The sequence below is a fragment of the Streptomyces armeniacus genome, assembly GCF_003355155.1.
Classification (GTDB): Bacteria; Actinomycetota; Actinomycetes; order Streptomycetales; family Streptomycetaceae; genus Streptomyces; species Streptomyces armeniacus.
The window spans coordinates 2,522,269-2,635,779 of the sequence record NZ_CP031320.1 but is presented as its reverse complement, the minus strand read 5'-3'; the positions used below and the strand labels follow the sequence as shown (position 1 = coordinate 2,635,779).

The 113,511-nt window shown below is 72.2% G+C and carries 96 protein-coding genes, 3 tRNA genes, 1 other RNA gene and 4 pseudogenes; 29 read left to right on the top strand and 75 right to left on the bottom strand.

The features are described from left to right. Positions 1-63: 63 nt before the first annotated feature. Together recG and DVA86_RS11490 are read right to left on the bottom strand one after the other, a co-directional pair. Positions 64-2,310 carry an ATP-dependent DNA helicase RecG gene (gene recG, locus DVA86_RS11495; RefSeq protein ID WP_208877890.1) on the bottom strand — a complete coding sequence of 749 codons (2,247 nt, stop codon included), beginning with the start codon at positions 2,308-2,310 and terminating at the stop codon, positions 64-66. 174 nt (positions 2,311-2,484) lie between these two features. Beyond that, positions 2,485-4,269, bottom strand: a complete 1,785-nt coding sequence (locus DVA86_RS11490; protein WP_208877889.1) for a DAK2 domain-containing protein — start codon at positions 4,267-4,269, stop codon at positions 2,485-2,487. A 183-nt stretch (positions 4,270-4,452) separates the two neighbouring features. Here DVA86_RS11490 and rpmB point away from each other — a divergent pair, with 183 nt between their 5' ends. After that, positions 4,453-4,638 carry a 50S ribosomal protein L28 gene (rpmB, locus tag DVA86_RS11485; protein WP_027751466.1) on the top strand — a complete coding sequence of 62 codons (186 nt, stop codon included), beginning with the start codon at positions 4,453-4,455 and terminating at the stop codon, positions 4,636-4,638. A 165-nt stretch (positions 4,639-4,803) separates the two neighbouring features. Here rpmB and thiD read toward each other — a convergent pair whose 3' ends face one another. Both thiD and DVA86_RS11475 read right to left on the bottom strand, forming a co-directional pair. Further along, positions 4,804-5,598, bottom strand: coding sequence for a bifunctional hydroxymethylpyrimidine kinase/phosphomethylpyrimidine kinase (gene thiD / locus DVA86_RS11480; protein WP_208877887.1), 795 nt, complete (start codon positions 5,596-5,598; stop codon positions 4,804-4,806). A gap of 119 nt (positions 5,599-5,717) precedes the next feature. After that, positions 5,718-6,707: a thiamine-phosphate kinase gene (locus tag DVA86_RS11475; RefSeq protein ID WP_208877885.1), complete on the bottom strand. Its 990-nt coding sequence runs from the start codon at positions 6,705-6,707 to the stop codon at positions 5,718-5,720. A gap of 137 nt (positions 6,708-6,844) precedes the next feature. Here DVA86_RS11475 and DVA86_RS11470 point away from each other — a divergent pair, with 137 nt between their 5' ends. Together DVA86_RS11470 and DVA86_RS11465 are read left to right on the top strand one after the other, a co-directional pair. Next, positions 6,845-7,078: an Lrp/AsnC family transcriptional regulator gene (locus tag DVA86_RS11470; RefSeq protein WP_208877883.1), complete on the top strand. Its 234-nt coding sequence runs from the start codon at positions 6,845-6,847 to the stop codon at positions 7,076-7,078. Positions 7,079-7,098: 20 nt separating this feature from the next. Then, on the top strand, positions 7,099-7,626 hold the full coding sequence (locus tag DVA86_RS11465; RefSeq protein WP_425470811.1) for a DUF3515 domain-containing protein: 528 nt from the start codon (positions 7,099-7,101) through the stop codon (positions 7,624-7,626). Positions 7,627-7,698: 72 nt separating this feature from the next. Here the strand turns inward: DVA86_RS11465 and DVA86_RS11460 are convergent, their stop codons facing one another. From DVA86_RS11460 to DVA86_RS11450, 3 genes are all read right to left on the bottom strand, one after another. Continuing rightward, complete coding sequence (locus tag DVA86_RS11460; RefSeq protein ID WP_208877882.1) at positions 7,699-8,835, bottom strand: D-alanine--D-alanine ligase family protein; 1,137 nt, start codon at positions 8,833-8,835, stop codon at positions 7,699-7,701. Positions 8,836-9,002: 167 nt separating this feature from the next. Next, a complete protein-coding gene (locus tag DVA86_RS11455; RefSeq protein WP_208877881.1) occupies positions 9,003-10,004 on the bottom strand; it encodes an NAD(P)H-dependent glycerol-3-phosphate dehydrogenase in 1,002 nt (333 codons plus the stop codon). Then, positions 10,001-10,894, bottom strand: coding sequence for a lysophospholipid acyltransferase family protein (locus DVA86_RS11450; RefSeq protein WP_208877879.1), 894 nt, complete (start codon positions 10,892-10,894; stop codon positions 10,001-10,003). Before DVA86_RS11450 ends, DVA86_RS11455 begins: the two co-directional genes overlap by 4 nt. Positions 10,895-11,023: 129 nt before the next feature. On the opposite strand from DVA86_RS11450, the pseudogene cofC reads away from it, so the two are divergent. Then, positions 11,024-11,692 (top strand): annotated as a pseudogene (gene cofC, locus DVA86_RS11445) (2-phospho-L-lactate guanylyltransferase); the annotation flags it as partial. 539 nt (positions 11,693-12,231) lie between these two features. Here the strand turns inward: cofC and DVA86_RS11440 are convergent. From DVA86_RS11440 to leuC, 4 genes are all read right to left on the bottom strand, one after another. Next, complete coding sequence (locus tag DVA86_RS11440; RefSeq protein WP_208877875.1) at positions 12,232-12,888, bottom strand: HU family DNA-binding protein; 657 nt, start codon at positions 12,886-12,888, stop codon at positions 12,232-12,234. Positions 12,889-13,013: 125 nt separating this feature from the next. Then, a complete protein-coding gene (locus DVA86_RS11435) occupies positions 13,014-13,268 on the bottom strand; it encodes an SCO5555 family protein (RefSeq protein WP_208877873.1) in 255 nt (84 codons plus the stop codon). A 113-nt stretch (positions 13,269-13,381) separates the two neighbouring features. Further along, on the bottom strand, positions 13,382-13,975 hold the full coding sequence (gene leuD, locus DVA86_RS11430; RefSeq protein ID WP_208877871.1) for a 3-isopropylmalate dehydratase small subunit: 594 nt from the start codon (positions 13,973-13,975) through the stop codon (positions 13,382-13,384). 5 nt (positions 13,976-13,980) lie between these two features. Further along, positions 13,981-15,423, bottom strand: a complete 1,443-nt coding sequence (gene leuC / locus DVA86_RS11425; RefSeq protein ID WP_208877870.1) for a 3-isopropylmalate dehydratase large subunit — start codon at positions 15,421-15,423, stop codon at positions 13,981-13,983. A gap of 156 nt (positions 15,424-15,579) precedes the next feature. Between leuC and ndgR the strand changes: the two genes are divergently transcribed. Continuing rightward, complete coding sequence (ndgR, locus tag DVA86_RS11420) at positions 15,580-16,314, top strand: IclR family transcriptional regulator NdgR (RefSeq protein ID WP_208877869.1); 735 nt, start codon at positions 15,580-15,582, stop codon at positions 16,312-16,314. Positions 16,315-16,489: 175 nt separating this feature from the next. On the opposite strand, the gene DVA86_RS11415 is transcribed toward ndgR, so the two are convergent. The 8 genes and pseudogenes from DVA86_RS11415 to DVA86_RS35270 all read right to left on the bottom strand — a co-directional run bounded on the left by DVA86_RS11415 (position 16,490) and on the right by DVA86_RS35270 (position 22,892). Continuing rightward, a tRNA-Glu gene (locus DVA86_RS11415) sits at positions 16,490-16,562 on the bottom strand. Positions 16,563-16,586: 24 nt separating this feature from the next. Continuing rightward, positions 16,587-16,659 (bottom strand) — tRNA-Glu (locus DVA86_RS11410). A gap of 25 nt (positions 16,660-16,684) precedes the next feature. Continuing rightward, positions 16,685-16,756: transfer RNA gene (locus DVA86_RS11405), tRNA-Gln, on the bottom strand. 230 nt (positions 16,757-16,986) lie between these two features. Then, positions 16,987-18,865 (bottom strand): annotated as a pseudogene (locus tag DVA86_RS11400) (bifunctional serine/threonine-protein kinase/glutamate ABC transporter substrate-binding protein). A gap of 132 nt (positions 18,866-18,997) precedes the next feature. Next, complete coding sequence (gene gltX / locus DVA86_RS11395) at positions 18,998-20,536, bottom strand: glutamate--tRNA ligase (protein ID WP_208877868.1); 1,539 nt, start codon at positions 20,534-20,536, stop codon at positions 18,998-19,000. Then, positions 20,529-21,290 (bottom strand): fumarylacetoacetate hydrolase family protein, encoded by a 762-nt coding sequence (locus DVA86_RS11390; RefSeq protein ID WP_208877866.1) that lies wholly within the window; start codon positions 21,288-21,290, stop codon positions 20,529-20,531. The genes gltX and DVA86_RS11390 overlap by 8 nt, the downstream gene beginning before the upstream one ends. Before the next feature lie 332 nt (positions 21,291-21,622). Beyond that, positions 21,623-21,805, bottom strand: a pseudogene (locus DVA86_RS11385) (ATP-binding protein); the annotation flags it as partial. Beyond that, positions 21,777-22,892 carry a DUF2510 domain-containing protein gene (locus DVA86_RS35270; RefSeq protein ID WP_245996498.1) on the bottom strand — a complete coding sequence of 372 codons (1,116 nt, stop codon included), beginning with the start codon at positions 22,890-22,892 and terminating at the stop codon, positions 21,777-21,779. The pseudogene DVA86_RS11385 and the gene DVA86_RS35270, both read right to left, overlap by 29 nt. Before the next feature lie 343 nt (positions 22,893-23,235). Here DVA86_RS35270 and DVA86_RS11375 point away from each other — a divergent pair, with 343 nt between their 5' ends. Next, complete coding sequence (locus DVA86_RS11375) at positions 23,236-23,712, top strand: SsgA family sporulation/cell division regulator (protein ID WP_208877864.1); 477 nt, start codon at positions 23,236-23,238, stop codon at positions 23,710-23,712. 244 nt (positions 23,713-23,956) lie between these two features. Here DVA86_RS11375 and DVA86_RS11370 read toward each other — a convergent pair whose 3' ends face one another. Then, positions 23,957-24,433 (bottom strand): Lrp/AsnC family transcriptional regulator, encoded by a 477-nt coding sequence (locus tag DVA86_RS11370; protein ID WP_208884620.1) that lies wholly within the window; start codon positions 24,431-24,433, stop codon positions 23,957-23,959. A gap of 134 nt (positions 24,434-24,567) precedes the next feature. Between DVA86_RS11370 and hppD the strand changes: the two genes are divergently transcribed. After that, positions 24,568-25,713, top strand: coding sequence for a 4-hydroxyphenylpyruvate dioxygenase (gene hppD / locus DVA86_RS11365; protein ID WP_208877863.1), 1,146 nt, complete (start codon positions 24,568-24,570; stop codon positions 25,711-25,713). Positions 25,714-25,955: 242 nt separating this feature from the next. On the opposite strand, the gene DVA86_RS11360 is transcribed toward hppD, so the two are convergent. After that, positions 25,956-26,705, bottom strand: a complete 750-nt coding sequence (locus DVA86_RS11360) for an ABC transporter permease (protein WP_208877861.1) — start codon at positions 26,703-26,705, stop codon at positions 25,956-25,958. Positions 26,706-26,835: 130 nt separating this feature from the next. Next, on the bottom strand, positions 26,836-27,873 hold the full coding sequence (locus DVA86_RS11355) for an ATP-binding cassette domain-containing protein (protein WP_208877860.1): 1,038 nt from the start codon (positions 27,871-27,873) through the stop codon (positions 26,836-26,838). 117 nt (positions 27,874-27,990) lie between these two features. Between DVA86_RS11355 and DVA86_RS11350 the strand changes: the two genes are divergently transcribed. Both DVA86_RS11350 and DVA86_RS11345 read left to right on the top strand, forming a co-directional pair. Beyond that, complete coding sequence (locus tag DVA86_RS11350) at positions 27,991-28,746, top strand: TetR/AcrR family transcriptional regulator (protein ID WP_208877851.1); 756 nt, start codon at positions 27,991-27,993, stop codon at positions 28,744-28,746. A 153-nt stretch (positions 28,747-28,899) separates the two neighbouring features. Beyond that, complete coding sequence (locus tag DVA86_RS11345) at positions 28,900-30,273, top strand: FAD-binding oxidoreductase (protein ID WP_208877849.1); 1,374 nt, start codon at positions 28,900-28,902, stop codon at positions 30,271-30,273. Positions 30,274-30,399: 126 nt separating this feature from the next. Here the strand turns inward: DVA86_RS11345 and DVA86_RS11340 are convergent, their stop codons facing one another. The 10 genes from DVA86_RS11340 to DVA86_RS11295 form a co-directional block, all read right to left on the bottom strand. After that, entirely contained in the window at positions 30,400-31,257 is an 858-nt protein-coding gene (locus tag DVA86_RS11340) for a S16 family serine protease (protein WP_208877847.1), read from the bottom strand. Between the two features lie 23 nt (positions 31,258-31,280). Next, the gene (locus DVA86_RS11335) at positions 31,281-31,925 is read right to left on the bottom strand and encodes an IclR family transcriptional regulator (RefSeq protein ID WP_208877846.1); all 645 of its coding nucleotides are present in this window, start codon (positions 31,923-31,925) and stop codon (positions 31,281-31,283) included. A 538-nt stretch (positions 31,926-32,463) separates the two neighbouring features. Further along, positions 32,464-34,245 carry a DEAD/DEAH box helicase gene (locus DVA86_RS11330; protein ID WP_245996497.1) on the bottom strand — a complete coding sequence of 594 codons (1,782 nt, stop codon included), beginning with the start codon at positions 34,243-34,245 and terminating at the stop codon, positions 32,464-32,466. Between the two features lie 448 nt (positions 34,246-34,693). Continuing rightward, a complete protein-coding gene (locus DVA86_RS11325) occupies positions 34,694-35,791 on the bottom strand; it encodes a YeiH family protein (RefSeq protein WP_208877843.1) in 1,098 nt (365 codons plus the stop codon). Beyond that, a complete protein-coding gene (locus DVA86_RS11320) occupies positions 35,791-36,336 on the bottom strand; it encodes a cysteine dioxygenase family protein (RefSeq protein ID WP_245997593.1) in 546 nt (181 codons plus the stop codon). The genes DVA86_RS11325 and DVA86_RS11320 overlap by 1 nt, the downstream gene beginning before the upstream one ends. A gap of 168 nt (positions 36,337-36,504) precedes the next feature. After that, complete coding sequence (locus tag DVA86_RS11315; protein WP_208877840.1) at positions 36,505-37,410, bottom strand: LysR family transcriptional regulator; 906 nt, start codon at positions 37,408-37,410, stop codon at positions 36,505-36,507. 105 nt (positions 37,411-37,515) lie between these two features. Next, positions 37,516-37,899 carry a type II toxin-antitoxin system death-on-curing family toxin gene (locus DVA86_RS11310; RefSeq protein WP_208877838.1) on the bottom strand — a complete coding sequence of 128 codons (384 nt, stop codon included), beginning with the start codon at positions 37,897-37,899 and terminating at the stop codon, positions 37,516-37,518. A 5-nt stretch (positions 37,900-37,904) separates the two neighbouring features. Beyond that, positions 37,905-38,108 (bottom strand): Arc family DNA-binding protein, encoded by a 204-nt coding sequence (locus DVA86_RS11305; RefSeq protein ID WP_245996494.1) that lies wholly within the window; start codon positions 38,106-38,108, stop codon positions 37,905-37,907. Between the two features lie 16 nt (positions 38,109-38,124). Further along, complete coding sequence (locus tag DVA86_RS11300; protein WP_208877837.1) at positions 38,125-39,669, bottom strand: MFS transporter; 1,545 nt, start codon at positions 39,667-39,669, stop codon at positions 38,125-38,127. Positions 39,670-39,862: 193 nt separating this feature from the next. Beyond that, positions 39,863-41,326 (bottom strand): FG-GAP and VCBS repeat-containing protein, encoded by a 1,464-nt coding sequence (locus DVA86_RS11295; RefSeq protein WP_208877835.1) that lies wholly within the window; start codon positions 41,324-41,326, stop codon positions 39,863-39,865. A gap of 251 nt (positions 41,327-41,577) precedes the next feature. Between DVA86_RS11295 and DVA86_RS11290 the strand changes: the two genes are divergently transcribed. Next, positions 41,578-41,874, top strand: a complete 297-nt coding sequence (locus DVA86_RS11290) for a hypothetical protein (protein WP_208877833.1) — start codon at positions 41,578-41,580, stop codon at positions 41,872-41,874. A gap of 40 nt (positions 41,875-41,914) precedes the next feature. Next, a complete protein-coding gene (locus tag DVA86_RS11285) occupies positions 41,915-42,559 on the top strand; it encodes a CatB-related O-acetyltransferase (RefSeq protein ID WP_208877831.1) in 645 nt (214 codons plus the stop codon). 25 nt (positions 42,560-42,584) lie between these two features. On the opposite strand, the gene DVA86_RS11280 is transcribed toward DVA86_RS11285, so the two are convergent. From DVA86_RS11280 to DVA86_RS11220, 13 genes are all read right to left on the bottom strand, one after another. Then, positions 42,585-43,865 carry an aldose epimerase family protein gene (locus DVA86_RS11280; RefSeq protein ID WP_208877829.1) on the bottom strand — a complete coding sequence of 427 codons (1,281 nt, stop codon included), beginning with the start codon at positions 43,863-43,865 and terminating at the stop codon, positions 42,585-42,587. 258 nt (positions 43,866-44,123) lie between these two features. After that, the gene (locus DVA86_RS11275; RefSeq protein ID WP_208877827.1) at positions 44,124-44,948 is read right to left on the bottom strand and encodes a hypothetical protein; all 825 of its coding nucleotides are present in this window, start codon (positions 44,946-44,948) and stop codon (positions 44,124-44,126) included. Between the two features lie 59 nt (positions 44,949-45,007). Next, the gene (locus tag DVA86_RS11270; protein ID WP_208877825.1) at positions 45,008-47,278 is read right to left on the bottom strand and encodes a hypothetical protein; all 2,271 of its coding nucleotides are present in this window, start codon (positions 47,276-47,278) and stop codon (positions 45,008-45,010) included. A gap of 1 nt (position 47,279) precedes the next feature. After that, positions 47,280-47,756 (bottom strand): hypothetical protein, encoded by a 477-nt coding sequence (locus DVA86_RS11265; RefSeq protein ID WP_208877823.1) that lies wholly within the window; start codon positions 47,754-47,756, stop codon positions 47,280-47,282. Between the two features lie 540 nt (positions 47,757-48,296). Beyond that, positions 48,297-50,642, bottom strand: a complete 2,346-nt coding sequence (locus DVA86_RS11260) for a xanthine dehydrogenase family protein molybdopterin-binding subunit (protein ID WP_208877822.1) — start codon at positions 50,640-50,642, stop codon at positions 48,297-48,299. Positions 50,643-50,784: 142 nt separating this feature from the next. Further along, entirely contained in the window at positions 50,785-53,412 is a 2,628-nt protein-coding gene (locus DVA86_RS11255) for a 2Fe-2S iron-sulfur cluster-binding protein (protein WP_245996492.1), read from the bottom strand. Beyond that, positions 53,409-54,443 carry an FAD binding domain-containing protein gene (locus DVA86_RS11250; protein ID WP_208877821.1) on the bottom strand — a complete coding sequence of 345 codons (1,035 nt, stop codon included), beginning with the start codon at positions 54,441-54,443 and terminating at the stop codon, positions 53,409-53,411. Before DVA86_RS11250 ends, DVA86_RS11255 begins: the two co-directional genes overlap by 4 nt. A gap of 207 nt (positions 54,444-54,650) precedes the next feature. Next, positions 54,651-56,405, bottom strand: a complete 1,755-nt coding sequence (locus tag DVA86_RS11245) for a beta-N-acetylhexosaminidase (protein WP_208877820.1) — start codon at positions 56,403-56,405, stop codon at positions 54,651-54,653. Positions 56,406-56,494: 89 nt separating this feature from the next. Continuing rightward, a complete protein-coding gene (locus DVA86_RS11240; RefSeq protein ID WP_208877819.1) occupies positions 56,495-57,355 on the bottom strand; it encodes a carbohydrate ABC transporter permease in 861 nt (286 codons plus the stop codon). Next, positions 57,352-58,323, bottom strand: coding sequence for a carbohydrate ABC transporter permease (locus tag DVA86_RS11235; protein WP_208877818.1), 972 nt, complete (start codon positions 58,321-58,323; stop codon positions 57,352-57,354). Before DVA86_RS11235 ends, DVA86_RS11240 begins: the two co-directional genes overlap by 4 nt. After that, positions 58,320-59,618 (bottom strand): extracellular solute-binding protein, encoded by a 1,299-nt coding sequence (locus DVA86_RS11230; RefSeq protein ID WP_208877817.1) that lies wholly within the window; start codon positions 59,616-59,618, stop codon positions 58,320-58,322. The genes DVA86_RS11235 and DVA86_RS11230 overlap by 4 nt, the downstream gene beginning before the upstream one ends. 430 nt (positions 59,619-60,048) lie before the next feature. Next, positions 60,049-60,345: a DUF3039 domain-containing protein gene (locus DVA86_RS11225; RefSeq protein ID WP_208877816.1), complete on the bottom strand. Its 297-nt coding sequence runs from the start codon at positions 60,343-60,345 to the stop codon at positions 60,049-60,051. Positions 60,346-60,368: 23 nt separating this feature from the next. Further along, on the bottom strand, positions 60,369-60,989 hold the full coding sequence (locus DVA86_RS11220; RefSeq protein WP_208877814.1) for a YqgE/AlgH family protein: 621 nt from the start codon (positions 60,987-60,989) through the stop codon (positions 60,369-60,371). 341 nt (positions 60,990-61,330) lie between these two features. Between DVA86_RS11220 and murA the strand changes: the two genes are divergently transcribed. After that, the gene (gene murA, locus DVA86_RS11215; RefSeq protein WP_208877812.1) at positions 61,331-62,656 is read left to right on the top strand and encodes a UDP-N-acetylglucosamine 1-carboxyvinyltransferase; all 1,326 of its coding nucleotides are present in this window, start codon (positions 61,331-61,333) and stop codon (positions 62,654-62,656) included. 172 nt (positions 62,657-62,828) lie between these two features. Here murA and DVA86_RS11210 read toward each other — a convergent pair whose 3' ends face one another. Beyond that, positions 62,829-63,110 (bottom strand): HU family DNA-binding protein, encoded by a 282-nt coding sequence (locus DVA86_RS11210; RefSeq protein WP_028436141.1) that lies wholly within the window; start codon positions 63,108-63,110, stop codon positions 62,829-62,831. Positions 63,111-63,465: 355 nt separating this feature from the next. Continuing rightward, a complete protein-coding gene (locus tag DVA86_RS11205; protein ID WP_208877810.1) occupies positions 63,466-64,929 on the bottom strand; it encodes an NAD-dependent malic enzyme in 1,464 nt (487 codons plus the stop codon). Positions 64,930-65,189: 260 nt separating this feature from the next. Between DVA86_RS11205 and DVA86_RS11200 the strand changes: the two genes are divergently transcribed. Further along, positions 65,190-65,396, top strand: coding sequence for a cold-shock protein (locus tag DVA86_RS11200; protein WP_208877808.1), 207 nt, complete (start codon positions 65,190-65,192; stop codon positions 65,394-65,396). A gap of 177 nt (positions 65,397-65,573) precedes the next feature. Here DVA86_RS11200 and DVA86_RS11195 read toward each other — a convergent pair whose 3' ends face one another. The 5 genes from DVA86_RS11195 to DVA86_RS11175 all read right to left on the bottom strand — a co-directional run bounded on the left by DVA86_RS11195 (position 65,574) and on the right by DVA86_RS11175 (position 72,391). Continuing rightward, a complete protein-coding gene (locus DVA86_RS11195) occupies positions 65,574-67,910 on the bottom strand; it encodes a HelD family protein (RefSeq protein ID WP_425470976.1) in 2,337 nt (778 codons plus the stop codon). A gap of 316 nt (positions 67,911-68,226) precedes the next feature. Then, positions 68,227-69,108: a zf-HC2 domain-containing protein gene (locus DVA86_RS11190; RefSeq protein WP_245996491.1), complete on the bottom strand. Its 882-nt coding sequence runs from the start codon at positions 69,106-69,108 to the stop codon at positions 68,227-68,229. Then, positions 69,105-69,644: a sigma-70 family RNA polymerase sigma factor gene (locus tag DVA86_RS11185; protein ID WP_208877805.1), complete on the bottom strand. Its 540-nt coding sequence runs from the start codon at positions 69,642-69,644 to the stop codon at positions 69,105-69,107. The genes DVA86_RS11190 and DVA86_RS11185 overlap by 4 nt, the downstream gene beginning before the upstream one ends. Positions 69,645-69,722: 78 nt before the next feature. Next, entirely contained in the window at positions 69,723-70,859 is a 1,137-nt protein-coding gene (locus DVA86_RS11180) for a uroporphyrinogen-III synthase (RefSeq protein WP_208877803.1), read from the bottom strand. Positions 70,860-70,984: 125 nt separating this feature from the next. Beyond that, positions 70,985-72,391: a nitrate/nitrite transporter gene (locus tag DVA86_RS11175; RefSeq protein ID WP_208877802.1), complete on the bottom strand. Its 1,407-nt coding sequence runs from the start codon at positions 72,389-72,391 to the stop codon at positions 70,985-70,987. A gap of 332 nt (positions 72,392-72,723) precedes the next feature. Here DVA86_RS11175 and DVA86_RS11170 point away from each other — a divergent pair, with 332 nt between their 5' ends. Beyond that, positions 72,724-73,260, top strand: coding sequence for a Uma2 family endonuclease (locus tag DVA86_RS11170; RefSeq protein ID WP_208877801.1), 537 nt, complete (start codon positions 72,724-72,726; stop codon positions 73,258-73,260). Between the two features lie 21 nt (positions 73,261-73,281). On the opposite strand, the gene DVA86_RS11165 is transcribed toward DVA86_RS11170, so the two are convergent. After that, entirely contained in the window at positions 73,282-74,220 is a 939-nt protein-coding gene (locus DVA86_RS11165) for a maleylpyruvate isomerase N-terminal domain-containing protein (RefSeq protein ID WP_245996489.1), read from the bottom strand. A 62-nt stretch (positions 74,221-74,282) separates the two neighbouring features. Between DVA86_RS11165 and DVA86_RS11160 the strand changes: the two genes are divergently transcribed. Further along, complete coding sequence (locus DVA86_RS11160) at positions 74,283-75,272, top strand: MerR family transcriptional regulator (protein WP_245996488.1); 990 nt, start codon at positions 74,283-74,285, stop codon at positions 75,270-75,272. Here the strand turns inward: DVA86_RS11160 and DVA86_RS11155 are convergent. Next, entirely contained in the window at positions 75,218-75,529 is a 312-nt protein-coding gene (locus DVA86_RS11155; RefSeq protein WP_208877799.1) for a DUF2087 domain-containing protein, read from the bottom strand. The two genes, DVA86_RS11160 and DVA86_RS11155, sit on opposite strands and share 55 nt — an antisense overlap. A gap of 182 nt (positions 75,530-75,711) precedes the next feature. Here DVA86_RS11155 and DVA86_RS11150 point away from each other — a divergent pair, with 182 nt between their 5' ends. Together DVA86_RS11150 and DVA86_RS11145 are read left to right on the top strand one after the other, a co-directional pair. Beyond that, the gene (locus DVA86_RS11150; RefSeq protein WP_208877798.1) at positions 75,712-76,185 is read left to right on the top strand and encodes a carboxymuconolactone decarboxylase family protein; all 474 of its coding nucleotides are present in this window, start codon (positions 75,712-75,714) and stop codon (positions 76,183-76,185) included. A gap of 112 nt (positions 76,186-76,297) precedes the next feature. Beyond that, positions 76,298-76,981, top strand: a complete 684-nt coding sequence (locus tag DVA86_RS11145; protein WP_208877796.1) for a TetR/AcrR family transcriptional regulator — start codon at positions 76,298-76,300, stop codon at positions 76,979-76,981. Here the strand turns inward: DVA86_RS11145 and DVA86_RS11140 are convergent. Then, on the bottom strand, positions 76,978-77,379 hold the full coding sequence (locus DVA86_RS11140; RefSeq protein ID WP_208877794.1) for an ATP-binding protein: 402 nt from the start codon (positions 77,377-77,379) through the stop codon (positions 76,978-76,980). The genes DVA86_RS11145 and DVA86_RS11140 overlap by 4 nt on opposite strands. Positions 77,380-77,491: 112 nt before the next feature. Here DVA86_RS11140 and DVA86_RS11135 point away from each other — a divergent pair, with 112 nt between their 5' ends. Both DVA86_RS11135 and DVA86_RS11130 read left to right on the top strand, forming a co-directional pair. After that, on the top strand, positions 77,492-78,316 hold the full coding sequence (locus tag DVA86_RS11135; RefSeq protein ID WP_245996487.1) for a helix-turn-helix domain-containing protein: 825 nt from the start codon (positions 77,492-77,494) through the stop codon (positions 78,314-78,316). Further along, positions 78,313-78,549, top strand: a complete 237-nt coding sequence (locus DVA86_RS11130) for a DUF397 domain-containing protein (RefSeq protein ID WP_208877792.1) — start codon at positions 78,313-78,315, stop codon at positions 78,547-78,549. The genes DVA86_RS11135 and DVA86_RS11130 overlap by 4 nt, the downstream gene beginning before the upstream one ends. A gap of 63 nt (positions 78,550-78,612) precedes the next feature. On the opposite strand, the gene DVA86_RS11125 is transcribed toward DVA86_RS11130, so the two are convergent. After that, a complete protein-coding gene (locus DVA86_RS11125; protein WP_208877790.1) occupies positions 78,613-79,185 on the bottom strand; it encodes a dihydrofolate reductase family protein in 573 nt (190 codons plus the stop codon). Between the two features lie 143 nt (positions 79,186-79,328). Continuing rightward, the gene (locus DVA86_RS11120) at positions 79,329-80,318 is read right to left on the bottom strand and encodes a LysR family transcriptional regulator (RefSeq protein WP_208877789.1); all 990 of its coding nucleotides are present in this window, start codon (positions 80,316-80,318) and stop codon (positions 79,329-79,331) included. A gap of 99 nt (positions 80,319-80,417) precedes the next feature. Between DVA86_RS11120 and DVA86_RS11115 the strand changes: the two genes are divergently transcribed. Continuing rightward, on the top strand, positions 80,418-81,758 hold the full coding sequence (locus DVA86_RS11115; RefSeq protein WP_208877788.1) for an MFS transporter: 1,341 nt from the start codon (positions 80,418-80,420) through the stop codon (positions 81,756-81,758). On the opposite strand, the gene DVA86_RS11110 is transcribed toward DVA86_RS11115, so the two are convergent. Together DVA86_RS11110 and DVA86_RS36270 are read right to left on the bottom strand one after the other, a co-directional pair. Then, positions 81,712-82,389 (bottom strand): chitinase, encoded by a 678-nt coding sequence (locus DVA86_RS11110; protein WP_425470975.1) that lies wholly within the window; start codon positions 82,387-82,389, stop codon positions 81,712-81,714. The genes DVA86_RS11115 and DVA86_RS11110 overlap by 47 nt on opposite strands. Positions 82,390-82,558: 169 nt before the next feature. After that, complete coding sequence (locus DVA86_RS36270; protein ID WP_208884608.1) at positions 82,559-82,756, bottom strand: winged helix-turn-helix transcriptional regulator; 198 nt, start codon at positions 82,754-82,756, stop codon at positions 82,559-82,561. 14 nt (positions 82,757-82,770) lie between these two features. Here DVA86_RS36270 and DVA86_RS35260 point away from each other — a divergent pair. Next, positions 82,771-82,986 (top strand): annotated as a pseudogene (locus DVA86_RS35260) (NADP oxidoreductase); the annotation flags it as partial. 38 nt (positions 82,987-83,024) lie between these two features. On the opposite strand, the gene DVA86_RS11100 reads toward DVA86_RS35260, so the two are convergent. From DVA86_RS11100 to DVA86_RS36095, 3 genes are all read right to left on the bottom strand, one after another. Next, positions 83,025-83,225, bottom strand: coding sequence for a hypothetical protein (locus tag DVA86_RS11100; RefSeq protein ID WP_208877785.1), 201 nt, complete (start codon positions 83,223-83,225; stop codon positions 83,025-83,027). Between the two features lie 57 nt (positions 83,226-83,282). Beyond that, positions 83,283-84,335 carry an oxygenase MpaB family protein gene (locus tag DVA86_RS11095; protein WP_208877784.1) on the bottom strand — a complete coding sequence of 351 codons (1,053 nt, stop codon included), beginning with the start codon at positions 84,333-84,335 and terminating at the stop codon, positions 83,283-83,285. 106 nt (positions 84,336-84,441) lie between these two features. After that, the gene (locus tag DVA86_RS36095) at positions 84,442-85,029 is read right to left on the bottom strand and encodes a hypothetical protein (RefSeq protein ID WP_342776352.1); all 588 of its coding nucleotides are present in this window, start codon (positions 85,027-85,029) and stop codon (positions 84,442-84,444) included. A gap of 10 nt (positions 85,030-85,039) precedes the next feature. Here DVA86_RS36095 and DVA86_RS35250 point away from each other — a divergent pair, with 10 nt between their 5' ends. Then, entirely contained in the window at positions 85,040-85,381 is a 342-nt protein-coding gene (locus DVA86_RS35250) for an MBL fold metallo-hydrolase (RefSeq protein ID WP_245996485.1), read from the top strand. A 243-nt stretch (positions 85,382-85,624) separates the two neighbouring features. On the opposite strand, the gene ssrA is transcribed toward DVA86_RS35250, so the two are convergent. The 5 genes from ssrA to ftsE all read right to left on the bottom strand — a co-directional run bounded on the left by ssrA (position 85,625) and on the right by ftsE (position 89,620). Further along, positions 85,625-85,996: a transfer-messenger RNA gene (ssrA, locus tag DVA86_RS11085) on the bottom strand. A gap of 127 nt (positions 85,997-86,123) precedes the next feature. Beyond that, positions 86,124-86,603 carry an SsrA-binding protein SmpB gene (gene smpB / locus DVA86_RS11080; protein WP_208877783.1) on the bottom strand — a complete coding sequence of 160 codons (480 nt, stop codon included), beginning with the start codon at positions 86,601-86,603 and terminating at the stop codon, positions 86,124-86,126. Between the two features lie 17 nt (positions 86,604-86,620). Next, positions 86,621-87,901 (bottom strand): S41 family peptidase, encoded by a 1,281-nt coding sequence (locus DVA86_RS11075; protein ID WP_208877781.1) that lies wholly within the window; start codon positions 87,899-87,901, stop codon positions 86,621-86,623. Positions 87,902-87,968: 67 nt separating this feature from the next. After that, complete coding sequence (ftsX, locus tag DVA86_RS11070; RefSeq protein ID WP_208877780.1) at positions 87,969-88,880, bottom strand: permease-like cell division protein FtsX; 912 nt, start codon at positions 88,878-88,880, stop codon at positions 87,969-87,971. A gap of 50 nt (positions 88,881-88,930) precedes the next feature. Then, positions 88,931-89,620 carry a cell division ATP-binding protein FtsE gene (gene ftsE, locus DVA86_RS11065; RefSeq protein ID WP_208877778.1) on the bottom strand — a complete coding sequence of 230 codons (690 nt, stop codon included), beginning with the start codon at positions 89,618-89,620 and terminating at the stop codon, positions 88,931-88,933. Between the two features lie 294 nt (positions 89,621-89,914). Between ftsE and DVA86_RS11060 the strand changes: the two genes are divergently transcribed. After that, a complete protein-coding gene (locus tag DVA86_RS11060) occupies positions 89,915-90,109 on the top strand; it encodes a hypothetical protein (protein WP_208877777.1) in 195 nt (64 codons plus the stop codon). A 193-nt stretch (positions 90,110-90,302) separates the two neighbouring features. On the opposite strand, the gene DVA86_RS11055 is transcribed toward DVA86_RS11060, so the two are convergent. From DVA86_RS11055 to DVA86_RS11035, 5 genes are all read right to left on the bottom strand, one after another. Beyond that, the gene (locus DVA86_RS11055) at positions 90,303-91,124 is read right to left on the bottom strand and encodes a hypothetical protein (RefSeq protein ID WP_208877775.1); all 822 of its coding nucleotides are present in this window, start codon (positions 91,122-91,124) and stop codon (positions 90,303-90,305) included. A gap of 268 nt (positions 91,125-91,392) precedes the next feature. After that, positions 91,393-93,360 (bottom strand): N-acetylmuramoyl-L-alanine amidase, encoded by a 1,968-nt coding sequence (locus tag DVA86_RS11050; RefSeq protein WP_208884607.1) that lies wholly within the window; start codon positions 93,358-93,360, stop codon positions 91,393-91,395. 304 nt (positions 93,361-93,664) lie between these two features. Then, positions 93,665-94,780 carry a peptide chain release factor 2 gene (prfB, locus tag DVA86_RS11045; protein ID WP_208877773.1) on the bottom strand — a complete coding sequence of 372 codons (1,116 nt, stop codon included), beginning with the start codon at positions 94,778-94,780 and terminating at the stop codon, positions 93,665-93,667. Positions 94,781-94,888: 108 nt separating this feature from the next. Further along, a complete protein-coding gene (locus DVA86_RS11040; protein ID WP_208884605.1) occupies positions 94,889-96,226 on the bottom strand; it encodes a serine/threonine-protein kinase in 1,338 nt (445 codons plus the stop codon). Between the two features lie 211 nt (positions 96,227-96,437). After that, the gene (locus tag DVA86_RS11035; RefSeq protein WP_208877771.1) at positions 96,438-98,021 is read right to left on the bottom strand and encodes a serine/threonine-protein kinase; all 1,584 of its coding nucleotides are present in this window, start codon (positions 98,019-98,021) and stop codon (positions 96,438-96,440) included. 369 nt (positions 98,022-98,390) lie between these two features. Here DVA86_RS11035 and DVA86_RS11030 point away from each other — a divergent pair, with 369 nt between their 5' ends. After that, on the top strand, positions 98,391-102,152 hold the full coding sequence (locus DVA86_RS11030) for an FHA domain-containing protein (protein WP_208877769.1): 3,762 nt from the start codon (positions 98,391-98,393) through the stop codon (positions 102,150-102,152). Between the two features lie 235 nt (positions 102,153-102,387). Here the strand turns inward: DVA86_RS11030 and DVA86_RS11025 are convergent, their stop codons facing one another. From DVA86_RS11025 to DVA86_RS11015, 3 genes are read right to left on the bottom strand one after another with little or no spacing between them, the layout of a single operon-like run. Further along, on the bottom strand, positions 102,388-104,796 hold the full coding sequence (locus DVA86_RS11025; RefSeq protein ID WP_208877762.1) for an ABC transporter permease: 2,409 nt from the start codon (positions 104,794-104,796) through the stop codon (positions 102,388-102,390). After that, positions 104,793-105,572 (bottom strand): ABC transporter ATP-binding protein, encoded by a 780-nt coding sequence (locus DVA86_RS11020; RefSeq protein ID WP_208877760.1) that lies wholly within the window; start codon positions 105,570-105,572, stop codon positions 104,793-104,795. The genes DVA86_RS11025 and DVA86_RS11020 overlap by 4 nt, the downstream gene beginning before the upstream one ends. Positions 105,573-105,598: 26 nt before the next feature. Then, entirely contained in the window at positions 105,599-106,114 is a 516-nt protein-coding gene (locus DVA86_RS11015) for a PadR family transcriptional regulator (protein ID WP_208877759.1), read from the bottom strand. A gap of 201 nt (positions 106,115-106,315) precedes the next feature. On the opposite strand from DVA86_RS11015, the gene DVA86_RS11010 reads away from it, so the two are divergent. The 5 genes from DVA86_RS11010 to DVA86_RS10990 all read left to right on the top strand — a co-directional run bounded on the left by DVA86_RS11010 (position 106,316) and on the right by DVA86_RS10990 (position 113,280). Further along, the gene (locus tag DVA86_RS11010; protein ID WP_208884603.1) at positions 106,316-107,578 is read left to right on the top strand and encodes an ABC transporter substrate-binding protein; all 1,263 of its coding nucleotides are present in this window, start codon (positions 106,316-106,318) and stop codon (positions 107,576-107,578) included. Between the two features lie 199 nt (positions 107,579-107,777). Next, on the top strand, positions 107,778-109,448 hold the full coding sequence (locus DVA86_RS11005; protein ID WP_208877757.1) for a glycoside hydrolase family 13 protein: 1,671 nt from the start codon (positions 107,778-107,780) through the stop codon (positions 109,446-109,448). Between the two features lie 140 nt (positions 109,449-109,588). Beyond that, complete coding sequence (locus DVA86_RS11000; RefSeq protein ID WP_208884601.1) at positions 109,589-110,938, top strand: ABC transporter substrate-binding protein; 1,350 nt, start codon at positions 109,589-109,591, stop codon at positions 110,936-110,938. Positions 110,939-110,956: 18 nt separating this feature from the next. Next, positions 110,957-112,342, top strand: coding sequence for an ABC transporter permease (locus tag DVA86_RS10995; RefSeq protein ID WP_208877755.1), 1,386 nt, complete (start codon positions 110,957-110,959; stop codon positions 112,340-112,342). Next, positions 112,339-113,280, top strand: coding sequence for a carbohydrate ABC transporter permease (locus DVA86_RS10990; protein WP_208877753.1), 942 nt, complete (start codon positions 112,339-112,341; stop codon positions 113,278-113,280). The genes DVA86_RS10995 and DVA86_RS10990 overlap by 4 nt, the downstream gene beginning before the upstream one ends. The last annotated feature ends 231 nt before the right edge of the window (positions 113,281-113,511 follow it).

Here is a 113,511-nt window from a genome sequence, read left to right as displayed (position 1 = left end):
GGTGCGGTACGGCCGCCACCTCCACGATATGGCGTGGCGGACCGCCGGCCCCCGTACGGACCGTCAGCCCTTGTCCAGATACTCCTCGCGCTCCTTGTCCACCAGCGCGTCCAGCGCCGTACGCAGCTCCGGGGCGTGCGTGAGCCCCGGGTCGTCGGCGACGATCGCGGTGGCCTCGCGGCGCGCGGCGGCGATCACGTCCTCGTCGTCGATGACGGACAGCATGCGCAGCGACGAGCGGACACCGGACTGCGCCTGCCCGAGCACGTCGCCCTCGCGGCGCTGCTCCAGGTCGATACGGGACAGCTCGAAGCCGTCCAGCGTCCCGGCCACGGCCTCCAGCCGGGCCCTCGCCGCCGCGGCCTCCGGCATCTCGGTGACCAGCAGGCAGAGCCCGGCCGCCGCGCCCCGGCCGACGCGGCCGCGCAGCTGGTGCAGCTGGGAGACGCCGAAGCGGTCGGCGTCCATGATCACCATGACGGTGGCGTTGGGTACGTCGACGCCGACCTCGATCACGGTCGTGGCGACCAGCACGTCCACCTCGCCCGCGGCGAAGCGGCGCATCACCTCTTCCTTCGCCTCCGGCGCCATACGGCCGTGCAGCGGCTCGACGCGGAGGGTGCCGAGCGGGCCGCCGGCCAGCTCCCGCGCAAGGTCCAGGACGGCGAGCGGCGGGCGCTTGTCCGGGTCCTGCCCGCCGTCAGCGCCGGCGGCCTCCGGATCCGCGCCGCCCGCCGCCGCTCCGCCCGCGCCGGGCTCGTCCTCGTCGCCGATGCGCGGGCACACCACGTACGCCTGGTGGCCGGCCTCCGCCTCCTCCCGTACGCGCTCCCACGTACGCGCGAGGAAGTGCGGCTTGTCCGCGGCCGGCACCACGTGGCTGGCGATCGGCGAACGGCCCGCGGGGAGTTGGTCGAGCACGGACGTCTCGAGGTCGCCGAAGACGGTCATGGCGACGGTGCGCGGGATCGGCGTCGCCGTCATCACCAGCAGGTGCGGCGGCTGCTTGCCCTTCGAGCGCAGCGCGTCGCGCTGCTCCACGCCGAACCGGTGCTGCTCGTCCACCACGACCAGCCCCAGATCGTGGAACTGCACCTTGTCCTCGATCAGCGCGTGCGTGCCGATGACGATTCCGGCCTCGCCGGTCGCCAGGTCCAGCAGCGCCTGGCGGCGGGCGGCGGCGCCCATCGAGCCGGTGAGCAGCACCACTTTCGTACCGTGCTCGGCACCGCCCAGCAGCCCGCCCTCGGCCAGGTCCCCCATCAGCCCGGTGACCGACCGGTGGTGCTGCTGGGCCAGCACCTCGGTGGGCGCCAGCAGCGCGGCCTGGCCGCCCGCGTCGACGACGGCGAGCATCGCGCGCAGCGCGACGAGCGTCTTGCCGGAGCCGACCTCGCCCTGGAGCAGCCGGTGCATGGGGTGTTCGGTGCCGAGGTCGGCGAACACCTCCTGGGTGACGCGCTGTTGGCCGTCGGTCAGCGTGAACGGCAGCCGCGCGTCGAACGCGTCCAGCAGCCCGTCCGCGACCGGTCTCCGCGCCACGGCGGGCAGTTCGGCCTCGGCGGCGCGCCGGCGGGCCAGCGCGACCTGCAGCACGAACGCCTCGTCCCACTTCAGCCGGTCGCGGGCGGCGGCGATGTCCGCCTTCGTACGCGGCCGGTGCACCTTGAGCAGCGCGTCCGGGAGCGGCACCAGCCCGCGCTGCTCCCGCATGGACGGCGGCAGCGGGTCGGTCAGCCCGCTCCAGCCGGTGGCCTCCATGGAGGTGAGGACGGTGTCGACGGCCTGCTCGATGTTCCAGGACTCCAGCTGCTTGCAGGCGGGGTAGAGCGGCAGCAGCTCGTTCGCGAACTTCTCTACGGTCTCCTGGCCGGTGTCGTCGTCGAGCAGTTTGTACTCGGGGTGCGCGAGCTGGAGCTTCCGGTTGAACACACCGACCTTGCCCGCGAACATGCCGCGCCTGCCCGGCAGCAGCTTGGCCTTGTTGCCGTGGACACCGCGGCCGAAGAAGACCAGCTGGAGCCGGCCGCTGCCGTCGGTCAGGGTCACCTCGAGGCGCTGGCCCCGGCCCCGGTTGAACGTGTGCACGCGGGCGTCCGCGATCCGCGCCACCACGGTGACGTGCTCGTCCAGCGGGAGGTCGGCCAGGCGCGTCAGCTCACCGCGCTCGGCGTACCGCCGCGGGTAGTGGTGCAGCAGGTCGCCGACCGTGTGCAGATCGAGATGCTCGGCCATCACCTTCGCGGTGTTTCCGCCGAGGACTTTCTTCAGTGGTTCGTCGAGCGAGGGCACGTCCCCATTGCACACCATGGCGCTGACAGAGCGGCGGTGAACGCGTGGCGGCGTCCGGCGATTGAGGACGGACCCGCGGCCGTCGGCCGCCGCGGGTCCGTCCTCAATCGCCGGACGGGCTTGATTGGGTGCCGCACATCTCCACGCGCGCCCGGCCGACTTGGCCGTGGCCGACTGCCGGGGATACGCGTGCTACTCGACGCCGATCAGCAGGCGGACCGGCTGCTGGTGGCCGTCGTAGACCACCGTGTCCACGGCCAGGTGGCCGCTCCGTACGCGCTCCTGGAGGTGCTCGGCCAGTCCCTCGGGCGCCTGCGCGCCCAACACCAGCGTGACCAGTTCGCCACCCGCCGCCAGCATCCGTTCCAGCACGTCGGCGGCTATCCGGCCGACGTCGTCGCCGATGACCGCCACGTCGCCGTCCACCAGACCCAGCACGTCGCCCGCCTGGCACACGCCCGCGGTCGTCCACGACCGGCACTCGGCGACGGTCACCTCGCCGTAGCGGGTGGCGCCCGCGGCGGAGGTCATGGCGACGACGTCCTCGTCGAAGCTGCGCTCCGGCTCGTGTACGGCGAGGGCGGCCAGGCCCTGTACGGCGGCGCGGGTGGGGATCACTGCGGTACGCACCCCGGCGGCACGCACCCGTTCGGCGGCGCGGGCGGCGGTGTGCTGGAGCTCGGGATCGTTCGGCAGCAGGACGGCCTCGGGCACGTGCGCCCGCAGCACCGCGTCGGCGAGGGCGTCCTCGCCGACGTCGCCGGGCTCGCCCGCGGACCGTACGACGGTCGCGCCCGCCTCCGTGCAGAGGCCCGCGAGGCCGTCGCCCGCGACGACCGCCACGACGGCGCGGCGGGCGCTCGCGGGGCAGGCGGCGTCGGTTCCGGTGGTGCCGGGTGCGGGGCCGTGGTCCTCGGCCGTGGCGGCGCCGGTGGCGAGGTGGTTGACGCGGATACGGTGCGGGCGGCCCGCTTCGACGCCCGCCTCGACGGCGGCGCCCGCGTCGTCGACGTGGACGTGGACGTTCCAGAGGCCGTCGCCGCCGATGACGACCAGCGAGTCGCCGAGCGCGTCGAGCGTGGCGCGGAGGCCGCGTACGGCGTCGTCTTCGGCATCGAGGAGGTACATCACCTCGAACGAGGGGGCGTGCGCGGCCAGTTCACCACCCGGACCCGCCTCGTCCGCCGGGGCGGCGGGCGCGGGCGCCGGTGCGGTGGCCGGTCCGGGGGCGGGTGCCGCGCCCGGCTCGCGTACGGTGTGCGGCTCGCGTTCCGGCTCCACGTCCCGTACGGCGCCCGGTACGGCATCCCGTACGGCGCCCGGCTCCGCCGCGAGCGCCGCGTACAGCGCGCCGAGCACCGCGACCAGGCCGCGGCCGCCCGCGTCCACGACGCCCGCGCGCGCGAGCACGGCGAGCTGGCCGGTCGTCGCCGCCAGCGCCTCGCCCGCCCCCGCGTAGGCGGCGCGCGCCACGGCGGCCGCGTCGCCGTCGGTGCGTTCCGCGGCGTCGGCCGCCGCCGTCGCGACGGTCAGCATCGTGCCCTCCACGGGGTGCGCCACGGCCTCGTACGCCGAGTCCGCGGCCCGGCGCAGCGCCCGCCGCAGCAGTTCCGCTTCCGCCTGCCCCTGGGCTGCGGCGGCCGTGCCGTAGGCCTCGGCCATGCCGCGGAGGAGCTGCGCCAGGATCGTGCCGGAGTTGCCGCAGGCGCCGAGCAGCGCGCCGCGCGACATGGCGCGCAGGACATCACCGGTGGTCGCGCCGACCAGCGTCGTACGGTGCGCGCTCGTACGGTCGCCCGCCAGGCCGTCGAGAGCGCGGGCGGCGGCCTCGACCGTGCGGTACATGTTGGTGCCGGTGTCCCCGTCCGCGACGGGGAAGACGTTGATCGTGTCGATCTCCGCACGTCCCCGGGCGAGCGCGTCCAGCGCCAGCGCGCACCAGTTCCGCACCGCGGCAGGGTCGAGCGGTTGCGGCACGGAGCTCCTCCTGGGGACGGGTGCGGTTCATGCTAGTTTCGCTGTTCGAGAGCGGCCGTTGTATGCTGCTCCGGTTGCCCGGTGCGAATCGGGCAGGATTTCCTCCCTGGCTGTGCCGGTCACCTCATGATCCAGCGACGCCGGGATTTACCGTAAGCGCATCTGAAGTCTTTGGAGTATCCCGTGGCTGCCAACTGCGACGTCTGCGGCAAGGGGCCGGGCTTCGGCAACAGCATTTCCCACTCGCACCGCCGCACCCCGCGCCGCTGGAACCCGAACATCCAGCGCGTCCGTGCCGTGGTCGGCGGGACGCCGAAGCGGCTCAACGCCTGCACCTCGTGCATCAAGGCCGGCAAGGTCTCGCGCTGACGTCAGCGCGGCCACCTCGCTGGCTGCCGTGAAGCCGGTCCTCCCTCGGGCGGACCGGCTTTTCCGTGCGCCCGGCGCACGCCGTACGCGCCGTTCCGCCCCCGCCCGTACGAGCCCCGCGCCGCCTTGAGCGCCCCGCGCCGCGCTGAGCCGTTGCGCTCCGCCTCAGCCGCGCCGCAGCCGCCAGCCGTGACCGACCGGGCCGATCCCCGCGCCCAGCGGGAAGCCCGCCGCGATGGCCCCCGTCACGTACTCCTTCGCCGCCGCGACCGCCTCCGGCACCGGCCGCCCGTGCGCGAGCTCCGCCGCGACGGCGGCGGCCAGCGTGCAGCCAGTGCCGTGCGTGTGCCGGTTGTCGTGCCGGGGTGCGCGCAGCCAGTGCTCCTCGGTGCCGTCCGTGAGCAGGTCCACGGCGTCGCCCGGGAGGTGGCCGCCCTTGATCAGGACCCAGCGCGGCCCGTACGCGAGGACCGCCTCGGCCGCCTGCCGCAGCTCCGCCTCCTCCCGTACGCGTACGCCGGTGAGCTGGGCCACCTCGTCGAGGTTGGGCGTGGCCACGGTGGCCGCGGGCAGCAGCCGGCCGCGTACGGCGTCCAGCGCGTCCGCGGCGAGCAGCGGGTCGCCGTGCTTGGAGACGCCCACGGGGTCGACCACGGTGGGCACCGGCGTCCCTGCCAGCAGCTCCGCGACCGTCTCGACCAGGACGGCCGAAGAGAGCATTCCGGTCTTGACCGCCTGCGTGCCGATGTCGTCGACGACGCTGCGGTACTGCGCCCGTACGGCCTCCACGGGCAGCTCCCAGGCGCCCTGCACGCCGAGGGAGTTCTGCGCGGTGACCGCCGTGAGCACGCTCATGCCGTGCGTGCCGAGCGCGAGCATCGTCTTGAGGTCGGCCTGGATGCCCGCGCCGCCGCCTGAGTCGGAGCCGGCGACGGTCAGCACGCGTGGTGGTGTGGGCATGCGTACGAATCTACGGTGCCGCGCACGCTCGCGTACGGGCGCCCCCGAGCACGCCGGTACCCTCGCGGCACCGGGAACCCGCGGCCACGGTGGGGACCCGCACCCACGGGTCCGCCGCCTCACGCGTCCTTGAAGTGGTTCCAGCCCCCCGCCTTGTCCCACGCCGCGCCGTCCACCGTCACGTGCGGCAGCGCGGACGGCGCCAGCACCTCGCCGATCGTGCGCCAGCGCGCCGGGAGCTTCTGGTCGGCCGGGAACGTGGCCACGATCGCGTGGTCCTCCCCGCCCGCCAGCACCCAGTGCAGCGGGTCCACGCCGACGGCCTGGCCGATGTCGTACATCTGGGCGGGCACGTCGAGTTCGGCCGAGCGGATGTCGATACGCACCTTGCTGCACTCGGCGATGTGCCCGAGGTCGGCGATGAGGCCGTCGCTGACGTCCGTCATCGCCGTCGCGCCGAGCGCGGCCGCCGCGGGCCCCGCGTGGTACGGCGGTTCGGGCCGCCGGTGCGCCTCCACAAACGCGCGCGGGGAACGGAAGCCGCGCGACAGCACCGTGTGACCGGCGGCGGACCAGCCGAGCCAGCCGGTGACGGCGACGACGTCGCCCGGGCGCGCGCCGGCGCGCGTGACCGGGTCCTGGTTGCGCATGTCGCCGAGCGCGGTGATCGCGACGGTGATCGTCTCGCCGCGTACGACGTCGCCGCCGACCACCGCCGCGGCGGCAACGCGCGCCTCGTCGCGGATGCCGTCCATCAGCTCCGAGGGCCAGTTCACGGGGAGTTCGGCCGGCACGACGAGGCCGAGCAGCAGCGCCGTGGGCACCGCGCCCATGGCGGCGATGTCCGCCATGTTCTGCGCGGCGGCCTTCCGTCCGACGTCGTACGCGGTGGACCAGTCGCGCCGGAAGTGCCGCCCCTCGACGAGGATGTCCGTGCTGGCGACGACCCGGCGGTCGGGCGCGCTCACCACCGCCGCGTCATCACCGGGACCGATGCGTACCGCGGACGTGGTGGTGAGCCGGGCGGTCAGCTCCCGGATGAGACCGAACTCCCCCAACTCCCCTACGGTGCTGGGGGTGTGGGAGTGTCCCCCGGAAGAACTCAGCATTGATAAGCCCCTTCACGATCCAACGTCGTCAACCCGCCGTTCCCGGCACCCCCGCAGGTCTCCCCGGCACGGGCGGGGACGCGGTACCGTAGCGTCCCCTTTTCCCCCATGATCCTCGTGGCCGCCCTGGAGGTTCCGTGGTACAGGCGTACATCCTGATCCAGACCGAGGTCGGCAAGGCGTCGACCGTCGCAGAAGTCATCGCCAAGATCCCGGGAGTGATGCAGGCAGAGGACGTGACCGGGCCGTACGACGTGATCGTGCGCGCCCAGGCCGACACCGTTGACGAGCTCGGCCGCCTGGTCGTCGCCAAAGTCCAGCAAGTGGACGGCATCACCCGCACCCTGACCTGCCCTGTGGTCCATCTGTAGCTCCCCCGTATGCTCGCCCGGTGAGTCCAGCACGTCGCCGCGCCGCTCGCCGGCTGTTCCCTCTTCCGCTCGCCCTCGCCACGGTGATCGCGATCGCGGGCTGTTCGTCCTCGGACGGCGGCGCGGGCCCGGCGGTCCCCAGTCCATCCGGGAAGGCCGCCGCGGCCTGCCGGACCCTGCACGGGGAACTGCCCGAGCGCGTGAACGGGCAGGACCGTACGGAGCTCGAGCCCGCGTCGGAATACACCGCCGCGTGGGGCGATCCCACCATCGAACTGCGCTGCGGAGTGCCGCGGCCCGAGGTGCTCACGCCCGGGAGTGAACATTACAACCCCACGTCTGACGCGGCGGAAGTGAATGGCGTCTCCTGGCTGATCGAACAGCGGGACGGGGGCTACCGGTTCACCACCACGGACCGCGCCGCGCTCTTCCTGGAGGTGACGGTCCCCGACGCGTACGCCCCGGAGGTCGGCGCCCTCACCGACCTCGCGAAGGCCGTACGGAGCGCCCTGCCGGCGGGGACACCACCGGCGCCCAAGGGCGGCTGATCACGCGGCTCTCCCCGCCGGACGGCCCGGAGACCGCCCGCGGAGCCGCCCGCGCAGAACACCCGTACGTGGCTAGCGCAGACCCGTCTCGCGGCGCAGCGCCGCCTGGATCAGCCGGTCGACCAGCTCCGCGTAGCCGATGCCGGTCTCCTCCCACATCCGCGGGTACATCGAGATGGGGGTGAAGCCGGGCATCGTGTTGATCTCGTTGATGACGAACTCGCCGTCCTCGCACAGGAAGAAGTCCGCACGCGCGAGCCCTTCGCCGGACACCGCGTCGAAGGCGCGCACGGCCAGCTCCCGTACGCGTGCGGTCTGCTCCTCGGTGAGCGGGGCGGGCACGATGCCGTTGGCCGAGTCGATGTACTTCGCCTCGAAGTCGTAGAAGTCGTGCGCGGATACGGGCGGGATCTCGGCCGGCACGCTCGCGCGCGGCCCGTCCTCGAACTCCAGCACACCGCACTCGATCTCGCGCCCGCGCAGCAGCGACTCCACGATGATCTTCGGGTCGTGGCGCCGGGCCTCCTCGATCGCCTCGTCCAGCCCGGCGAGCCCGTCGACCTTGGTGATGCCCATGGACGAGCCCGCGCGGGACGGCTTCACGAAGAGCGGCCACCCGTGGTCGCCGGCGAAGTCGACGATCCGCTTCCGCACCGCGGCCGGGTCCTGCCGCCACTCGCGGGGGCGGATCACGGCGTACGGCCCGACGGGCAGCCCGAACGACGTGAACACCCGCTTCATGTACTCCTTGTCCATGCCGACAGCCGACGACAGCACGCCCGCGCCGACGTACGGCACCCCCGACAGCTCCAGCAGGCCCTGCAGCGTGCCGTCCTCGCCGTACGGGCCGTGCAGCACCGGGAAGACGACGTCGACCTCGCCCAGCGCCTTGGGCACCTGGCCGGGCTCGGTGACGGTCACCTCACGGCTGCCCGGGTCGAGCGGCAGCAGCACGCCGCCGGTGTCGGAGTCGGCGAGCTCCGCCACGTTCGGGAGTCTGCGGTCCTCGATGGCCATGCGCTCGGGCTCGTCGGCCGTCAGCGCCCAACGGCCCTCCGAGGTGATGCCGATCGGCAGCACCTCGTACTTCTCCCGGTCGATGGCCCGCAGCACGGCGCCCGCCGTCACCACGGAGATCGCGTGTTCGGAGCTGCGGCCGCCGAAGACGACGGCGACGCGGGGCTTGTGGCTGTGGTCGTGGCTGCTCATCGCGACGACTTTACCGTCTCGCGCCCGGGAGGACGGGAGGCCTGCGCCGAGAGATTTACGGCCGTACGCCGTCCGCGTATGCCCCTCCCCCGCGTACGGCGCCCGCTCCTGTACGCCCTCCCGCGCCGCGCGCCGTCAGACGCGCCGCGCGCGGGGGCGTACGCGCGTCAGACGCCCTCGGCCTTCGCGCTGCGCGACATCAGCTCCTTGAGCGCGACCAGCGGCGGCGTGCCCTGGTGCACGATGCCCACGACCGTTTCGGTGATCGGCATGTCCACCCCGTGCCGCCGCGCCAGGTCCAGCACGGACTGGCAGGACTTGACGCCCTCCGCGGTCTGCCGGGTGACCTTGATGGTCTCCTCCAGCGTCATGCCGCGGCCCAGGTTCGTACCGAACGTGTGGTTCCGCGACAGCGGCGACGAGCACGTGGCGACGAGGTCGCCCATGCCCGCCAGCCCCGCGAACGTGTGCGCGTCGGCGCCCATCTCCAGCCCCAGCCGGGTGGTCTCGGCGAGCCCGCGGGTGATCAGCGACGCCTTCGCGTTGTCGCCGAGCCCCATGCCGTCGGCGATGCCGACGGCCAGCGCGATGACGTTCTTGACGGCGCCGCCCAGCTCGCAGCCCACGACGTCGGTGTTGGTGTACGGGCGGAAGTACGGCGTGTGGCAGGCCGCCTGCAGCCGCCGCGCCACCGCCTCGTCCCGGCAGGCGACGACCGAGGCGGCGGGCTGCCGCGCGGCGATCTCCTTCGCCAGGTTGGGGCCGCTGAGCACCGCGACCCGGGCCGGTCCGGCGCCGGTGACCTCGGCGATGACCTCGCTCATCCGCTCCGCGGTGCCGAGCTCCACACCCTTCATGAGGGACACCAGCACGGTGCCGGGGTGCAGCAGCGGCGCCCACCGCTCGAGGTTGCCGCGCAGCGTCTGCGAGGGCACGGCCAGCACGGTGAACTCCGCGCCGCGCGCCGCCTCCGCGGGGTCCGTGGTGGCCCGTACGGACGGGGGGAGTTCGACGCCGGGCAGGTAGTCCGGGTTGCCGCGGGTGGTGTTGAGCACGTCGACCAGTTCCGGCCGGCGGCCCCATACGGTCACCTCGCAGCCCGCGTCCGCCAGCACCATCGCGAAGGCGGTGCCCCAGGACCCGGTGCCGTAGACGGCGGCTCGCGTCACGCGTTCTCTCCCTCGTCGGCCTGTCCGGCCACATCGTTCTGTTTCGTGCGCTGTGTTGACTGCGCCGGCCGCACCCGATGTGTTGCCGGCGCCGTCTCGACGCCCTGCGCCGGCGTGCGCCGCACCGGCTTCGTACGCGGTGTGCGCGGCGTACGCGGGGCGGGCCGCTCCCGTTCCGCGACCGCCCTGCGGTACTCGAACCGTTCGGCCGGCGCCGGCTCGCCGCGGATCTCGGCGAGCTGCGCGGTGACCGCGTCCATGATGGTGTCCGTGACCACGCGCAGCACCTCGGCGGTGGGCTCCTGCCCGTAGAACTCCGACAGGTCGACGGGCGGGCCCGCCTGCACGGTGAGGGTCTTGCGCGGGAAGAGGCGCAGCCGCTTCTCCTTGGCGTACGGCGGCATCGCGAGGTTGGCGCCCCACTGCGCCACCGGGATCACCGGCGCCCTGGTGAGCAGGGCGACGCGGGCGGCACCGGTCTTGCCCTCCATCGGCCACATCTCCGGGTCCCGGGTGAGCGTGCCCTCGGGGTAGAACGCCACGCACTCGCCCTTGTTGATCGCGTCCACGGCGGCCCGGAAGGCGCCCACGGCGTCGGCCGATTCGCGGTACACGGGGATCTGCCCGGTGCCGCGCATGAACGTTCCTACGGGACCGCCCTTGAACAGGGCGACCTTCGCCAGGAATCGCGGCACGCGCCCGCTGTTGTACTGGAAGTGGGCGTACGAGAGAGGGTCGAGATACGAGTTGTGATTGACCGCCGTGAGAAAGCCGCCGTCAGCCGGAATGTGCTCCATTCCGCGCCAGTCCCGCTTGAAGAGCGTCACGAGCAGCGGTTTCGCCAAAACCGCAGCGAGGCGGTACCAGAAGCCGATTCTGCGGCGGAACACCGGGACACCATCTCCTCTTGGCTCTTAGCTGCGCACAGCCGTGGGGCGTTCCCAGCGGACGTCGGCTGTCGTGCACACCGTAACCCCGGGGCCGTCGGCATGCGGCGGGAGCAGACGAGAATGGGGCCGATGCAACACCACGAGACACCGGGCACGCAGCCGCCCTCCTGGCGCCTGGTCATTCCGCTGAAACCGCTGTCACGGGCCAAGAGCAGGCTCGCCGCGCACGCGGACGACGCACAGCGGCCCGGGCTCGCGCTGGCGTTCGCGCAGGACACGGTGAGCGCGGCGCTCGCGTGTACGGCCGTGGCCGGTGTGGCAGTTGTCACGGACGATGCGCGTGCGGCGGCGGAGCTGTCCGCGCTCGGCGCCCGCATCGTCCCGGACACCCCGTCCGGCGGCCTCAACGCGGCGCTCGTACACGGCGCGGCCGCCGTACGCGCGGAGGCACCCGGCGCGCCGGTCGCCGCGCTCAACGCGGACCTGCCCGCGCTGCGGCCCGGTGAGCTGGCACGCGTACTGGCCGCCGCGGCCGCTCACCCGCGGGCGTTCCTCGCGGACGCCGCCGGCACCGGCACCACGCTGCTGTCCGCCCGCCCGCCGCACGCGCTGGCACCGCACTTCGGCGAACGGTCCCGCGCACGCCATCTGGCCTCGGGAGCGGTGGAACTCACACTCCGCGACGTGCCGGGAGCGCGCCAGGACGTCGACACCGCGGACGATCTGCGGGCGGCGCTCGCGCTGGGAGTGGGCGGGTACTCGGCGGCAGCGGCGGCGCGTACGCTGCTGGCCATGCAGGCGACCTCGTACACGTACGACCCCGACACCCGTTCCGGCAGCGTGCTCCTGGACGACGGGACGCCGCTGCCGTTCGACGCCCCGGCCTTCGACGCGGGCGGCCTGCGGCTGCTGCGGCCGGGCCAGCGCGTACGGATCGAGGTGGAGGGAGAGGGCGACACCCGCCGGGTCACCCTGGTCACCCTCCAGACGCTGTAAGTCGCTCGGCTCGCCTCCGGGCGCTCGTACCCGGCGTCGACGCTCCTCGACGCTGCGCTCGTACCTCGCTTGGTCTCGTCACTTTCAACACCGGCGCGCCCTTTGGCTCGCGCGTGGGTAATTCACTCGGCTCGCCTCCGGGCGCTCGTACCCGGCGTCGACGCTCCTCGACGCTGCGCTCGTACCTCGCTTGGTCTCGTCACTTTCAACACCGGCGCGCCCTTTGGCTCGCGCGTGGGTAATTCACTCGGCTCGCCTCCGGGCGCCCGCTCGCTGCAACGCCCGCGGGCCGGGCTCCCCGTGGGGAGCCCGGCCCGGCGTTGTGACGTGTGGCCGCCGCCTTACCGCTTGCGGGCGGTGGTCTTCTTGGCGGTCCTGGTGCGCGCCGCCGACTTGCGGGCGGGCGCCTTCTTGGCGGTGCTCTTCTTGGCCGGGGCCTTCTTGGCGGTGGCCTTCTTGGCCGTCGTCTTCTTCGCCGGGGCCTTCTTCGCCGTGGCCTTCTTGGCCGTCGTCTTCTTGGCGGTGGCCTTCTTGGCGGTGGTCTTCTTCGCCGGAGCCTTCTTGGCCGTCGTCTTCTTGGCGGTGGCCTTCTTGGCGGTGGTCCTCTTCGCCGGAGCCTTCTTCGCCGCGGCCTTCTTCGTGGCGGCCTTCTTGGTGGTGGTGCCACCCGAAAGGCTGCCCTTCGGAGCCTTCTTGACGGCTACGTCGTTCCGCGGGAGCTTCTTCGCCCCGCTGACCAGGTCCTTGAAACCCTGCCCGGCGCGGAAGCGCGGCACCGATGTCTTCTTGACCCGTACGCGCTCACCGGTCTGCGGGTTACGCGCGTAACGGGCGGGCCGGTCCACCTTCTCGAAGGAACCGAAACCTGTGACCGAGACCCGCTCACCCGCGCACACCGCGCGGACAATCGCGTCCAGTACGACATCGACCGCGTCGGCGGCCTGCTGGCGTCCGCCGAGCTGATCGGAAATTGCTTCAACGAGCTGCGCCTTGTTCACGTCTTCCCCTTCGGAGGCATTGCCGGAACGAATGTGTCCAAGCTTTTTCGCACGGTAGGCAGATATATACCGCAAATCAAACACGAAACGGGCTAATCACCCTTGTGCCGCAACGAACTCGGCCCTCAAGGAGATCCGTCGGCGCTCTGACCCCCTTGTCCCGGAGGGAGCCGCCCCTCGTCGATGTCGGCCATCAGCCGGTCCAGACGCCGTGCGGCGTCGGCCAGATCGTGTTTGGTAGCAGCCGTGATCACGAGCAGCTTCCGCGTCAGCGCCACCCGTACGCTCTCCGGGACTTGCAGCGTGCGCACTCGCGCGTGTGCGTCTTTCAAGCGGGCGGCGACGCGGTCGTAGAGCTCGAGTTGACCGTCGCTTTCCATGCACCGATTGTGCCATCTGAGGTGAGTTGTCACCTCAGGAGCGCTCAACAAAGCCGTACGCCCCCTGCCCGAAGGCAGGGGGCGTGTCGCCGCCGTGGCGGGAAACTGCCTTGTCAGACCACCTGTGTCCGCGGTTTGAACGCGGCGCGCTGGGCCTCGTAATCCGTGATGGCCGTTTCGTTCGAGAGGGTGAGGCTGATGTCGTCGAGGCCCTCCAGGAGCCGCCAACGCGCGTTGTCGTCCAGCTCGAAGTCCGCGTCGACGCCCCGCGCGAGCACCTTGCACCGGACGAGGTCGACGGTCACCTCGGCGGCCGGGTCGGCCTCCGTCAGCTCCCACAGCGCGCGTACCGTCGGCTCCGGGAGTACGACCGTGAGCAGGCCGTTCTTGAGCGAGTTACCCCGGAAGATGTCGGCGAAGCGGGGCGAGATGACGGCCTTGAAGCCGAAGTTCTGCAACGCCCACACGGCGTGTTCCCGCGACGAGCCCGTGCCGAAGTCCGTGTCCGCGACCAGCACGCTGGCGCCCTGGTACTGCGGCTGGTTGAGGACGAAGTCCGGGTCCTTGCGCCACGCCTCGAAGAGGCCGTCCTCGAAGCCGTCACGCGTGACCTTTTTGAGCCAGTGCGCCGGGATGATCTGGTCGGTGTCGACGTTGCTGCGCCGCAGCGGAACGGCCCGGCCGGTGTGTGTGGTGAACGCTTCCATGGCTCTCAGACCCCCACGGGCTCGCGGCTGCTCGGATTTCCGGGACGGGACGGCAGATCGGCCGGCGAGGCCAGCCGCCCCAGCACCGCGGTGGCCGCGGCGACCTGGGGGGAGACGAGGTGCGTACGGCCGCCCTTGCCCTGCCTGCCCTCGAAGTTGCGGTTGGAGGTGGAGGCGGCGCGCTCCTGCGGCTTGAGCTGGTCGGGGTTCATGCCCAGACACATCGAACAGCCCGCGTGCCGCCACTCGGCGCCGGCCTCGGTGAACACCTTGTCCAGCCCTTCCTCGACGGCCTGCAGCGAGACCCGTACGGAGCCGGGTACCACCAGCATCCGTACGCCGTCCGCGATCTGGCGGCCCTCGACGACGGCCGCTGCGGACCGCAGGTCCTCGATGCGTCCGTTGGTGCAGGAGCCGACGAACACCGTGTCGACGGTGATCTCGCGCAGCGGCTTGCCCGCGGTCAACCCCATGTACTCCAGGGCCTTCTCCGCCGCCAGCCGCTCACCCGGGTCGGCGAAGCCGGCCGGGTCGGGCACGGACGCGGACAGCGGCGCGCCCTGGCCCGGGTTGGTGCCCCAGGTGACGAACGGGGCCAGCTCGTCGGCCTCGATGACCACCTCGTGGTCGAAGACGGCGTCGTCGTCGGTGCGCAGCGTGCGCCAGTACGCGACGGCCTCGTCCCAGTCGGCGCCCTGCGGGGCGTGGTCGCGACCCTCGAGATACGCGAAGGTCGTCTCGTCGGGGGCGATCATCCCGGCCCGCGCGCCCGCCTCGATCGACATGTTGCAGATGGTCATCCGGGCTTCCATCGACAGCTTCTCGATGGCCTCGCCGCGGTACTCCAGCACGTAACCCTGACCGCCGCCGGTGCCGATCTTCGCGATGATCGCCAGGATCAGGTCCTTGGCGGTGACGTCCGCGGGCAGCTCGCCGTTGACCGTGATCGCCATGGTGCGGAACGGTGCCAGCGGCAGCGTCTGCGTCGCCAGCACGTGCTCGACCTGGCTGGTGCCGATGCCGAACGCGAGCGCGCCGAACGCGCCGTGCGTGGAGGTGTGGCTGTCACCGCAGACCACGGTGGTGCCGGGCTGGGTCAGCCCCAGCTGCGGCCCGACGACGTGCACGACGCCCTGCTCGACGTCGCCCAGCGGATGCAGCCGTACGCCGAAGTCCGCGCAGTTCTTACGGAGCGTCTCCAGCTGGACACGGGAGACGGGGTCCGCGATGGGCTTGTCGATGTCCAGCGTCGGGGTGTTGTGGTCCTCGGTCGCGAGCGTGAGATCCGTACGGCGCACGCGCCGGCCCGCCTTGCGGAGACCGTCGAACGCCTGCGGGCTGGTCACCTCGTGCAGGAGATGCAGATCGATAAAGAGGAGGTCGGGCTCACCTTCCACGCGCCGGACGACATGGTCGTCCCAGACCTTCTCCGCGAGTGTCCGTCCCATCGGATTCCCTTCGGCCGGCCGCATTGCCGACCACTTTCTCGAGACCTTCGCCGGCACCCGATCCGCGCGTGCCGGGTGTCGGCCGTCACTCCAGACTGGCGGGTGCGGCGGAAAATTGAACTTGCGTTTCACACTCTGAGACGCAAGTATCGACGCATGGACAACACTAGTGGCGCCTCGAGCGGAGTGGGCGTTCTCGACAAGGCGGCTCTGGTTCTCAGCGCTCTGGAGTCCGGCCCGGCCACGCTCGCCGGGCTGGTCGGAGCCACGGGCCTGGCCCGCCCGACGGCCCACCGGCTCGCCGTCGCCCTGGAGCACCACCGCATGGTGGCCCGGGACATGCAGGGACGTTTCATCCTCGGACCGCGGCTGGCCGAGCTGGCCGCCGCCGCGGGCGAGGACCGGCTGCTCGCGTCGGCCGGCCCCGTGCTCACGCATCTGCGGGACGTGACGGGCGAGAGCGCCCAGCTCTACCGGCGGCAGGGCGAGATGCGCATCTGCGTCGCGGCGGCCGAGCGGCTGTCCGGACTGCGGGACACCGTCCCGGTGGGCTCCACACTGCCGATGAAGGCCGGCTCGGCCGCACAGATCCTGATGGCCTGGGAGGAGCCGGAACGGCTGCACCGCGGCCTCCAGGGCGCCCGCTTCACGGCGACGGCGCTGTCGGGCGTACGGCGCCGGGGCTGGGCCCAGTCCATCGGCGAACGGGAGCCGGGCGTCGCCTCCGTCTCCGCGCCCGTACGAGGGCCCTCGAACCGCGTGGTGGCCGCGGTGTCCGTCTCCGGCCCGATCGAGCGGCTGACACGGCACCCGGGCCGTATGCACGCCCAGGCGATCGTGGACGCCGCGGCGCGGCTCAGCGAGGCGCTGCGGCGGGGCGGGGCGGTCTGAGCGCGTTACGCGCGCCACGCACGCCAGGCACGAATTCGCGCCGCTCGTACGGGACTTGGCGGGCGGCGCGGGTGGTACGGGCGTCACACACCGTACGTCTCCGCGTACACCGCGAACGCGAAGAAGCCCTCCCCCGGCTGCTGCCGGGTGGAGGGCTTCCTTGTGCTTGATCGCGTACCCCCGACCGGATTCGAACCGGCGCTACCGCCTTGAGAGGGCGGCGTGCTAGGCCGCTACACAACGGGGGCCCTGGCGTGATTCCGAAGAATCAGTACCCCCGACCGGATTCGAACCGGCGCTACCGCCTTGAGAGGGCGGCGTGCTAGGCCGCTACACAACGGGGGCATCGATCTTGTGAAGCGAGATCGCGCTGGGCTACCAGGACTCGAACCTAGACTAACTGAACCAGAATCAGTCGTGCTGCCAATTACACCATAGCCCACCAAAACACAACCCCTGCCGGGGACTCTGTCTGGATGGCCGCCTCCCGGTGTCCCGGCCCTGTGGGCCGTCCCGTTCGGCGACAGGAAGAACATTACCCGATGGCGGCACCCGCTCCAAAACGGGTTCCGCCGCCCGGCGCGGCCCCATGACCGCCTTCGTCCGTCGCCGACACCGCCCGGCGGCCCTCACGGCTCGCCGATGCCGACGGCCCGCACCGGGCGGCGCGGGTCATTCCACGGTGGGGGGCTCCACGCGGAGGGCCGGGAGGTTGCTCTTCAGGGCCTTGGCCCAGGTGCCGTCCGCCGTCATCTCCTTCAGGGCGGCGGTGAGTTTCTCCTTGAGCGGGCTGTTCTTCGGCAGGCCGATGCCGTACGGCGCCTCGCTCAGTTCGAGGCCGCCCAGCCTGAACGTGCCGGGGTCCTGCGCCGCATACCCCGCGAGGAGCGCGTCGTCCGTCGTGAAGGCGTCCACTTCGCCGGCCTTGAGTGCGTCGACGCACTCGGCCTGCGTGCTCTTCTCGCGTATGTCGGCCTGCGGGGCGGCGGTCTGCTTGAGGTGGAGGGCGGGGGTGGAGCCGGTGACGGAGCAGACGGCCTTGCCGTTCAGGTCGGCCGCGTTCTTGATCGACGTGTCGTCCATCCGCAGCAGCACGTCCTGGTGTGCGACCAGGTACGGGCCCACGAAGTCGACCTGACGTGACCGGTCGTCGGTCATCAGGAAGGTGGAGACGGTGAAGTCGACCTTTCCGGCCTGGAGCATGCTGATCCGTTCGGCGGCGGTCACCGTCCGCCACTCGATGTCCTCGGGGCCGTAGCCGAGCGCCTCGGCGAGGTATCTGGCGGTGTCGGCATCGAAGCCGGTGAACGCGCCGTCCGTCCCCTGGTAACTCAGGCCGGGCGCACCGGCCTTGACGGCGATCCTGATCTTCTTGCCGCTGCCGGGCTGCTCGGCGCCGGCCTCGTCCGAGTCACCGCCCGTGGTCCCGCCAGAGGCCGTTCCCCTGGCGTTGTCCGCCGGGGTGCCGCCGTCGCCGTCCGGGAGCAGCGCCCAGAGGAGGACGCCGGTGAGCGCCACGGCTCCGGCCGCCGTCCCATACGCCCAGACGCGCCGGCCGGGGCGGCCGGGCGGAGGGGGCGGGACAGGCGAAGCGGGCGGCCGCTGCGGGGCGTTGACGGGTGGCGCCGCCGGGCCGGAGGGCTGCGGCGGGGCCACCATGTAGGACGTCGCCGTATCGGGCGGCGGCACGTACGTGCTCACCCCCGCGAGCCCTGAATCCGCCTCCGCGCGCGCGGACTCCCCCGCGGCCCCCGCGGCTCCGGGCTCCCCCGTCCTTTCCGCTCCCGCTCCCGCCTCCGCCAGCAGCCGGTCCAGTGCGCCGGCGTCCGGGCGCGCGGCCGGGTCCCGTACGAGGACCGCCGTCAGCGCCTCCGTGAGCGGACCGGCCCGGCCGGGCGGCGGCACCTCCTCGCTGAGGACCGCTGCGAGCGTGGCGAGGGTGTTTCCGCGACGCATCGGGTTGTGGCCCTCAACGGCCGCGTAGAGGGTCAGCGCCAGGGACCACAGGTCCGCCGCGGGGCCACCCTCCTCGCCCGACACCCGTTCCGGCGCCATGTACTCCGGCGTGCCGATGACGGCACCGGACACCGTGAGCGTGGTGGCTCCCTGGATGGCGGCGATGCCGAAGTCCGTCAGGACGGGGGTGCCGTCGGGCCGCAGCAGGATGTTGCCGGGCTTGATGTCCCGGTGCTGGATCCCGGCCGCGTGCGCGGCGCGCAGCCCGGCGAGGATGCCGCGCCCCAGCGCCGCCGCCTCGGCGGGCGGCAGCGCACCACGGGCCAGCCGGTCCTGGAGTGAGCCACCGTGGACCAACCAGTTCCATGACGAGCCAGGGGTACGAGCCCTCGCCCTCGTCGACGATCTGGTACATGGTGACCACGTTGGGCTGCCCGACCCGGGCAAGCGCCCTGGCCTCGCGCAGGACCCGCTCGCGCAGGGCGCGGGCGGCCTCCGGGTCGTACTCGGCCAGGTCCGGGTCGCGCGGACGCACTTCCTTGACCGCGACCTCACGGTGCAGCACCTCGTCGCGGGCGCGCCAGACCAGGCCCATGCCGCCGCCCCCGAGCCGGTCCAGCAACGTGAACCGGCCGTCGATCACCCGCGCCACCGCGCCCCTCCCCCTCGCATGCCGACCGCTCAGACTCTGTCACACGTACGGGGGCGGGGCGGGCGGGCGCCGGGGTCAACTCCGGGGCAGCGCCGCCAGCTTGGCCAGGGCGGAGTCCACGCGCAGCAGCGTGCGCTCGCGGCCCAGCACCTCGAGGGACTCGAACAGCGGGAGGCCGACCGTACGGCCCGTGACGGCGACGCGGAGCGGCGCCTGCGCCTTGCCGAGCTTCAGGCCGTGCGCCTCGCCCGCGGCCAGGACGGCCTCCTTGAGCGGGTCCGCGCGCCACGAGTCGCCGTCGAGCTCGGCCAGCCGGGAGTGGATGGACCGCAGGACGTCTTCGGCGCCCGGCTTCATCGCCTTCTGCCAGGACGCCTCGTCCGCCACCGGCTCCGGCAGGAAGAGGAAGTCGACGTTCTGGGTGATGTCGGCGAGGACGGTGAGCCGGGTCTGGGCCAGCGGGGCCAGTTCCTCGAACGCGGCCTGGTCGAAGTCCTCTTCGGCCCACGGCGCGTACGGCGCCTTCAGCCAGGGCGCGCAGGCCGCCGTGAAGTCGGCCACGGACAGCTCGCGGAGGTGCGCGGCGTTGATCGCCTCGCACTTCTTGAGGTCGAAGCGGGCCGGGTTGGCGTTCACGTCGCCGATGTCGAAGGCGGCGACCAGCTCGTCCAGCGAGAAGATGTCCCGGTCCTCGGAGAGCGACCAGCCCAGCAGGGAGAGGTAGTTGAGGAGGCCCTGCGGCAGGAAGCCCCGCTCGCGGTACAGGTTGAGGGAGGACTCGGGGTCGCGCTTGGAGAGCTTCTTGTTGCCCTCGCCCATGACATACGGGAGATGGCCGAACGCCGGCGTCTCGCCCTTGCCGACGCCGATGTCCGCGAGAGCGCGGTACAGCGCGATCTGCCGCGGCGTGGAAGACAGCAGGTCCTCGCCGCGGAGGACGTGCGTGATCTCCATCAGCGCGTCGTCCACCGGGTTGACCAGGGTGTAGAGCGGGGCACCGTTGGCGCGCACGATGCCGTAGTCCGTGACGTTCTCCGGGGCGAACGTGAGCTCGCCGCGCACCAGGTCGGTGAAGGTGATCGCCTCGTCCGGCATCCGGAAGCGGACGATGGACGTCCGCCCCTCGGCCTCGTACGCGGCGATCCGGTCGGCGCTCAGGTCGCGGCACTGGCCGTCGTACCCGGACGGCCTGCCCGCCTTGCGCGCGGCCTCGCGGCGGGCCTCCAGCTCCTCGGCGGTGCAGAAGCAGCGGTACGCGTGGCCGCCCTGCCGGAGCTTCTCCGCGACGTCCCGGTAGATGTCCATGCGCTGGGACTGGCGGTACGGGGCGTGCGGGCCGACGGGCTCGGCCGCGGAGCCGGTGCCGGTGCCGGTGCCGTACGGGGCGGGGCCCTCGTCCCAGTCGAGGCCGAGCCAGCGCAGCGAGTCCAGCAGCTGCTCGTACGACTCCTCGGAGTCGCGGGCCGCGTCCGTGTCCTCGATCCGGAGCACCAGGGTGCCGCCGTGGTGCCGGGCGAACGCCCAGTTGAACAGCGCGGTGCGGACCAGGCCGACATGCGGGTTGCCGGTCGGGGACGGACAGAAACGTACGCGGACGTGGGACGCGTTAGTCACGCTTGATCACCTTGTTGGTGAGAGTGCCGATGCCTTCGATGGTGACGGCGACCTCGTCGCCGACGTGGAGCGGGCCCACCCCCGCCGGGGTGCCCGTGAGGATGACGTCTCCGGGGAGCAGCGTCATGGCCTCGGTGATGTGCACGACCAGGTCCTCGACGGAGCGGACCATCTCGCTCGTACGGCCGAGCTGGCGCTGCTCGCCGTTGACCGTGCACTGGACGGCGAGGTCCGCGGGGTCCACCTCGGTCTCGACCCAGGGGCCGAGCGGGCAGGAGGTGTCGAAGCCCTTGGCGCGTGCCCACTGGTTCTCCGCGCGCTGGACATCGCGGGCGGTGACGTCGTTGGCGCAGGTGTAGCCGAGGACCACGTCGCGTACGCGGGCCCGCGGGACCTCCTTGCACATGCGGCCGATGACGACGGCCAACTCGGCCTCGTAGTGCACCTCGGAGGAGAACCCCGGGTACGCGATGGGGTCGCCGGGGCCGGCCACGGAGGTGGACGGCTTGAAGAACGTGACCGGGACGTCCGGCACGTCGTTGCCCAGCTCGCGGGCGTGCTCGGCGTAGTTCCGGCCGATCGCGACGACCTTGTTGGGGAGTACCGGCGGCAGCAGCCGGACCTTGTCCAGCGGGATCCGCTGGCCCGAACGCTCGACCCCCGCGAAGGGATGGCCCTTGATGATGTCGAGTTCGTCGCCCTCGACGACGCCGAAGGCGACGTTTCCGTCCAGGGAGAATCTGGCGATGCGCACGGGGTTTCCTTCTGGCCTTGCCGGCCTACGACCTGCGGGGGCTTGTGCTTACCGGGGCCCCAGCGTATGCCACACGCGTGGGGCGCCGCCCCTCAGACCCGTGCCCCGCCCGGCCGCGGACCGGACGGGGCACCCACCCAAGCCCGTCCGGCGTTTGAGGACGGCCCTCGGCCGCGACGCACGCACACCGGGCCCCGGCGCCCGGCCTGCCACCGGCCGGTGGCCGCCCCTGTCCGTCCTCAAACGCCGGACGGGCTGGATTGGCACAGGCACGTGGCCAGAACGCGCGTCGCTGGTGGTCGAGGGCCGGACGGGCTGGAAACGCGTTCCGGCTACCGCAGGCGGGCCATCAGCGCGTGTTCGACCAGCGTGATCAGCGCGCTCTTGGCGTCGGCGCGGTGCCTGGCGTCGGTGGTGATGATCGGCGCGTCCGGCCCGATCTGCAACGCCTCCCGCACCTCCTCCGGCGTATACGGCTGATGCCCGTCAAAACCGTTCAACGCGATGGCCTTGGGCGGGCGGCGCCTGCGCGGGCGTGCCCTCGGCGGGGGCGCCGGGCGCGGTCGAGGCGCCCTGGCGCGGCACTCCGGCGCCGCCGGGGCCTCCCGGGCCGCCCGCGCCGCCGAGCACGTCCGACCGGCGCAGGCCCACGGTGTGTTCGGGCCGCCGCGCGGAGGCGTCCGCGCCGGTGCCCGCCCCACGTCCGCCCTCGGCGGGGCGCGGGATGCGGATGCCGACGGTGTCCGTCGGGTGGTCGCCGCCGCCGCGCGGCGAGTGCCTGCCGCCCTGTGCTCCCGACTGACCCTGCGCGCCCGGCTGGCCCTGAGGCCCCTGCGGTGCGGGCGTCTGCCCCTCGGCGGAACCGGTCGGGCCTGCCGCCCCGGCCGCGCCTGCCCCGCCCGCGTCGCTTCCGCCCGTACGTCCCCAACTCCCGCGCGGATCAGCCGTACCCGCGGCTGCCGCGCCCTGGTCGCCCGGCTGCTCGTCGCCGCCTGGCTCGCCCCAGGCGACGCGGCGTTCGCTGTCGCCGCCGAAGCCGGACTGCTGCGAGGTGTCGGCGTGCCAGGCCGTGGCGGCCTCGGGGCGGTTGCCGTGCAGCCTGCGCGGGTCGTCCCAGTCGGTCACCTCCGGCTCGTGCGGGGCGACTTCGCCGCGCGGACGCAGTTCGGGGAGCGAGTCGCCGTCGGAGGCGCCCGGGCCGCCCGGGCCGCCGCCTGCGGGCCCGGAGCCCGACGCCGTACCGGATGTGGTGCCCGCGGGCAGCTCCTCCTCGTCGAAGAAGATCGGGCCCGTCTCCTCGGCGGACGCCCGGCCCGAGCCCTGCGCGGAGCCCGTGCCGGACTCGGACGGGAACCCCGCCGGCTCCTCGTACGGCGTCACCTCCCGGCCGTCCCCGCTCACCACGCGGCCCTCCAGCGGCCGTCCGCCGCCCCCGGCGGGCGCCGCGGAGCCGCCTTGCCCGCCCTGGCCGCCCGGTACGGGGGGCTGCGGCATCGGCTCGCCCTCCCTCGGCTCGGGGCGGCTGGTGCCCGGTACCCAGGCCGTGCCATCCCAGTACCGGATGTATCCCGGAATGGACGGGTCTGGATAGAACCCGGGCATGGGGCTTCCGCTGGCGGATCCTGCGGGTGGGGCACTCATCTGTCCAGGTCCCGTATCTCTCGACCGTTGTGTCGGCATGTGACGTGCGACGTGGGGGGCTCCGCGGCCCCGCCTCGCGGGCGGGGCCGACTCGCGCGGAGACAACATCTACCAGACGCGGCCGACGAAGTGCCTGCCCCGAACGGCCGGTCCCGGCGGCCGCCCGGGACCGGTCCGCCGCCGGCGAGAGCCGTCCCGAAAAAAGTCCCGCGAAGTCGCGTAAGGATATCCGCCCCGCGCGCTCTCTCCCTGTGCAGGACCGTCCGCGCCGGCCGGACGGACGCACAGAGCGAAAGGGCACAACATGCACACCGTCGTCGAGAGGGAACTCGAGCTGAAGCTGGTGCTGTCGCCTGAGCGCAGCATCCCCGTACCGGCCCGGCTCACGTACCGCACGAACGATCCGTACGCCGTCCACATGGCGTTCCACATCGGCTCCGAATCCCCCGTCCGCTGGACCTTCGCCCGCGAACTGCTGGTGGAGGGCGTCTTCCGGCCGTGCGGCCACGGGGACGTACGGGTGTGGCCGACCAAGGTCAACTCCCGCAACGTCCTCTGCATCGCGCTGACTTCACCCGACGGGGACGCGCTCCTGGAGGCACCGACCGTGGCCGTCTCCGCCTGGGTCGAGCGCACGCTGAGGGCGGTGCCGCCCGGCAGTGAACCGGAACTGCTCGGGATCGACGAAGGGCTGAGCGAACTGCTCACCCCGACCCCGGGCGACGACCTCTTCCTGAACGACCCGTGGCCCTCGGACGAGACGGGGGAGGCGGGTGCCTGAGTACGTGCGCGAGTACGGCGGGGCGCCCGTGAGCGCCCACGGTGCCCCGAGCGGCGGGGTGTCCGAGAACGGCAGGGTGTCCGAGAGCGGCAGGGTGTCCGTGGCACGCCGTGTTGACGTGCCACGTGGCGCCGCGGTTGACGCGCCGGTTGACGCCCCGCGTGACAAGCCCGTCCACGGGCCGCGCGGCATGCCCCTAGACGTGTCGTGCCCGTCGGGCCCCGCGGCAGCACCGCGGGACCGGTCAGCCCCCGCTCTCACGGGAGGCCTGGCGTACGAGCGGGACGACCCGCAGCGGCACCGGGTTCTCCATCACGATCGCCGTCGAGGCGCGCACGATGCCCTCGAAGCCCACGACGCGGTCGATGACGCGCTGGAGGTCGGCGTTCGAGCGCGCCACGAGGCGGCAGAGCATGTCGCCGTGACCGGTCGTGGTGTGCAGCTCCAGCACCTCGGGGACGGTGGCCAAGTGTGCCCGTACGTCGGCGCCCTGGCCCTGCTTGATCTCCAGGGTCGCGAAGGCCGTCACCGGATAGCCGAGGGCACCCGTGTCCACGTCCGGGCCGAAGCCGCGGATCACGCCGCTCGACTGCAGCCGGTCCAGCCGTGCCTGCACGGTGCCGCGCGCGACGCCGAGCCGCCGGGACGCCTCGAGCACGCCGATACGGGGCTCCTCCGCGAGGAGCTCCAGCAGCCGCCCGTCGAGCCGGTCGATCGCCATGGGGTGTCCCTCCACCGTTCGAATGCTGGTCATCCTGTGCAGATAGACCGGCGCGTCCCGTTCATCGCTATACACATTGTCCAGACGAAATGCAAACTATTGCGCACCTTGTGGTTCAGCGGCAGCCTTCGAGGATGACTGAGACCACGCACACAACCCCCGACACCGCCCGGCAGGCCGACCCCTTCCCGGTGAACGGAATGGACGCGGTCGTCTTCGCCGTCGGCAACGCCAAGCAGGCCGCCCACTACTACTCCAGCGCCTTCGGCATGAAACTCGTCGCCTACTCCGGACCGGAGAACGGCAGCCGGGAGACCGCGAGTTACGTACTCGAGTCCGGTGCGGCCCGTTTCGTCCTCACGTCGGTCATCAAGCCCGTGACCGACCACGGACGCTTCCTCGCCGACCATGTCGCCGAGCACGGCGACGGCGTCGTCGACCTCGCCATCGAGGTGCCGGACGCGCGCGCCGCCTACGCGTACGCGGTGGAGCACGGCGCGACGGGCGTCGAGGATCCGCACGAGGTGAAGGACGAGCACGGCACGGTGGTGCTCGCCGCGATCGCCACGTACGGCAAGACCCGGCACACGCTGGTCGAACGGAGCGGCTACGACGGCCCGTACCTGCCCGGCTACGTACGCTCCGCCCCGATGGTCGCGCCGCCCGAGAAGCGCACGTTCCAGGCCATCGACCACTGCGTCGGCAACGTCGAACTCGGCAGGATGAACGACTGGGTGGCCTTCTACAACAAGGTCATGGGCTTCACCAACATGAAGGAGTTCGTGGGCGACGACATCGCCACCGAGTACTCCGCGCTGATGTCGAAGGTCGTCGCGGACGGCACCAAGAAGGTGAAGTTCCCGATCAACGAGCCTGCGGTGGCGAAGAAGAAGTCGCAGATCGACGAATACCTGGAGTTCTACGGCGGCCCGGGCGTCCAGCACATCGCGCTGGCGACGAACGACATCGTGACGACCGTACGGACGATGCGGGCGGCCGGCGTGCAGTTCCTCGACGTCCCCGACTCGTACTACGACACGCTCGGCGAGTGGGTCGGCGACACGCGCGTCCCGATCGACGTGCTGCGCGAGAACAAGATCCTCGCGGACCGCGACGAGGACGGCTACCTGCTCCAGATCTTCACCAAGCCGGTCCAGGACCGCCCGACGGTCTTCTTCGAGATGATCGAGCGGCACGGGTCGATGGGCTTCGGGAAGGGCAACTTCAAGGCTCTCTTCGAGGCGATCGAGCGGGAACAGGACAGGCGCGGCAACCTCTGACGCGCCGCCGCCACTTGAGGACGGCCTCCGCCACATCAAGCCCGTCCGGCGTTTGAGGACGGCCCTCGGCCACGATGTAGCGGCACTGTGGGGCGATACCGCACCACATGAAGCCCGTCCGGCGATTGAGGACGAACCCCGGCCCGTTCCCGGGCCGCACCCGCGTGCGATGCGGTGACCGCCCACCGGCGGCTGCCGCACGTCAGTGGCTGAGGGCCGTCCTCAAACGCCGGACGGGCTGATCAGCCGCGCGTGCGGCGTCGGAACAGCGCGGCCGCCGCCGGGACGGAGGCGGCGACGATGCCGCCGCACCAGGCCAGCGCCTGCCACGCCGTGGCCCCGGCAGGCTGCCCGAGCAGCAGCTCCCGCAGCGACTCGATGACGGGGGTCGCCGGCTGGTGCTCGGAGAAGCCGTGCAGCCACCCCGGCATGGTCTCGATCGGCACGAACGCGCTGCTCGGATACGGCAGGAACATCACGAAGAACGTGAAACCGCCCGCCGCCTCCGGCGATCTGACAAGCAGCCCGACCGCCGCGGACAGCCACGACAGCGCCAGGATGTACGCGATGAGCACGGCCCCGGCGGCCAGCCAGCCCGCGGCACCCGCGCCCGGCCGGAAGCCGATCAGGAAGGCGACGCCGAAGACGACGGCGGTCGCGACCGTGTTGCGGACGGCGCTGGCGAGGACGTGACCGGTCAGCATCGCCGTACCGCTGACGTCCATCGAGCGCAGCCGGTCGATGATGCCGTCCTTCATGTCCTGGCTGACGCTCACCGCGGTGGTGGCCGCTCCGAAGCCCGCGCACAGGGCGAGGACGCCGGGCACGACGTACGTGACGTACCGGGTGCCGGTGTCGATGGCGCCGCCGAAGAAGTAGACGAACACCAGCATCAGCATCACCGGCAGGGCCAGCGCCGTGATGACGGCGTCCACTTGGCGCGCACTGAGCCGTACGCAGCGGCCGGTCAAGGTCCCGGCGTCGCGCAACATTGCACGAATCGATGTGCCGCGCGGCGATGTCCCGCAGCGCGACGTGCCGTCGTGCGATGTGCCGTCGTGCGATATGCCGTCGTGCGACGTGTCCTCCCGCACCACCGCTCCCCGCACCGCTGCCGTGACCTCAGACATGTCCCGCCACCTCCCCCTCGGCGTCCAACTCCCATTCCCCTTCCGCCCGGTGGCCTGCCGGGTGACCCGTCAGCGCGAGGAAGACGTCGTCGAGCGTCGCCCCCTGCAGCTCGAAGCGGCTCACGGTCCGGCGTTCCGGATCGATCTCGTCCAGCAGCGCCCGTACGTGCGCCGCGCTCCCGTCCGTCGCCAGGCTCAGCGTGCGGGGGCCGCGGGGGCCGTCCGCTCCCCCGCCGGGACCCTCATCGCGGGCACGGCCGCCCACGACCCGTACGGCGTACCGCTCCGCCGCCAGCCGCCGGGACTCGGCGTCGGTGAAGGTGAGGTCCAGCCGGTGGTCCGCGAAGCGCCGCTTCAGCTCCGCCGCCGTGCCCCGCGCGACCAGGCGCCCGCCGTCCAGGACGGCGATACGGTCCGCGAGCCGGTCCGCCTCCTCCAGGTACTGGGTGGTGAGGAACACCGTCACCCCGGACGCGGCCAGCCGCTCCACGGCCTCCCACATGACGTGCCTGCTGTGCAGGTCGAGCCCGGTGGTCGGTTCGTCCAGGAACAGCACCTCCGGGCTGCCCACCAGCCCGGCGGCGATGTCCAGCCGCCGCCGCATCCCGCCCGAGTAGGTGCTGACGCGGCGCCGGGCCGCGGCGGTCAGCCCGAAGCGGTCGAGCAGTTCCGCCGCGCGCTCCCTGGAGTGCGCGCGCGGGAGGCCGGTGAGCCGAGCCATCATGCGGAGGTTCTCGGCGCCGGTCTGCTGCTCGTCGACGGCGGCGTACTGCCCGGTGAGACTGATACGGCGGCGCACCAGCGCGCGTTCGGCGACCACGTCGTGGCCCGCGACCCGCACCTGTCCGGCGTCGGCGCGGTCGAGCGTGGCCAGGATGCGCACGGTTGTGGTCTTGCCCGCGCCGTTCGGGCCGAGCAGCGCGAACACCTCGCCGCGCGGCACCTCCAGTCCGATGCCGTCGAGCACCGGCACCGCGCCGTACGACTTCCGGAGGCCATGCGCCTCGATCGCGTACTCCGTCTCGTCCACCTCACCACACCCCGTCTTCTGTGTATGTCATACGCACTACCGCGTATCGCGTACACGGTACTGCGTAAGGTATACACAGTCCAGCGGAGCGGGGCAGCGGAACGGAGCGGGCACGGCATGGACGACGAACGCGGCACGACCCTGCCGCCCGGCCTCGCGCGGGCCTGGGGCCTCCGCGAAGGCACCCGCAAGGGCCCTCGGCCCGGCCTCACCACCGACCGCATCGTCAGCACCGGCATCGCGCTCGCCGCCGCCGAGGGCCTGACGGCCGTGTCGATGGGACGTGTGGCCGCCGAACTCGGCGTCTCCACGATGTCGCTGTACCGGTACGTGGGGTCCAAGGACGAGCTGCTCATCCTGATGGAGGACGCGGCCTACGGCACGCCGCCCGAGGGCCCGCCCCCCGAGGACGGCTGGCGCCCGGCGCTCACCGCCTGGGCCGCGGAGCTGCGCGCCGCGTCCCACCGGAACCTGTGGGCGCTGCGCATCCCGATCACCACCCCGCCCGCGACCCCGCACTCCGTCGCCTGGATGGAACGCGGCCTGGCCTGCATGCGCGGCACCGGACTCGACCCGGGCGAGAAGCTGGGCGTGATCATGCTGCTGAGCAGCTTCGTACGGCAGGAAGCGCGCCTCATGTCGGACCTCGACGCCGCCGCGCGCGCGGACGGCAGCAGCCTTCAGGAGGCGACCGCGGCGTACGGCAGGCTGCTCGGCGAGCTCACCGACGCCCAGCGCTTCCCGGAGATCACCGCCGTGCTGCGGAGCGGTGTCATCGACGAACCGGGCGATCCGGACGACGACTTCGGTTTCGGCCTGAACACGCTGCTCGACGGCGTCGCCGTACTGGTGGCGGCGCGCGAGCCGCGGTAGCCGCGGGCGGGCGCCGGGGTAGCCGCGGGCGGGCGCCGGGGTGGCCGCGGAGGGGCGCCGGGGTAACCGCGGCCGCGTGCCCGGGTGAGGCGCGGCCGAGGAACCCGCGGACCGTCTGTTGCCCGGCCCGCACCCGGGTGCGAGGCTGCTGACATGAGCGCGCTCCTCGAACAGTTGCAGGCCGGGCTGCCCGCCGAGGCCGTCGTCACCGATCCCGACGTGGTGCGGTCCTACGCCCACGACATGGCCGGCTTCTGCGAGGCGGGGGCTGCGGCGGCCGTCGTACAGCCGCGCACCGTCGAAGAGGTGCAGCACGTGATGCGCACCGCGACGGCGCTGCGCGTGCCCGTCGTCCCGCAGGGCGCGCGTACGGGGCTGTCCGGCGCCGCCACCGCGTCCGAGGGCTGCATCGTGCTGTCCATGGTCAAGATGGACCGCATCCTGGAGATCAATCCCGTCGAACGGATCGCCATCGTCGAACCCGGCGTCGTGAACGCCACGCTGTCCCGCGCCGTCGGCGAACACGGCCTGTTCTACCCGCCGGACCCCTCCAGTTGGGAGCAGTGCACGATCGGCGGCAACATCGGCACCGCGTCCGGCGGCCTGTGCTGCGTGAAGTACGGCGTCACCGCGGAGTACGTGCTCGGCCTGGACGTCGTCCTGGCGGACGGCCGCCTGATGTCCACCGGCCGCCGGACCGTGAAGGGCGTCGCGGGCTACGACCTCACGCGGCTGCTCGTCGGCTCCGAGGGCAGCCTCGGCATCGTCGTACGGGCCACGCTGGCGCTGCGGCCGGAACCGCCCCGGCAGTTGGTCCTCGCCGCGGAGTTCCCCTCCATGGCCACCGCGTGCGACGCCGTCTGCCGGATCATGGAACGCGGGCACGCGCCGTCGCTTCTGGAAATCATGGACCGTACGACGCTGCGTGCCGTCAACGACATGGCGCGGATGGGCCTCCCGGAGACGACGGAGGCGCTGCTGCTGGCGGGGTTCGACCTCCCGGAAGCCGCTGCCGCCGCCGAACTGGCCGCCGTCGGCGAACTGTGCGACGCGGCCGGCGCCACCGAAGTGGTCCCCGCCGACGACGCCGCCGAGTCCGAACTGCTGCTGCAGGCACGGCGGCTGGCGCTCGTCGCCCTCGAGAAGGTGACCGGCACGACGCTCATCGACGACGTGTGCGTGCCGCGGTCCCAGCTTGCCGCGATGCTCGACGGTGCGTCGGCGATCGGCGACAAGTACGGCCTGACGGTCGGCTCGTGCGCCCACGCCGGTGACGGGAACACGCACCCCATCGTGTGCTTCGACCCGACGGACGAGGACGAGGCGCGACGCGCGCGTGAGTCGTTCGACGAGATCATGGCCCTGGGGCTGGAACTCGGCGGCACCATCACGGGCGAACACGGTGTGGGCGTCCTGAAGAAGGAGTGGCTCGCGCGCGAACTGGGGCCGGTGGGGCTGGAGATACAGCGCGGGATCAAGCAGGTCTTCGACCCGCACGGTCTGCTGAATCCGGGCAAGCTGTTCTAGGCCGCCGCCGCAGGTAGGTACCGGGCGCGCCGCCCCGCCCCGGCCACCCGCCGCCGGTACAGGGCCGTCCTCAAACGCCGGACGGGCTTGGTTGTGGCCCGGCTCCCCGGACGGGCTTGGGTGTGGCTAGCAGCTGGGGACCTTGCCGCCGTCCTTCAGGGACTTCAGGGCGTCCAGCGCGCCGTCCAGCGTGGCGACCGGCACCAGGCGCAGGCCCTTCGGGGTGTTCGCCTGGGCGTCCGCGCACTCGTCCTTCGGGACCAGGAAGACCGTCGCGCCGTCCCGCTTCGCCGCCTGCGTCTTCAGCGGTACGCCGCCGACCGGGCCGATCTCGCCGTTGGCCTCGATCGTGCCGGTGCCCGCGATCGTACGGCCGCCCGTGAGGTCGCCGCCGCGGCCGTCGCCGTCCAGTTTGTCGATGATGCCGAGGGTGAAGAACAGGCCGGCGCTGGGGCCGCCGACGTCCGCCAGGTTGAGCTTGACCCGTACGTCGTCCGGGGACATGCGCAGTTCGCGCAGGGCGGCCCGCACCGCGACGTTCTGCGACTCGCGCATCTCGGCCTCGTTGTGCTCGCGCACCTCCGCCGGGTTGTCGCCGACCGGGTAGACCGAGTCGCGCGGCATCACGGCGCGGTCCTTCGCGAACCAGTCGCGTACGACGTCCGGCAGCCGTACCGACGCGTCCGGCGAGGTCGCGGCGATCGTCGTCATCAGCAACTCGCCCTCCGTCTCCCGGACCTGCTCCTTGCCGGAGACGGCAATGACGGGCTCGCCCTTGTACTCGCCGATGACGTTCGCGGTGAGGCCGGGCTGTGCGACGGAGTACGGCAGCGGGGCGAAGACGGCGACCGCGAGCAGCGCGGCGACGGGGACGGCGCAGACGGCGAGCGTGCGGCGGCGCCGCGCGGGGGACGGCGGACCGGGCGGGGACGCGGACTTGCCGGACGGCGGCGGGCTGGTCGGCGGCGGGCTGGTCGGTGGCATGGGGGGAAATCTAATTCACCGGGTCACCGCAGCGCGTCGGCGACCTCCTGTGCGGCGTGCACCACCCGGTCCCCGACCTTCTCCGGCACCGACTCGGCCAGCATCACCACCCCGACGCTGCCCTCGATGCCGAGCACGCCCAGCATCGGGGCGGCGGCGCCGCTGGCGCCGGCCTCCAGTTCGCCGTGGGTGAGCACGTAGCCGGGCCCCAGGTCGCGGTCGGGGCCCCGGCCGGCGAGGATCGCACGGCCCGCGGCGCCGCGGTCGAGCGGGTGCCGGAAACCGGTGCGGTACGCCACGTGGTAGTCGGTCCAGCTCGGCTCGACGACGGCGACGGCCAGCGCGTCCGTACCGTCCGCGAGCGTCAGGTGCGCCGTGGCGCCCACGTCCTCCGCGAGCGCGCGGAGCGCGGGCAGGGCGGCCTCCCGTACGAGCGGATGCACCTGCCGGCCCAGCCGCAGCACCCCGAGGCCGACCCGGGCACGGCCGCCCAGGTCGCGGCGTACGAGAGAGTGCTGTTCGAGGGTCGCGAGCAGACGGTAGACGACGGTGCGGTTGACGCCGAGCTTGTTGGACAGCTCGGTGACCGTCAGGCCGTGGTCGGTGTCGGCGAGCAGCTTGAGGACCCGCAGTCCCCGGTCGAGCGTCTGAGAGGTCTCCGCGGTCACGACGCCCCCCTTCTCGGGTGAGTGGCGGGCGGCCACTGACGCGCGGAGGGCCGCGCTGCCGTCCGTCGGCAGCAGAGCTTCTCCACGCTGAGAGCCGCCGGCCGAAGTGGCACTGAAATAACGCGTACTTACCTCTGTGTGTGCATACGTCACCGGCTGCGCTCCGAGGCGGCGCTGCCACGGGGCGTGTGCGTGAGCGGAAACTTAGCGATCGATACCGCTCACCGGAAGGGTCCGTCCAGAATCCGGTCAGCGCTCGTCCGTTTTGCCGGGAATAAGGCGCGGAAAGCGGTGGTGACGACTGGTTCCGCGCGCCCCGTGGACCGTCTGCCACCGGCGGATACCGGCCACGTACGGGTGCGCCGGCGCGGAGGCGCGTACGGGCGGCGCGGACGCATCCGTACGGTGCGCACCTCCGCATCCGTACGGTGCGCACCTCCGCATCCGTACGGTCGGCGCGGGCGCCTCCGTACGGTGCGCGCTCCCGTACGCGTACGGGAGCAGGTGCAAGGGCAGGTGCAGGAACGCGGTGCGCGCGTCACCGCATGCGCGTGGCCCACTCCCGTACCTTGGCGATCCGCTGCCGCAGCTGCCCCGCCGTCGCCTCCGCGCTCGGCGGGCCGCCGCACACCCGGCGCAGCTCCGTATGGATCACGCCGTGCGGCTTGCCGCTCTGGTGGACGTACGCGCCGACCAGCCCGTTGAGCTCCTTGCGCAGCTCCATCAGTTCCTTGTGGGTGACCACGGGGCGGCGGTCGGCGGGCAGTTCCAGCAGGTCCGCCTCCGCGTCCGGCTTCTTGCGGCTGTGCGCGATCTGCCGTGCCTGCCGCTTCTGCAGCAGCATCTGCACCTGGTCGGGTTCGAGCAGCCCGGGGATGCCGAGGTAGTCCTGCTCCTCCTCGCTGCCCGGGTGCGCCTGCATCCCGAACTCGGCGCCGTCGTACGTCACCCGGTCGAAGACCGCGTCCGACTCCAGCGCCTCGAAGGGCAGTTGGTCGCCGTCGTCGGTGTCCTCGTCCTCCTCGCGTTCGGCGGCCGCGAGCAGCTCGGCCTCCTCCGCGTACGGGTCCTCCTCGGCGTCCTTCTTCGGCTTGTCCAGGACGTGGTCCCGCTCGACCTCCATCTCGTGCGCGAAGGTCAGCAGCGTCGGGATGGTCGGCAGGAACACGGAGGCCGTCTCGCCGCGCCGCCGCGACCGTACGAAGCGGCCGACCGCCTGCGCGAAGAACAGCGGCGTGGAGATCGTCGTCGCGTACACCCCGACCGACAGCCGCGGCACGTCCACGCCCTCCGACACCATCCGGACGGCGACCATCCAACGGTCGTCGGACTGCCGGAACTCCTCGATCCGCTTCGACGCCCCGCTGTCGTCCGAGAGCACCACTGTCGCCTTGCGGCCGGTGATCTCCCGGATGAGCTTCGCGTACTCGCGTGCCGCGTCCTGGTCGGTGGCGATCACCAGCCCGCCCGCGTCCGGCACCGCCTTCCGCACCTCGGTCAGCCGCTGGTCCGCGGCCCGCAGCACGGCGGACATCCACTCGCCGCGCGCGTCCAGCGCCGTACGCCACGCCTGCGACACCGCGTCCTTGGTCATCGGCTCGCCGAGCCGCGCCTCGATCTCGTCGCCGGCCTTGGTGCGCCAGCGCATGTTGCCGCTGTAGGAGAGGAAGATGACGGGTCGGACGACGCCGTCCTGGAGGGCGGTGCCGTAGCCGTACGTGTAGTCCGCGACGGACTTCCGTACGCCGTCGTTCCCCTCCGCGTACTCCACGAACGGGATCGGGTTCGTGTCCGACCGGAACGGCGTACCCGTCAGCGACAGCCGCCGCGTCGCCGGCTCGAACGCCTCCAGACACGCCTCGCCCCAGGACCTGCTGTCTCCCGCGTGGTGGATCTCGTCCAGTACGACGAGGGTCTTGCGCTGCTCGCAGCGGTTCCGGTGCAGCATGGGGCGCACGCCGACACCGGCGTACGTCACGACGACGCCGTGGTACTCCTTGCCGACCGGCCCGGAGCTGTACTCCGGATCCAGCCTGATGCCTATGCGCGCCGCGGCCTCCGCCCACTGCAGCTTCAGATGCTCCGTCGGCGCGACGATCGTCACCTGCTGCACGACGTGGTGGTGCAGCAGCCACGAGCAGAGGGTGAGCGCGAACGTCGTCTTGCCCGCGCCGGGCGTCGCCACGGCGAGGAAGTCACGGGGCTGCTGCTTCAGGTACTCGTCCATGGCCCCCTGCTGCCAGGCGCGCAGCTTGCTCGCCGTGCCCCAGGGGGCACGGCCGGGGAAGGCCGGGGAGAGGTGGTGGGTGGTGGTAGTCACGGTCTCCGTCGCGGTCACGGTTGCGTGCGGGGTGTTGTGCGGGCGGTGTCTGGGCGCGGTTCTGGGGCGGGTCTGGCGGGCGGTCTGGCGGCATCGGGCAGCCGCGCCAGCCTACCTGTGCGGGTGCCGCGGCCAGCGGGTACGCGACGCCCCCACCGTCGTGTGCGACCCACCTCACACGCGCCCGGCGCCATGTCTCGACCTCGCCCGATCCCTCCAGCCCGCGCCGCTCAGCACCGGCCACCGCCCCAAGCCCGTCCGGCGATTGAGGACAGTCCCCAGCCCACGTCGCGGCGGCAGACGCCGGTGGACGCCCGCCGCCCTCGTAGCCGAGCGCAACCCGGGAACCAGCCGAGGTCCGTCCTCAAACACCGGACGGGCTGGATTGCGCGAGGTCCGCTGTCACCTGCAGGTCGTCCTCAAACACCGGACGGGCTGGATTGCGCGATCATGCCGTGAGGAGAACGCCGCCGTACGACGCGCCCGCGATCACCGTCCACGCGCACAGACCCAGCGCGGCCACCCGACCCCCCGTACGCGCCAGCGTCGGCAGGTGGACCGCGCTGCCCAGGCCGAAGAGGGCCGTGGCGAGGAGCAGTTCCTTCACCGTGCCCGCCACGTCCAGCGCCGGGTCCGGGACCCAGCCGGTGCTGCGTACCGCCATCATCGCGACGAAGCCGAGCACGAACAGCGGCACGAGCGGCGGCCGTTTGGCGCCGACGCGGCCCGCCCCGTCCGTACGGGCACCCGCCCGCCTCCGTACGGACAGCACGACCGCCGCCACCAGCGGCGCGAGCAGCAGGACGCGCATCAGCTTGACCAGTACGGCCTCACCCAGCGCCGGGCCGTCCGCCGTCCCGGCGGTGGCCACGACCTGGCCCACGTCGTGCACGCCCGCGCCGACCCAGCGCCCGAACTCGGCGTCGGTCAGGCCCAACGGGTGCTGCAGCAGCGGGAGTACGGCGATGGCGAGCGTCCCGCACAGCGTGACGAGGGCGACGGAGGTGGCCACGTCGCGCTCCTCGCTGTCCCGGACCTCGCTGACGGCCCCGATGGCGGAGGCGCCGCAGATCGAGTAGCCGGTGGCGATGAGCAGCGGCTGGTCGCCGCTCAGCCCCAGCCTCCGGCCGAGCCACAGCGTGCCGCCGAACGTCACCGCCACCACCGCGCACACCATGGCCACGGTCGCCCAGCCGAGGCCGAGCACGTCGCCCAGGCTGAGCTTCAGTCCGAGCAGCACAACGCCGATCCGCATCAATCGCTTTCCGGCCATCGACAGGCCGGGGCGGGCGGCGCCGCAGACGAGCGTACGGATGCCGGGTACGTGCGCGGCCGCGATGCCGAGTACGACGGCCGCCGTCAGCATCGGTACGCCGGGCAGCACCAGGTGTACGGCCTCGGCGACCGCCACCCCGGCCACGGCGAGCGCGAGCCCGGGCAGCCGACTCGGCGGCGACGACGAGGGGGGCGAACCGGCCGAACCTGGCGCGGACGGCGGGGCCTCCGCCGACGGCCGCCCGCCACCCCGTACGGACAGCAGCGCCATCAGCGGTCGCTGGCCGGCAGGTCGTACACCCGCCGGACGCTGGACCCGAGGCGGGCGATGTCCGCACCGTAGAGGTGCAGCGAAACCGCCTTCTGCCGACAGCCGTTCCACACCCGGTGGATGTCGCCGGGCGGCGCGAAGCCGCACACCGAACCCTGCGGGTTCACGACGTCCTCCGTCGCGACCAGCCGCGCGGGCTCGCCGTCGCCTCCGGCGGGTACGAGGCGGTAGCGGCGCTCGTGTTCCTCGCCCTGGTGTACGCCGGTGACGCACCAGGACACGTGGTCGTGGATCGGCGTCTCCTGGCCGGGCAGCCAGACGAGCCCGACGATGGAGAAGCTGCCGTCGTCCTCGGAGTGCAGGAGGTGCTGCCGGTACCGCTCGGCGTCACCCTCGTACTGTTCCGCCGTGAGCAGGTCGGCGGCCCCGAGGTGGGGCGCTAGCTTCTCGCCGACCAGGTACGCGGTGACGTCGGGCGGCAGTCCCCGCCCGACGGCCTCGCGTACGTCGGCGACGAGGGCGGAGAGCCGTTCGGTCGTCCGCATGCCGGAGTCCGTACCCGTACCCGATTCCGTACCCGTGCCGGTGGAAGTCGCCATGTCCGCAGCGTGGCGCGGCGGAATCATCACGTCCAACGACAGTCTGTTGGCCACGCCCCAAAACCCGCTTATACGTGAGCCGGTGACGTCAGCGGCTCAGCACCCCCGCAGCGCTCAGCACCCCTCGCGGTTCGCGGCGACCGACCTGAGCCCTTCCAGTACGAGCGCGGTGGCCGGTATGTCCAGATGCTCCCGCAGCACGTACGCGGAGACCTGCCGCCGCGACGCCGGGTCGAGCGCCCGCCCCGTGACCTTCTCGTGCACCAGGAACGACAGCACCAGCCCTGGCATCATCGCTATCCCGAGCCCCTCGGCGACGAGGCTCTGGATGACGAGGTTGTCGTCGGTGGTGAAGACGATGTCCGGGGCGAAGCCCAACTCGGCGCACTCGTGCAGGAAGTTGCTGCGGCAGCGCAGGCAGCCGGCGATCCAGCGCTCGTGGGCCAGCTCCTCCAGTTTCACGGCGCGCCGCCACACCATCGGGTGCCCGGCGGGCAGCAGTACGGTCAGCTGGTCCTCCATGAGGGGGATCTCGACCAGCTCGTCCGGCACCTGTTCCTGCAGGCCGGGATAGGTGAAGGCGAGGGTGATGTCGCACTCGCCGCGTACGAGGCGCTCCAGCGACTCGGGCGGTTCGCTCTCCTGCAACTCGACCCGTACGCCCGGGTGTTCGACGGCCAGCCGCGCCAGCGCCTCCGGCACCAGCGTGGCCCCGGCGCTGGGGAACGCGCACACCCGCACCCGGCCCGCGCGCAGCCCGGTGATGGCCGCCATCTGCTGCTGCGCCGCCGCGATGCTGTCCAGGATCACTCCCGCGTGCCGGGACAGCGCCTCCCCCGCCTCGGTCAGCCGCATCCGCCGCCCGACCCGTATGAACAGCGGCGTGCCCACGGCCCGTTCGAGGGCCTTCATCTGCTGCGTGATCGCGGGCTGGGTGTATCCGAGCGCGCGGGCGGCCGCGGAGTACGAGCCGGCGCGGACGACCTCGTCGAAGGTCCGGATGTGCCGGGAGTCGAACATGGGTGCACCATAAGCACAATTTGGGAAGGTCGAGCAATCCCTTTGCGGTGCTAGGGGTTTACGTCGCACGCCATTCCGCGTGTCAGTCTCGGGCCACCCGGCGTGTCACCCGCAGCACCGCAGCGCCCGCAGCTCCTGCGCGATACGAGTGACGTCCTCCGTCTTACCGGCCGCGATGTCGATCACAAGCCCGTACGCCTGCTCCTGGTCGATATCCGCCATGTCCACACCGTTGATGTCCAGGAAGACCACGGCGCACATCCAGGCCGTGCGCTTGTTCCCGTCCACGAAGGGGTGGTTGGACGTGATGGACTGCAACAGGGCCGCAGCCTTCTCGAACAGATCCGGATACGCCTCGACACCGAACACTTGCGTCTGCGGCCTGTGCAGAGCCGAGCCCAGCAGCCCAGGGTCACGGAGCGCCACTTCCTGCCCCGCGCACGCGAATTCCGCGAGATCCAGGGCCTCGCGCACCGTCAGGTACTTCACTCGCGCTACTCCCCCAGCTTCCGCAGGAGATCAGCGTGCTTGGCGGCGTACTTCGCACCCAGCCGCGCCACCGTGTCCCGGTCCGCTTCGCCCGCCAGGTAACGCTCTATGGCCCTGACAGCGACAGCATGCATGCTGCGGCCCTCTTCCTCGGCGCGCTGACGCAGGGATTCCTGGATCTCCTCGGGGAGCCTCAAGTTCATAGCCATACCAAAATGGTATCAACTATGACCCCAACCTGACACCATCGGATTCCTCACGCAGCCGCCCCGCCACCACCACGCCCAGCGCCGCGACCGCCGCCGCCGTCGCGTACACGGCCACGAAGGCCGCCGGGCTGCCCCCGTCGGCGCCCGCCGCGGACGCCGCGTCCGTGTGGGCCGTGCCCGCCGCGTCCCCGCCGCCGAGGGCGGCGAAGGCGGCGCCCGTGGCGGCGAGCAGCAGGATGTTGGAGAGGCCGTCGGAGGTCTGCAGGGCCGCGGAGTTCTCGCCCGCCTCGTCCGGGGCGGACAGTTGCAGCAGCAGGACGCTGGTGGACGAGATCACCAGGCCCATCCCGTAGCAGCCGGCGGCCATCATGGCGGCCAGCGTCCAGACGGGCACGCCGTCCAGCAGCACGACGGGCGCGTAGGCGATGCCGGCCGTCACCAGGACCATGCCGAGGCGTACGAGCCGTTCGCGGTGCGGCTCCAGCCGCGGACGCGACTGCGTGAACGAGCCCAGCGCCCACGTCGCGCCGCCCGCCGCGAGCGTGAACCCGGCCATGGTCACCGACAGTCCGCGCTGGGTGACCAGCATCAGCGGTACGAAGCTCTCCGTCACGATGAACGCACCCGCGGCCATCCCGCGCAGCAGCACCACGGCGGGCAGCCCGCGCGCCGCGCGGTACGTGCCGCGCGGCAGCAGCCGCAGCGCGGCCGGTATGAGCAGCGCGGCACCGGCCAGCGCGGGCAGCGCCGCCAGCGGGCGCAGGTCCTGGCCCGCGTACTGCAGCAGGCCCGCCCCGACGGCCACGGCGAGCGCGAGGCGCAGCCGCCGCCGGTCGAGCGGGGCGGGGGCGGTGTCCGTAGGGTCGCCGATTCCGGTACGGGCGTCGGCATCCGTACGGTCGCCGTCCGTCGCACCGTACGAGGGCGGCGGACCCGATGCCCGGCGGCGCAGTGGCGGCAGCATCACCACGAGCGGCAGCGTGACGAGCAGCGGGATGCCGAGGAACACCCAGCGCCAGCCGAGCTGTTCGGTGACCGTGCCCGAGATCAGCGGGCCGACGATGGACGGCACCACCCACGAGGCGGCGAACGCGGCCATCACGGTCGGGCGGAGCCGTTCCGGATAGGCGCGGCTGACGGTGACGTACAGCGCGACGATCACCAGTCCGCCGCCAGTCCCCTGCACCGCGCGGCCCAGCACGAAGACCCACATGCTCGCCGCCGTACCGGACAGCACCAGCCCGGCGGCGAACGCGCCGATCCCGGCCGCCAGCGGCGGCAGCGGCCCCCGCCGGTCCGCCCACAGGCCGGAGACGGTGATGCCGAGCAGGCTGGTCGTGAAGTACGCGGAGAACGCGAACGCGTACAGCGGCACGCCGTCCAGCTCATCGGCCGCGGCCGGCATGGCCGTTCCGACGGCCGTCGCCTCGAAGGCGATCAGCAGGACCACGGACACGATGCCGAAGGTGAGCGCCCGGTGGGCGGCGCTGAGCACGGTGCGCTCGCTCGCGGGCACGTCTGTCGCCGGGGCGGGCGCGGGCGCTTCGTCGTAAGCCGTCACTCGGGCAACGGTAAGGCCCAAGAGGGGCCATGGCCCCTGTCCCCGGTACGTGATCGACTCGGCCGTTCGACCTACGCCGCGCCGGGCCGGACACCGCCGGGCGGGGCCGCCGGGCCGCGGCACCCGCCCGAACGCCCCCCCCGAACGCACGGCGGGGCGGACGGAAAGCCCGCCCGCCCCGCCTCGTTGTCTGCTACCGCGCGAAGGTCGCCCCCAGCTGCGCGCCGTCCTCCGGCGCGCCCAGCTGCCCCGGCCCGAAGGACCGTACGCCGTCCGTCGTCAGCCCGTCGTCCGCGCCGCGCAGCACCCACGCCGCGCCCGTGTCGGTGAACCCGGCGCCGTCCTCGCCCGGCGTGCCGACGCCGAGGTCGCGCAGGTCGTCCCCGTCCGTGTCCTGCAGCGACACCGCGCTGCCGAACCGGTCGCCCGCCTCAGCGACGCCCGGCACCCCGGCCACCGACTGGTCGAAGGCCTGCGCGCCCTTGCCGCTCAGGCCGCCGTCCGCGCCCTTGAGGAGCACGACGGCGCCGGTGTCGTCCTGTCCGGCGCCCAGGTCCTCGTACGGGACGCCGACCGCGATGTCCGCCCGGCCGTCGCCGTTCACGTCACCGGAGGTGAGGGCGTAGCCGAACTGGTCGCCCTCCTCGTTCGCCCCGGGCACGCCCGCGCTGCTCTGGTCGATCGTGGCCGTACGGTCGCTGAGGCCGTTCTCCGAGCCGTAGATGACCTTCAGCGTCCCATGGTCGTACGGCAGGTTCTCGACGACGCCTCCGGGCACCGTACGGAGGACGAGGTCGCCGTAGTGGTCGCCGTCCACGTCGCCGACCGTGGCGGCTGCCGCGTCGTCCACCTCTGTGGACTTGTCGGCGATGCCGCCCTCGGCACCCTTCCAGAAGAGGCTCTTCTCCGACATCTCCTCGAACGCGTGCATGCTGACCAGGTCGTCCGCGCCGTCCCCGGTCATGTCACCGGCGACGAGGTCGGTCGGCGCGTCGATCTTGTCGGTGGTCAGGTCGCCGCTGCCGGCCGCCTGTCCGTCGCGGTGGAACGGCCCGTACAGCACCTTCATGTTGGCGGTCTCGTCGTTCTCGGAGCTGCCGGAGATGAGGTCGGCGTTGCCGTCGCCGTTGAAGTCGCCGCCGACGAGGTTGGAGCCGTCCGCCTGGAGACCGTCGGCCAGCTGCTTGCCGCCCGTCAGCCCCTTGTCGGGCGAGCCCCACAGCACGGTCACGCCGTCCGACCGGTAGCTGCCGACGGCGAGGTCCGTACGGCCGTCGCCGTCCAGGTCGCGGGCGACCGCACGTACGCCCCAGCGCGCCTCGGCGGCCGGGTCGCCCGGCACGCCCTCCGTCGCCTGGCTGATCACCTGCCGGTGCCCGGTGTCGGTGCCGTCGGCCGAGCCGTACACCACCGCCACGTAACCGGCCTTGGCCTGGCCGGCCACCGTTCCGCCGGGGGCGGTGACGAGGTGGTCGGCGAAACCGTCGTCGTTGAAGTCGGCGGTGGGCGCGACACCGGCGGGGATCTCCGCGGCCGCGTCCTCCCCCGCGTCCCCCGGTGCGGCCCCGGCCGAGTTGAGCGCGACGGCCGACCCGGCGGCCAGCAGCACGGCGACACCGGCCAGCCGTGCGATCTTTGCGTTTGGTCGATAACGCATGTGTTCTCCCGTGAGGAAAGTCCGGGCGCCGGGCCCGCGGTGCGGTGCGCCGGGGCGGATTGGTGAGGGGATGCCCGGAGTTGGTGGGGGGTTCATCTCGTGTACACACAGCCAGACATACGACCGGGGGCGATGGTTGTGCGCGATCCGGAATCAGTGGTGGCACGTTCATGCGAGGGCGCGAGGGCGACGCACCGCGGGCGCGTGAGAGGGTCTGGGCCGACCGTACGGACCGACCTCAGGGAGGCGGCATGGCCACCAAGTGGGGCCTGATCGTTGAGGAGAACCACGGCTACGGACGTGCCAACAAGCTGTGGGCACCGCATGTCATCGGGCATCTGGAGGGCACGCACGAGCAGGCGATGCGGGCACTGCGCAAACAGGCCCGCGACTTCTCGCCCGTGCACCCGACGTCGCCCCGCAGGCGGCGGCTCTACGAGCAGGCCGACGGCATCCTGCTGGTGGTGGACGGCGTGACGGACACGTACCACTGCCGGTTCAGCGTCGCCGAACTCATCCACGACAGCGCGGACCTCGAGATGGGATGATCAGCGTCCTCCGGAGCACAGCCGAAAGGGTCCGCCCGCCATGTCCCCCGTCCCCGCCGACCCGACAGTCCTGCACCCGTTGCCCGACCAGCCGCGCGTCGTCCTGCTGAAGCCGCTGGTGACCTCCGAACTCATCGAGGTCGGCGAGTTCACGTACTACGACGACCCGGACGAGCCGACCGCGTTCGAGACCCGGAACGTGCTCTACCACTACGGCCCGGAGAAGCTGCGCATCGGCAGGTTCTGCGCGCTGGGCACGGGGGTGCGGTTCATCATGAACGGCGCCAACCACCGTATGGACGGCCCCTCCACCTTCCCGTTCCCGATCATGGGCGGCTCCTGGGCCGACCACTTCGACCTGATCACGGGGCTGCCGGGGCGGGGCGACACGGTCGTCGGACACGACGTGTGGTTCGGGCACGGAGCCATGGTCATGCCCGGCGTCCGCATCGGGCACGGCGCGGTCATCGCGTCCGGCTCGGTGGTCGTCGACGACGTGCCCGACTACGGCATCGCCGGCGGCAATCCCGCCAGGCTCATCCGCCGCCGCCACGACGACGCGGACGTCGCCCGCCTGCTGGCGGTGGCCTGGTGGGACTGGCCGCTGGAACACATCACGGAGCACGTGCGCGCCGTCATGTCGGGCACGCCGGCCGACCTGGAACGGCTCGCGCCGTCCTCCTGACGCCCTGCTCCGCACCGTTGGAGCGTCAGCGGGCGGAGAAGCCGTACACGGTGGTGCTGCGGTACGTCTCGCCCGGCCGCAGCACGGTGGAGGGGAACCGCGGCTGGTTCGGCGAGTCCGGGAAGTGCTGCGTCTCCAGGCAGAACCCGTCCCCCTGCCGGTAGCTGTGGCCGCCGCTGCCCACGGCCGTGCCGTCGAGGAAGTTGCCCGTGTAGAACTGCACGCCCGGCTCCGTCGTCGATACGGTCATCACGCGGCCGGAGACGGGCTCCCGTACGGTGACGGCCGGGCCCGGCCGCGACGTCACGCCCTTGTCCAGTACGAAGTTGTGGTCGATGCCCTGCCCGTAGCTCACCTGCCGGTGGCTGTCGCGCAGATCGGCGCCGATGGTCTTGCCGCGGCGGAAGTCGAACGGGGTGCCCGCCACGGGGGCCAGTTCGCCGGTGGGGATGAGGGTCTCGCCGACGGGGGTGTAGCGGGCGGCCTCCATCCGCACCTCGTGGTCGTGGACGGTGTCGCTGCCCTCGCCCGCGAGGTTGAAGTAGGTGTGATTCGTCAGGTTGACCACGGTGGGCCTGCTGGTGGTGGCCGTGTAGTCGATGCGCCACTCGCCCCTGTCGTTCAGGGTGTAGGTGACGCGTACGCGGAGCCGGCCGGGATAGCCCGCCTCCCCGTCGGCGCTGACGTACGTGAGCGCGATCCCGGGGTCCGCGGCTCCGGTGCCTTCGGTCCCTTCGGCGTCTCCGGTGCCTCCCGTGCCGGTGCCTCTGGCGCCTTCGGTGAGCGGCTCGACGTCCCACACCCGCTTGTCGAAGCCCCTGGGGCCGCCGTGCAGGCTGTTGGGGTCGTCGTTCAGCGGCAACTGGTACTCGGTGCCGTCGAGTTCGAACCTGCCGCCGGCGACGCGGTTGCCGTAGCGGCCGATGAGCGCGCCGAAGTAGTACGTGTTGTCTTTGCCGGCGTAGTCGTCGAGCGTGGCGTAACCGAGGGACACGTTCGCGGTCCGGCCGTCCCGGTCCGGCACCTCCAGCGACTGGACGGTGCCGCCGTAGGACAGCACGCGCAGCCGGGTGCCGCCGTTCGCGAAGGTCCAGGCGTACACCTTGGTCCCGTCGCCGAGCCGCCCGAACAACTCCTTGCGCGGCGCCTCATGCCCACGGCCACGGCGGCCGCCGCCGTCGCCAGCAGCGCTGCCGGCGCGCGTACGCGGGGCGGCACTTGCCACCGGCGCCGCCGCCACGGGAATAGCGGCGGCAGCACCGGCCGCGGTCAGCACGGACCGTCTGCGGGGTCCCTGGGATGTCATCGGTGAGGCTCCTTCACCACGGGTGCGCCAATGTCACGTTCGTAATTTCGAACCACGTACGGGATTACGCACAGCGCGACGCTACTCCTCCCCCTCCCCAAGTCAACCCATCCGACACCCCCCCCCCGGCGCCCGAACTCGACCCGCTGCACGCGCGCTTCGGCGGACAGAGCCGCTCCCCACCGCTTCAACCTCGTGGACGCAGGTGTCAGTTATGCGAAGCCAACACCTATGCGGCCTGTGGGAAACGCCAGCGATTCACTTCGCGTTGTAGGCCGCATTGGCCCAGCCCGTTATATCAGCTAGGCGACCTCCAGAATTAGATATGTCACCCTCTGGAATTCCTACTTCCCGGGCACGCTCGTGGATCAGATTTCGAAGTCGCGGGTAGCCGTTTTCCTCGTAGTCCTTGCTCAGCTCAGCTTCTGATTCCGCACTTCCTTTGTCACTGCTCTCCCCGCTCAGAGCTTCAGCACGTATCCGGGTAAGAGCTCCTACGACCGACCCGGCTTCCACAACGACTTCGCGTGCCTCATCCGTGTCACCACGGGGCTCTACAGATAGAATCCTTCTATCCAGCTGCTGAATATCCTCCGCGATATAGCCCATCTGGGCTTCTCGAACCGCGTGAAAACTCTTGCTGTCCTCAGCGACCGCCCGGATGAAACCCCTCAAGGACGTCTGCTCCACTTTGACTCGCTGTTCAGGGTATCCACCATCTACCTGGCCACCAAGAATCTCGTGCACTTCCCGGGAATAATAAGTGAGAGCGCTGGCCATGTTGCCCCGGATTTGACCCGGCATCCGGGAATAGTCGTTGGCGGTGTGCCGCGCATATGCATTGACAACATTCTCGAAGGCACGGATCTGTTTATCGGTGTGCGGAACAGGGTCTTTCGGTCGAGCAGCCCCTGGCGGGCGGCCAGTCATCGCTGACTCCAGTCTTTCACCGCAACGGTCAATCGAGTCCGACCTCCCCTCATCCTTCAATGGGAGCACGCTTCGACAGAACCGCGCATCGTCTTCCGGTTTCTCATCTTCACACGAAAGCATGGTGAACACGCCGACGACCACGAGGATCACCGCAATTCCAATTACCGCAAGGCGCTTAGAATTCTTGGCGCCAGCGTCCCGGAACCTAATCAACTAGTCTCCCCGGTGGATCCACGCGCATTGCCCATTCCATTGTTATACCAAGAGTTTGCCTCACCGCGAAGATCTCCCACACCTCTTCCGGTAGCCATAATCTCACTGTCGGAAATACCAGTCGCCCTGGCCTGTTCGTGGATCATTTCACGCAGGCGAGGGTATCCTCTCTCCTCATACTCCGTGATCAATTGCTCCTTTGTCTTGTCGGCCACGTCATTATTGAGGTTCTCGGCCTCCTGCCCTGCGCCAATATCAAGAAGCCTCTGGAAGGTGTCACCGGCACCCGGAACCATCGTGAGCGGAACACCGAAAGTATGATACTTATAGGTCTTGTTCCAGTTATTCTGGCTAACCTGGTCATCTCGTTGATCGCCAAGGGCATCAGCACGTATATGATCCAGAGTTCCCATGGTTCTCCCGCCTTCACGCACTGCAGAAACTGCCTTATCAGTGACGTCCGTAAAATCGCCCCTATCGAGTGCTTGGATCTGATGCGCGGTATATGCGACTTGTGAGTCATGAATGGTACGGAACGCTCCCCCATCTTCAGATGCCGCACGAATAAACCGAGTCATGGTCGCTTCATTGACACCGCTCACGTTATTGGACCCGGTCGACATGTCAGATTCTGCGAAGTCAAAATCCCTGCCGAGGATCTCATGGACGTCACTCGGGTAGTAGGCGATAGCATTGGCCATGTTTTGCCTAATATTGTCAGGCATGGCGCCAGGGTCGACTTTGGTGATTTCCGCATACGACTTGACGACGTTCTCAAATACCCGAGTCTCCGCATGACTATGTTCCGTGAATTTCGCTGGCGCATCCGCTCCAGGGGTATTCCCGGTCATCGCTGCCTCGAGAGCCGCCCCGAACCCAGTACGATTGTCGGCGTCTTGAGTGTCACTCCCTCTTGGGATTGCAACACCATCGCTATCAATTCGGTACTGATTGATGTGATCCCAATCGCGTTCAGCTTGAAGATAGTGGAGCCGTTCGCTGCCCAAGTTGGAACCGGGCGTGTCAAAGTAGGATGTCGCCGCGCCAGGATCTTTGCTCATGATCCCCAGCACACCGTCAAGTGGGTCATTAGCGAACCAACCGTTGCCGCTTCGCGACGTGCCGTCTTCGTTCGCGCCGCCGGAATAAGTGCCATCCAGATCCCAAATGTCGGGATCACCCGTCTCGGCATCGCGAATGTCATCGGCGAGCTGGTGAACAAATGCCTCGTCGTAGCCGCTACCCTGCCTCATAAGAGTGATCAGACTCTGGTAACCGCGAGCTTTCTGATCCGATACGGTGACTCGCTGGTCGTTGACGACCTCAAGGTCGTACTCCTTCACTCCGGCTTTCCTCAGCTCCCTGAGCCACCTCGCAGTAAAAGCCTTGTCAGCGGCTTGGTCGCGCCCCTTGACCATCGTTGCAGTCTTCAGAGACATCGCCAGCTGCTTTTCCAAGCCAAGGTACTGTTTCTTCTTGTCGGTGTCGTCGTAATAGGCGCGATCATTCAATCTGTTGGTGAGCTTGATGGTGCCGTCGGCCCCGAGCGTGTTCAGCAGCGTACGGCTGTAGCTCGTATTGTCCGAGTTGTCCCGCATCAGGCGGCGGAACTCTGTCATTTCCTTGGGCGACAGGTCCTCGCCGGAGTTCAGCTTCGTTCCCAGTTCCGCACCGCGCCTGCCCTCGTACTTCTCGACGTCGCCCATGGCCTTGCTGTTGAAGCCGCGGGACTCGCCCTTGCCGTCGCTGTCCTTGGTCACGTTCTGGAGGGCCAGCTTGATGCCGTGGTCCGCGTCGGAGACTTTCCGTACTGCGTCCGCTATCGCTTTGGTCCAGCTGTTCTCGGTTTCTGCCAGTCCCGGGTCGTGGCGAGCGGCGGTGGCCTCGCCTTCCGTTGCCTTGTCGTAGTCGAAGTTGCAGACTCCGTCGGCGCTGACCTTCATCCCCGCGGCGATCGCCTCGTCCCGGACCTTCTCGACGCCCTTCTTCAGCTTCGACAGCTGTGTGTGGGCGTCGTCCAGGAGGTTTCCGATGGCCGTCGCCTGCTTCTTCGCGCCGAAGAACTCGTGGTACGTGACGTCGGACGACGCGCTGAACATCGTGGCGGAGACGCCCCTCCACGAGCCGTTCTCGGTCAGGCCGCGGACGTGGTCGCGGTAGTTGGTGCGCAGTTCGCCGAGTTTCGTACCCATGGCGCGCCACGCTTTGGCGGCCTCGGTGAGTGAGGACAGGTCCGTGTGGATGACATCGTGGTAGGTGAGTGGCATGTCAGTTCCCCGTGAAGTCCGAGATGTTGCTGCGCGGGTGGAGACCGTTGTCCTTGCCGAGGGCGAACTGGCCGGCGGTGAAGGTCTCGTTGCTCCGGAACAGGTTGTTCGTCGTTCCAAGGGCGGACATCTCGCTGCTCAGCCGGTTCGTGAGGTTCTTCAGCTGACGGTCCCACTCGGTGAGGCAGTGCTTCAGTCCGGCCTTTGTCTCCCAGCCGTCCAGTGCGCCGGGGCTGATCGCGCTCGAAGCGCTGCTGCTCCCCGTCACGGATTCCGAGTCCGTGTCCGCCTTGGCGCCGGCCTTCTTCACGGCAGGGCCCAGTGTCTCCTGGATGTACGTGGCGGCCTTGCGCTTCTCGGACTCCACGTGCGACAGCCCGTCGGTGTCGCCACCGGACCCACGGTCGGCCGGCATCTGATTGAGCTGCATGTGTGTGGCGTTGGACTGGTGGTTGGCCCACTCGTCGTCAAACGACATGCTGTTCCCCCCGGTTCGGTCAGGTCGCGTTCGGATGGTGCGGGTCAGTGCGCGACGAATTCCGTCGCGCGATCAACCGTCGGTGCCGTGGGGCGAGTCGGGGGAACCGTCTCTCGGGGACGGGCGGCGTGTGGAGTCCCGTTCCGGGGCGGCCACCGTTCGGTGCCGGCACGCGCGGTACCAACCCCGGGGCCGGGAGCCCGTGTTGAGTCCCGCCGTCGTACGCCGCCAAGCCGGTCCGCCTCGTCCGCACATGGTGTCAACTACTCCTCGTAGCACCGGACATCATCCTAGTGACAGCGCGAGGAAGTCACACCGGTGGGCGCCATCGTGACGTCCCCGCGCCCAGAGCATTCTGTGACGGGAGTGTCACGCGTCGCATGAGTACGCATACCTAGACCGTGGCCTCGGACGAGTGACAGTCAAGGCGGCACGCGACCGTCGGGCGCGGCCCACGGCAACGCCTGTGCGCAGCGCCCGAGTCGGCTACGGCCACGGAGCCGCGGAACCGCAGCGCCACGGAACGCCCGGCGCGAGGCGTTACTGCTGCGGTGTCCCCACCGCCGCCTGGGGGCGGATGGGGAGGCGGACCACCGGGCGGCCCGTGGCCGAGCGGACCGCGCAGGCCACCGCTGCCGGGGAGACGACCACCGGGACCGCCGACGCCGCCTTCGCGCCGAAGGGCGCGACGACGTCGCGTTCCTCGATGAGCTTGACGATGCGGATGTCCGGCGCGTCCAGCGACGTGGGCAGCGCGTACCCCGTGAGGTCCGGGCGGCGGACGACGCCCTTGGCGACGCGGAGGTGTTCGCTGAGCGCCGCGCCGACGCCCTGGGTGACGCCCGCTTCGATACGGGTGCGGAGCTGGCGCGGGTTGAGTACGCGGCCGACGTCCTGGGCGATGGACATCTCCACCACGCGGATCGAGCCGAGTTCGATGTCGACGTCCACCACCGCGCGTACGGCGGCGAAGGCCAGCCCGACGAACGCGTCGCCCTGGCCGGTCTCGTCCAGCGGTTCGGTGGGGTGGGGGCGGCACTGGGCGGTGGCCCAGAGTTCCTTGCCCTCCAGGGTCTCGGCGACGGTCGTGGAGAGCACACCGTCGTACGACGTGATCTTGCCGTCCGCGATCGTCAGCAGCTCCGTGGACATGCCGAACTTCGCCGCCAGCGGCTGCAGCAGCTGCGTACGGACCATCTTCGCCGCGCGTTCGACCGCGCCGCCCGACACCCAGGTGTGCCGGCCGCGGGCGCCCGCGCCCGCGGGGGGCTGGTCGGTGTCGACGGAGGCGACGTGGACCTCCTCGATACCCAGCGTCTCCTGGACGATCTGGCGGGCGAGGGTCGAGAAGCCCTGGCCGGTCTCGACGGCGGCGCAGAGGACCGTGGCGACGGGCCCGTTGACCTTGACGGTGGCGGTGGACACCTCGTCGGCGCCCTCCGTGCCGAGCATGTGGACCATGCCGAGGGCGTAGCCGACGCCGCGCCGGACCGCGCCGGGTTCGCCCGCGCCCTCGGGGCCGCCGGGGAGCAGCCAGTCGGTTTCGGGGCTGTCCTTGGGCAGCGGCGGGAGGGGGGCTTCGCGTACGGCGTGGAGGAGCTCGGCGACGGGCGCCGGGCAGGTCACGGTCTGGCCGGTGGGCAGCAGGTCGCCGGTGGCCAGGACGTTGCGCATGCGGATGTCGGCGGGGTCGAGGCCGAGCTCGGCGGCGAGCTTGTCCATCTGGCCCTCGTACGCGGTGCACACCTGCATCGCGCCTTCGCCGCGTACGTGGCCGGAGGGCGGGTTGTTGGTACGGACGGCCCAGCCGTCGATGACCGCGTGCGGCACGACGTACGGGCCGGCGGCGAAGGAGACCGCGGCGGCGAGCGCGTCGGAGGAAGTGTCGGCGTATGCGCCCGCGTCGAGCAGGATCTGCGCCTCGACCTTGAGGAGCTTGCCGGAGCGGTCGGCGTGGTGCCGGTACCGCAGGAGGGTGGGGTGCCGGTGGGCGTGCGCGAGGAACGACTCCTCGCGGGTCGCCGCGATCTTCACGGGGCAGCCGGTGCGCATCGCGAGCAGCCCGAGCGGCACCTGCATGCCGGTGTCCTCGCGGTCGCCGAGCGCGCCGGGGACGCCGGTGACGACCAACTTGACCTGTTCCGGGGGGAGTCCGAAGCAGGCGGCGGCGAGGTCGCGGTCGGTGTGGGGGTCGGTGGAGGCGGTGTAGATCTCGACGCCGCCGTCCGGGCACGGCACGGCCAGGGCCGCCTCGGCGCCGATGGGCGCGGGGTCCTGGCGGCCGATGCGGTACAGGCCCTCGACGACGACCTCGCCGGTGACCTCCGGGTCGCCGTACCGGAGCGGGATGTGCCGGATCAGGTTGCCGTCGGGGTGCAGCGGCTCCGCCGTGAACGACTCCTCGGGGTCGGTCAGCGGCTCCAGCGGCTCGTACTCGACGGCGATCGCCGCCGCCGCGAGCCGCGCCGTGTCGGGGTGGTCGGCGGCCACGGCGGCGATGGGCTCGCCGTGATACCGCACGAGTTCGCGGGCGAACGCGGGCCGGTCCGCGACCCGCCGGCCGTGCGCGGCGTCACCGGGCACGTCCTCGTGCGTGACGACGGCGCGTACGCCCGGCATCGCCGCCGCCTGCGCCGTGTCGATCGAGACGATACGGGCGTGCGGGTGCGGCGAACGCAGGATCGCCGCCCACAGCAGGCCCTCCGCCCACAGGTCCGCCGCGTACGCGAAGGCGCCCTCGGCCTTGGCCGCCGCGTCGACGGGCGTGAGCGACGCGCCGAGGCCGTGCGCGTCGGACGGCGCGGCGGGCCCGGCGCCCGAGCCGAGCGGGGTGCCGTGGGCCGGGGTTGCTGTGACGGCGCCGGGGCCGTCGGCCGTACCGGTCATGGCGCTGCCTTTCCGCGTCGTCTGCCGGGGAGGGGCCCCGGGGTGCTGCCGGGATGCCCGGAGTCCGTGTGCCCGTAGTGGTGTACGTACGGCCCGGGGCCGCGAGTTCCCGGGCCGGAGACGGTGGGGGCGTACGGGCGGTTCACGCGCCGCCTCCGGGGTGGTGCGGATGCGGGTGCGCGCCGGGGTGTACGCCGCCACCGCCGGGGGGCGCCTGGTGCGGGATGCGCGCGGCGTCGGCGTCCGCGCCGGCCGGGCCGCCGCCCTGAGCGCCGCCGCCAGCGCCCGCGTCCGAACCGGCGTCCGCGGGGCGGCCGTTGGGCGAGGGCCGCTCGGGCTCCTCCTCCGCCGCCGCCCGTGCCGCGCGCTCCTCCGCGACGGTGTGGACCGCGTCGAGCACGCCGCGGTAGCCGGAGCAGCGGCACAGGTTGCCGCTGATCGCCTGCCGCGTCTCCAGGTCGGTCGGCGAGTGGTTCCCCTCGAGCAGGTCGTGGACGGCCATCGCGAGCCCGGGTACGCAGAAGCCGCACTGCACCGCTCCGCACTCGGTGAGCGCGCGCTGTACGTCGGAGGGCATGCCGTTGGCGGCCAGCCCTTCGACCGTACGGACCTCGCTGCCCGCCGCGGTCGCCGCAGGCACCAGGCAGGAGGCCACGAGGCGGCCGTCGACCTGTACGGAGCAGGCGCCGCACTCGCCCTGCGAGCAGCCGTCCTTGGCGCCGGCGAGGCCGAGCCGCTCCCGCAGGACGTAGAGGAGGGACTCGCCGATCCAGGCGCCGGTGACGGGGCGGTCGGCGCCGTTGACGTGCAGGACGTAGGAGGTGTGCGGGTGCTGGCTGACGGTGGGGACCGGCTCCTGGGCGGCGGGGTCCGGGGCGTCGGCGTCCGCCTCGTCCTGCGCCCCGGCTGCTTCTGCCGGGTCTGCCGGGTCTGCCGGGTCTGTGACTTCTCGGCCGTCGTGGCCGTCGTGACCCTCCGGGTCGCCCGAGGCGCCGGAGGCGTCCGAAGTGCCCGGTACGTCCGGGGAGTCGGCCGGTCCGGACGGCTCCGGCGCGGGCTCCGGGCCCGCCTCCGGCCCTGACTCCCGTACGCCGGCCGCGTCCTGTGCGTCCGGGCCGCTCTCCGCGTGGGCGTCGGCGGCGTCGTGCCCGTCGCGTACGGCATCGGGGGCCGCGCCCTCCGTACCGGCATCCGTCGTACCCAAGGGCGGGACAGGGATGTGGTATTCGCCCGAATCGTCCGCGCGGGTGTGGTCGCCGTAGCCGCTGTCCCAGCGGGGGGCGGAGCCGGGGGCCTCGCCCCAGCCGCCGTCCACGGGGTCGGCATAGCCGGACGGGTTCGCTTCCGGCAGCGGCCCGCCGCCCGCACCGGGCTGCGGGGCGCCCTGCGCGGGAGTGCCCTGTACGGGTGTGCCGTGCGCGGGTGCGTCCTGTACGGGTGTGCCGTGCGCCGGGGTGGACTGTCCGGCCAGCCGCAGCCCCAGCCGGTGGCCGGGGTCGCCGGAGGGTACGCCGTCGGGCGGCGTCTGGTCCTGTACGGGTGCCCGGCCGGGCTGCTCGCCCGGCAGTTCGCCGGGACGGGCGGCCGTTCCGGCGTCCGGACCGTGGGCCTCGGCGGGCAGTTCGCCCGGCGCGCCGCCGGGTACGCCGCCCGCCCCGGTGCCCGGGTCCGGCCAGCGCACGTCACCCGGCGCCGTACCGGAACCGGGCACGCCCGGACCGGCTCCCGTACCGGGCACGGCTCCCGTGGGACCCGCGCCGGCGAACGGCACCTGGCGGCGGGCCAGTCCGTCGGCGAGATGCGCGTCCTGGGCGGCCGCGCCGTCCGGTCCCGCAGGCGACCACGCGGCGGCGCTCTGCGCGCCAGGACCGCCCGGTACGGCGGCACGTCCGGTGCCGGGTCCCGCGCCGGGACCCGTCCCCGGGCCCGTTCCGGCGCCGTCCTGCGGGCCGTTCGCGGTGTCACCTGCCGAGGCACCACCCGAGGCCGCGCCTCCCGTGCCGAGCGGCCGCCGCTGCGTACGTGCTTCGTGCGAGCCCGCGAGCGCCGCCGCGGCGCCCTGGCCCATGGCGCCGGCCGATCCCGGCGCGCCGCCCTCGTCCTGCGCCGCGCCCACGCCCGCGCCCGCGGCATCCGCCGCGCCCTGCCCCGCGTCCTCCTGCGCGGCGAACGGCATCGTCCACTGCCCCGTCGCCGACGGGTCGGTGGTCGCGGCGGGTGTCATCGGCGTGCCCGGGCCGGGTTCCATGGGCGGCGGTGTGTAGCCGCCCTGTCCGGTGCCGGGCGCGGCCAGCGGGCTCTCGCCGTGGAACGCACCCGTGTCGTACGGCCCCTGCTCCCCCGCCTGTCCGGCGGGCTCGGCCGGGCCCTGCCGCCGTACGGGCGGCCAGCCTCCGGCGGGCATCTGTACGAACCCGGTGGCCTCCACGTCGTAGCCGCCGCCCCAGCCCTGGGGTGCGGCCGCGGGGAGTTGCTGCGGGTGCGGCTGCTGCTGCGCGTGCGGCTGCCCGGCCGCGTACCCCTGCTCGGCGCCGTACTGCGGCTGCCCGCCCGCGGGCGGCTGCTCGCCGTACTGCGCGTACTGCTCGGAGGGCTGCTCGCCCGCGTACTGGCCGCCGTACTGCGCGGTGTACTGCTCGGGGTGCTGTTCGCCCGCGTACTGCTCGCCGCCCGGGTGCGGCGGCGGCTCGTGCCCCGCGTAGACACCGTCGGGGTCGCCGTACACACCGTCGGGGTCGTGGGAGCCGTGCGGCTGCGGCTCGTTGCTCATGCGAGTGCCCTCCCGAGTCCCCGGCGGGCCAGTGCCGCCACCGTACGCCGCAGGTGCAGAGCCGCGGGGGGCAGCGGCGGGGGCTGTTCGCCGCCCTCCTCCGCCGGCGGCGGGTCCGGGATGCAGGCCATCGCGACGTAGTCGCCGAACGCGGCCAGCGCCTCCGGCGCCAGCCCGCGCTGCCCGTCCCAGTCGATGAGGGACGCCACCCACTGTTCCGCTTCGAGCGGCCGCAGCGGCATGGGCGCCACAGCGCCGATCGCGCACCGTACGTTGCGCCGGGCCGGGTCCAGTACGACGGCGGCCGACGCGAGGGCGCGCCCCGGGCCCGTTCGCCCGGTCGCCTTCAGGAAGGTCTGCGGGGCGTGCAGCAGCGGCACCCGTACGTATCCGACCACTTCACCGGCGTGCAGCAGCTCCATCCCGGCGAGCAGGTGGCTGGCGGGCACCTCGCGCCGCGCGCCGCCGGGGCCGGCGATGATCAAGGTGGCCTCGAGCGCGGCCAGTACGGGCAGGGTGTCGCCGGTCGGGGCGGCGCTGACGATGTTGCCGCCGAGCGTGCCCGCGTTCCGGATCTGCGCGGGTCCGGCGGCGCGCGCGCTCGCCGCGAGCGCGGGGATGAGCGCGGCGAAGTCGGGGCGGCCCATACGGGCGAGGGTGAGGCCGGCGCCGAGCAGCGCGTGCCCGTCGAGGTACTCCCAGCCGCGGATCTCACCGATGCGTCCGAGGCCCACGAGCGCGGCGGGGCGCAGCTGCCCGGAGTTCACACTCGCCATCAGGTCGGTGCCGCCCGCGACCGGCACCGCGGCGGGCATGGCGGCCAGCGCCGCCACGGCCTCGTCGAGTGTCCCCGGCAGCGTCACCGGCTGCGCCGCCGGGTGTCTGTCCGCCGGTGTGACCGGTGGCGTGACAGGCTGCGCAGTGGACTGCGCCGCCTGTGGCGCATGCGGTGCGTGCGTGCTCAATCCAGCTGCCCCTTCCCCGGTTGTCCCGGCTGCACGCCGTACGGTACGTGCTCGCAACCCGGACATGGCAACTCTGGCACATCTCGACCGGCTGTTGACGCGAGGGTCCGTGAAGGGACGGTTCGTCCGTGGAACAGCGGGCGGAACCCGTTATCGCGCGGTGTCACCGTTGGGCGTCAATTGCCGTTCTTGAGCAGTCTTGTACCGGTTTCCCGTCCGGGGCACCCCAGGCTCCCAGCCACGGCCGGCAATCGCTCTCCCGACGGTGGCGGCTCACACGATCGGGGGTTGCCCCTCGATCGGGCGTCCGAGCACACCGGGGCGGCGCTGCCAGGGGCGCGGCCCGCCGCCCGGACGGTAGTCGATGCCCAGCGCGTCGAGTCGGGCGAGGTGCGCGCGCCGCATCCGGCCCTGGAAGCCCGCGAAGTCGCGTTCCTCCGGTACGGGCAGCGGGGACCAGGCGACCTCGGCGAACGCGACGAGCCGCGGGAAGACTTGGTAGTCGACGCGCTGCCGGGTGTCGGCCACCTCGGTCCACATGTTGGCCTGTGTGCCGATGACGCGGCCGGCCGCCGGGGTGCCGGCGAGCTGCGGCGGTACGGGCTCGAAGTGGTAGACGTCGCTGAGCGTGCGGACGTAGCCGATGGGCACCGGCTCGTCGGGGCCGCCGTCCTGCCGGTGGTCGAGGTAGACCTGCTGCTCGGGGCACATCACGACGTCATGTCCCGCCGTCGCGGCGGCGATTCCGCCGGCGTAGCCGCGCCACGAGGAGACGGCGGCGCCGGCGGACAGGGCGGTGTCGGCCGCACCCGCGTCCGTACGGGCACCCGCGTCCGTACGCGCTTCCCCGTCCGTACCCGCCTCCGCCGGGGCCGCCGGTCCGAGCGCGCCGCCCTCCAGGATCTCGTCCCAGCCGATGAGGCGCCGCCCCCGTGCCGCGAGCCAGCGGTCGAAGCGCCGGATGAACCACGACTGCAGCGCGTCCTCGTCCGCCAGCCCCTCCTGCCGCATCCGCTCCTGCGCGGCGGCGGACTGCCGCCACTGCGTCTTGGGGCACTCGTCGCCGCCGATGTGCACGAACGTGGACGGGAACAGCTCCAGCACCTCCTCCAGTACGCCCGTATAGAAGCGGAGTGTCCGGTCCGTCGGCGCGAGGACGTTGGGGTTGACGCCCCAGTCGTCCCAGACGCCGAGCGCGGAGGTGTCGACGACGTCGGCGTTGCCCAGCTCCGGATACGCGGCGATGGCGGCCTGCGAGTGCCCCGGGATGTCGATCTCCGGTACGACGGTGATGTGCCGCTCGGCGGCGTACGCGACGATCTCCCGGATGTCGTCCCGCGTGTAGTAACCGCCGTGCGGGCGCTCGTCCCAGAGGTCGGAGTGGCGGTGGCCCTTCTTCGTACGGGCGCGCCAGCCGCCGACCTCGGTGAGCCTCGGGTAGCGCTCGATCTCGATGCGCCAGCCCTGGTCGTCGGTGAGGTGGAGGTGCAGCACGTTGAGCTTGTGCGCGGCGAGCTGGTCGACGCAGCGCAGCACGGCGTCCTTCGGCAGGAAGTGCCGCGCCACGTCCAGCATGAAGCCGCGCCAGCGGAACCGCGGCGCGTCCTCGATCCGCTGCGCCGGCACGCGCCACACGCGCGCCGGGTCCGTACGTGCCTGCCGGTACGCGTCCGGGCCGAGCAGCTGCCGCAGCGTCTGCGCGCCCCAGAACACGCCCGCGGCGCCGCCGCCTTCGATGAGGAGGCCGTCCGGTGCGGCCTCCAGGCGGTAGCCCTCCGGGCCGAGTGCGGCGGTGACGGCCGGCTCGACGCGGAGCCGTACGGGGGCGTCGCCGGCCGCTCCGGCCGCACCGGCCGCTCCGTATGGCGGCAGCGGCAGCCCGGTGGGCGCGCCCAGCGCGCCGCGCAGCCAGCGCGCGACGTCCTCGGTGCCGGGGCCGGCGTCCAGCCGCGTGCCGGGCCCGAACACGAACTCGCCGTCACCGCCCGTGGTGACGGAACGGGGCGCCGGAATCAGGTCGTGCCGCATGTCAGGACTCCTGCTCGTGTCGTCGTACGGCTGTCGTCATACGGAAGGTGCGGAGGGCGTCGTACGGAGGGCGCGCAGGGCGCCGCCCCTCAGTCCTTCATCGCTCCCCCGATGCCCGAGACGAGATGCCGCTGGACGGCGACGAAGAAGATCAGCACCGGGATTGTCATCACCGTCGAGGCCGCCATCACGCCGCCCCAGTCGGGGGTTTCGGTGTCGAAGAAGACCAGCAGCGCCATCGGCAGGGTGGAGTTCTCGGTGGCGCTGATGATGAAGGACTTGGCGAAGAGGAAGTCGTTCCAGGTGGAGATGAACGAGAACACGCTCGTCGCCACCAGGCCCGGGAAGACCAGCGGGAAGAGGATCTGCCACAGGAAGCGGGTGCGGCTCGCGCCGTCGATGAACGCCTGTTCCTCCAGCGCCTCCGGCACCGCCTTCACGAAGCCGCGCAGCATCCAGATGGCGAACGGCAGTGAGAAGGCGATGTGCGGCAGGATCAGCGAGTAGAGGGTGTTGAGCGCGTTGAAGTCCCGCATGAGAAAGAACATCGGGATCGTCAGCGCCTCGATGGGCACCATCTGCGCCGCCAGGAACATGATCAGCAGCGTCGTACGGAACTTGAACCGGAACCGCGTCACCGCCGTCGCCGCCAGGAACGCGATGAGCGCCGACGCCACGACGACCGCGCTCGCCACGAGCAGGCTGTTGAGGAAGTACCGCCCGAAGTCCTGCTGTTCGAAGACCCGGCGGAACGAGTCCAGCGACGGCTCCAGCGTCCACGGCCGCGGCTCGTCCGACTGCACCTCGCCGGCCGGCTTGAACGCGGACAGCACCATCCAGTACAGCGGGAACGCGACGACCACCGCGATCAGCACCGCCGCCGACTCCGCCGCGAGCCGCCACGGCCTGCGTATGCGCCACCTGCGGGGCGCGCGTACGGCCTCGCTCACAGTTCCTCACCCCTCCGGCGCAGCAGCCGCAGATAGACCAGCGTCACGCCCAGCAGGATCAGCAGCATCACGACGCCGATCGCCGAGCCGAGGCTGTACTGCGAGGAGGCGAACGCCTCCTGGTACGCGTAGACGTTCAGCACGAGGTTCTGGCCGGCGATGCCGCCGCCGTCCGTCATCACATAGATCTGCGTGAAGACCTTGAAGTCCCAGATGATCGACTGGATCGTCACCACGACCAGGATCGGCCGCAGCATCGGCGCCATGACGCTGCGCCAGATGCGCAGCGCCGACGCGCCGTCCAGCGCGGCGGCCTCCAGCACCTCGCCCGGGATCGCCCGTATCCCGGCGTACATCGTCACCATGACGAACGGGAACGAGCACCACACCACCTCGAAGAAGACGAGCGCGAAGGCGCTGTACCGCCCGTACGTCCACGAGAAGTCGCCCAGCCCCAGCAGCTTGTTGACCGGACCGAAGTCCGGGTCGAAGAGGAACACCCACACCGTGGACCCGGTGATCGCGGGCGTGGCCCAGGCGCCGAGCGCGGCCAGCATCAGCGTCAGCCGCGGCACCAGCCGTATCCGCGTGAGGAGTACGGCCAGCGAGCAGCCGACGGCCATCGTGCCCGCGACGCACGCGGCCGCGAACACCACGGTCGCCAGCAGGACGTCCCAGAACTTCCGGTCGCCGAACAGCTCGGTGTAGTTCGCCAGCCCCTGGAACGTGGCCGCCTCGCCGCCGCTGACCTGCGCCTGGGTGTACTCCAGTACGGAGATCAGGCCCAGCTGGTAGATCGGGTACGCCAGCAGCGCGGCCAGCACCACCAGGGCGGGGGCGAGATAGAGCCAGGGCGTCCAGCCGCCCCCGCGCCGCGGTGCGCGCGCACCGCGGCGCGGGGGGCGCGCCGCGGCGCCGCGTGACTTCCGTACGCGGACGCCGTCGCGTACGCCTGCCGTCGTGCTCACTTGGCGAAGGCCTCGTCCATCTGCTGCGCCGCCGCGTCGGAGGCACCGGCCACGTCCTTCTTGCCACTGGCGATCTGCTGGAACATCGTCGGCAGCACCATCCCGGCGTCGATCTCCGCCCAGGCGGGGCTGGCGGGCACGAACTTCGCGCCGGACTCCAGCGTCCGCACGAACGGCTCGACGAACGGCTCCTCCGCGGCGGCCTTCTTACGGGTGTCGCCGAACGTCGGCAGGAAGCCCATCTCCTCGAACAGCCGCTGCTGCGTCTCCTTGCCCGCCAGCTGCTGCATCAGGTCGACGGCGAGGGTGCGGTGCGAGGTGCTCTTCATGACGCCGACGTTGTTGCCGCCCGCGAAGCCGGGCGCGATGTCGCCCTCCTTGAGGCCCGGCAGCGGCACGACCGCGTACTTGCCCTTGACCGAACCGTCGTCCATGGCCTGCCGGTTGAAGTCACCGCCGAGCGCCATGCCCGCCTTTCCGCTCGCGAACGCCTCGACGTTGTCGTTGCCGGTCATCTGCGCGCAGTTGCTGGGCGGGCAGTTGTCCTTCCCGAACAGGTCGGTGTAGGCCTTGATGCCCTTCTGCGCCTTGTCGCTGTTGATGGCGGCGGTGAAGTCGCCGCCCTTCTCGGTGGCGAGCTCGCCGCCGTGTGCCCAGATGAACGGCATGGCGCCGTACGTGTACGCGCCGCCGACCATCAGGCCGTACAGCTCGGGGCGCTCCTGCCGGATCTTCCGCGCGGTGGAGGCGACTTCGGCGAGGGTCTTCGGCGGCTTGAGGCCCAGGTCCTTGAACACGTCGGTGCGGTAGTAGAGGGCGCGTACACCGACGAAGAGGGGCGCGCCGTAGATCTTCCCGTCCACCGTCACCGACTCCTTGGCGGTCGGGTCGGTGTCCTTGCCCTCGTCCCAGGCGCCGAACTCCTCGGTGACGTCGGCGAGTCCGCCGTCCGCGACGTATCCGGCGGTGTCGGTGTTGCCGAACTCGATGACGTCGGGGGCGGAGTCGGGATCGTTGAGCGCGCCCTTGATCTTCTCCGCGCGGCTGTCGACGGGGATGTACTGCACATCCACCTTCACGTCCTCGTGGCTCTTCTGGAACTTGGCCACGACGTCGTTGACGACGTCCTGCTTCGGCTTGTTGTTGACCTCCTTGAAGAGCCACACCCGGAGGGTGCCGCTCTTCTCGTCCTTCTCGGCTCCGCCGTCGTCGGTGGAGGGCGCGCAGGCGGTCGCCGTCAGCCCGGCGAGGGCGAGCGCCACCACCGGGGCGGCTATGCGGGCAGAAACTCTCATGAGCGGTACCCCCAGGCGGGTTTGTATTGCAACATCCGCAACGCATGTTTCGTGCTGCACAACTTCGCAGGAGGTTATGGGCGGCGGCACCGGCCCACAAGAGGTATCGACCAATCCGTAATGCGCGGCAGCGCTCTGTGCAACGGCTTCCAGCCCGTCCGGCATTTGAGGACGGCCCTCAGCCACGACGTGGCTGCACTGTGGGGTGACACCGCACCACATCAAGCCGTCCCGCCCTTGAGGACGGCGCTCGCCACATCAAGCCCGACGGGCTTGATGTGACTGAGGTACAACCTCGGGCGGGTGCGAAGGTGGGGGCCGGGCACAAACGGACAGCGCGCTCCGGCCCGCCTCCGGGGAGGCGGGCGGAGCGCGCTGTGAGACCTACGCGGTCAGCGGGCGGGCGTACAGCACACGGCAGACGAACGGCTCACTTCTTGCCGTCGCCCTTGCCGTCCTTGCCGCCCTTGTCACCACCGGGACCCATGGTTTCGAAGATCTCCTTGCACATGGGGCAGACCGGGTACTTCTTGGGGTCACGCCCCGGCACCCAGACCTTGCCGCAGAGCGCGACGACGGGGGTGCCGTCGAGCGCGCTCGCCATGATCTTGTCCTTCTGGACATAGTGGGCGAAGCGCTCGTGGTCGCCGTCGCCGTGCGATGTCTGCGGGGTCGGTTCGACGAGCGTGCCGGTGCCCGCCCCGCGCTCGGGCTCGTGTGTGCTCATGTGACCCAAGCTTAAGCCCCCTGCTAGTTGAGCGAAGGGTCGTCCGGGTACGTGGCCACCATCGCGAGCTCGCTGCGCTGGCGCCGCAGGACATTCCGCCACAGCTGCTCCGGATCGGGCGAGGAGACGTCGCCCGGCTCGGACTCCACCACGTACCAGGCGCCCTCGGACAGTTCGTCCTCGAGCTGGCCCGCGCCCCAGCCCGCGTAACCGGCGAAGATCCGCAGTGAGCCCAGCTCGGCGGCGAGGAGTTCGGGTGGCGCCTCCAGGTCGACGAGGCCGATCGCGCCGTGCACCCGGCGCCAGCCCATCGGGCCGTCGCCGTCGGAGCCGGCGTCCGGGTCCGGGTCCGGGTCCGTGCCGGAGCCCGCGTGTTCGGAGCCGGACGGCACCACCGCCACCCCGAGCGCCGCGTCCAGCGAGACGGGGCCGCCCTGGAAGACGACGCCGGGCTCGCCCGCTAGCGCGGCCCACGGCTCCAGGATGTCGCCGACGCCCACGGGCGTCGGGCGGTTGAGGACGACTCCCAGCGAGCCCTCCTCGTCGTGGTCGAGGAGCAGCACGACCGCGCGGTCGAAGTTCGGGTCGGACAGCACCGGTGTGGCGACCAGCAGCCGCCCGGTGAGCGAGGACACCTCGGTCATGCGGCAATGATCCCGCACACGTGGCCTTCGCGGGGAGTCAACGACCGATCCGTGGACACCCGGATCCGGCCGGCGGCCCGCCGTACGCGTTCCCGCGGCCGCCGACGCGGCCCGGACCGTGACCGTACGGCACAAGGTGCGGACGGAACGTGTCAGCGGACCGTGAGCGGATCGTCCGCGGGCTGCCGGCGGGGTGACGGCGCGGTGCCGCGGGGGCGCCCGCGGAGCGCGCCGACGGGCGCCCGGGCGCGCGAGGGGGCGCCACACCCGTACAGAATCCGCCCCGGCGGCCATTACGCTTGCTCTCTGTCCCAGCCCGTCTCCAGGAAACGCGGAGATCCATGACCGGCACCGATGATGTCCTGCTAGTCCACGGCGGTACGCCGCTCTCGGGCGAGATCCGGGTTCGTGGCGCGAAGAACCTCGTGCCCAAGGCCATGGTCACCGCGCTGCTCGGCAGCGAACCGAGCCGTCTGCGCAATGTGCCGGACATCCGTGATGTCCGGGTCGTACGCGGTCTGCTCCAGCTGCACGGGGTGACCGTACGCAGCGGGGACGAGCCCGGTGAGCTGGTGCTCGACCCCTCGCACGTGGAGAGCGCGAACGTCGCCGACATCGACGCGCACGCGGGCTCCTCGCGCATCCCCATCCTCTTCTGCGGCCCGCTGCTGCACCGGCTCGGGCACGCGTTCATCCCGGGTCTGGGCGGCTGCGACATCGGCGGCCGGCCCGTCGACTTCCACTTCGACGTGCTGCGGAAGTTCGGGGCGACGATCGAGAAGCGGGCCGACGGCCAGTATCTGGAGGCGCCGCAGCGGCTCCGCGGCTGCAAGATCCAGCTGCCGTACCCGTCGGTCGGCTCCACCGAGCAGGTGCTGCTCACGGCCGTACTGGCGGAGGGTGTGACGGAACTCTCCAACGCCGCCGTGGAGCCGGAGATCGAGGACCTCATCTGCGTACTGCAGAAGATGGGCGCGATCATCTCCATGGACACCGACCGCACAATCCGCGTCACCGGCGTGGACCAGCTCGGCGGCTACACGCACCGCGCCCTGCCGGACCGGCTGGAGGCCGCCTCGTGGGCGAGCGCGGCGCTGGCCACCGAGGGCAGCGTGTACGTGCACGGGGCGCGGCAGCGCGAGATGATGACGTTCCTCAACACCTACCGCAAGGTCGGCGGCGCCTTCGAGATCGGCGACGAGGGCATCCGCTTCTGGCACCCCGGCGGCCCGCTGAACGCCATCGCGCTGGAGACGGACGTACACCCCGGCTTCCAGACCGACTGGCAGCAGCCGCTGGTGGTCGCGCTCACGCAGGCGTCCGGGCTGTCCATCGTGCACGAGACGGTCTACGAGTCGCGGCTGGGCTTCACCTCCGCGCTCAACCAGATGGGCGCGCACATCCAGGTCTACCGCGAGTGCCTGGGCGGCATGCCGTGCCGTTTCGGGCAGCGCAACTTCCTGCACTCCGCGGTCGTGTCCGGGCCCACCAAGCTCCAGGGCTCCGACCTGATCATCCCGGACCTGCGGGGCGGCTTCTCGTATCTGATCGCGGCGCTCGCCGCGCAGGGCACCTCGCGGGTGCACGGCATCGACCTGATCAACCGCGGCTACGAGAACTTCATGGAGAAGCTCGTCGAGCTGGGCGCGAAGATCGAACGTCCGTAGGCGCCCGGCACACGCCGCGCGACGCCCGCGTACGGCCCGTACGCCGCGTACGGGCCGTACGCCGCGTACGCCGCCGGCGGGCCCGTGGAACGCCGAGAGGGGCGGCCACCGCGATGGTGGCCGCCCCTCCGGCTGTCCGCGCCGCCGCCCGCTGGGGGTCAGCGGACCCGGATCACTTGCCCTTGGCTGCTTCCTTGAGCTTGGAGCCCGCCGAAACCTTGACGCTGTACCCGGCCGGAATCTCGATCGGGTCGCCCGTCTGCGGGTTGCGCGCGGTCCGAGCGGCACGGTGGGTGCGCTCGAAGGTGAGGAAGCCGGGGATCGTGACCTTCTCGTCCCCCTTGGAGACGACCTCGCCGATGGTCTCGGCGAGGGCGGCCAGAACGGCGTCGGCGTCCTTACGGGTCACCTCGGCGCGCTCGGACAGAGCGGCCACCAGCTCACTGCGGTTCATAGTTCGTTACTCCCGTGTTCTTCTTGCCGATGAGGCGTGAGTTCGAAGCCGATGCTGCCAGGGCCCTCGGACAGTCCCCGGACCCGGGTCCGTTCAGACCCTCGCGCCCAGGGACGCATCCTGCCCCCACCTGCGGCGGGAAATCCAATCCGGCACGCATTCCGGCCCCCCGCGGAGTCACTCGAAAAGTGCCAGTGGCTCGCTGTGACGTTCCATAGGCTCTGTCCGGTGCGGCTCCCGCCAGCCTATGGGGCCGTCCGGGTGCCGCCTTCCGCGACGCGCCGGGCGAGCCGGGTGCCGGGAGGGCTTCAGGGCCCTCAGGCCGCCCTCGGACGCCTCAGTCGCCAACCGCCGCTCAGTCGGCCATCGCCGCGCTTGTGGCGCTTGTGGCGGTCGTGACGTCCGCGGCGGACGCTCCGGCGGCGCGGGCCGCGTCCCGTACGGCTCCGGCGACCGCTCCCGAGACCTTCTCGTTGAAGACGCTCGGGATGACGTAGTTGGCGTTGAGCTCGTCCTCGAGGACCACGTCGGCGAGGGCGCGGGCCGCCGCCAGCATCATCTCGTCGTTGACCGTACGGGACTGCGCGTCCAGCAGGCCGCGGAAGACGCCCGGGAAGACCAGCACGTTGTTGATCTGGTTCGGGAAGTCGGAGCGTCCGGTGGCGACCACGGCGGCCGTACGGCGTGCCTCCGCCGGATCGACCTCCGGGTCCGGATTGGCGAGCGCGAACACGATCGCGCCGTCCGCCATCGCGGCCACGTCGGACTCGTTCAGCACGTTCGGCGCGGAGACGCCGATGAACACGTCCGCGCCGGCGACGGCCTGTTTGAGGGTGCCGGTGACGCCCTCGGGGTTGGTGTTGTCGGCGATCCAGCGGAGCGCCGAGTCGGTCTCCGCGTTCTGCAGGTCGTCGCGGCCCGCGTGCACGACGCCGTGGATGTCGGCGACCACCGCGTGCTTCACGCCGGCCGCCAGAAGCAGCTTGAGGATGGCCGTACCGGCCGCGCCCGCGCCGGACATGACGACCCGTACGTCCCCGATCCGCTTCTCCACCACGCGCAGCGCGTTGTAGAGCGCGGAGAGCACGACGATCGCGGTGCCGTGCTGGTCGTCGTGGAACACGGGGATGTCGAGCGCCTCCCGCAGCCGCGCCTCGATCTCGAAGCAGCGGGGCGCGGAGATGTCCTCCAGGTTGATGCCGGCGAAGCCCGGCGCGATGGCCTTGACGATTTCCACGATCATGTCGCTGTCCTGGGTGTCCAGGCACAGCGGCCACGCGTCGATCCCGGCGAACCGCTTGAAGAGGGCCGCCTTGCCCTCCATCACCGGCAGCGCCGCCTTGGGCCCGATGTTGCCGAGGCCGAGGACGGCGGAGCCGTCGGTGACGACGGCGACGCTGTTGCGCTTGATGGTCAGCCGGCGCGCGTCCTCGGGGTGGGCGGCGATCTGCGTGCAGACGCGGGCCACGCCCGGCGTGTAGACCATGGACAGGTCATCACGGTTGCGAATGGGGTGTTTCGAGGACATCTCGATCTTGCCGCCGAGGTGCATCAGGAACGTACGGTCGGAGACCTTGCCGAGCGTGACGCCCTCGATGTCGCGCAGCTTGTCGACGATCTCGTCCGCGTGCGAGGTGGAGGTCGCCGCGATCGTGACGTCGATACGCAGGCGTTCGTGGCCGGAGGCGGTGACGTCGAGGCCGGTGACCGAGCCACCGGAGGACTCCACGGCCGTGGTGAGCTGACTGACCGCGGTCCCGCCGGCGGGAACCTCCAGTCGGACCGTCATCGAGTACGAGACGCTGGGCGCCGTTGCCATGGCCGTCTTCCTTCGCTTTCCCTCGTCGCGGAGTGCCGCCCGCGCGGCACGCCTCCAGATAGTCGCACCTACCCCTAGGTACGCGGTAACCATGCTCGGTTACCGGAAATGTTTTTCCACCATACGAGATCACCCGCGACGCCTCGACAGTACCCGCACTTCGTGGTGGCGAAAGTCGGTATCAATCACCCTGAATCGCCCCTAAGCGTCCTAAGCTCTGGCGCGCACACAACGCTTATGCACTCACGGGAGAGCAGAAAATGGCTCAGGGCACGGTCAAGTGGTTCAACGCGGAGAAGGGGTTCGGCTTCATCGCCCAGGAGGGCGGCGGCCCGGACGTCTTCGTCCACTACAGCTCGATCAGCGGTGACGGCTACCGCAGTCTGGAGGACGCCCAGCGCGTCGAGTTCGAGATCGCCGAGGGGCGGAAGGGGCCGCAGGCGGAGCAGGTACGCGTCATCGCCTGAGCAGGGCCGCAGGCCCTGTGAGAGGGGAAGGGTGGCACCGACCCGCCAGCTCGCCTCGCGGCAAGTGGTCGCTCGAAGCGACTATGGTTGGGCCCGGGGGCATGGATCGGGCCGGTGCCACTCACAGGCTAACAAACAGCCCCCCAACGGCAATTCCTGCGTCGGACCCGGACCGGATCAGTCCCGGAGCAGCTCCGGCACCCCCGCGTCGTCCGCCGCGTCCCGCTCCCCCGACAGGATCGTCAGCCGCTGCGTGGCCCGCGTCAGCGCCACGTACAGGGTGCGCAGCCCGACCGTGCCCGCCGCCCCCGCCCCGGAACCGCCGTCCCGCGGCGCGCCGCCCGCGATCTCGGCGGGCGAGACGACGAGCGTCGCGTCGTACTCCAGGCCCTTCGCCTCAAGGCTGCCCAGCGGCACCACGCGGTCGCCGAGCCCGGCCAGCCACTCCCGTGCCTGCGTGCGCCGCTCCATGGCGACGACGACGCCGACCGTCCCCTCCACCTCGTCCAGCAGGCGCCGCGCCTCGGCCCGTACGGACGCGCCCAAGTCCCCCTGCGCGACGGCGAACCGCGGCTCCAGGCCCGTCGAGCGCACCGCCTTGGGCGGTACGACGCCGGGCATCGCCAGCGCGAGCACGCGGTCGGCCAGCTCGGCGACCTCGGCCGGGTTGCGGTAGTTGACGGACAGTTCGAAGCGGCGGCGGGGCCGGCTGCCCAGCGCCTCGTCGCGGGCGGCCGCGGCCTCCTCCGTGTCGGGCCACGAGCTCTGCGCCGGGTCGCCCACCACGGTCCACGTCGCGTGCCGGCCGCGGCGGCCGACCATTCGCCACTGCATGGGCGTCAGGTCCTGCGCCTCGTCGACGATCACGTGGGCGTAGTCCGTACGTTCCTCCGCCAGCCGCTCCGCGCGCTCGCGGCGCGCGGTGTTCCGGTCGGCGGCGGTCGTCACCTCCTGCACGCCGAGTTCGGCGAGGAGGTCGGCCTCGGTCTGCTGCCGCGGGCGCGCGGGCGTGCCCAGCAGCACCTGGAGTTCGTCCAGCAGCGCCACGTCGTGTACGGACAGCGGCCCCTGCCCCGCCGCGTCCAGCCGCCCCAACGAGCGTGCCACGTCCGCCGCTTCGCCCGCGCGCAGCGTACGGCCCGCCCAGCGCGCCAGTGCGCGTTCGTCGGCCATCGCGGCGAGCACCTGGCGCGGGGCGAGCTCGGGCCACCAGGCGTCCAGGAACTCCTGGAACTCCGGCTCCGTGGACACGTCCTCGTCGAAGCCCTCACGCGCCTCCTGCTCCAGCTCCGGATCGTCCGGGTAGCGGGCGGCCGCACCGGACTTCTCCCACAGCGCGTCCAGCACGAAGCGCCGCGCGCGCGGCCGCATCAGGTTCAGCGGCGCCGTACCGCCCAGCACCTGCCGCCGGATGGCGCGCAGTTCCTCGGCGTCCAGCTCGACGCGGGCGCCGAACACCACGACCCGCAGCCGCTCCGGCGCGCCGTCCCGGCCGAGCGCCCCGCGCGCCGAGGCGCGCAGCACGCGCACCATGCGCGCGGAGCCCTTGACGCGCGCGACCCGCGGCGCGTCGAAGGCGGTCCGCGCCGCTCCGTCCGCCTCCGCGCCGTACGAGCCGTCCGCGCCGTACGAGCCGTCCCCGCCGTACGAGCCGTGCGCCTCCGCGCCGTCCGCGAGTGAGCCCAGCGCGCGGATCGCGACCTGGCCCTCCTCGCCGAGCGACGGCAGCACGCCCTCGGTGTACGACACCAGCAGCGGCGTCGGGCTCACGATCAGGATGCCGCCCGCGTACCGGCGCCGGTCCTGGTACAGCAGATACGCCGCCCGGTGCAGCGCCACCGCCGTCTTGCCCGTGCCGGGGCCGCCCTCGACCTCCGTCACGGACGCGGCGGGCGCCCGGATGACCATGTCCTGCTCCGCCTGGATGGAAGCGACGATGTCGCGCATCGCGTGGCTGCGCGCCCGCCCCAGCGAGGCCATCAGCGCGCCGTCGCCGACGACGGCCAGCTCGGCGCCGTCCAGCCGCGCGGTGATCTCCGGGCGCAGCAGGTCGTCCTCCACGCCCAGGACGCGCCGCCCCTTGCTGCGGATCACCCGGCGGCGTACGACCCGGCCCGGCTCCACGGGCGTCGCGCGGTAGAACGGCGCGGCGGCGGGCGCGCGCCAGTCGATCACCAGCGGCGAGTAGTCCGCGTCGAGCACGCCGAGGCGGCCGATGTGCAGGGTCTCCGCGATGTCGGCGGTGCCGTCGGGCCGTACGGCGTTCTCGGCGGGCTCGACGGACAGGTACGCGCCGTCGGCGCCCCGTACGCCGTCCTTGCCGGACAGCAGGTCGACCCGGCCGAACAGGAAGTCCTCGAACTCGCTGTTCAGCCTGTTCAGGTGGATGCCCGCGCGGAAGACCTGCGCGTCCCGCTCGGCGAGCGCGCCGGGGGTGCCGACCTGGGACCGCTGGGAGGCGTCGTTCATCAGGAACTCCGCCTCGTCGATCTTCTCCTCCAGGCGGCGGTACACCGTGTCGAGGTGCGCCTGCTCGGCACGGACCTCGCGCTCCCGTACGCCGTCGTCCCGTACGCCGTCGTCCCGCGCGCCGTCCGGCCCGCCGTCCGCCGCCGGGTCCGTCGCGGCATCCGTCGCCGGGCCCGCCGTGGCGTCCCGTGCCGGGCTGTGCGGTGTGTCCTGCGGAGCGTCCTGCGCTGCGTGCTGCGCTGCCAACGCGGCCCCTCTCTCTTCCGTAGTCAGGGCAGCCGTCAACCGTACGCGACACACCAGGCGGTGCGCACACGCCGCGGGCGGAGCGGGGGGCTAGCGGCCGGTTCCCGTACGGATCTCACAGCGGGACGGAGGCGATCCGTTCGCCGTCCAGGGTGCGCACCTCGAAGCGGTCGATACGGTCGGGCGGGAGCGCCGCACCACCGGTGATGTAGAGCGGTTCGTCCCATTTGGTGCCCTCGATGCCGTAACCGTACTTCGGCACGGACCAGCTGCCGACCGTCCGCCGCTCGCCGTCCAGGCCGACCACCACGAGGTCGCACTCGCGGGGCCCGCGGATGTTGCCGATCCGCAGTGTGACGTACGTGCCCCAGGGCTTCTCCACGAGCGACACCGTCGCGTCCACGTCCGTCCCGGGGTCGACGTCGTGGTGCTTCTCGCCCTCCCGGAACATCGCGCGGACGCTCTCCGCGTCCGTACGGGCCGACTGCTGCCCGTCGTCACCGCCCCCGCCCAGCGCGCCCACCGCGGCGCCACCGCCGCCGATGAGCAGCACGGCGGCGACCGCGGCGACCACGCGCCGCCGGCGTTCGGTGCGGCGGCGGCGCGCGGCGCCGGCGAGGAGGCGGTCCAGCAGTTCGGGGCGGGGGCGGGCGAACAGGCCCTCGGCGGCTGCCGCGCTGTCGGGGGCGTCCCCGGTCTTCGTAAGCCCGACGGCTCCGGCCCCGGCCCTGTCCCCGGCCCCGGCCCCGGCCCCGGCGCCGTCGCCTGCCGCGCCGCCGCGTGCCTCGTCCAGGACGGCGCGCAGCCCCAGCATCCGGTCCAGCTCCCCCTGGCAGCGGGTGCAGTCGGTGAGGTGCTCCTCGAAGCGCGCGGTGTCCGCGCCGTCGAGCAGGCCCAGGGCGTACGCGCCGACGTCGCTGTGCGCGATCCCCGCGGGGTCGGCGGGGTCGCCGTCCCCGGGCCGCGCGGGCCCGGTCCGGTCGTCCGGCGGCATCATGACGTCACCCCCCGTTCCTCCAGCGCGAGCCGCAGCGAGCGCAGCGCGTAGAAGACCCGCGACCGCACCGTTCCGGGCGGCACATGCAGCACTTCGGCGGCCTCATTGACCGTACGCCCCTTGAAGTACGTCTCGAGAAGCGCGTCCCGGTGCGCCTGCGTCAGGTCACCGAGCGCCTCGGCGATGAGCATCGCCCGCAGCGCGCGGTCGATCTCGTCGGCGGCGGGCACGGACTCCAGCCGCCCGGGATCCACCTCCTTCGGCCGGGCCTCCCGGCTCCGGTGCCCGTCGATCACGATCCGCCGCGCGACCGTCACCAGCCACGGCCGTACGGAGCCGGTCGCACGGCCCAGCTGCTCCGCGTTGCGCCACGCGCGCAGCAGCGTCTCCTGCACCACGTCCTCGGCCCGGTGCCGGTCCCCGGCGACGAGCCGCAGCACGAAGGCGTACAGCGGACCGGCGTGCTCGGCGTACAGCGCTCGCATCAGCGCGTCGTCCTGTGCCGCCCTGTCACCCACGACGGCATCCTCGCGCACCCATGACCTCCGGTCGAGATCGCGTTCCGCTTCGTCGACGTGTCATACGGCTGCGGGGCACGGCGCGTTCAGTCCCGGCTAGGTTCGTGCCGGTACGGGTCCGGGCTCCATGGCCAGCCGGTAGCCGCGCTTGACGACGGTGAGGATCAGGTCCGGCGTGCCCAGCGCCGCCCGCAGCCGCGTCATCGCCGTCTCGACGGCGTGCTGGTCGCGCCCCGCGCCCGGCAGCGCGCGCAGCAGGTCGGCGCGCGAGACGACCCAGCCGGGGCGGCGGGCCAGTTCGCGCAGCAGCGCCATGCCCGCCGGGGGTACGGGCCGCAGCTCGCCGTCCACGACGACGCCGTGGCCGCGTATCTCCAGCCGGTGCCCGGCGACGGTCAGCGCCGGTACGCGTTCCGGCAGCGCCCCGCTCAGCAGCTGTACGAGGGGGCCCAGCCGGAACCGTTCGGGCTGGAGCGTCGGCACCCCGCGTTCCGTCAGCGGCCCGGCGGTGACCGGGCCGACGCACACCACCAGTACGTCGCGGCGCAGCGCCGCGAGCAGCGCGTCCTGTACGCCGCGCTCGGCCGCCCGCGTCAGCAGGGACGCGGCGGCGGGCGCGCTGGTGAAGGCGAGCGCGTCCACGTGCCGGGCGATCACCGCGTCCGTCAGCCGGTCGACCGGACCGATGTCCTCCGGCGGCAGCCACCGGTACACCGGCACCCCCACCACGTCCGCGCCCGCCTCGCGGAGCGCCCGGCCGAACCCTGCCAGCGGCTCGCCGTGCAGCTGCACCGCGATCCGCCGCCCGGCCACACCCTCCGCCAGCAGCCGGTCCAGCACCTCGGCCATCGACTCCGAGGCCGGCGACCACGCCTCCCGCAGGCCCGCGGCCCGTACGGCGCCGCGCACCTTCGGGCCGCGCGCGAGCACCTCCGCACCCGCGAGCCGGTCGCGGAGCGCGTCGCCGATGCCCCAGCCGTCGGCCGCCTCCAGCCAGCCGCGGAACCCGATCGCGGTGGTCGCGACGACGATCTGCGGCACGTCCTCGATCAGCCGCTCCGTACTGGCCAGCAGCTCGCTGTCGTCCGCGAGCGGCACGATGCGCAGCGCCGGTGCGTGCACCACCTCGGCGCCGCGCCGCTCCAGCAGCGCGCCCAGCTCCTCGGCGCGCCGTGCGGCGGTGAGGCCGACGGTGAAGCCCGCCAGGGGCTTCGGGGGTGTGACGTCTTCCATTCGTTCCTCGTCCGCTGTTCCTGCGTGGTGGCCCGGGCCGTGGGGCCGGTCCGAGCGTGTCAACGGCACGTGACGTCCGGAGACCGGTGCCGTTTCCCCAGTGTTACGCGGAACGCGCCTGCGCCTCACACCTCCGCGTACGCGGGCCGCCGCTCGCCGTCCCGGCCGCCGCCACCGCCCCCGCCGCGCTCCGTACGGTCCTCCCCCGCGCCGTCCGTCGCGCCGTCCGCCGGTGCGGCCGCCCGCGTACGCCGCAGGTACACGCCCCAGGTGACCCCGCAGCACGCCACGTAGTACAGGGCGAACGCCACGAACGCCGCCGTCGCGTCCCCCGAGCCGAGGAACGACTGCCGCAGCGCGAGGTTGATCGCCAGCCCGCCGAGCGCGCCGACCGCGCCGATCAGCGCCATCGAGGCACCGGACATGCGGCGCGCGTAGCCGGCGGCCGGCTCCCCGGTCAGGCCCATCGCCTCGGCCTTCGCGGAGTAGATGCCGGGGATCATCTTGTACGTGGACCCGTTGCCCAGCCCGGTGAGAACGAACAGGACGATGAAGCCGGCAGTGAACAGCGGCAGCGACGCCCGTACGGACGCCGTGATGATGACGGCCGAAGCGGCGGTCATCAGCGCGAAGTTCCACAGGGTGACGCGCGCCCCGCCGAGCCGGTCCGCCAGCTGCCCGCCGACGGGCCGGATCAGGGAGCCGAGCAGCGGCCCGATGAACGTGAGCGACGCCGCCTGCAGCGGCGTACGGTCGAACTGGTTCTGGAGCACCAGCCCGAACGCGAAGCTGTAGCCGATGAACGACCCGAACGTCCCGATGTACAGGAACGACATGATCCACGTGTGCCGGTCCCGCGCGGCGTCCCTGGCGGCGCCGGTGTCGTTCGTGACGGGCCGCAGGTTGTCCATCCAGCGGAGGCTGCACAGGGTCGCCAGGACGATCAGCGGCAGGTAGACGGCGAGCAGCACGCGGGGGTGCCCCGCGCCGAGCACGGCGATCACGAGCAGCGCCACGAGCTGGACGACGGCGACGCCGATGTTGCCGCCGCCGGCGTTCATGCCCAGCGCCCAGCCCTTGAGGCGCAGCGGGTAGAAGCTGTTGATGTTCGTCATGGACGACGCGAAGTTCGCCCCGCCCACCCCGGTCAGGACCGCCACGAGCAGGAACGTCGTGTACGACGTGCCGGGCTCCATCACAACCAGCAGCGCCGTGGTGGGCGCCAGCAGCAGACCCGCGCTGAACACCGTCCAGTTCCGGCCGCCGAACCGCGCCACCGCGAACCCGTACGGCACCCGCAGCACCGCCCCCACCAGGGAGGCCACGGCCACCAGCGTGAACTTCCCCGCCGGGTCGATGCCGTACTCCGGGCCCATGAACAGCGCCAGCACCGAGAAGATGCTCCACACCGAGAACCCGATGTGCTCGGACGTCACGGAGAACGCGAGATTGCGCCGCGCGACCCGGCGCCCCTCCGCCGCCCAGAACTTCCCGTCCTCGGGATCCCACCGCTCAATCCACCGCCCGCACACGCGACTCCGTACGTCCCGCTCGCCTTCTCCGTCTCGCCCGGCCCGCCCGGTCCGCTCGGTCCGCTCGGGTCGTTCCGTCCGGTCATCGGGTCGTTCCGTCCGCGTGCTCCGCACAGCGCGCCTCCAGCCACATACGGGGATCGTTCCTGCGGACGCTAGAAACCGCGCGTTTCCCCGGCGTGCTCCCAGGTGTCGTGACCGAAACCGTGCTCTCACCTCGCCGCAAGGCCGGTGGTGAGCGGAGGGCGGGCCGGTAGGCGGCGCGTTACGCTGAGTCCGGGTTCACGACCTGGAGGGGGGACCACACCATGACGGCGCAGATGGAGGGTCCTGTGACTTCCGAGGAGATGCGGCGCTTCGAGGCGATCGACGCGGCGTTTCCGGAGCTCAGGGCCGAAATCATCGACGGAGAGATCTACATCAGCACCGTGGTTACCAGCCTGCACGGCCAGATGGTCCTCACCATCGCCTCTCAGCTCCTCTCCCGCTGGTGCGTGATGACCGAGGTCGACACGGTGTACGCGGGCTGGGGCGGCGGCACGCTCGTCCGACCCGACATCTCGGTGGCCGACCCCTCCTACCGGGGAACGCGGCTCAGGGAGTTCCCCGCCGACGAGGTGATCCTCATGGTCGAGGTGGTCTCCGAGTCGAACCCGGAGAACGACACCGAGAAGAAGGTCAGGAAGTACGCCCTGGCGGGAGTCCCGTACTACCTGATCGTGAATCCCATAGACGGCACCTGCCTCCTCTACTCCGCGCCGAGCGGCGGCGGCTACCGCGATTCGCTGATCCGGGACTTCGGCGAGCCCGTCCCGCTCGGGTCCCCGCTCAGCCTGGAACTCGACACCTCCGCGCTCTACGTGTACTGAGACCACGGCTCACCCGGGGCGCTACAGCGCCGTGTGGTCCAGCCAGTGGTCCAGGAGCGGGCGGTTGCCGGTGATCGTGATTCCGGGGGCGGTGGGCGGGAGGCGGCGGGCGAAGAGCAGCAGCAGGTCCGCCGCCGGGCCGGTCACCGTCACATCCGCGCCCGCGTCCGCCGCCGTGCCGCGCTCCCAGCGGACCCCGGCGGGCGTACGGGTGATCCGCCACCCGGCCATGTCCGGCTCGGCCGGGCGGAGTCGGAGCGTCTCGCCGTCGCCGCTCAGCGCGGCGAGGGCCGGGAGGGCCGCGACCGCCTCCGGGAGGGAGGCGAGTTCCAGGAGTTCGCTGACGGCGTCCGCCGCGAGGTCCGCGTCGATCTCGTACCCGAGGTCCGTACGCGATCCGGTCCCCGCACCGGCGCCCGCGCCGCCGTCCCGCTCGGCGCGCGCCGTGTGCAGCGCGTCCGCGTAGTGCACCGAGGTGTCGTGCAGCATCCGCCGCACCCAGAACGCCGCGGGCCGCGGCCCCACCAGCGTCCACACCGTGGCTCCGGCGGGCGCCTCCCGTACCGCACCCGCCAGTTCCGCCGCCCCGGCGTGCAGCCAGGCGGCCCACCCGCGCGGTTCGCCGGGGTCCACGTCCGCCGGGTCCGGTACGGGGGCGGGCCGGCCCGTCCGTACGAGTTCCGCCGCCCACCGGTGGGCCTGCCCGATGTGCGCGACGAGGACGCGCAGCCGCCACTCCGGGCAGGTGGGCACCGTCGCCTCCGGGTCCAGGCCGTGGACCGCGGAGGCGAAGCGGGCCGTCTGCACCCGCAGCCCCTCGATGAGCCGCTCGGCGTCCGGCGCCTCCACGCCCGCGCCCGTATGCGCACCCGTACCCGCGTCCCCGCCCGCGCCCGTACGCGCACCCGTGCCCGTCTCCGTACCGCTGCCGGTCTCCATGTCCCGCTCCTCCCCGCTCACGGCACCCTCCGCGCCGTGCCCCGTACCGTAGGAACTCCACCCGGGTGGAGGTTCAAGTGAGTGTGAGCGAGCCCACAGAACGGGAGGACGGCGGCGCGGCGCTCGGGATCGGTGAGCTGGCGCGGCTGACCGGCGTGCCCGTCCGTACGATCCGCTTCTACTGCGACGAGGGCATCCTCGAACCCCGCCGCAGCACCGGCGGCCACCGCCGCTTCGCGCCCTCCGCCGTCGAACGGCTCGGCCTCGTACGGCGGTTGCGCGCGCTCGGTCTGGGCCTGCCCGCGATCACGCGCGTACTCACCGGGGAGCGCTCCGTCGGGGAGGCGGTCGCCGCCGAACGGGCCGCGCTGGACGTGGAGTTGTCCTCACTCGCCTGGCGCCGCGCCTGCCTGTGCGCGGTCGAGCAGGCCGGGCCCGCCGAACGGGCCGCCCGCCTCGACCTGCTCACCGCCGCCGAGGACGGCCGCGCCGCGCACGGCATGCTCGTCGACTTCTGGCGCCGCCTCGCGGTGGCGCCGATGCCGGACGAGACCCTCGCCGCGTTCGTCTCCATGGCCGCGCCGGAACCGCCCGCGGAACCGACTCCGGAACAGGTCGTCGCGTACGCCGAGTTGATCGTCCTCGCCCGCGACCGCTCCCTCACCCGCCGGATGCTGGCGCGCGCGCACGCCAACCAGCGGCAGATCTCCGACGAGGCCGCGCTGCTCGCCGGCATCGGCGAGGCGTGCGAACTGGCCCGCCCGCTCGTCGCCGCCGGCCGCGGACCGGGCCCCGGCCGCGCGCTCGACCGCTTCGTCGCGGCGCACGCGTCGGTACGCAGCGAACGTGACACCCCGCGCTTCCGGCGCGCCCTGCTCACGAACGTCGCCGTGGACCGCGATCCGCGCATGCACCGTTACTGGGGCCTGGTGGGCGAGGTCGCACGGGAGCCCATCCCGGTGGGTACGGCGCACCTCTGGCTGCTCGACTCCCTCGAACTCTCCGTCGCGCCAGGGGGTTACGCCGGGCCCGGCGGCTCGGAGCCGGACAGCGCCGCGTCCGCCCGGCGGTAGCTGCTGCCGTCCCTGGTACGGGTCATGAACCCGCCGGTGACCAGATAGCGGCGCAGCGCCGAGCAGTCCTCGTGCACCGTCAGCAGCGCCTCGTTGACCTGCTGCTCGCTGTACTCGCGGCGGGGCTCGAACAGCGTCTCCGCGAGGTGCGCCAGCAACTGCTCGCGCCGCGCGACCCGCCGCGGGATCGCCGTCAGCCGCCCGTGCGAGAAGAGCGCGGACACTCCGTGCGAACTGCCGGATGCGTTGTCGGACATGCCCGCACCCTTCCCGACGGGCCGCCGCCCGGCAACGCATTTACGGGGGCCGCCTACGCACGCCCGCCAGGCCTTCTCCGATCCGTCGCTCCCACGTGTCACACCGCGCCGCCCTGTCTCGTCAGAGAGATGTCACCGCACAGCAGAGGTGGCACCGCACAGCAACGGCGAAGGAGTCCACCATGGAAGCCCGTTTGAACCTCTTCGAGAACCGCGTCGTCAAGAAGGCCATGAACCCCATCGTCGCGGCGGGCAAGTCGCTCGCGGACGCGGGCGTACCGCAGTCGACGCGGGAGCTGGTCGTGCTCCGCGCCAGCCAGATCAACGGCTGCGGCTTCTGCGTCGACATGCACACCAAGGACGCCGTGCACGCCGGGGAAGACCCGACCCGCCTCAACATGGTCGCGGCCTGGCGGGAGGCCAAGGTGTTCACCGAGGCGGAGCGCGCCGCCCTGGAACTGTCCGAGCAGGGCACCCGTATCGCCGACGGCGCCGGCGGCGTCCCGGACGAGGTGTGGGAGAACGCCGCCAAGCACTACGACGAGGAGCAACTCGCCGCGCTGGTGCTGAGCATCGCCCTCATCAACGCCTTCAACCGCGTGAACGTCATGGTCCAGCAGCCCGCCGGCGACTACCAGCCGGGCATGCTCGGCTGACGGGCGGCCGCGGACCCCGCGCCACGGCGGGCGGCCCGGCCGGACACCGGCCGGGCCGCCCGCCCCTGGGGGCGGACTTTTCAAGAAGGAATGTTCGTTTTAGTCTGTGCGCATGGCACGCGTTTCCCAGGCACATCTCGACGCCCGTCGGCAGCAGATCCTCGACGGCGCCAGCCGCTGCTTCACCCGCAACGGCTTCCACGCTACCTCCATGCAGGACGTGTTCCAGGAGACCGGGCTGTCCTCCGGCGCGGTGTACCGCTACTTCCGCAGCAAGGACGAGCTGATCAAGGCGGTCGCCATCGACGCGTTCGGCTCGGTCCGCGAGAGCTTCGCCCGCGCCACGCAGGGCAGTCCGGACCGCCCGCTCGAGGACGTGATCAGCGGCGTGCTCGGGAACGCGCTGGCGGAGCAGGCCCGGCAGGCGGGCATCGACGACAGCAGCGCGTACGCCAAGCTGATCCTGCAGGTGTGGGGCGAGACCCTGCGCGACAAGCCGCTCGCCGCCGCCCTCACCGAGGGCTACGAGGAGATGCGTCTCGTCTGGGCCGACCTGATCCGCACCTACCAGGAAGCGGGCCGGCTGCGTACGGACGTCCCCGTCGACGACATCGTGCGCACGCTGATGGCGGTGGCACAGGGCTTCATCGTGCAGCAGGCGATGTTCGGCGGCGTCACCAGCGACACGCTGCGCAACGGACTGCTCGCCCTCTCCACGGCCCCGGCACCGACCCCGGCTCCGGCCCCCGTCCCGGACGGCGATACGGACGGCGATCCGGAGGGGCGGCCCGCCTAACCGAACTCGCACCAGACCACCTTTCCCGGATTCCGCCCCCCGACGCCCCACTTGTCGGCGAACAGCTCCACCAGCCGGAGCCCGCGCCCGCCCTCCGCCTCCTCGGCCACGCCCGTACGGGCCCGGGGGTGGCCGTCGCCGCTGTCGTGCACCTCCACCCGGATCAGGCCACCGCAGTCCAGCCACAGATGGAGCCGGTAGCCGCGTCCGGGCGGTACGCCGTGCAGCAACGCGTTGGTCGCCAGCTCGCTCACACACAGCAACACCTCGTCGGCACGCTCCGTGCTCCCCCAGTCGGTCAGCGCCCGCCGCGTGAACTCCCGCGCGACCGGCACGGATCGCCGCTCACGACGGAAGAAGCGCTCGCGGTGGCGGGGCAGTTGAGTCTCGATATCCATGGCGCACATCGTCGCTCTGTGTAATCATGGATGTGCAGCGAGTGCACCCGTACAAAATCTTTGTACGGGTTTACCCGGGTCGATTCCGGTGTCAGTGGGGGAGCACAGCGTCATGAACCAGAAGAAGCAGCGCAAGAAGAACGCGTCCGCGATGCGCCTCGTCGGCGCCCAACTCGGCTTGTTCCGGCGGGAGGCCCGGATGACACAGGAGCAGCTGGCGGAACGGGTCTGCGCGGAGTACGAGACGATCGCCTCGATCGAGCAGGGCCGCCGCCATCTGAAGCCGGACCTGGCGGAGCAGCTGGACGAGCTGCTGGAGACGAAGGGCGCGCTGGCGGTGGCGCTGGCGCACATGCCGGAGATGGACAAGTACCCGATCTGGGCGGCGGAGTTCGTGGACCGCGAGGCGGAGGCGGTGGCGCTGTGCTCGTTCCAGATTCAGGCTGTGCCTGGCCTTCTCCAGACCGAGGCATACGCACGAGCAGTGTTCCGCAGCCGTGTCCCGGCACTCAGCGAGGACGAGATCGAGCACCAAGTGGCGGCGCGGATGGAGCGGCAGGACATTCTGCAGCGCAAGGTGCCGCCGAGCGCAAGCTTCATCCTCTCGGAGGCGGTGCTGATGGACCGCCTGGGCGGGAAGGAGGTCTTCCGCGACCAGCTCCGCCATCTCCGGCAGTGCGCCGAACTGCCGGGCCTCTCCCTCCAGATCATGCCATTCGGACGGGCGACACATGCCGCACTCGATGGCCCGTTCGTCCTGCTGGAAACCCCGGACCACGAGCATCTGGCCTATATGGAGACGCAGCGCGGCAGTCAGCTCATCTCCGACCAGGACGAGGTCAGCATGCTCTCCCGCAAGTATGCGATGCTGCGGACGCAGGCCCTCAACCCCGAGGATTCCAAAGACCTGTTGGACCGGCTGCGAGGAGAGGCATGAACAGCGATCTGGTGTGGTTCAAGTCCAGCTACAGCGGCAGCGAGGGCGGCGCATGCATCGAAGTCGCGTACGCCTGGCGCAAGTCGAGCTACAGCGGCAGCGAGGGCGGTGACTGCGTGGAGGTCGCCGCGTGCCCCGAGGCCGTCCACGTACGGGACTCCAAGGACGTGACGCGCCCCGGCCTCACCGTCTCCCCCGCCGCCTGGGCCGCCTTCACCGACTTCGCGGTCTAGTCTGCACCGGCCCGCGCCGCGCTGATGCGCCCCCGTGGTGCACCAGCGCGGCCTCGCGGGACGTCAGCGGACGACCTCGAAGACGTTCTTCTGGAGGCCGTTGGCGTACGCCTCGTGCTCGACGAGCCTCAGCTTCTGCGTGTCCTTGTCGGTGTCGCTGAACAGCCGCTTGCCCGCGCCGAGCAGGAGCGGAAAGACGAGCAGGTGGTAGCGGTCGATCAGGCCGGCGTCGGAGAGGTTGCGGTTCAGGGTGGCGCTGCCGTGCATGATGATCGGGCCGCCCTCGGTCTCCTTCAGCGCGGCGACGTCGTCGAGTGACCGCAGGATCGTCGTCTCGCCCCAGCCCGGCACGAGTTGGTCGTCGGTGAGGGTGGTGGAGACGACGTACTTCGGCATCAGCTTGTAGTCGGCGAACTCCTCCATGTCCGGCCAGACGGGGCTGAACGCCTCGTAGCTGGTACGCCCGAACAGCATCGCGGTGGCTTCCTGCTGCTCCGTGCCCTTGATCTCGTACGCCTCGGGGACGAACTCGATGTCCTTGAAGGTCCAGCCGGAGTTCCGGTAGCCGGGCTCGCCGCCCGGAGCCTCCACGACGCCGTCGAGCGAGACGAAGGCGGTGCTGATGAGGGTGCGCATCGAGTTCTCCCAAGTGGTGTTCGCGGTGTTCGTCGGTACGGTGAGCCGGGCCGTACGGGCCTCACGCCCGCCGTACGCCGTCTCTCACCCCTGACTGACGTCCGGGCGCGCAAAAACTCATCGGCCGCCGCCGAACCGCCGTCTCAGACCGGCGATCCGGCGGCGCGCGCGTCGGCCTCCGGGAGCCAGCTTCCGGGCGGTACGTGGCGGAGCCACGTGGTGTCCGCCGCGGCCAGCACGTCCGCCGCCGAGCGGAGCGCGTCCAGGCCGGGGTGGCGCAGGCCGCGGCGCCACACCAGGGAGACCGGGGACAGCGGCACCGGGCCGGTCAGCGGGCGCAGCACCATGCCGGGCACCCCCGTGAACACCTCGCTCGCCAGCACGGACCAGCGGTGCTTCCGTACGACCCGGCTGAATTCCTCGTCGCCCTCGATCTTCGGGAAGGGCGGGGCGAGTTCGATGCCACGGCCGGCGAAGAGCGCGCGGGCGTAGTCGGTCCACTCGGTGGTCTCGGCGTTGCCCGCGCCCGCGTACAGGGTCTCCCCCGCGAGCCGCGCCACCGGCACCTCGGGGAGCGCGGCCAGCGGGTGGTCGCCGGGAAGGAGCACGGCGACGCGCTCGTACCGTACGAGGCGGTGCCCGAGCCCCGCCAGCACCTCGGGCGGCAGCCCGGCGGCGCGCCCGAAGGAGACGTCGAGCCGCCCCGCGAGGAGATCGGCGGCGGCGCCCGCGAGCCCGCTGTGGTAGCGGGCCACGAACTCGACCTCGGGCGCCCGTTCGCGTGCCGCGTCCAGCACCCGCCGGCCGGTGCTGACCGGCGCGGCCACGTCCACCAGCAGCGGACGCCCGTACGGGCTGACGGCGGCGGCCAGTTCACCGTACGCGGCGAGCACGGCACGCGCGTACGGCAGCAGCCGCTCGCCCTCCGGCGTCAGGCTGACGCGGCGCGTCGTACGGAGGAACAGCGGGCCGCCGCCCCACTCGCGTTCGAGCCTGCGTATGTCCCGGCTGAGCGCCTGCTGGGCGACGAACAGCCGCGCGGCGGCGCGGGTGAAGTGCAGCTCCTCGGCGACGGCGACGAAGGCGCGCAGCAGGCGGGGGTCGGTGTCGCGGGGCGGCGGGGCGGTGGTCACGGCTCATTGTGATCCCGGCACGCACTGACAACGCAAGTGCGTAAGTCCCCTCTGAACAGGTGTTGGACGGTGTACGCGCGGTGCGGCGAGGGTGGCCGCATGTCCTCCGCACCCCGCTGGCTCGCCCCGTACGCGCGACTGTTCGCCGTGCCCGGCGCCGCCGCGTTCACCGCCGGAAACCTGATGGCGCGACTGCCCATGGGGATGTTCACGGTCGCCGCCGTCATGATGATCGCCGGTTCGCGGGGCTCGTACGCCCTCGCCGGCGCCGTCACCGCGACCGGCCTCGCGGCGACCGCCGTGGTGGGGCCGCTGACGGCGCGGCTCACCGACCGGTACGGGCAGCGGCGCGTGGTGGTGCCCGCGGCGTGCGTCGCCGCGCTCGGGTCGCTCGCGCTGGTGGCGTGCGTACGCTGGGACGCCCCGGACTGGTCGCTGTTCGCCGCCTACGCCGCGACCGCGACCACCCCGAACACGGGCGGCATGGCACGGGCCCGCTGGGCGTACGTACACCGGGACGACGCCGCCGCGCGGCACACCGCGAACTCCTTCGAACAGGCCGCCGACGAGCTGTGCTTCATGCTCGGGCCGGTGCTCGCGGCGCTGCTGTGCACGGCGTTCTTCCCGGAGGCGGGCACGCTGGCCGGCGCCGTCCTGCTGGTGACCGGGGTGCTGCTGTTCGCCGCGCAGCGGCGCACCGAACCGCCGGTCGCGGCGCGCGGTACGGACGGCGGGCGGGCGCCCGTACGGCTGCGGGGCATGCCGCCGCTGCTGATCACGTTCCTGTGCACGGGCGCGGTGTTCGGCGCGCTGGAGGTGGTGACCCTGGCGTACGCGGACGAGTCGGGGCACGCGGCGGCGGGCGGGCCCGTACTGGCACTGCAGGCGGCGGGCTCGGCGGTGGCCGGGCTGGTCTTCGGGGCGCTGCGGCCGGGCGGCGGGCCGGTCGTACGGCGGTTCACGGTGTGCGTCGCGGTGATGGCCGGGCTGATGACGCTGCCGCTGCTGGCGTCCGGGGCGGCGGCGGAGGCGTTGGCGGGGGCCGGGTCCGGTTCGGGGAACCTGCTGCTGCTCGCCGCGGCGCTGCTGCTCGCGGGCACGGGCACCGCGCCGACCATGGTGACGGGCATGACGCTGATCCAGCGGATCACCCCGGCCGCCCGGCTCAACGAGGGCATGACCCTCGCCGTGACCGCGCTGCTCGGCGGCATCGCGGCCGGTTCGGCGGCCGGCGGCTGGGCGGCCCAGCACCTCGGCGGCGGGGCCGCCGCCGGCTACTGGGTGCCGGCCGCCGCCGCGGCGCTGGCCGCCGCCAGCGCCACGGCGGGTTTCCGTCGGCACGGGCCTCTCGTTGCGGAGGACCCTGCGGAAGACCCGGTCACGGAGGGCTCGTTCAGCAGCTCAGGTTCTCGCCCGGGGTCGTGCCGAGAACCTGGGTGAACTGCTTGTACTTGTCGATCCGGCTCTGCACCTGCTCCGGGTTGCCGCCGTTGCACTCCAGCGAGCCGTTGATCGCGCGGATCGTCTCGCCGAAGCCGTGGCCGCCCGTGATCGCCTCGTGGGCGGGCATGGTGCCGGGGCCGGACTGGGTCATCCAGTACCAGATGCCGGTCTTCCAGGCGACGGCCGGGTCCTTCTCCACCAGGAACGGGTCGTTGAGCAGGTCGATGCCCAACGCGTCGCCCGCGGCCTTGTAGTTGAAGTTCCAGCTCAGCTGGATCGGGCCGCGGCCGTAGTAGGCGTCGTTGCCGGCGGGGCAGCCGTAGGGCTGGGTGTCGTCGCAGTAGTGCGGGTAGTTCTCCTCGTTCTGCTCCACGACGTGGACGAGGCCGCCGGTCTCGTGGCTGACGTTCGCGAGGAAGGCCGCGGCCTCCTGCTTCTTGACGGTCTCGTCACCGGTGTTCGCGAACTCCGGGTACGCGCTGAGGGCGTCGACGAGGCCCTGGTACGTGTAGAAGGCGTTCCGGCCCGGGAACATCTCGTTGAACTGGGCCTCGCTGACGATGAACTCGGCGGCCGAGTCGCCCTTGCCGTCCTGTCCGCTCTGTCCGGCGGACGCGGTGACGGGCACGATCACGGCCAGCGCCGCCACCAGTGCGGACACGGCGAGCACCGCCTTGATCCTCTTTCTGAGCTGCCTCAACACTCGATCACTCCTTGTGGGGGGTCCGGCGCGCACGCACACCGGCCGCGGAGAAAAAGGCTGACGGGGCGCAGTCAACTGCCTTGGTCTATACCAGTCAAGGTGTAGACCAATGTTTTCCTTCGCGAATCCCCCGGAGCCCCTTCACCTCGGCCCGGCGCGTCAACACGCGGTCACGGGGCGCCCGTTCACGCGGAATCGCCGCCAACATCCACCCCTGCGCGGTGGGTTCGTACTCGACGCGGGGCGGCGCCTCGGCGTACACGTGCCGCGCCACCAGACCGTTGAACTCCAGCCGACTCGTCGTCTCCGCTCTGCGGCGACGACGAGTCGGCCCTCGACACGGCCCGCGACCTGGTACGGGACACCGGCTGCGCGCCGCTGCCCGGTGGCGGCCTGGACCGGGCCGGACTGCTGGAGGCGACGGCGGCGCTGTTCATCGGCCTGGTCGGTGAACACGCGGACGCCCAGGCGATCGCGCCCCCGCTGGCGTACGCGTCGGGCCCGGGCGGCGCGGGGGCATGAGGGGGCGGCGCACGCCGCACTGTGCACCGCGCCGCGGCTCACCAGACGTCCGCTTCCGCGGACACGTCCTCGTCCGCCAGCCGCGTCGCGTGGGCGCGAGCCCTCCCGAGCCACAACTCGCGCTCCAGCAGGCGCAGGGCACGGCGGATCACGTCGTCGGCCGTCTCGCCTTCGCGCGTCGCCGCGCGGATGATCCGGGCGTCTTCTTCGGTGGGCCAGAACTCAATCGTCGCTGTCATGGCCCCAGGCTGACGCGCACCGGAACGGGCCGTCCAACGAATGGTGCGCTCCAACCCTCAGACGCGGGGCGAGTAGTGGCGAGGGCTGTCCCGCTCCGCGGCAGGGGGGAGGTTGCGGGGCGGGGTCTCCACCGGTGGGGCGTCCGGGGCGCGGTGGCCCGCGGCGCGGGCCCAGCCCGCGCGGGCGCGCGGGTGGTAGCGGCGGGCGGACGGCACCAGTTTCCAGCCATGGTGGACGGCGCGGCCGAGCAGCCGCAGCCGGCGCTCGTCCCGTACGGTCCAGTGGTGGCCGAGCCGCCGCCGCGCCGCGGGCGGCAGCAGTCCGACGGTGAGCCACACGGTGAGCCGCGCCTGCGGGCCGCGCAGCACGCGCCAGGCGGCGTCCGGGAGCCAGGACAGCGCGGGCGGCTTGGCGATACGGCGGATGTCGAGGACGTCGCGCGCGGGCCGGGTGTCCTCCAGCACCTCCGCCGCCATCCGGTCCCAGTACGCCTGGAACTCCTCCCAACTGCCCGGCACCGGCCGCATGCTCATCCCGTACAGCCGGTACCAGCGCACGTGCTCGTCGAACAACTGCCGCTTCTCCGGCTCGTTCAGGCCGGGCCCGAAGCGGTCGGCGACCAGCACGGTCAGCATGAAGAAGGTGGCGTGCGCCCAGTAGAACGTGTCCGGATCGAGCGCGTGGTACGGGCGCCCGTATGCGTCGGTGCCCTTGACCGTGTCGTGGTAGCCGCGCACCTGGCGGGCGGTCTCGGCGGCGCGCGGGCCGTCGTAGACGACGCCGCCTATCGGGTACAGCGAGCGGTAGAGCCGCTGCCAGCGCTCCTCGAAGAAGCGGGAGTGCTCGGCGACTCCGGCGCCGAGGCCCGGGTGCATGTTCTGCATCACGCCCGCCCAGGGGGCGAGCAGCACGCCGCGCCAGTCGCCGAAGTAGCACCAGGTCAGGGAGTCGGGGCCGAGCGGTACGGGAGGCGTACGCGTCTCGCGCGCCGCTGCCGGGCCGGTGCCGTCTGCTGGCTCCACCGGGTCCGTCCGGTCCACCGGGTCAGCCGGGTCCGTCCGGTCCACCGGGTCAGCCGGTTCTGTTGCGCCTTCTGCGCCTGCTGGCATGTGCGGGCTCCGTCTCCGTCGGGGTGCGGTGCCGCCTCTCGGATTACGGCCATTGTCGCAGGCCGCGGCCCTCCGCCCGAAGCCCGCGGAAGCGGATACGTGCCGGTCAGGCACCCGGCCCCCGCCCGTACCCGTACTGCGCGACAGCGATCCGCGCGAAGGACCGTACGAGCGGGGTCGCCCGTGCGCCGGACCAGGCGACGACGAGGCGGCTGGGCGGCATCCCGTCGAGCGGCACCGTCACCAGCCCGTCCAGCAGGGTGTGGCCGGTCGGCGCGAGTCCGACGGTGCAGCCGCGCGGCGGCCCGGCCGAAGTGGAGTTCCTCGGCGACCGCGACGAAGTAGCCCAGCCTGCGCAGATCCATCGGCAGCGACGATACCCGCCCGGTATCGCCGCTGCGGAACGGGTGTTGGACGCACGGAGTCCGGGCGGCTGGACTGGGCTGCGTACGGGGAGACCGAGCGAGGAGCGCCGATGCCGCAGGAACCGGGCCGCCAGGCCGACGAGACCATGCCCGAACCCGCCGTGCACATCACGGACGTACGGGAGGTCGCCCGCGACGTGGTGGTCGTACCGGACCGGCGCGTGCCGCTCGTACCGAACATCGGCCTCGTGGGCGGGCAGCACTCCGTACTGGTCGTGGAGACCGGGATGGGCCCCCGCAACGCCGAGAAGGTGCTGGCCTTCGCGCACGGGGGACCTGGTGGAAGCGGGGCAGTTCGCGATCTTCCCGTGGTTCCCGCCGCACGACGTCGACGTGTCGGGCACGCGCTGGCTCGCGGTGATGCGGCGGCTGGCGCGGCGGGCACCGCGGGTCGTCGTACCGGGGCACGGCGACATCGGCGACGCGCGCCTGCTGGCGGACGTACGGGACTACCTGGAGCTGCTGCGTGACGAGACCTGGGCCCGGCGCGACTCGGCGATGAGCGAGGAGACGATCGTGGCGGAGGTCTCGGCGCTGATGCTCGAACGCCACCCGGAGTGGACGGGCCGGGAGTGGCTCGACCCGCGCACGCGCTGCCTGTGCGCGGAACACGGCGCGTAACGGCCGCAACGGCGGCGGAGCCCCCGCACCGCGCGGCGAAGCCGCGCACAAACGACGAAGGCGACGCGGCCCACGCCTTCCGCCCCACACGTCGCCCGCCCCCACCCACCGAGACGGGGGCAGGGGCGAAGCCCCGCACAGGGGTGCGGGTGGCGGAGCCCCCGCACCGCGCGGCGAAGCCGCGCACAAACGACGAAGGCGACGCGGCCCACGCTTTCCGTGCGCACACGTCGCCTGTCGCATTCGTGGAGATGGCGGGAATCGAACCCGCGTCCAACGGAGCGGAAGGAGGGCTTCTCCGAGCGCAGTCCGCTACGATTTTCTCAGCCCCGGAGATCACGCGGACAAGTCTCCGACGGGCTCAGTCACTGTTTGATGTTCCGGCAGGCCCCGTGACCGGGCTTGCGCGGTGAGTCCCCTTGATGATGCCGGACACCGGGTCGGGAACACCCCCGGGCCAGCACTTCACCAGTCGCTACTTAGGCAGCGAGGGCGAAGGAATCGCGCTTGGAATTGGCGATTATTTTTTTGCGGCAGATGGTTAACGAGATCATTGCCGCGTTCCTCGGCTCGCTTCCCCTGCTTCGACATCCGCTGTCGAAACCGATCATCCCCATGTTGAATTGACAAGCCCGGCTCCCGGAGGAGCAGGCGCAAGTGCCATCGTACGTGATCAACACACGCGGGGGCCAGCCTATTCCCCCGCGTGCGCGGGCCACCCCTCACGCGGGGGCCCAGGCGCCTACGCCCGCTGCTTCCGCTTCACCGCCGAGATGACGCGCTCCGCCTCCCTGCGGTCCTGCTTCTCGCGCAGGGCCTGCCGCTTGTCGTACTCCTTCTTGCCCTTGGCGAGCGCCAGCTCGACCTTGGCGCGGCCGTTCTTGAAGTACAGCGCCAGCGGGACCAGCGTGTAGCCGGTCTCCTTCGTCTTGCCGATCAGCTTGTCGATCTCCGAACGGTGCATGAGGAGCTTCCGCTTGCGCCGCGCGCTGTGATTCGTCCAGGTGCCCTGCGAGTACTCGGCGATGTGCACGTTGTGCAGCCAGACCTCGGCGTCGTCCAGCTGCGCGAAGCCGTCCACCAGGGAGGCACGGCCCTGGCGCAGCGACTTCACCTCCGTGCCGGTCAGCACGATCCCGCACTCGTACGTGTCCAGAATCAGGTAGTCGTGCCGCGCCTTCTTGTTCTGCGCGATGATCTTTCGACCCGTCTCTTTAGCCATAACCAGGGTATTTTCCCCTACGACCCGGACGCGAGGCCACTCAATACCGAACGGGCCCGCGACTCCGCCTCCCGGCTCGACGGCACGGCGAGGTCCGGCGACAGGCCGTCCTCCTGGACGGCGCGCCCCGCCGGAGTCGCGTAGTCACCCACGGTCAGCTCGGCGACGGAGCCGTCGGACATCTGGCGCGGCACCTGGACGGAGCCCTTGCCGAAGGTACGGGAGCCCACCACGACGGCGCGGCCGCGGTCCTGCAGCGCGCCGGTGACCAGTTCGGCGGCGCTCATGGTGCCGCCGTCGACCAGGACGACCACGGGTGCCTCGGTGTCGCCGCCCGGCTCGGCGTAGAGGGCGCGCTGCGTGCCGTTGTCGTCGTACGTGCCGACCAGCCCGCCGTCGAGCAGCGCGGCGGCGGCGTCCGCAGCCTCGGTGACCAGGCCGCCCGAGTTGCCGCGGAGGTCGAGGAGGATGCCGTCGCCGTCGGGGACCTCGCGTACGGCGCGGCGCACCTCGTCGCCGGAGTCCTCCGTGAAGCGGGTGATCTTGATCTTGGTGACGTGGGGTGCCACCCGGTCCGTGGTGACCGTGCCGGCCTTGAGGCGGGCGCGTTCCAGGTCCGCCTCCCAGCGGCGGCCGTCCCGGCTGAGGTCCAGCGCGACGGGGCTGCCGGGCGCGGCGCCCTCGCCGCCGCCCTCGTCCTTGCCGCCCTCGTCCTTGCCGTTCCCGTCCGCGTCGTCCTTGCCGCTCCCGCCCCGCGCCGCGGTGCCCTCGGCGGAGCCGCGCAGCAGGGCGACGACCTCGGTGACGGGCCGCTCGTCCACGTCCGTGCCGTCGACGGCGTGCAGCCGGTCCCCGGCGCGGATCCCGGCCTCGGCGGCGGGGCTGCCCGGCTGGACCCGGGCCACGTCGACCGTACGGCGGCCCGCGCTGTCGATGGCGCGGCGGACGGAGATGCCGATGCCGACGTACTCGCCGTCCAGCGTCCGCTCCAGTCCGGCGTACTCACGCGCCGTGTACGCGGCGGACCAGCGGTCGCCGCTGCGGCTGACGAGCCGCTCGGCCGCTCCGTCCGCATCGGCGTCGCGCGCCTCTCCGGCCTGCCGCGCCGCGTGCGAGTCGTCGGTGTCGCCGGACGTACCGGCGAGCGCGCGGTCGGCGGGCTCCGGTGCGGAGCCGTGCGACTCGCCGTTCCACGAGTCCGTGGCGGCGCCCGTCGCGAGGACGCCCGCGAAGACCATCGTCAGGGCCGCCCCGCGGCGGATTCGGCGGGGCCGCGCGGAATTCCACATGCCCGGCATGTTCCGGAGTCTAAGCCAGACGCGGGTGCCATAAGGGCAGTTGTCCGTACGGCACCCGCGTCCTGTGTCACACCTTGAGGTACTTGCGGAGGGCGAAGAAAGCTGCAACGGCGGGCATCAGCATCCCGACGGCGAGGATAAGAGGAAGCACCTTCGCGACCGCGTCCCAGCCGATGAAGTTGATGAGCGGGATCTTCTCCTGCAGCCAGTTGTTGATCAGGAAGTACTTGCCGCCGACCAGCAGTACGCAGGCAAAACCCGCCCCGATGAGGCCCGCGATGGCGGCCTCCAGGATGAACGGCAGCTGGATGTAGAACCCGGACGCGCCGACCAGCCGCATGATCCCGGTTTCCCGCCTTCGGCTGAACGCCGAGACCCGCACCGTGTTGATGATCAGGAGCAGTGCGACGACGAGCATGAGAGCCATCACACACAGCGCCGCGACGTTCATGCCGTTCAGGAGATTGAACAGGTTCTCCAGCAGGTCCTTCTGGTCCTGGACCTCCTGAACCCCCTGTCTCCCGGAGAACGCGGTGTTGATGACGTTGAACTTGGTCGGGTCCGTCAGCTTGACGCGGTACGACTCCTGCATCTGGTCCGGCGTCAGCGAGTCCACCAGCGGAGAGTCCTTGAACTGCTCCTTGTAGTGCTTGAACGCCTCGTCCGCGGACTCGTGGTAGACCTTGTCGACGATCTCGAGTTCCTTGAGATCGGCCAGGATCTGCTTCTTCTGCTCCTCCGTCACCGCGCCCTTGGCGCAGTTGGGATCGGACTCGGCGTCGTTCTTGTTGCAGAGGTAGATCGACACCTGGACCTTGTCGTACCAGTACCCCTTCATCGTGCTCACCTGGTCCCGGGCGAGCAGCGAGCCCCCCAGCAGAGCCAGTGAGAGGGCGACCGAGACGATCACCGCGAAGGTCATCGTCAGATTGCGGCGGAGACCGACACCGATCTCCGACAGTACGAACTGGGCGCGCATGGCGTCCTTTCCTGCGTTCCTGCTTGCGTGAGCGCGGTCCTCGCCCGGTACTAGTGCTGGTAGCCGTAAACGCCGCGCGACTGGTCACGTACGAGTCGGCCCAGCTCGAGTTCGATGACGCGCTTGCGCATCTGGTCGACGATCTGCTGGTCGTGTGTCGCCATCACCACGGTCGTACCGGTGCGGTTGATCCGGTCGAGCAGCTTCATGATGCCGACGGACGTCTGCGGGTCGAGGTTGCCCGTGGGCTCGTCGGCGATCAGGAGCATGGGACGGTTCACGAAGGCGCGGGCGATGGCCACGCGCTGCTGCTCACCACCGGACAGCTCGCCGGGCATGCGGTCGTCCTTGCCGCCCAGCCCGACGAGATCGAGGACTTCGGGGACGGTCTTGCGGATCTGCCCGCGGGACTTGCCGATGACCTCGAGGGCGAACGCGACGTTCTCACCGACCGTCTTGTTCGGCAGGAGCCGGAAGTCCTGGAAGACGCAGCCGAGCTGGCGGCGCATCTGCGGCACCTTCCAGTTCGACAGGCGGGCCAGATCCTTGCCGAGGACGTGTACCTGGCCGTGGCTCGCACGCTCCTCGCGCAGCAGCAGCCGGAGGAAGGTGGACTTGCCGGAGCCGGAAGAACCCACCAGGAACACGAACTCACCGCGGTCGACCTCCAGCGAAACGTCGCGGAGGGCCGGGCGGTTCTGCTTGGGGTAGGACTTTGAGACGTTGTCGAAACGGATCACGGTTTTTGCACCACGTCGGCCTGGGTAGGGACATCGGGAGCCGTCGGCGGCTCCCTCGGTGGGGCGACCCTACGCGAAGGGGTGCGGGCCGCGCAGTCGGCGTCCGGTGTAGGTGGGTTCCTGCCGGAGCGAACAGGCATATTCCCGGCACTGGCGATTGACTGCCCGGTGTCACGGGCGTGTACGTATGCGTTGTCCCTCTGCGTTCCGGGCCGTCACCTGGCACAGTGGAAGCGGGAGCCTTGGGGAACGAATCACCCACCGAGGGCGTTGGCCGACTGAGGAGGAGATCGCATGACATGCGACCGACTGGTGTGTGCCAACTGCGCAGGCCCCGTCAGTGAGGGCCGCTGCTCGGTGTGCCGCGCTCACCGGGCCCGGATGCAGGAGGGCGGCCCGCTGGCCGCGCTCACGCCGGCGGCGCTGATCGCACTCCTGCTGGCCCTGATCGCGGTCGCGGTGGTGGCCCAGCGGGTGGCCACGGCGTAGCACGCTCCCGGCTGTTGAGGCCGCGCGGCGTTCACCGTTCCGCTCACGCGGCGCAGTTGCGTACGTCCCGTTGCTCACGCACCGTTCTTGACCGGTGACCCAGCGGAGTTCCCCCGTGCTTGCGGCAAGCCGAAGGGCCCGGAACGAAAGCGTTCCGGGCCCTTCGGGCTGTTCCGTGCGGTGCGTACGGGCCTCAGGCGGCCGTACGGCGGTTGATCAGGCGCGGCATGGCGCGGAAGCCGACACCGCCCGCGATCATGGTTGCGGCGCCGACCAGCAGGAAGGTCGTCTCGGCCGAACCGGTCTCCGCCAGCTCGTCCTTCGGCTTCTCCTGGCCGACCGGCTCGCTGCCGCCCACGTCCGGGTCGGTGTTGCCGCCGGTGGAGCAGTCCACCTCGGACTCGCCCAGCTCACAGGTGGGGGTGTCGTCCTCGCCGCCGCCGGTGCTGCCGCCGCCGATGGTGGCCGGCTCCTCGCCGCCGGTCGTGCCGCCGTCGTCACCACCCGTGGTGCCGCCGTCGTCACCGCCCGACGTGCCACCGTCCGTGGTGCTGCCGCCGTCGGTCGTGCTCCCGCCGTCGGTGGTCGTGCCACCGTCGGTCGTGGTGCCACCGTCCGTCGTGCTGCCACCGTCGGTGGTCGTGCCACCATCCGTGGTCGTACCGCCGTCGGTCGTGCTCCCGCCGTCGTCACCGCCGGTGGTGCCACCGTCGTCGCCGCCGGTCGTGCCGCCGTCGTCACCACCCGTGGTGCCGCCGTCGTCACCACCCGTCGAACCGCCGTCGTCGCCGGTGCTGCCCTCGATGAGGCCGACGATGGAACCCTCGCTGTCCTCACCGCCGGTGGTGACACCGACGATCGTGCCGCTCTTCGCCGCCTTCGTCTCCGTCTTCTCAGCGCTCTCGGTCGGGCTGACCGCTTGGGCCACTCCCGCCGCGGTGAGCGAGGCGCCGGCCGCGAACACCGCACCGGCCGCGATCCGCGCAACGCGCAGCCGCGTCTTGGAATTGGTCATCTGCCAACTACCCCCAGTAGATACTCGATCAGTGGGGCAGCTGTGTGAATGGCCACCGCGTGCAGAGACGTTGAGCCGCAGTCCTTGTCGTTCGCCTTCGGGCACCGCGCTCTTCCCCGCCCCGCACGCGCCCAGTCACACGCCTGCCGAGCAAACAGCTTTCCCAGTTTTCACACCATCGTCAAGCGAGTGCCAAGTGATCCCGGGTGAAGGGAGTGTGAGGCTTCTGACATCCCCACCACCCCGCACCGCTCCCACCTGGTCACCGTCACCGCGCGGGGCGCACCCGTACGTCGTCGGCCTTCACGAACGCGACCCGGTGCCCGAACTGGATCTGGTAGTACGCGGTTTCGCCGCGGACCACGCGATGCTGCGCCGGATCGAACGTGACCGCGTAGAAGTACGTGCCCTCGGTGCGCAGTCCGGCCGCGTACGACTGGCCCGCGGACAGCTCGTACGGCAGCGGCGTGATGTCCTGGACGGGCACGCCCTCCGGGTACGCGTCCGGTTCGGGGTACGCGCGCCCGTAGACCGGCACGCTGTCCTTGCCGGGCGCGGGCGTGACCACGGAGCCCGAGGCCGGTACGGCGGTGGGCTGCTTGCGCGGGTTGTGGAACCACGCCTTCCGGCCCAGGTACCAGATCGCGGTCCAGTCGCCCTCGCGGCCTGCCACCGCGTACTGCTGACCGGTGGAGGCCCGCGCCCCGGTGTCGTTGACGCCGGTCGTGGACGGGCTGCCGTCGGGGTGCAGGCCGGCGTCGGGCACGAGGGGCGCGTCGGAGCGCGGCGCGGTGTGCAGGCGTACGGCGGTGGAACCGTGCGCGGGGCAGGGCTCCCCGGCCGTCTCGCACCCGGTGTAGACGGGCTGGTTCCGGTCGTAGTCCGGGCGGATGGTGAGCAGCCCCGAGTCCCGGCCGCCGGTGGCCTCGAACTCCTTGCCCATCAGCGCGAAGTAGTGCTGCCAGTCCCAGTACGGGCCGGGGTCGGTGTGCATGCCGGGGATGGTCGAGGGCAGCGTGCCGGGCACGTTGTCGTGGCCGAGAATGTGCTGCCGGTCCAGCGGGATGTCGTACGTGCGTGCCAGATGGCGCACCAGCCGTGCCGACGCGCGGTACATCGCCTCCGTGTACCAGGCGTCGGGCGCCGTCAGGAAGCCCTCGTGCTCCAGGCCGACGGAACCGGAGTTGACGTACCAGTTGCCCGCGTGCCACGCCACGTCCTCCGTCGGCACGTGCTGCGCGACGTGGCCGTCCGAGGAACGCAGGGTGTAGTGCCAGGAGACGTACTCCCGGTCCTGGACGAGGTCGAGGGTCCGCTCGTACGTCTCCTCGGTGTCGTGCACGACGATCGAGTCGATGCGCGGGGCGCGCGGCCGGTCGGCCTTGTCGTGGTTGCCGTAGTCGGGCTCGCCCTCCTCGTCCTTCCACTCCTCGTACGGCGCCGGGATCCACTCGCAGGAGATGCTCCGCGGGCACTCCAGCTTCGGGTCGCGCTGCCCCTCACGCAGGCCGAGCTTGCGCACCTGCGAGGTCTCGGGCCGCAGTCCGGGGTGCGCGGCGAGGGTCACGCGCTGCCCGGAGTCGGTGGTGCGCGCGGCGCCGTCGGTGATGACGTCGAAGACGTCGCCCGCGTAGACGGCGGCGGTGGCGGCGTCGGCGGCGTGCGCGTAACCGGCCACCGCGCCGTACCAGTCGGCGGGGTCGCCACTGAGCGGCAGCCCCAGCTTCCGCTGCGCGGCGGCCAGCAGCGCGGCGCCGCCCTCGATGTTCGCCGCGGGCTCCTCCCGCAGCTCCTCCTGCGGCAGCCCGGTCAGCCGCGCCGCCTCCGGGAGCGTACGCAGCCGCCGCGGCACGTCTCCCGCCGCGGCGTCCGAGTCCGCGCGCGCGGACTCCCGTACGGACAGCGGCCGTTGCGTGTCGCCGCGCGGGTCCTCCGCCGCTCCGGCGTGGTGGTCCCCGGCCTTGCGGCCTTCCGAGGCGAGCGCCGTACGGGCATCCGTGAGGTGCATCGGGCCGTAACCGCCCGACACGCTCGCCGCGCCCCGGTGCCCGTCCCAGCGCGACTGGAGGTACGACACCCCGAGCAGCACGCTGACCGGCACGTCGTGCCGCTCCGCCGCCCGCGCGAACGCCCCCTGCAGCGAGTCCGGTTCGCGTTCCGCGGTCGCCGCGGGGCCCGCCGCCAGCAGCGGCGCGAGCAGCGCGGCCGCCGCGACACCCGCGCCGGCGCAGGTCATGCGGCGCCGCGCGCGCCGTTCCGCGTGCGTCCCTGCCACGTGGTTCGTCCCTGACACGTGCGGCCTCCTCGGGTGACCTGCTGACGGACGCCCCATGCCTACCGACCGCCCGTACGCACGTCAACCACTCGCGGGCAGCACGGACTTGCACGTCAGAGCGGTCTTCCGGGGGCAGAGCCGGGGCCTGCGCCGCGTCACCGGGCCAGACCTCTGGCACGGACGGAACGGGTGCAATCGTTACCGCTCGGAGACCTCGCGCCCGTACGGGCGCACGCGGCCCTGCCGGCCGTACGGACCGTACGGGTCAGTCGTCCGACTGCTCCTGCTGCTTGCGCCAGCGGATGCCCGCCTCGAGGAACGAGTCGATGTCGCCGTCGAGCACGGACTGCGGGTTGCCGACCTCGTACTCCGTCCGCAGGTCCTTGACCATCTGGTACGGGTGCAGGACGTACGAACGCATCTGGTTGCCCCAGGAGTTGCCCCCGTCGCCCTTCAGCGCGTCCATCTTGGCCTGCTCCTCCTGGCGGCGGTGCGCGAGGAGGCGGCTCTGCATGACGCGCATGGCGGCGGCGCGGTTCTGGATCTGCGACTTCTCGTTCTGGCAGGAGACGACGATGCCGGTCGGGATGTGCGTCATGCGCACCGCCGAGTCCGTGGTGTTGACGGACTGGCCGCCGGGACCGGAGGAGCGGAAGACGTCGATCCGCAGCTCGTTCTCCGGGATGTCGATGTGGTCGGTCTGCTCGACGACGGGCAGCACCTCGACGCCGGAGAACGACGTCTGGCGGCGGCCCTGGTTGTCGAACGGCGAGATCCGCACCATCCGGTGCGTGCCCTGCTCGACGGAGAGCGTCCCGTACGCGTACGGCGCCTTCACGGCGAAGGTCGCGGACTTGATGCCCGCCTCCTCCGCGTAGCTGATGTCGAAGACCTCCGTCGGATAGCCCTTGCGCTCCGCCCAGCGCAGATACATCCGCATCAGCTGCTCCGCGAAGTCCGCGGCGTCCACGCCGCCCGCCTCCGCGCGGACGCTGACGACGGCCTCCCGCGGGTCGTACTCGCCGGACAGCAGCGTACGGACCTCCAGCTCCTCGACCGCCTTGCGCACGGAGGCCAGCTCCGTGTCCGCCTCGCTGCGCGCGTCGGCGTCGTCCTCGCTCTCGGCGAGCTCGAACAGCACCTCGAGGTCGTCGATGCGGGAACGCAGCTCCTCGGCCCGGCGCAGCTGCCCCTGCAGATACGACAGCCGGCTGGTCACCTTCTGCGCGTTCTCGATGTCGTCCCACAGGTCCGGGGCCGCGGCCTGCTCCTCGAGCACGGCGACATCGGCCCTCATCCTGTCCAGGTCGAGGACGGCCTCGATCGACTCCATGGTGGAGGAGAGGGACTTCAGTTCTTCGGATACATCGACGACTGCCACAGGTCCAGCGTAACGGCTGGCGGCACGGGTGCCGCCGGTCCGTGCGCCGGGGCGCCCGTACACCCCGCGCACTCCTGGTCGGGGGCGGAACGGGCCGTACCGGAACGATCAGGGGCGTTCGACCGCGGGCGCGGGACGGGTCGCGGTGTCGTCCTCGGAGGTCGCGAGCCAGCCGCCGAGCCCCGCCGCGACCGCCACCGCCCCGGCGATCAGCGCCAGCTTCAGCCGTCTCCGCCGCAGCGACGCCGCCTGCGCGGCGCGGTTCCGCGCCGAACCGGCACGGCGCGCGCCGGCGGCCCGCGGGGCGCGGGCGGTGCCGTGCGCGCCGCCGGCCAGCTCGTCGGCGCCGGGGACGCGCATGGAGGTGTGGGTGTCGCGGTTGGAGTCCGGCCCGGTGCTCGTCTCGACCAGCGGCACGGCGCCGCGTACGGGCGCGCTGTGCGCGGGCTCCGGGCGCGCGGCCTCCGTACCCGACTCCTCGTACGCCTCGTCCGGCTGCTCGTCGATGTCGAGCGGAGGCAGGCCCTCCAGCGCCGGCAGCACCTCCCGCAGCCGCGCGGCCAGCTCCGGCGCACGCAGCCGCGAGGCGGGAGCCTTCGCCAGGCACTGGTGGATGAGCTGCCACAGCTCGTCGGGGATTCCGGGCAGCGGCGCGACCCGCTCGGTGACGTGGCGGCGCAGGATCGCCCCGGGGTGGCCGCCGCCGAACGGCGTGAAGCCGGCCAGCAGCTCGTAGAGGACGGTCGCCAGCGCGTAGATGTCGACGGAGGCGCGCGGCGGCAGGCCCTCGACCAGCTCGGGCGCGAGGTAGTCGGGCGTGCCGATGATGCCGCGCGGCGTCTGCGGGGCGTTCTGGCTCCCGCCGGACCCGGCGCCCGCGTCGGCGCCGTGCGCCCCGTGCTGCTGCGCGGCGGCGGCGCCGGACTGGCGGAGCAGGGCCGTACGGCGGGGGGAGTCGATCAGTTTGGCGACCCCGAAGTCCGTCAGCAGCGCGGGCGGCGCACCGCCGGGCCCGGCCGGGGCGTGCGCGTCGAGCAGCACGTTCTCCGGCTTGACGTCCCGGTGGACGATGCCCGCCGCGTGCGCGGCGCCGAGCCCGTCCGCCACGTCGATGGCGATCGCGACCGCGGCCTGGGGCGCGAGCCGCCGGTCGTGCTCCAGGCGCGTACGCAGGTCGGTGCCCCGTACGAGGTCCATGACCAGCGCCAGCTCGCTGCCGTTCACCACGAGATCGCGGAGGCCGACCACCCGCGGGTGGTCGAGGGACTGCAGAGCCGTACGCTCCCGCACGAAGCGGTCGACGAGTTCCTGATCCGACGCGAGGTCCTCACGGAGCAGCTTGACGGCGACCGGGCCCTCGGGCCCCTCGCCGAGCCATACCGTGCCCGCACTGCCGCGTCCCAGGATCTGGTGAGCGGTGTAGCGACTGCCGATCTTCCGTGCCACCATCCGTCCCTCGCTGGATCCGAGTGAGCCACATGGGCCGAGTGAGCCGAGTGAATCAGCTCCTCTGTCACGGAACAGGGAGCGTCACGGCGACAAAACTACGCGTCGCGGGCCGGCCAGGGAGCCAATACCGAGGGCAATTGTCACTTCTGGACGTGAATTACCCCGTGGAAGTCGATAAATCTCCGAACTCGCGGTACGGGCATCCGGGTCAACTGCCGACCTTGTCGAAGAAATCCTGCACCGAGCCGAAGAAATCCTCGGTCTTCTCCCAGAAGCTCTGGCCCTCCGCCCACCACTCGGGCACCGGCGTGAAGTTCCAGACGAGCACGGCTATGACGACCAGGATCAGGATCATGAACAGGCAGCCCTTGAGGCAGCCGAGCCCCGGAATGCGCATCGGATTCGCGCCGCCCCGGCGCTGGGGCTGCTGCGGCGGCTGCGGTTGCTGAGGCGCCGGCGGACGCTGCGGCTCGTACCGCTGCGGCTGCGGCTGCTGACGGCGCCGGGACGGCTGCGGCTGCTGGGGCTGCTGCGGCGGCGGCTGCTGGGGCCGGCGCTGCGGGCGGCGGCGCAGCGGGTCGAGGCTCGGGTCGAGCGGCTGGACCTGCGTCTGCTCGTTGCGGTCGCGGGCGGCGCGCATCTGGCTCTGCCACGGGTGCGGGCCGTCGGGCTGGGGCGGCTGCTGCGGCTGCGGAGGCTGCTGCGGCGGGCCGCCGGGACCACCGGGGCCGCCTGGGCCGCCGGTCTGCGGGAGGACGTTGGTGGGGGCGCTCGGGTCGAAACCCGGCGTGCCCTGGCCCGCACCGCCCTGGCCGGTGTTCGGCAGCACCTGTGTGGGCGCGGCCTCGCCGGTGAGCTGGCCCTCCGGCACGGTCGCGGGCTGCGGGTCCGGCGCGAGCAGCGCGGCGACGCCGAGCGCGGCACGCGCCTGGTCGGGTGTGGCCTGCGCGCCGACGCCCGCGGCGACCGTACGCAGCGAGCGGGCGAGGCCGGCCGCTCCGGGCCGCTCCTCGGGCTGCTTGCGCAGGCAGCGCTCAATGACCGTCCACAGCGGGTCCGGCAGACCGGGCGGGCGCTGCGGCTCCTCGCCGAGGTGGCGGTGGAGCACCTGCAGCGAGTTCTCGCCGCTGAACGGCGGCTGTCCGGCGACGAGTTCGTAGAGCAGGATGCCCGCGCCGTAGATGTCGACGGCGGAGGTCTGCGGCCGGCCCTCGGCGGACTCGGGCGCGACGTACGCGGGCGTGCCGACGAACTCCTGCGTACGCGTCAGGCCCGGCGAGTCCGCCAGCCGCGCGATGCCGAAGTCGGTGAGCAGCGGACGCATGCCGTCCGGGCCCTCGGAGAGCAGGACGTTGGCCGGTTTCAGATCGCGGTGCACGACGCCGTCGGCGTGGCTGGCCGCCAGCGCGTCCGCGACCTGCGCGGTGACGAGAGCGGCGGCGACCGGCGAGAACGGGCCGTTCTCCCGGAGATAGCGGTGCAGGTCGGGACCCTCGACGAGGTCCATCACCAGGGCCAGCAGATCACCCTCGACGACCAGGTCGCGGGTGCGGACGATGTTCTCGTGGGTCAGCCGCAGAAGGACGGAGCGCTCGCGCAGAAAGCGCATCACCACGTCCGGGTCGTTGGCCAGCTCCTCCTTGAGCACCTTGATCGCGACGGTCTCGCCCGGCTGCCCGGCCACCGCCGCCTCGGAGCCCGCGGTCTCGCGCTGGCGAGCCCGCCAGACGGTGCCCGTGGCGCCGCGTCCGAGCGGCTCCTCGAGCAGGTACTTGCTGCCTACCGGCCGCACGTCATGCGCTCCCTGCTGGTATGTCTGGTCGTGCCATCCCGCACACTGTAATGCCGCCGGGTGCGGCGGTGACGGGCCGCGTACGCGGAGCGACTCCGATCCGGCCGACTCGGGTCGACGATACGGTCGGCTTCCGGGTAAAGACGCGTCACCGGAGCGGATGGTTGCAGCCCGCGACCGGATCCGTCGAGGGAACCGGACAGGAGCGGTCAGCACTGATCGTGATCGGTCCGGCACTTTCCCGAACAGGCACTCTTGCGCACGAGCCTGTGCAATCAAGATCATTAGATCGTGCTGGCGGGGCGCGATGTCAGTGCCGGGTGCGAGGATGCATCCAGCACGGAGCGGTGGTGGGACCGGGAGGGGCCGATGCAGATCCGTCTGACTGTCCTCGCGTCGCGCGGCGGCCAGGCCGCAGCGCGGCCCTGCGACGTGCTCGTGACCGCGCCACCGGGCACCGTGCTGGCCGCGGTGACCGACTCGCTGGCGACGACCGTCGCCGGAGCGGGCGCCGGAGGCGGCGCTCCGGGCGGCGCCGGCGCCCCTTCCGCCCCCGGCACCACCGGCCCTGACGCAGCGTCGCACGGGTCTCCCGGGTCGTCGCACGCGTCGCACGCGTCGCACGACGTGGTGTCCGTCTACGACGGGACCGAACGGCTCGACCCGCAGCGGCAGGTGATCGGTGAGCCGCCGCTGATCGACGGCGCGACCATCTCGCTGTACGGCCCCGCGGCGCCCTCCCCCGCCTCCGCCTACGGCGCGGCCAAGGCCCGGCTCCACGTGACCGCCGGGCCGGACGCGGGAGGCGTCCACCTGCTGCACGGCGGCGCCGTCCAGCTCGGCCGCTCCGCGGACGCGGACGTGGCCCTCGACGACCCCGACGTCTCCCGGCTGCACTGCACGGTCACCGTCACCGACGGCGGCGCCGTCACGGTCACCGACCTCGGCCCCACCAACGGCACCACGGTCGACGGCACCGCCGTCGACGGCCGCCCCGCGATGCTGCACCCCGGCGCGAAGCTGCGCCTCGGCGAATCCGCGATCCGGCTGGAGGCCTCAGCGCCCGCCGCCGCACCGCCGCCCTCGCTGCCGACCATCCCGGACGGCGAGGGCCAGCTCCGGCTGTCCCCTCCCCTGCCCCCGCCGGCGCGTGGCGCCGACGGAAGCGCCGGCGGCGGTCCGCACGAGGCGGCAGCGGCGTACGGCGCGGGGCAGGACGCGTACGGACGGCGCGGCGGCGGCGGTGCGTACGGCACGGGCTCCGGCACGGGCTCCGGCACGGGCTCCGGCACGGGCTCCGGCACGGGCGCGGGCGGCGGTGGCGGCACGGGCGCCGGGCCGCGGGGCGCGGTGACCCCGGACGAGCCGAGACTTCCCACGCACACGTACGCGCCCATAGCGCCCTTCCCCGGCGACGAGGGCACCCGCGGCGCGGGCTTCGCCATGCCGCCGGGAGCCGCCGACCCGGCGTACGGGCCCGGGGCCGGGACGGACGCGGACGCCCAGCGCCCCCGGCGGGGGCGCGGACTCGGCGCGTGGGCGCGGCGGTTCACCGCGGCCTCGGGCACCGGCCGCGACGGCGCGGACGCCCCGGCGTACGGGCCGGACGGGCCGACGCACGGGCCCGGCGGCCACGGCGAGCACGGCGAGTACGGTCCCGGCGGGCGTCGCGTCCCCGGCGCGGCCGGCGGCGCGCGGGGCGCGGGGCCGGGCGCCGACGACGCGGCCGCGTGGGACGCGCGCTGGCCCGACCCCGCCACCGTGCTGCTCACCACGCTCGGGCCCGGACCACGGCTGTGGGAGCGCGGCCCGGACGATCCGGACGCGCTGACCGTACGGCTGGGGAGCGCGCACCGCAGCGACGGTTCCGGCGGTCCCGTGACCCTGTGCCTGCGCGGCGAGGGCTCCATAGGTCTGGCGGGACCGCGTTCACGGCTGGCCGGACTGGCCCGTTCCGTGCTGGCGCAGCTCGCCGTGCTGCACGCGCCGAGCACTCTCGAGATCGTCCTCGTCTCGGCGGACCGCGGACGCAGTGTCGCGAGCCGTACGGACGAGTGGGGCTGGCTCGGCTGGCTCCCCCACGTACGCCCCGGGCAGGGCCAGGACTGCCGGCTGCTGCTCGCGTACGACCGTGAGCAGGCCGCCGCCCGTACCGCCGAGCTCACCCGCCGGCTGGACGAGGCCGCGTCGCCGTCCGGCGGGGCGGCGGGCGGGGTCGCGGGCGCGGGCGGGGCCGCGGGCGACGGACTCGACGCGCGGCCGCACACCGTCCTCGTCGTCGACGGCGCCCCCGGTTCCGCCGCGCTGCGCGAGTCCGTGGCCCGGCTGGCCGCCGAGGGCCCGGACGTGGGCATCCACGTGCTGTGCCTCGCGGACACGCCGCCCGCCTCACCCGCCTCGCCGCTGGCCGCGACGGTCGAGGCGGCGTGCACGGCGTCGCCGCCGTTCCGCGCGTGCGGCACGCTCGCGCTGCTCAGCGGTGCGGTCGCGACGGCGGTGCGGGTGGTGCGGCGGGCGCCCGCGAGTGGTCCCGGCGGGCCTGCTTCCCCAAGTGGCCGCAGCGGCCCCGGCATCGACTTCGGTGGCGGGCCCGGCGGCGGTCTCGTGAACGGGACAATAGCGGCCATGGACGGCGTCTCCGCCGCCTGGGCCGAGCGGTTCGCGCGGGCGCTGGCGCCGCTGCGGGAGGCCGAGAGCCCGGTCGGCACGGACCCGCGCGCGCGTGCTCTCGGTGCCGCGCTGCCGCAGAGTTGCCGGCTGCTCGACGAGTTGGGGCTCGCCCGCGCGACACCCGTGGCCGTGCTCGCCCGCTGGGGCGCGCCCGGGTCCACGGCCCGGAGCGACGCGCTCCGGGCGGACGCCCGTGCCCCCCTGGTCTTCGGCGTCGGGCCGCGCGGCGCGGTCGGCACCGACCTGGCCACCGACCGCGGCCACGCCTTCGTCACGGGCCCGGCGGGCTCCGGCCGGACCGAACTGCTCCGTGCCCTCGCCGCCTCCCTCGCCGCGGGCGAACGCCCCGACCGGCTCGGCCTCGTGCTCATAGACGGCGCCGGCGGCGCCCGCGACGGCGGCCTCCGCGTATGCGCGGACCTGCCGCACGTCGGGTCGTACCTCACGTCGGGGGATCCGGTCCGCATGCGGGAGTTCGCCCAGTCGCTGAGCGGCGAACTGAAGCACCGTGCGGAGCTGATCGGGGAGAACGGCGCGTACGAGGACTACGTACAGGCGCTGGGGGCGGCGGCGTGGGGGCAGCAGCCGTCGGGGCAGGGACCGTTGGGGCAGGGTCTGTCTGGGCACGGGCAGGCCGACGCGCGGGTGGTGGCGCCCCGGCAGCCCGTCGAGGGCGACATCCCCACGGCAAGGCTGCGCAGCCCGGAGCCAGGGCCGGAGGCCGATCACGCGCTGGCCGGCGACGGTGCGGGGGCCGGACCGGCGGCGGGTACGGCGGCCGCGCCCTCGCCGGGGCCGCTGCCCCGGCTGGTCGTCCTCGTCGACGACTTCGACACCCTCGTCGACCCCGCCCTGGGCGATCCCGGGCGCCCCGCGTCGGGCTCCGTCGTACGCGCGCTGGAGTCCGTCGCACGCGACGGCGTACGGCTCGGGGTGCACCTGGTCACGGCCTCCCGCAGACCGGAGTGCACCGGCCGGACCGCGGTCGACCAAGGCGCCGCGATACGGGTGGAGCTGACCGGCCGGGACGGCGACGAACCGGCGCCGGGGCGCGGGCTCGTACGGCTGCCCGACGGCAGCGCGACCCCGTTCCAGGCGGGCCGGGTCACCGGTCGCATCCCGCGGACGGCCACCGTCCGCCCCACGGTCGTCCCGCTCGACTGGGCGCGTCTGGGCGACCCGCCGACGCGGCGCCCCGTACGGGAGTTGGGCAACGGCCCGACCGATCTCGCGCTGCTGGCCAGTGCGATGGAGCGGGCGGCGCGGTCCTTGGGCGGCGCGGCCGGGGGTGCCGGCGCGGCCGGCTCCGGCCCGGGTGCCGGTGCCGGTGCCGGTTCGGCGTCCGGCTCCGGTGCCGGGGCTGCCGCCGGGCGCGGCGAGCCGGGCCGGGACGCGGCACGGGGGCCGGGCGGCGCGACCGGAACGGGGCTGGCGCGGAGCCGGTCGCGGACGGTGATGTGAGGCGCGGCGGGGTGACCGTCGCGGCATTCCTCACGGGGCGGCCTCCGCGAGAGCCGTCCTCAAACGCCGGACGGGCTGCATCCGGCTGAGCCGCCACCCTCACGCGCGGGCCCGCGCAGGTGCGTTGGCGTGACCCGTCGCCAGGCGTCCTCCCCTGGCGCCCCCCACAGGGCCGTCCTCAAACGCCGGACGGGCTGCATCCGGCTGAGCCGTCACCCCAAGCCCAGGCCCCGGGTCAGAGCGTTTCGCTCAGGGAGTCTGCCAGACGGCGGCGGGAGACGCGGGCTGCCGGGAGCAGCGAGGCCGCCACCGCGCCCACCACCGCCGACGCGCCCAGGGCCGTCAGGGTCCAGGGGGACGGGAGTTGGGCGATGCCCGCACCGATGCCGCTCAGGCTGCCCTGCGTGTCGATCAGCCAGCCGCTCAGCAGCACCCCCGTGCCCGTGCCGGCCACCGCCGCCGCCAGGGTCAGGAAGCCGGTGGACGCGACGACCACCGTGCTGATCTGGCGGGGTGTGAGGCCGATCGCCCGGAGGGCGAGCAGGTCGCGACCCCGGTCGCGGACGCAGGCGCCGATCGCCGTCAGCAGTTCGGTGACGACGATCAGGGCGAGGACCGCGATCATCCCGGCGATTCCCCAGCGGGCGGGGGTGAGTCCGTCGGCCGGGTTGGGGACTTCCGCGATTTCGAGGCCGCCGGTCACGCGGTCGCCCAGTTCGGCGCTGACCGCGTGCGGGTCGGCGCCCGGCCGCAGTTCGAGGAGGGAGTGGTCCTGGCGCAGGCCGGGGTCGCGTTCGCGGAGGGCGTCCAGGGTGGTGGAGATGACCCTGCCGCCCTCGGCGGGTTCGAGGTTGCGTCCGACGATGTGGAGGATCTGGGGGCGGCCCTCGACCGTCATCCGTACCCAGTCGCCGACGTCCGCCTGGAGCAGTTTCAGCAGCCCTTCCCCCGCGACCGCTTCGTCGGGCCCGTTCGGGCGGCGGCCTTCGGCGAGGGCGAACGGGTACGGGTCGGCCTCCGTGCCGACACCCCGCAGCGTGATGGTGCCCGTCTGGCCGGGTACGAGCGCGTCGACCTCCGTGCTCGGGTGTACGGCGCTGACGTCCGGGTGCGCGGCCAGCATCCGCCGGTTCTCCTGCTCGCCGAGCTGGCCGGCGTGTGCGGAGCGCGCGGTGAGGGCGGCGGGCAGGCCCACCTCCTCGGGGTGGCTCTGGAACCGGTCCATGGTGGCCCATACGCTCAGCGCCACCGTGATCAGCACCAGCGGTACGGCCAGCCGCAGCACCGCCGTCAGCGCGCGGGCGCGGCGCGGGAAGGCGCTGCGCCAGCCGAGCAGCAGGGTGGAGGAGCCGGCGAGTGACAGGGCGCGCCGGGTGACGCGGGACATCGGGCCCACGGAGGGCAGCGCGGCCCGTACGGACGGGACGGGCGGCACCCGGCCGGCGCGCCAGGCGGCGAGCCCGGTGGTCAGGGCGATGAGCAGGACGGCGGCGGCGGGCAGGCCGAACAACAGGGTGAAGTGGCCCGGGAGTTCCTGCCATACGGCGGCGGCCTCGCCGATCTGTCCGGGTATGTGCGGGCCGAGGGCCATGATGGTGCCGGTGCCGAGGGCGACGGCGAGGACGGCCATCGCCAGGTGCTGGATGAGGAACGACCCGACCAGCTGGGCGGGCGTGAACCCGATGGCCTTGAGCATGGAGATGTCGCGCAGCTGCCCCCGTACGCGGGTGCTGATGGCGCCGGAGGCGACCAGCGCGCCGGCCAGCAGCGCGCCGAGGCCGAACACCCCGAACACGAGCCCCAGCAGCCGGTATCCGCCTTCGGCGTCGGCCCGTGCCTCCTGCCACTTGGTGACTTCGGCGACCTGGTCGGAGCCGAGTTCGGTGACGGCGCGCTGGACGACGAAGTCGGTGTCGCGCGGGTCGTCGAGCCGCAGCCCGATGGTCTGGCCGGGGCCCTTGCGCTCGGTGGAGTCGAGGGTTCCGGGCAGTACCCAGCCGACGCCGGGCTGTTCGCCGGGGCTGTAGTGCGGTTCGGCGGTCTCCGCGACGCCGACGACCTCGAGCCGGCGCGGGCCGTCGCTGCCGGGGACGGTGAGCGTGTCGCCCGGTTCGGCCCACATCGCCTCGGCGAGGGACTCCTCCAGGACGATGCCGTCGCGCGCCGTGCTCTCGGCGCCGCGCGCGCCCTCCCCGTGTACGCCGTCGCCCCGTACGCCGTCCCCCTGTACGACGTCGGGCCGCCCGCCCGGACCGGCGTCCTCCAGCCAGTGCCCGGAGACCAGTTGCGGACGCGCCACCTCCGGCGGCTCCCCCGCGTCCGCCGCCCGCATCTCCAGCACCGCGCGCACGCCGCCGGACTCGGCGGTCGTACGGGTGGTGCGGAACGGTCCCGACACCCCCGTCACGCCGTCGAGCCGGGACAGTCCCGCCATCTCGGCGCCGGCGCTGGTGCTGAGCCAGACGTGCGCGCCCCGGGTCTGGGTGAAGATCCGCTCCCAGGGGTTGGTGGCGTAGCTGAACAGCGCGGCGGCGAGCAGCAGCGAGGCGATGATCCCGGCGGTGGCGAGCACGCTGAACAGCGCCTGCCCGCGGTTGGCGCGCAGGTCGGCGTGTGCCCAGCGCAGGGTGGCGCGTACGGTCATGGGTCGAGGTCCAGTACGCCCGACACGCCTCCGTACGGGCTGGCGGACGCGCCGCCCAGGTCGGCGTCGTCCGCGATCCGGCCGTCGAAGAAGCTGATCACACGGTCCGCGGCGCTGGCCATGCGGGCGTCGTGGGTGACCATCAGGATGGTCTGGCCGCTCCGGTGGAACCGCGAGAGCAGCCGCAGCACTTCGCGGGTGCCGGTGCTGTCGAGGCTGCCGGCGGGCTCGTCGGCGAGGAGCAGGCTGGGCTTGTTGACCAGCGCGCGGGCGAGCGCGACGCGCTGCTGCTCGCCGCCGGAGAGCTCGTTGGGCATGGCGCGTTCCTTGCCGGCCATGCCGAGGTCGCCGAGTAGCTCCGTACGGGAGGCGCGCGCGTCGCGCGGGGACATCCCGGCGAGCAGTGCGGGGAGTTCGATGTTGTCGGCCACGGTCAGGTTCGACACGAGGTTGAAGAACTGGAAGACGACGCCGATGCCGCCGCGCCGCAGCACCGCCCAGCGGGCCTCGCTGAGGCCGTCCACGCGCCGGCCGTCGATCCATATGTGCCCGCTGTCGGGCCGCTGGAGCCCGCCCAGCAGGTGCAGCAGCGTGGACTTGCCGGCGCCGGAGGGGCCGGTGACGGCGACGAACTCGCCGCGTGCCACCCGCAGATCGACGCCGCGCACCGCCCGTACGGGGGTGCCCTCGCCGTGGTGGGTCTTGGCCAGGCCCTCGGCGCGTACGATCGCGTCGTCCGCGGCCTCGCCGGCTCCGCCGGCCCCGTCAGCGGTCATGCGCACTCATTCCGACTCGTTCCGGCTCATTCCAGCTCCTCCTGGCAGCGTTCCAGCCAGTCGAGGTCGGCCTGCAGGTGCAGTATCGCGCCCTCGATCAGCAGCTGGGCGATCCGGTTGTCCCCCTCGTCCCCGTCGTCGGCCGTGCTGAGCTTCGACAGCTGCCGCATGGTGTTGAGGTACTGCCGCCGCTGCCGGTTGATCAGAGCGATCCGGTCGGCCATTCCGGTGTGCTGGGCCAGTGCGAGCTTCATGAAGAACTCGTCCCGCACCCGGGGCTCGTCCGTCGTCTCCTCGAACCAGGCGAGCACAGCCTCCCGCCCGGCGTCGGTGAGCACGTAGATGCGCTTGTTGGGCCGGCTGGCCTGCTCGACATCCTCGCCGGCGATCAGGCCCGCTTTCTCCAGGCGCCCGAGAGTGACGTAGATCTGGCCGACGTTCGGCTGAGGGTACGCCGTGCCCAGGAGCTTCTCAAGGTCCTGCTTGAGCTCGTAACCATGCGCGGGGCCGCGGGCGAGGAGGGCCAGGAGCGACAGACGCAAGCGCGCTCTCCTCCTCCGGTTTCTGGTGGCTGTCGGTTCCCGTGCTCGCCGTTGAGCCTGGGGGTGCGAGGCGGCGTACGGGCGCTTCAGACCGCCCCCCGGCGCCCCTCCTCACGTCTAGTATCGCCCATGCCTAACGGGTATATATGAGCCCCAGATGCCGGGGCAAGGAACCCTTTGCCGATGCACGAGGAGGCAAAGATGCGCTGGATGCGGGCCGCGGGCCGGGGTCTGCTGGCCGCCGCGGTGGTCGCGTCCGGGTACGCCGGGTTCGCTCCGGAACCCGCGGGGAGCGCCGACCGCGGGCCCATGACGCTGGTCACGGCGGGTGATCTGACCCGCTATCTGGACCCGTTGCTGGACGACTGGAACCGCGCGCACCCCGGCGAGAAGGTGACGCTCGTCGAGCTGCCGGAGTCGACCGACGAGTCGCGTTCGCAACTGATCACCGAACTGCGCTCCGGCAGCAGCCGCTTCGACGTGCTCAACATCGACGTGTCGTGGACGTCCGAATTCGCCGCCGCCGGCTGGATATCGCCGCTGGACCGCGACCGGTTCGCGCTGGACGCCTTCCTGCCGCCGGTCGTGGACACCGGCACGTTCGACAAGCGGCTGTACGCCGTCCCGTATGTCACCAATGCCGGGCTGCTCTACTACCGCAAGGACATCCTGGACCGCGCGCACGAGCGCCCCCCGCGCACCTGGGCCGAGCTCGCGCGGCTCGCCCGTACGGTCGCGCCGCGGCACGGACTCGACGGTTACGGCAGTCAGTTCCTGCCGTACGAGGGCCTCACCGCGAACGTCACCGAGGCCGTGCTGTCCTCCGGCGGCTCGCTGCTCGCCGACGAGGGGGCGCGGGTCACCGTCGACGAACACACGCGCGAGGCGCTGGAGTTCCTGGCGGGCGGCGTACGGGAGGGCTGGATACCGCGGGCGGCGCTGGACTACAAGGAGGAGGAGTCCCGCGAGGCCTTCCAGAACGGGAAGCTCCTCTTCCTGCGGAACTGGCCGTACGTACACGCCCTCGCGGGCGGCGCCAACTCCCAGGTGGCGGGCAAGTTCGGCGCCGTACGGCTGCCCGGCCCGGACGGGCCCGGCACGAGCGTGCTGGGCGGCTCGAACCTCGCGGTCAACTCCGACTCCCCGCACCGGGAGTCGGCCGCCGAGCTGATCGCGTATCTGACCAGCGAGCCCGTGCAGCGCCGCGTCCTCACCGAGGGCGGGCTGCCGCCCGTACGCGCAGACCTCTATACCGACCCCGCCCTGGTGCGGGACCATCCGTATCTGCCGACCCTCCGGGCGAGCATCCTGAGCGCCGAGCCGCGTACGAAAAGCCCGCGCTACGACCAGGTGACGCTCGCCGTACAGGCGGTCACCAACGACGTGTTGGCGCTCCGGCAGACACCGGAGAAGGCCGTCGAACGGCTCGCGCGCGAGCTGGAGGACATCGCCCGCCGGGGTTGACCCCGGGGGTGCATACCCCCGCCCTCTTACTTATCAGTTAGGTATCGCTGAAGCCCCAGACGCTGGGCATTTAGGGGGAATACCTGCGCAGTCCTGTATCGCCGTTGACACGTGCTGGTCATCTCTACCTAACATGCATGCACTCAGCGGCGGAGCTAGCGCCGCACACGCGCTTCTCCGACGAACAGGTCAGCGAACGATGTTGACGACTCAGGCCGGCGACGGCCTCCAGCGCCCTGCCACCGACGGCTGGTGGCGGGACGCGGTGATCTACCAGGTGTACGTCCGCAGCTTCCTGGACAGCACCGGCGACGGGATCGGCGATCTGGCGGGCGTACGCGCCGGGTTGCCGTACCTCAAGAAACTGGGTGTGGACGGGATCTGGCTCAGCCCCTTCTACCCCTCACCGCAGCACGACCACGGCTACGACGTCGCCGACTACTGCGATGTGGACCCGGTCTACGGGGACTTGGACGAGTTCGACCTGCTGGTGACCGACGCCCGCAGGCTGGGCATGAAGCTGGTCCTCGACATCGTGCCCAACCACTGCTCCAGCGAGCACCCCTGGTTCCGCGCGGCGCTCGAGGGCGGGCCCGGCAGCGCGGCCCGCTCCCGGTTCCACTTCGCCCCCGGGCGGGGCCCGGACGGCGACGAGCCGCCGAACAACTGGCACGCCATGTTCGGGGGCCCGGCCTGGAGCCGGATCACCGAGCCGGACGGCACGCCCGGCGAGTGGTACCTGCACCTGTTCACACCGGAGCAGCCCGACCTCAACTGGCGTGACCCGGACGTCGCCAACGCCTTCGACGACATACTCCGGTTCTGGCTCGACCGCGGCATCGACGGATTCCGCATCGATGTCGCCGCGGGCCTGTTCAAGGACCCCGAACTGCCCGACTCGCCCGATCCGCGGGCCGACGAGCGGTCCCGCGACTCGGTCAACCCGCTCGCCTGGAACCAGCCCGAGGTGCACGACGTGTGGCGCCGCTGGCGCTCCGTCTGCGAGGAGTACACCGCGCGGGACGGCTGCGACCGGCTGCTGGTCGGCGAGGTGTCGGTGCCCACCGCGCGCGAACACGCCCGCTACATCCGCCCCGACGAGCTGCACCAGGCGTTCTTCTTCGACCTGCTGAGCGCGCCCTGGCGGGCCGACGCCTTCCGCAAGACGATCAGCGACGCCATGCGCGACATCGTCGGCACCGGCTCCACCACCACCTGGGTGCTCAACAACCACGACCAGGTGCGCTCCGTGACCCGGTACGCGGGCGAACCCGGCCTGGAGGGCAGCGGCCTCGGCTCGGACCGGGCCCGCGCGGCGGCGCTGCTGATGCTCGCGCTGCCCGGCGCCGCGTACATCTACCAGGGCGAGGAACTCGGCCTGCCCGAGGTCGTCGACCTCCCCGACGAGCTGCTCACCGACCCCATCTTCCGCCGGACCGGCAGCCGCAGCCGGGTCCGCGACGGCTGCCGGGTGCCGCTGCCGTGGTCGGGGCACGCGTCGCCGTTCGGCTTCACGTCGGGCGTCGAGGGCGTACGGCCGTGGCTGCCGCAGCCCGCGTGGTTCGCGGAGCACGCGACAGACCGTGCCGTGTCCGACCCCCGCTCGTTCTGGCACCTCTACCGCGAGGCGCTGCAACTGCGCCGGGGACTGCCGCAGCTCGGCACCGGCGACCTGCGCTGGCTCGACTCCCCGCCCGACGTGCTGGCCTTCGCACGCGGCGAAGGACTCGTGTGCGCCGTCAACTTCGGCACCGCACCGGTGGGCGCCCCCGTGCCCGGCACCCTGCTGCTGGCCAGCGGGCCGTGCGAGGGACCGGTGCTGCCGGGCTCCACCGCGGCCTGGTGGATCAGCGACCGGGCCGCCGGCTGACGCCGACCGGGCCGCCGGCCCACCCGAAACATCCGGAAGGATCACAGATGAGACGACGAAAAGCACCACCAGGCGGGACGGCCGTGCCACGAACGGCCGTCCCGCGTACGGAGCTTGGCGGTACGACCCGTACGGCCCCCATGCGTACGGGCCGTACCGCCACGCGCACCGCCACCGCCGTCGCCGCCGCGCTCGCCCTGTCGCTGACCGCGGCGTGCAGCGGGGACGGCGGGGACGACGGCGGCGGTGCCAGTGACAAGCACACGGTGAAGCTGCCGGACCTCAGCGGCGAGAAGATCCAGGTGGCCGCGGTGTGGACCGGGCCGGAGGAGGAGAACTTCCGCAAGGTCCTGGACGAGTTCGAGAGCCGCACCGGCGCGGAGGTCGAGTTCGTGCCGACCGGCGACAACGTCGCCACCTTCCTCGGCTCGAAGATCGGCGGCGGCGCGCCGCCGGACGTCGCGATGCTGCCGCAGGTCGGCGTGCTGCGGCAGTTCGCCGAGAAGAAGTGGCTCAAGCCGCTCCCGGCGGCGGCGAAGCAGCAGCTGAACAAGAACTTCTCCAAGGGCTGGCAGGACCTCGGCGCCCACGACGGCACGCAGTACGGCGTCTACTTCAAGGCCGCCAACAAGTCTCTGATGTGGTACAACACCGCGGCGTACGCGGCCGCCGGCGTCGGCGAGGCGAAGACCTGGGACGCGTACCTCAAGGACCTCGAGACGATCTCCGACTCCGGCGTCGAGCCGGTCTCGGTGGGTGGCGCGGACGGCTGGACCCTCACCGACTGGTTCGAGAACATCTACCTCTCGCAGGCCGGTCCGGAGAAGTACGACCAGCTGGCCGCGCACGAGATCAAGTGGACCGACCCGTCCGTGAAGCGGGCGCTCACCACTCTCGGCCAGCTGTTCGGCAACGACCTGCTGCTCTCGGGCGGCAACGAGGGCGCGCTGCAGACGCCGTTCCCCGAATCCGTCACCAAGACGTTCGCGGACTTCGACGCGCCCGAGGCAGCCGTCGTGTTCGAGGCCGACTTCGTCGGCGTCAACGTCACGAACGACACCAAGGCGGAGATCGGCGAGGACGTGAAGGTCTTCCCGTTCCCGCGGGTCGGCGCCAAGGAGCCGGTGGTGACCGGCGGCGACGTGGCCGTGGGCCTCAAGGACGGCAAGGCCGCGCAGGCCATGCTCACCTTCCTGGCCTCCACGGACGCCGCCGCGGTGATGGCGGAGCAGGGCGGCTTCATCTCGCCCAACAAGGAGCTGGACCGGGCGAATTACCCGAACGACGTACAGCGCGAGATCGCCAAGGCGCTGACCGACGCGGGCGACGACTTCCGCTTCGACATGTCCGACCAGGCGCCCGCCGCCTTCGGCGGCACCAAGGGCGAGGGCGAGTGGAAGGCACTCCAGGACTTCCTGAAGAACCCGGACGATGTGGCGGGCGCGCAGAGAGCCCTGGAAGCTTCCGCCGCCAAGGCATTCGAGAACTGAGGCGGAGGCGGACCTGACATGTCGTCGCACGTAACCGCGGACGGCCCGGGCACCCCCGTCGTTGACGGGCCCGCCGGCCGCGGCACACCGGAACAACCACGGAGCGGGGGCGGCCGCAAGTCGCCCCTGGCCAACTCCACGACGTGGATCGCGGGAGGCTTCCTCCTGCCCGCGCTGCTCCTGCTCGGAGCGCTCCTCGTCTACCCCATCGTCTACTCCGCTTACCGCAGCTTCTTCGACGCCTCCGGCTCCGGATTCGTCGGCCTCGACAACTACGCCGAGGTCTTCTCCGGAGACGGCCTGACCGCCGTCAAGAACACCCTCGTCTGGGTCATCCTGGCCCCGTCCATCGCCACCGCCTTCGGTCTGATCTTCGCGGTCCTGACCGAACGGGTGCGCTGGGGCACGGCGTTCAAGATGGTCATCTTCATGCCGATGGCGATCTCCATGCTCGCCGCCGGCATCATCTTCGGGCTCGTCTACCAGCAGGACCCGGAGCGCGGCGCGGCCAACGCCGTATGGACGACCGTCCACGACACGTTCACCGACGCCTCCGTCTTCCCGGGCGCCCGCCCGCGGCCCGACGCGGGGCTGGAGAAGCAGGGCGGCGCGTTCACCACCGAGGAGACCGTCGGCGCGGACTCGCCGGCCGGGCTGCCGCTCGTCGGCATCCCGCCCGCCGACGTCAGCGACGCCGGGACCGCCAAGGAGGCCGGCAAGGGCTCCGGCGGCGAGGTCACCGGCACCGTCTGGAACGACTTCACCAAGGGCGGCGGCGGCCGGGACGGCGCGATCGACTCCGGCGAGAAGGCGCTTCCCGGCATCAAGGTGGAGGCGGTGAAGGACGGCAAGGTCGTTGCCTCCGCCACCACGGCGGACGACGGTACGTACTCCCTGCCGGCCGAGGCGGAGGGCGCCCAACTGCGGCTCCCCGCCTCGAACTTCGCCGAGCCGTACAACGGGGTCGACTGGCTCGGCCCGTCCCTGGTGACGCCGTCGATCATCGCCTCCTACATCTGGATGTGGGCCGGTTTCGCGATGGTCCTGATCGCCGCGGGCCTCGCCGGCATCCCGCGTGAGCTGCTGGAGGCCGCCCGTATGGACGGCGCCAACGAGTGGCAGGTCTTCCGCAAGGTGACGGTGCCGCTGCTGGCCCCGATCCTCGGCGTGGTCGTCGTCACGCTCATGATCAACGTCCTGAAGATCTTCGACCTCGTCTACATCATCGCGCCCAGCGCCACCCAGTCGGACGCCAACGTGCTCGCCCTGGAGCTGTACCTGTCGTCCTTCGGCGGCGGCGGCAACCAGGGTTACGGCAGCGCCATCGCCGTGGTCCTCCTGCTGCTCGTGGTCCCGATGATGGTCGTCAATATCCGCCGCCTGCGGAGGGAGAAAAGCCGATGAGCACCGTGCCCCCCGCGCCGTCCCCGTCCGGGACCACGGAGAAGTCCACGCCGGCGCCGGTCACCAGACCGGAGAGCGTACGGCCCCGCCCCTCGCTGGCCTCCCGTGTCGCCGCCCTCACCGGCGGCGCCGCGACGCAGTTCGTCCTCGTGCTGATCGCGCTGTTCTGGCTGCTGCCGACCGCCGGTCTGCTCGGCTCCTCGTTCCGGGAGTCGTCCGACATCGCGACCTCGGGCTGGTGGAAGGTCTTCACCGACCCCGGCCAGATGACGTTCGGCAACTACGACACCCTGCTCGGCAACGACGCCATCACCGACTCGCTGATGGTCACGGCGCTGATCACGATTCCGTCGACCATCCTGGTCGTCATCCTCGGGGCGCTGGCGGGCTACGCGTTCGCCTGCCTCGACTTCCCCGGCCGGGACTGGTGGTTCCTGCTGGTCGTCGGGCTGCTCGTGGTGCCGGTGCAGGTGGCGCTGCTGCCGGTGTCGAAGCTGTTCAACACCCTCGGGCTGTTCGAGACGACACCGGGTGTGGTCCTGTTCCACACCGCCTTCGGGCTGCCGTTCGCGGTGTTCCTGCTGCGGAACTTCTTCGCGGAGATTCCGAAGGAGCTCCTGGAGGCGGCGCGGCTGGACGGCGCGGGTGAGATCCGCCTGTTCACCCGGGTCGTGCTGCCGCTGGGCGGACCGGCGATCGCCTCGCTCTGCATCTTCCAGTTCCTGTGGGTGTGGAACGACATGCTGGTCGCGCTGATCTTCGCGGACGCCGGCTCGCCGCCGATCACGGTCGCGCTGCAGCAACAGGTGCGGCAGTTCGGGAACAACATCGACGTGCTGGCGCCCGGCGCCTTCGTCTCGATGATCATCCCGCTGGCGGTCTTCTTCGCCTTCCAGCGGCAGTTCGTGTCCGGCGTGATGGCCGGGGCGGTGAAGTAGGGGCGGCGAGCGGCGGCACGGCGCCGTGCGGGGCGGCGCGGGAGGGCCTGTCGTCAAAGTAGCGCCGTCCGCCGAAGGCGGTGCCCACGGCGTCCGGTGCGTGCAGCTGCAAGGCGGAGTGCCGTCCTCGTAGTGGGCTACTCGGGCGGTGCGACAACGCAGGGGGCACCTCCCGGGCCGTCAAGGCCCAGGGGGAAGATGTGCGTGCAGGGCGTCGTGGGCAAGGCGGGA

Excerpts from the sequence above, each read along its gene's own strand:
- recG (WP_208877890.1), bottom strand. The coding sequence starts at position 2,310 with ATGGTGTGCAATGGGGACGTGCCCTCGCTCGACGAACCACTGAAGAAA.
- thiD (WP_208877887.1), bottom strand. The coding sequence starts at position 5,598 with ATGCCCACACCACCACGCGTGCTGACCGTCGCCGGCTCCGACTCAGGC.
- DVA86_RS11475 (WP_208877885.1), bottom strand. The coding sequence starts at position 6,707 with ATGCTGAGTTCTTCCGGGGGACACTCCCACACCCCCAGCACCGTAGGG.
- DVA86_RS11460 (WP_208877882.1), bottom strand. The coding sequence starts at position 8,835 with ATGAGCAGCCACGACCACAGCCACAAGCCCCGCGTCGCCGTCGTCTTC.
- DVA86_RS11435 (WP_208877873.1), bottom strand. The coding sequence starts at position 13,268 with ATGGAAAGCGACGGTCAACTCGAGCTCTACGACCGCGTCGCCGCCCGC.
- leuD (WP_208877871.1), bottom strand. The coding sequence starts at position 13,975 with ATGGAAGCGTTCACCACACACACCGGCCGGGCCGTTCCGCTGCGGCGC.
- leuC (WP_208877870.1), bottom strand. The coding sequence starts at position 15,423 with ATGGGACGGACACTCGCGGAGAAGGTCTGGGACGACCATGTCGTCCGG.
- ndgR (WP_208877869.1), top strand. The coding sequence starts at position 15,580 with ATGGACAACACTAGTGGCGCCTCGAGCGGAGTGGGCGTTCTCGACAAG.
- DVA86_RS35270 (WP_245996498.1), bottom strand. The coding sequence starts at position 22,892 with ATGCCCGGGTTCTATCCAGACCCGTCCATTCCGGGATACATCCGGTAC.
- DVA86_RS11375 (WP_208877864.1), top strand. The coding sequence starts at position 23,236 with ATGCACACCGTCGTCGAGAGGGAACTCGAGCTGAAGCTGGTGCTGTCG.
- DVA86_RS11370 (WP_208884620.1), bottom strand. The coding sequence starts at position 24,433 with ATGGCGATCGACCGGCTCGACGGGCGGCTGCTGGAGCTCCTCGCGGAG.
- hppD (WP_208877863.1), top strand. The coding sequence starts at position 24,568 with ATGACTGAGACCACGCACACAACCCCCGACACCGCCCGGCAGGCCGAC.
- DVA86_RS11360 (WP_208877861.1), bottom strand. The coding sequence starts at position 26,705 with ATGTTGCGCGACGCCGGGACCTTGACCGGCCGCTGCGTACGGCTCAGT.
- DVA86_RS11350 (WP_208877851.1), top strand. The coding sequence starts at position 27,991 with ATGGACGACGAACGCGGCACGACCCTGCCGCCCGGCCTCGCGCGGGCC.
- DVA86_RS11345 (WP_208877849.1), top strand. The coding sequence starts at position 28,900 with ATGAGCGCGCTCCTCGAACAGTTGCAGGCCGGGCTGCCCGCCGAGGCC.
- DVA86_RS11340 (WP_208877847.1), bottom strand. The coding sequence starts at position 31,257 with ATGCCACCGACCAGCCCGCCGCCGACCAGCCCGCCGCCGTCCGGCAAG.
- DVA86_RS11325 (WP_208877843.1), bottom strand. The coding sequence starts at position 35,791 with ATGGCGCTGCTGTCCGTACGGGGTGGCGGGCGGCCGTCGGCGGAGGCC.
- DVA86_RS11320 (WP_245997593.1), bottom strand. The coding sequence starts at position 36,336 with ATGCGGACGACCGAACGGCTCTCCGCCCTCGTCGCCGACGTACGCGAG.
- DVA86_RS11315 (WP_208877840.1), bottom strand. The coding sequence starts at position 37,410 with ATGTTCGACTCCCGGCACATCCGGACCTTCGACGAGGTCGTCCGCGCC.
- DVA86_RS11305 (WP_245996494.1), bottom strand. The coding sequence starts at position 38,108 with ATGGCTATGAACTTGAGGCTCCCCGAGGAGATCCAGGAATCCCTGCGT.
- DVA86_RS11295 (WP_208877835.1), bottom strand. The coding sequence starts at position 41,326 with ATGCGTTATCGACCAAACGCAAAGATCGCACGGCTGGCCGGTGTCGCC.
- DVA86_RS11290 (WP_208877833.1), top strand. The coding sequence starts at position 41,578 with ATGGCCACCAAGTGGGGCCTGATCGTTGAGGAGAACCACGGCTACGGA.
- DVA86_RS11285 (WP_208877831.1), top strand. The coding sequence starts at position 41,915 with ATGTCCCCCGTCCCCGCCGACCCGACAGTCCTGCACCCGTTGCCCGAC.
- DVA86_RS11280 (WP_208877829.1), bottom strand. The coding sequence starts at position 43,865 with ATGACATCCCAGGGACCCCGCAGACGGTCCGTGCTGACCGCGGCCGGT.
- DVA86_RS11270 (WP_208877825.1), bottom strand. The coding sequence starts at position 47,278 with ATGCCACTCACCTACCACGATGTCATCCACACGGACCTGTCCTCACTC.
- DVA86_RS11265 (WP_208877823.1), bottom strand. The coding sequence starts at position 47,756 with ATGTCGTTTGACGACGAGTGGGCCAACCACCAGTCCAACGCCACACAC.
- DVA86_RS11260 (WP_208877822.1), bottom strand. The coding sequence starts at position 50,642 with ATGACCGGTACGGCCGACGGCCCCGGCGCCGTCACAGCAACCCCGGCC.
- DVA86_RS11255 (WP_245996492.1), bottom strand. The coding sequence starts at position 53,412 with ATGAGCAACGAGCCGCAGCCGCACGGCTCCCACGACCCCGACGGTGTG.
- DVA86_RS11250 (WP_208877821.1), bottom strand. The coding sequence starts at position 54,443 with ATGTCCGGGTTGCGAGCACGTACCGTACGGCGTGCAGCCGGGACAACC.
- DVA86_RS11245 (WP_208877820.1), bottom strand. The coding sequence starts at position 56,405 with ATGCGGCACGACCTGATTCCGGCGCCCCGTTCCGTCACCACGGGCGGT.
- DVA86_RS11230 (WP_208877817.1), bottom strand. The coding sequence starts at position 59,618 with ATGAGAGTTTCTGCCCGCATAGCCGCCCCGGTGGTGGCGCTCGCCCTC.
- DVA86_RS11225 (WP_208877816.1), bottom strand. The coding sequence starts at position 60,345 with ATGAGCACACACGAGCCCGAGCGCGGGGCGGGCACCGGCACGCTCGTC.
- DVA86_RS11220 (WP_208877814.1), bottom strand. The coding sequence starts at position 60,989 with ATGACCGAGGTGTCCTCGCTCACCGGGCGGCTGCTGGTCGCCACACCG.
- murA (WP_208877812.1), top strand. The coding sequence starts at position 61,331 with ATGACCGGCACCGATGATGTCCTGCTAGTCCACGGCGGTACGCCGCTC.
- DVA86_RS11210 (WP_028436141.1), bottom strand. The coding sequence starts at position 63,110 with ATGAACCGCAGTGAGCTGGTGGCCGCTCTGTCCGAGCGCGCCGAGGTG.
- DVA86_RS11205 (WP_208877810.1), bottom strand. The coding sequence starts at position 64,929 with ATGGCAACGGCGCCCAGCGTCTCGTACTCGATGACGGTCCGACTGGAG.
- DVA86_RS11200 (WP_208877808.1), top strand. The coding sequence starts at position 65,190 with ATGGCTCAGGGCACGGTCAAGTGGTTCAACGCGGAGAAGGGGTTCGGC.
- DVA86_RS11190 (WP_245996491.1), bottom strand. The coding sequence starts at position 69,108 with ATGATGCCGCCGGACGACCGGACCGGGCCCGCGCGGCCCGGGGACGGC.
- DVA86_RS11180 (WP_208877803.1), bottom strand. The coding sequence starts at position 70,859 with ATGGAAGACGTCACACCCCCGAAGCCCCTGGCGGGCTTCACCGTCGGC.
- DVA86_RS11155 (WP_208877799.1), bottom strand. The coding sequence starts at position 75,529 with ATGTCCGACAACGCATCCGGCAGTTCGCACGGAGTGTCCGCGCTCTTC.
- DVA86_RS11150 (WP_208877798.1), top strand. The coding sequence starts at position 75,712 with ATGGAAGCCCGTTTGAACCTCTTCGAGAACCGCGTCGTCAAGAAGGCC.
- DVA86_RS11145 (WP_208877796.1), top strand. The coding sequence starts at position 76,298 with ATGGCACGCGTTTCCCAGGCACATCTCGACGCCCGTCGGCAGCAGATC.
- DVA86_RS11140 (WP_208877794.1), bottom strand. The coding sequence starts at position 77,379 with ATGGATATCGAGACTCAACTGCCCCGCCACCGCGAGCGCTTCTTCCGT.
- DVA86_RS11135 (WP_245996487.1), top strand. The coding sequence starts at position 77,492 with ATGAACCAGAAGAAGCAGCGCAAGAAGAACGCGTCCGCGATGCGCCTC.
- DVA86_RS11130 (WP_208877792.1), top strand. The coding sequence starts at position 78,313 with ATGAACAGCGATCTGGTGTGGTTCAAGTCCAGCTACAGCGGCAGCGAG.
- DVA86_RS11125 (WP_208877790.1), bottom strand. The coding sequence starts at position 79,185 with ATGCGCACCCTCATCAGCACCGCCTTCGTCTCGCTCGACGGCGTCGTG.
- DVA86_RS11115 (WP_208877788.1), top strand. The coding sequence starts at position 80,418 with ATGTCCTCCGCACCCCGCTGGCTCGCCCCGTACGCGCGACTGTTCGCC.
- DVA86_RS11100 (WP_208877785.1), bottom strand. The coding sequence starts at position 83,225 with ATGACAGCGACGATTGAGTTCTGGCCCACCGAAGAAGACGCCCGGATC.
- DVA86_RS11095 (WP_208877784.1), bottom strand. The coding sequence starts at position 84,335 with ATGCCAGCAGGCGCAGAAGGCGCAACAGAACCGGCTGACCCGGTGGAC.
- smpB (WP_208877783.1), bottom strand. The coding sequence starts at position 86,603 with ATGGCTAAAGAGACGGGTCGAAAGATCATCGCGCAGAACAAGAAGGCG.
- DVA86_RS11075 (WP_208877781.1), bottom strand. The coding sequence starts at position 87,901 with ATGCCGGGCATGTGGAATTCCGCGCGGCCCCGCCGAATCCGCCGCGGG.
- ftsX (WP_208877780.1), bottom strand. The coding sequence starts at position 88,880 with ATGCGCGCCCAGTTCGTACTGTCGGAGATCGGTGTCGGTCTCCGCCGC.
- DVA86_RS11060 (WP_208877777.1), top strand. The coding sequence starts at position 89,915 with ATGACATGCGACCGACTGGTGTGTGCCAACTGCGCAGGCCCCGTCAGT.
- DVA86_RS11055 (WP_208877775.1), bottom strand. The coding sequence starts at position 91,124 with ATGACCAATTCCAAGACGCGGCTGCGCGTTGCGCGGATCGCGGCCGGT.
- DVA86_RS11050 (WP_208884607.1), bottom strand. The coding sequence starts at position 93,360 with ATGACCTGCGCCGGCGCGGGTGTCGCGGCGGCCGCGCTGCTCGCGCCG.
- DVA86_RS11030 (WP_208877769.1), top strand. The coding sequence starts at position 98,391 with ATGCAGATCCGTCTGACTGTCCTCGCGTCGCGCGGCGGCCAGGCCGCA.
- DVA86_RS11025 (WP_208877762.1), bottom strand. The coding sequence starts at position 104,796 with ATGACCGTACGCGCCACCCTGCGCTGGGCACACGCCGACCTGCGCGCC.
- DVA86_RS11020 (WP_208877760.1), bottom strand. The coding sequence starts at position 105,572 with ATGACCGCTGACGGGGCCGGCGGAGCCGGCGAGGCCGCGGACGACGCG.
- DVA86_RS11010 (WP_208884603.1), top strand. The coding sequence starts at position 106,316 with ATGCGCTGGATGCGGGCCGCGGGCCGGGGTCTGCTGGCCGCCGCGGTG.
- DVA86_RS11005 (WP_208877757.1), top strand. The coding sequence starts at position 107,778 with ATGTTGACGACTCAGGCCGGCGACGGCCTCCAGCGCCCTGCCACCGAC.
- DVA86_RS11000 (WP_208884601.1), top strand. The coding sequence starts at position 109,589 with ATGCGTACGGGCCGTACCGCCACGCGCACCGCCACCGCCGTCGCCGCC.
- DVA86_RS10995 (WP_208877755.1), top strand. The coding sequence starts at position 110,957 with ATGTCGTCGCACGTAACCGCGGACGGCCCGGGCACCCCCGTCGTTGAC.
- DVA86_RS10990 (WP_208877753.1), top strand. The coding sequence starts at position 112,339 with ATGAGCACCGTGCCCCCCGCGCCGTCCCCGTCCGGGACCACGGAGAAG.